The 115343-nt window shown below is 36.6% G+C and carries 103 protein-coding genes, 4 tRNA genes and 2 pseudogenes (1 of these 109 only partly in view); 40 read left to right on the forward strand and 69 right to left on the reverse strand.

The window, feature by feature from the left end:
• Positions 1 to 2: 2 nt before the first annotated feature.
• The 14 genes from ABN080_RS06630 to gpt all read right to left on the reverse strand — a co-directional run bounded on the left by ABN080_RS06630 (position 3) and on the right by gpt (position 15286).
• Positions 3 to 76: transfer RNA gene (locus ABN080_RS06630), tRNA-Arg, on the reverse strand.
• Positions 77 to 84: 8 nt separating this feature from the next.
• Positions 85 to 177 (reverse strand) — tRNA-Ser (locus ABN080_RS06635).
• Positions 178 to 642: 465 nt separating this feature from the next.
• Positions 643 to 831 (reverse strand): carbon storage regulator CsrA, encoded by a 189-nt coding sequence (gene csrA / locus ABN080_RS06640; RefSeq protein ID WP_004244778.1) that lies wholly within the window; start codon positions 829 to 831, stop codon positions 643 to 645.
• A gap of 220 nt (positions 832 to 1051) precedes the next feature.
• Positions 1052 to 3679 (reverse strand): alanine--tRNA ligase, encoded by a 2628-nt coding sequence (gene alaS, locus ABN080_RS06645; protein ID WP_349440670.1) that lies wholly within the window; start codon positions 3677 to 3679, stop codon positions 1052 to 1054.
• A 903-nt stretch (positions 3680 to 4582) separates the two neighbouring features.
• Positions 4583 to 5650 (reverse strand): recombinase RecA, encoded by a 1068-nt coding sequence (gene recA / locus ABN080_RS06650; RefSeq protein WP_072070885.1) that lies wholly within the window; start codon positions 5648 to 5650, stop codon positions 4583 to 4585.
• Between the two features lie 107 nt (positions 5651 to 5757).
• Positions 5758 to 6264: a nicotinamide-nucleotide amidase gene (gene pncC, locus ABN080_RS06655; protein ID WP_115350337.1), complete on the reverse strand. Its 507-nt coding sequence runs from the start codon at positions 6262 to 6264 to the stop codon at positions 5758 to 5760.
• Positions 6265 to 6300: 36 nt separating this feature from the next.
• Positions 6301 to 7500, reverse strand: a complete 1200-nt coding sequence (lplT, locus tag ABN080_RS06660; protein ID WP_115350338.1) for a lysophospholipid transporter LplT — start codon at positions 7498 to 7500, stop codon at positions 6301 to 6303.
• Positions 7500 to 9659: a bifunctional acyl-ACP--phospholipid O-acyltransferase/long-chain-fatty-acid--ACP ligase gene (gene aas, locus ABN080_RS06665; RefSeq protein ID WP_196553675.1), complete on the reverse strand. Its 2160-nt coding sequence runs from the start codon at positions 9657 to 9659 to the stop codon at positions 7500 to 7502. The genes lplT and aas overlap by 1 nt, the downstream gene beginning before the upstream one ends.
• Positions 9660 to 9762: 103 nt before the next feature.
• A complete protein-coding gene (gene aroL, locus ABN080_RS06670; RefSeq protein ID WP_349440671.1) occupies positions 9763 to 10275 on the reverse strand; it encodes a shikimate kinase AroL in 513 nt (170 codons plus the stop codon).
• Between the two features lie 143 nt (positions 10276 to 10418).
• The gene (locus tag ABN080_RS06675; protein ID WP_197269461.1) at positions 10419 to 11672 is read right to left on the reverse strand and encodes a glutamate-5-semialdehyde dehydrogenase; all 1254 of its coding nucleotides are present in this window, start codon (positions 11670 to 11672) and stop codon (positions 10419 to 10421) included.
• 10 nt (positions 11673 to 11682) lie between these two features.
• Complete coding sequence (gene proB, locus ABN080_RS06680; protein ID WP_349440672.1) at positions 11683 to 12786, reverse strand: glutamate 5-kinase; 1104 nt, start codon at positions 12784 to 12786, stop codon at positions 11683 to 11685.
• A gap of 115 nt (positions 12787 to 12901) precedes the next feature.
• The gene (gene crl, locus ABN080_RS06685) at positions 12902 to 13303 is read right to left on the reverse strand and encodes a sigma factor-binding protein Crl (RefSeq protein WP_109409457.1); all 402 of its coding nucleotides are present in this window, start codon (positions 13301 to 13303) and stop codon (positions 12902 to 12904) included.
• Positions 13304 to 13374: 71 nt separating this feature from the next.
• Entirely contained in the window at positions 13375 to 14625 is a 1251-nt protein-coding gene (gene frsA / locus ABN080_RS06690; RefSeq protein WP_196553673.1) for an esterase FrsA, read from the reverse strand.
• A 199-nt stretch (positions 14626 to 14824) separates the two neighbouring features.
• Positions 14825 to 15286, reverse strand: a complete 462-nt coding sequence (gpt, locus tag ABN080_RS06695; protein WP_023580994.1) for a xanthine phosphoribosyltransferase — start codon at positions 15284 to 15286, stop codon at positions 14825 to 14827.
• Between the two features lie 351 nt (positions 15287 to 15637).
• Between gpt and pepD the strand changes: the two genes are divergently transcribed.
• Both pepD and ABN080_RS06705 read left to right on the forward strand, forming a co-directional pair.
• Positions 15638 to 17095, forward strand: coding sequence for a beta-Ala-His dipeptidase (pepD, locus tag ABN080_RS06700; protein ID WP_340895442.1), 1458 nt, complete (start codon positions 15638 to 15640; stop codon positions 17093 to 17095).
• 297 nt (positions 17096 to 17392) lie between these two features.
• Positions 17393 to 19555, forward strand: a complete 2163-nt coding sequence (locus tag ABN080_RS06705) for a TonB-dependent siderophore receptor (protein WP_349440673.1) — start codon at positions 17393 to 17395, stop codon at positions 19553 to 19555.
• A 67-nt stretch (positions 19556 to 19622) separates the two neighbouring features.
• Here ABN080_RS06705 and dinB read toward each other — a convergent pair whose 3' ends face one another.
• The gene (gene dinB, locus ABN080_RS06710; RefSeq protein ID WP_196553670.1) at positions 19623 to 20678 is read right to left on the reverse strand and encodes a DNA polymerase IV; all 1056 of its coding nucleotides are present in this window, start codon (positions 20676 to 20678) and stop codon (positions 19623 to 19625) included.
• A gap of 233 nt (positions 20679 to 20911) precedes the next feature.
• Between dinB and ABN080_RS06715 the strand changes: the two genes are divergently transcribed.
• Complete coding sequence (locus tag ABN080_RS06715; protein ID WP_349440674.1) at positions 20912 to 21784, forward strand: glycerophosphodiester phosphodiesterase family protein; 873 nt, start codon at positions 20912 to 20914, stop codon at positions 21782 to 21784.
• 92 nt (positions 21785 to 21876) lie between these two features.
• Complete coding sequence (locus ABN080_RS06720; protein ID WP_072070896.1) at positions 21877 to 22089, forward strand: CsbD family protein; 213 nt, start codon at positions 21877 to 21879, stop codon at positions 22087 to 22089.
• Positions 22090 to 22241: 152 nt separating this feature from the next.
• Here the strand turns inward: ABN080_RS06720 and nqrM are convergent, their stop codons facing one another.
• The 8 genes from nqrM to ABN080_RS06760 all read right to left on the reverse strand — a co-directional run bounded on the left by nqrM (position 22242) and on the right by ABN080_RS06760 (position 29422).
• Positions 22242 to 22469, reverse strand: coding sequence for a (Na+)-NQR maturation NqrM (gene nqrM, locus ABN080_RS06725; RefSeq protein ID WP_036932601.1), 228 nt, complete (start codon positions 22467 to 22469; stop codon positions 22242 to 22244).
• A gap of 19 nt (positions 22470 to 22488) precedes the next feature.
• A complete protein-coding gene (locus tag ABN080_RS06730) occupies positions 22489 to 23511 on the reverse strand; it encodes an FAD:protein FMN transferase (protein WP_349440675.1) in 1023 nt (340 codons plus the stop codon).
• Between the two features lie 80 nt (positions 23512 to 23591).
• A complete protein-coding gene (gene nqrF / locus ABN080_RS06735) occupies positions 23592 to 24818 on the reverse strand; it encodes an NADH:ubiquinone reductase (Na(+)-transporting) subunit F (RefSeq protein ID WP_072070898.1) in 1227 nt (408 codons plus the stop codon).
• Positions 24819 to 24834: 16 nt separating this feature from the next.
• Positions 24835 to 25431, reverse strand: a complete 597-nt coding sequence (gene nqrE, locus ABN080_RS06740) for an NADH:ubiquinone reductase (Na(+)-transporting) subunit E (protein ID WP_006534792.1) — start codon at positions 25429 to 25431, stop codon at positions 24835 to 24837.
• 5 nt (positions 25432 to 25436) lie between these two features.
• Positions 25437 to 26066, reverse strand: a complete 630-nt coding sequence (locus ABN080_RS06745) for an NADH:ubiquinone reductase (Na(+)-transporting) subunit D (RefSeq protein ID WP_072070899.1) — start codon at positions 26064 to 26066, stop codon at positions 25437 to 25439.
• Positions 26059 to 26847 carry a Na(+)-translocating NADH-quinone reductase subunit C gene (locus ABN080_RS06750; RefSeq protein WP_196553668.1) on the reverse strand — a complete coding sequence of 263 codons (789 nt, stop codon included), beginning with the start codon at positions 26845 to 26847 and terminating at the stop codon, positions 26059 to 26061. The genes ABN080_RS06745 and ABN080_RS06750 overlap by 8 nt, the downstream gene beginning before the upstream one ends.
• Positions 26840 to 28078, reverse strand: coding sequence for an NADH:ubiquinone reductase (Na(+)-transporting) subunit B (locus ABN080_RS06755; protein WP_196553667.1), 1239 nt, complete (start codon positions 28076 to 28078; stop codon positions 26840 to 26842). The genes ABN080_RS06750 and ABN080_RS06755 overlap by 8 nt, the downstream gene beginning before the upstream one ends.
• A gap of 3 nt (positions 28079 to 28081) precedes the next feature.
• Entirely contained in the window at positions 28082 to 29422 is a 1341-nt protein-coding gene (locus ABN080_RS06760; protein ID WP_349440676.1) for a Na(+)-translocating NADH-quinone reductase subunit A, read from the reverse strand.
• 415 nt (positions 29423 to 29837) lie between these two features.
• On the opposite strand from ABN080_RS06760, the gene ABN080_RS06765 reads away from it, so the two are divergent.
• Positions 29838 to 30599, forward strand: coding sequence for a L,D-transpeptidase family protein (locus ABN080_RS06765; protein ID WP_349440677.1), 762 nt, complete (start codon positions 29838 to 29840; stop codon positions 30597 to 30599).
• Here the strand turns inward: ABN080_RS06765 and ABN080_RS06770 are convergent.
• Both ABN080_RS06770 and lpcA read right to left on the reverse strand, forming a co-directional pair.
• On the reverse strand, positions 30570 to 31337 hold the full coding sequence (locus ABN080_RS06770) for a class II glutamine amidotransferase (protein ID WP_196553665.1): 768 nt from the start codon (positions 31335 to 31337) through the stop codon (positions 30570 to 30572). The genes ABN080_RS06765 and ABN080_RS06770 overlap by 30 nt on opposite strands.
• 56 nt (positions 31338 to 31393) lie before the next feature.
• Positions 31394 to 31972, reverse strand: a complete 579-nt coding sequence (lpcA, locus tag ABN080_RS06775) for a D-sedoheptulose 7-phosphate isomerase (RefSeq protein WP_072070905.1) — start codon at positions 31970 to 31972, stop codon at positions 31394 to 31396.
• Between the two features lie 238 nt (positions 31973 to 32210).
• On the opposite strand from lpcA, the gene fadE reads away from it, so the two are divergent.
• Positions 32211 to 34658, forward strand: a complete 2448-nt coding sequence (fadE, locus tag ABN080_RS06780; RefSeq protein ID WP_349440678.1) for an acyl-CoA dehydrogenase FadE — start codon at positions 32211 to 32213, stop codon at positions 34656 to 34658.
• 112 nt (positions 34659 to 34770) lie between these two features.
• On the opposite strand, the gene lysA is transcribed toward fadE, so the two are convergent.
• Complete coding sequence (lysA, locus tag ABN080_RS06785) at positions 34771 to 36012, reverse strand: diaminopimelate decarboxylase (RefSeq protein WP_349440679.1); 1242 nt, start codon at positions 36010 to 36012, stop codon at positions 34771 to 34773.
• 112 nt (positions 36013 to 36124) lie between these two features.
• Between lysA and ABN080_RS06790 the strand changes: the two genes are divergently transcribed.
• Entirely contained in the window at positions 36125 to 37051 is a 927-nt protein-coding gene (locus tag ABN080_RS06790) for a LysR family transcriptional regulator (protein WP_196553662.1), read from the forward strand.
• On the opposite strand, the gene ABN080_RS06795 is transcribed toward ABN080_RS06790, so the two are convergent.
• Positions 37028 to 37948, reverse strand: coding sequence for a LysR family transcriptional regulator (locus tag ABN080_RS06795; protein WP_072070909.1), 921 nt, complete (start codon positions 37946 to 37948; stop codon positions 37028 to 37030). The two genes, ABN080_RS06790 and ABN080_RS06795, sit on opposite strands and share 24 nt — an antisense overlap.
• A 105-nt stretch (positions 37949 to 38053) precedes the next feature.
• Between ABN080_RS06795 and ABN080_RS06800 the strand changes: the two genes are divergently transcribed.
• Both ABN080_RS06800 and ABN080_RS06805 read left to right on the forward strand, forming a co-directional pair.
• Entirely contained in the window at positions 38054 to 38926 is an 873-nt protein-coding gene (locus tag ABN080_RS06800) for an MBL fold metallo-hydrolase (RefSeq protein WP_349439695.1), read from the forward strand.
• Complete coding sequence (locus ABN080_RS06805; protein ID WP_349440680.1) at positions 38914 to 39582, forward strand: DsbA family protein; 669 nt, start codon at positions 38914 to 38916, stop codon at positions 39580 to 39582. Before ABN080_RS06800 ends, ABN080_RS06805 begins: the two co-directional genes overlap by 13 nt.
• Before the next feature lie 107 nt (positions 39583 to 39689).
• On the opposite strand, the gene ABN080_RS06810 is transcribed toward ABN080_RS06805, so the two are convergent.
• Positions 39690 to 40115 carry a prepilin peptidase gene (locus tag ABN080_RS06810; RefSeq protein ID WP_196553659.1) on the reverse strand — a complete coding sequence of 142 codons (426 nt, stop codon included), beginning with the start codon at positions 40113 to 40115 and terminating at the stop codon, positions 39690 to 39692.
• Between the two features lie 455 nt (positions 40116 to 40570).
• Here ABN080_RS06810 and rsmE point away from each other — a divergent pair, with 455 nt between their 5' ends.
• From rsmE to ruvX, 4 genes are all read left to right on the forward strand, one after another.
• Positions 40571 to 41302, forward strand: a complete 732-nt coding sequence (rsmE, locus tag ABN080_RS06815; protein ID WP_196553658.1) for a 16S rRNA (uracil(1498)-N(3))-methyltransferase — start codon at positions 40571 to 40573, stop codon at positions 41300 to 41302.
• Positions 41303 to 41312: 10 nt separating this feature from the next.
• A complete protein-coding gene (gene gshB / locus ABN080_RS06820) occupies positions 41313 to 42269 on the forward strand; it encodes a glutathione synthase (protein ID WP_349440681.1) in 957 nt (318 codons plus the stop codon).
• A gap of 137 nt (positions 42270 to 42406) precedes the next feature.
• The gene (locus tag ABN080_RS06825; protein WP_349440682.1) at positions 42407 to 42970 is read left to right on the forward strand and encodes a YqgE/AlgH family protein; all 564 of its coding nucleotides are present in this window, start codon (positions 42407 to 42409) and stop codon (positions 42968 to 42970) included.
• A complete protein-coding gene (gene ruvX, locus ABN080_RS06830; RefSeq protein ID WP_072071102.1) occupies positions 42970 to 43389 on the forward strand; it encodes a Holliday junction resolvase RuvX in 420 nt (139 codons plus the stop codon). The genes ABN080_RS06825 and ruvX overlap by 1 nt, the downstream gene beginning before the upstream one ends.
• A 52-nt stretch (positions 43390 to 43441) precedes the next feature.
• Here ruvX and ABN080_RS06835 read toward each other — a convergent pair whose 3' ends face one another.
• Positions 43442 to 44446 (reverse strand): type IV pilus twitching motility protein PilT, encoded by a 1005-nt coding sequence (locus ABN080_RS06835; RefSeq protein ID WP_349440683.1) that lies wholly within the window; start codon positions 44444 to 44446, stop codon positions 43442 to 43444.
• A 21-nt stretch (positions 44447 to 44467) separates the two neighbouring features.
• Here ABN080_RS06835 and ABN080_RS06840 point away from each other — a divergent pair, with 21 nt between their 5' ends.
• Genes ABN080_RS06840 through hemW form a run of 5 tightly spaced genes read left to right on the forward strand, consistent with a single transcriptional unit; the run spans position 44468 to position 48303 of the window.
• A complete protein-coding gene (locus ABN080_RS06840) occupies positions 44468 to 45166 on the forward strand; it encodes a YggS family pyridoxal phosphate-dependent enzyme (RefSeq protein ID WP_349440684.1) in 699 nt (232 codons plus the stop codon).
• A gap of 14 nt (positions 45167 to 45180) precedes the next feature.
• Complete coding sequence (gene proC / locus ABN080_RS06845) at positions 45181 to 45999, forward strand: pyrroline-5-carboxylate reductase (RefSeq protein WP_349440685.1); 819 nt, start codon at positions 45181 to 45183, stop codon at positions 45997 to 45999.
• 18 nt (positions 46000 to 46017) lie between these two features.
• On the forward strand, positions 46018 to 46575 hold the full coding sequence (locus tag ABN080_RS06850; RefSeq protein ID WP_072071106.1) for a YggT family protein: 558 nt from the start codon (positions 46018 to 46020) through the stop codon (positions 46573 to 46575).
• An 11-nt stretch (positions 46576 to 46586) separates the two neighbouring features.
• Complete coding sequence (locus ABN080_RS06855; protein ID WP_197269470.1) at positions 46587 to 47180, forward strand: XTP/dITP diphosphatase; 594 nt, start codon at positions 46587 to 46589, stop codon at positions 47178 to 47180.
• Positions 47173 to 48303 carry a radical SAM family heme chaperone HemW gene (gene hemW, locus ABN080_RS06860; RefSeq protein ID WP_349440686.1) on the forward strand — a complete coding sequence of 377 codons (1131 nt, stop codon included), beginning with the start codon at positions 47173 to 47175 and terminating at the stop codon, positions 48301 to 48303. The genes ABN080_RS06855 and hemW overlap by 8 nt, the downstream gene beginning before the upstream one ends.
• 95 nt (positions 48304 to 48398) lie before the next feature.
• On the opposite strand, the gene ABN080_RS06865 is transcribed toward hemW, so the two are convergent.
• The 5 genes from ABN080_RS06865 to trmB all read right to left on the reverse strand — a co-directional run bounded on the left by ABN080_RS06865 (position 48399) and on the right by trmB (position 52315).
• A complete protein-coding gene (locus ABN080_RS06865; RefSeq protein WP_349440687.1) occupies positions 48399 to 49349 on the reverse strand; it encodes a siderophore ABC transporter substrate-binding protein in 951 nt (316 codons plus the stop codon).
• A gap of 153 nt (positions 49350 to 49502) precedes the next feature.
• Positions 49503 to 50246, reverse strand: coding sequence for a DUF2884 family protein (locus ABN080_RS06870; RefSeq protein ID WP_196553649.1), 744 nt, complete (start codon positions 50244 to 50246; stop codon positions 49503 to 49505).
• Between the two features lie 22 nt (positions 50247 to 50268).
• Positions 50269 to 51195: a glutaminase B gene (gene glsB / locus ABN080_RS06875; protein WP_072071111.1), complete on the reverse strand. Its 927-nt coding sequence runs from the start codon at positions 51193 to 51195 to the stop codon at positions 50269 to 50271.
• Between the two features lie 74 nt (positions 51196 to 51269).
• The gene (locus tag ABN080_RS06880; protein WP_006534836.1) at positions 51270 to 51596 is read right to left on the reverse strand and encodes a YggL family protein; all 327 of its coding nucleotides are present in this window, start codon (positions 51594 to 51596) and stop codon (positions 51270 to 51272) included.
• Entirely contained in the window at positions 51596 to 52315 is a 720-nt protein-coding gene (gene trmB, locus ABN080_RS06885; protein ID WP_197269472.1) for a tRNA (guanosine(46)-N7)-methyltransferase TrmB, read from the reverse strand. The genes ABN080_RS06880 and trmB overlap by 1 nt, the downstream gene beginning before the upstream one ends.
• A 217-nt stretch (positions 52316 to 52532) precedes the next feature.
• On the opposite strand from trmB, the gene mutY reads away from it, so the two are divergent.
• The 4 genes from mutY to ABN080_RS06905 all read left to right on the forward strand — a co-directional run bounded on the left by mutY (position 52533) and on the right by ABN080_RS06905 (position 55347).
• Complete coding sequence (gene mutY / locus ABN080_RS06890; protein ID WP_197269473.1) at positions 52533 to 53573, forward strand: A/G-specific adenine glycosylase; 1041 nt, start codon at positions 52533 to 52535, stop codon at positions 53571 to 53573.
• Between the two features lie 29 nt (positions 53574 to 53602).
• Entirely contained in the window at positions 53603 to 53875 is a 273-nt protein-coding gene (locus ABN080_RS06895) for an oxidative damage protection protein (RefSeq protein ID WP_072071114.1), read from the forward strand.
• Positions 53876 to 53938: 63 nt separating this feature from the next.
• Positions 53939 to 55009, forward strand: coding sequence for a membrane-bound lytic murein transglycosylase MltC (gene mltC, locus ABN080_RS06900; RefSeq protein WP_115350598.1), 1071 nt, complete (start codon positions 53939 to 53941; stop codon positions 55007 to 55009).
• A gap of 262 nt (positions 55010 to 55271) precedes the next feature.
• Positions 55272 to 55347: transfer RNA gene (locus ABN080_RS06905), tRNA-Phe, on the forward strand.
• 209 nt (positions 55348 to 55556) lie between these two features.
• Here ABN080_RS06905 and ABN080_RS06910 read toward each other — a convergent pair.
• From ABN080_RS06910 to ABN080_RS06930, 5 genes and pseudogenes are all read right to left on the reverse strand, one after another.
• Positions 55557 to 56147, reverse strand: coding sequence for a tyrosine-type recombinase/integrase (locus tag ABN080_RS06910; RefSeq protein ID WP_349440688.1), 591 nt, complete (start codon positions 56145 to 56147; stop codon positions 55557 to 55559).
• The gene (locus ABN080_RS06915; protein ID WP_349440874.1) at positions 56134 to 56676 is read right to left on the reverse strand and encodes a TraI domain-containing protein; all 543 of its coding nucleotides are present in this window, start codon (positions 56674 to 56676) and stop codon (positions 56134 to 56136) included. Before ABN080_RS06915 ends, ABN080_RS06910 begins: the two co-directional genes overlap by 14 nt.
• 462 nt (positions 56677 to 57138) lie before the next feature.
• The gene (locus ABN080_RS06920) at positions 57139 to 57279 is read right to left on the reverse strand and encodes a zincin-like metallopeptidase domain-containing protein (protein WP_371032669.1); all 141 of its coding nucleotides are present in this window, start codon (positions 57277 to 57279) and stop codon (positions 57139 to 57141) included.
• A gap of 760 nt (positions 57280 to 58039) precedes the next feature.
• Positions 58040 to 58483, reverse strand: a pseudogene (locus tag ABN080_RS06925) (phage integrase N-terminal domain-containing protein); the annotation flags it as partial.
• A 77-nt stretch (positions 58484 to 58560) separates the two neighbouring features.
• Positions 58561 to 59703: a Fic family protein gene (locus tag ABN080_RS06930; protein ID WP_349440689.1), complete on the reverse strand. Its 1143-nt coding sequence runs from the start codon at positions 59701 to 59703 to the stop codon at positions 58561 to 58563.
• A 1584-nt stretch (positions 59704 to 61287) separates the two neighbouring features.
• On the opposite strand from ABN080_RS06930, the gene ABN080_RS06935 reads away from it, so the two are divergent.
• Entirely contained in the window at positions 61288 to 62544 is a 1257-nt protein-coding gene (locus ABN080_RS06935) for a M20 family metallo-hydrolase (RefSeq protein WP_349440690.1), read from the forward strand.
• Here the strand turns inward: ABN080_RS06935 and ABN080_RS06940 are convergent.
• Positions 62538 to 63422: a helix-turn-helix domain-containing protein gene (locus ABN080_RS06940; RefSeq protein WP_072070687.1), complete on the reverse strand. Its 885-nt coding sequence runs from the start codon at positions 63420 to 63422 to the stop codon at positions 62538 to 62540. The two genes, ABN080_RS06935 and ABN080_RS06940, sit on opposite strands and share 7 nt — an antisense overlap.
• Positions 63423 to 63687: 265 nt before the next feature.
• Entirely contained in the window at positions 63688 to 64887 is a 1200-nt protein-coding gene (locus tag ABN080_RS06945; protein WP_349440691.1) for an ROK family protein, read from the reverse strand.
• Positions 64888 to 65092: 205 nt separating this feature from the next.
• Between ABN080_RS06945 and ABN080_RS06950 the strand changes: the two genes are divergently transcribed.
• From ABN080_RS06950 to ABN080_RS06980, 7 genes are all read left to right on the forward strand, one after another.
• Positions 65093 to 65911, forward strand: coding sequence for a purine-nucleoside phosphorylase (locus tag ABN080_RS06950; protein WP_349440692.1), 819 nt, complete (start codon positions 65093 to 65095; stop codon positions 65909 to 65911).
• Positions 65912 to 65995: 84 nt separating this feature from the next.
• Complete coding sequence (locus tag ABN080_RS06955) at positions 65996 to 67237, forward strand: nucleoside permease (protein WP_196553641.1); 1242 nt, start codon at positions 65996 to 65998, stop codon at positions 67235 to 67237.
• A gap of 258 nt (positions 67238 to 67495) precedes the next feature.
• Positions 67496 to 69268, forward strand: coding sequence for a M10 family metallopeptidase C-terminal domain-containing protein (locus ABN080_RS06960; RefSeq protein WP_349440694.1), 1773 nt, complete (start codon positions 67496 to 67498; stop codon positions 69266 to 69268).
• A gap of 405 nt (positions 69269 to 69673) precedes the next feature.
• A complete protein-coding gene (gene zapA / locus ABN080_RS06965) occupies positions 69674 to 71101 on the forward strand; it encodes a ZapA family metalloprotease (RefSeq protein ID WP_349440695.1) in 1428 nt (475 codons plus the stop codon).
• Positions 71102 to 71265: 164 nt separating this feature from the next.
• Positions 71266 to 73005: a type I secretion system permease/ATPase gene (locus ABN080_RS06970; RefSeq protein ID WP_349440696.1), complete on the forward strand. Its 1740-nt coding sequence runs from the start codon at positions 71266 to 71268 to the stop codon at positions 73003 to 73005.
• Between the two features lie 13 nt (positions 73006 to 73018).
• Positions 73019 to 74347 (forward strand): HlyD family type I secretion periplasmic adaptor subunit, encoded by a 1329-nt coding sequence (locus ABN080_RS06975; protein ID WP_349440697.1) that lies wholly within the window; start codon positions 73019 to 73021, stop codon positions 74345 to 74347.
• A 2-nt stretch (positions 74348 to 74349) separates the two neighbouring features.
• The gene (locus ABN080_RS06980) at positions 74350 to 75699 is read left to right on the forward strand and encodes a TolC family outer membrane protein (RefSeq protein WP_349440698.1); all 1350 of its coding nucleotides are present in this window, start codon (positions 74350 to 74352) and stop codon (positions 75697 to 75699) included.
• A gap of 483 nt (positions 75700 to 76182) precedes the next feature.
• On the opposite strand, the gene arnT is transcribed toward ABN080_RS06980, so the two are convergent.
• Both arnT and ABN080_RS06990 read right to left on the reverse strand, forming a co-directional pair.
• Positions 76183 to 77829, reverse strand: a complete 1647-nt coding sequence (gene arnT, locus ABN080_RS06985; RefSeq protein WP_349440699.1) for a lipid IV(A) 4-amino-4-deoxy-L-arabinosyltransferase — start codon at positions 77827 to 77829, stop codon at positions 76183 to 76185.
• 361 nt (positions 77830 to 78190) lie between these two features.
• Positions 78191 to 78529, reverse strand: coding sequence for a carboxymuconolactone decarboxylase family protein (locus ABN080_RS06990; protein ID WP_072070697.1), 339 nt, complete (start codon positions 78527 to 78529; stop codon positions 78191 to 78193).
• A gap of 133 nt (positions 78530 to 78662) precedes the next feature.
• Here ABN080_RS06990 and ABN080_RS06995 point away from each other — a divergent pair, with 133 nt between their 5' ends.
• Positions 78663 to 79049, forward strand: a complete 387-nt coding sequence (locus ABN080_RS06995; RefSeq protein WP_349440700.1) for a DnaJ family domain-containing protein — start codon at positions 78663 to 78665, stop codon at positions 79047 to 79049.
• A gap of 53 nt (positions 79050 to 79102) precedes the next feature.
• Here the strand turns inward: ABN080_RS06995 and ABN080_RS07000 are convergent, their stop codons facing one another.
• From ABN080_RS07000 to mrpA, 10 genes are all read right to left on the reverse strand, one after another.
• Positions 79103 to 80677 carry an AbgT family transporter gene (locus ABN080_RS07000; RefSeq protein WP_196553635.1) on the reverse strand — a complete coding sequence of 525 codons (1575 nt, stop codon included), beginning with the start codon at positions 80675 to 80677 and terminating at the stop codon, positions 79103 to 79105.
• A gap of 729 nt (positions 80678 to 81406) precedes the next feature.
• A complete protein-coding gene (locus ABN080_RS07005) occupies positions 81407 to 81727 on the reverse strand; it encodes a helix-turn-helix domain-containing protein (RefSeq protein ID WP_349440701.1) in 321 nt (106 codons plus the stop codon).
• A gap of 21 nt (positions 81728 to 81748) precedes the next feature.
• Positions 81749 to 82576, reverse strand: a complete 828-nt coding sequence (locus ABN080_RS07010) for an MrpH family fimbial adhesin (RefSeq protein WP_072070701.1) — start codon at positions 82574 to 82576, stop codon at positions 81749 to 81751.
• 21 nt (positions 82577 to 82597) lie between these two features.
• Positions 82598 to 83146 carry a fimbrial protein gene (locus tag ABN080_RS07015; RefSeq protein ID WP_072070702.1) on the reverse strand — a complete coding sequence of 183 codons (549 nt, stop codon included), beginning with the start codon at positions 83144 to 83146 and terminating at the stop codon, positions 82598 to 82600.
• A 10-nt stretch (positions 83147 to 83156) separates the two neighbouring features.
• The gene (locus ABN080_RS07020) at positions 83157 to 83642 is read right to left on the reverse strand and encodes a fimbrial protein (protein WP_072070703.1); all 486 of its coding nucleotides are present in this window, start codon (positions 83640 to 83642) and stop codon (positions 83157 to 83159) included.
• 11 nt (positions 83643 to 83653) lie between these two features.
• Entirely contained in the window at positions 83654 to 84199 is a 546-nt protein-coding gene (locus tag ABN080_RS07025) for a fimbrial protein (protein WP_196553634.1), read from the reverse strand.
• 13 nt (positions 84200 to 84212) lie between these two features.
• Positions 84213 to 84971, reverse strand: coding sequence for a fimbria/pilus periplasmic chaperone (locus ABN080_RS07030; RefSeq protein WP_072070704.1), 759 nt, complete (start codon positions 84969 to 84971; stop codon positions 84213 to 84215).
• Between the two features lie 54 nt (positions 84972 to 85025).
• A complete protein-coding gene (locus tag ABN080_RS07035) occupies positions 85026 to 87641 on the reverse strand; it encodes an outer membrane usher protein (RefSeq protein ID WP_349440702.1) in 2616 nt (871 codons plus the stop codon).
• A 21-nt stretch (positions 87642 to 87662) separates the two neighbouring features.
• On the reverse strand, positions 87663 to 88211 hold the full coding sequence (locus ABN080_RS07040) for a fimbrial protein (protein ID WP_141124310.1): 549 nt from the start codon (positions 88209 to 88211) through the stop codon (positions 87663 to 87665).
• Positions 88212 to 88306: 95 nt separating this feature from the next.
• Complete coding sequence (gene mrpA, locus ABN080_RS07045) at positions 88307 to 88834, reverse strand: MR/P fimbria major subunit MrpA (RefSeq protein WP_036932684.1); 528 nt, start codon at positions 88832 to 88834, stop codon at positions 88307 to 88309.
• A gap of 675 nt (positions 88835 to 89509) precedes the next feature.
• Here mrpA and mrpI point away from each other — a divergent pair.
• The gene (mrpI, locus tag ABN080_RS07050; protein ID WP_197269482.1) at positions 89510 to 90070 is read left to right on the forward strand and encodes a phase variation DNA invertase MrpI; all 561 of its coding nucleotides are present in this window, start codon (positions 89510 to 89512) and stop codon (positions 90068 to 90070) included.
• A 436-nt stretch (positions 90071 to 90506) separates the two neighbouring features.
• Here mrpI and ABN080_RS07055 read toward each other — a convergent pair whose 3' ends face one another.
• A complete protein-coding gene (locus tag ABN080_RS07055) occupies positions 90507 to 91730 on the reverse strand; it encodes an RtcB family protein (protein ID WP_196553631.1) in 1224 nt (407 codons plus the stop codon).
• A complete protein-coding gene (locus ABN080_RS07060) occupies positions 91727 to 92866 on the reverse strand; it encodes a slipin family protein (RefSeq protein ID WP_349440875.1) in 1140 nt (379 codons plus the stop codon). Before ABN080_RS07060 ends, ABN080_RS07055 begins: the two co-directional genes overlap by 4 nt.
• 550 nt (positions 92867 to 93416) lie before the next feature.
• Between ABN080_RS07060 and rtcR the strand changes: the two genes are divergently transcribed.
• Positions 93417 to 95009, forward strand: a complete 1593-nt coding sequence (gene rtcR, locus ABN080_RS07065) for an RNA repair transcriptional activator RtcR (RefSeq protein ID WP_349440703.1) — start codon at positions 93417 to 93419, stop codon at positions 95007 to 95009.
• 9 nt (positions 95010 to 95018) lie between these two features.
• The gene (gene rnz / locus ABN080_RS07070; RefSeq protein WP_349440704.1) at positions 95019 to 95936 is read left to right on the forward strand and encodes a ribonuclease Z; all 918 of its coding nucleotides are present in this window, start codon (positions 95019 to 95021) and stop codon (positions 95934 to 95936) included.
• 85 nt (positions 95937 to 96021) lie between these two features.
• On the opposite strand, the gene ABN080_RS07075 is transcribed toward rnz, so the two are convergent.
• On the reverse strand, positions 96022 to 96696 hold the full coding sequence (locus tag ABN080_RS07075; protein WP_109408083.1) for a DUF421 domain-containing protein: 675 nt from the start codon (positions 96694 to 96696) through the stop codon (positions 96022 to 96024).
• Positions 96697 to 96963: 267 nt separating this feature from the next.
• On the opposite strand from ABN080_RS07075, the gene ABN080_RS07080 reads away from it, so the two are divergent.
• Positions 96964 to 97599: a hypothetical protein gene (locus ABN080_RS07080; protein WP_349440705.1), complete on the forward strand. Its 636-nt coding sequence runs from the start codon at positions 96964 to 96966 to the stop codon at positions 97597 to 97599.
• A 366-nt stretch (positions 97600 to 97965) separates the two neighbouring features.
• Complete coding sequence (gene betT / locus ABN080_RS07085) at positions 97966 to 99969, forward strand: choline BCCT transporter BetT (protein WP_196553627.1); 2004 nt, start codon at positions 97966 to 97968, stop codon at positions 99967 to 99969.
• 68 nt (positions 99970 to 100037) lie between these two features.
• Here betT and hpaR read toward each other — a convergent pair whose 3' ends face one another.
• Positions 100038 to 100475 carry a homoprotocatechuate degradation operon regulator HpaR gene (gene hpaR / locus ABN080_RS07090; protein ID WP_196553626.1) on the reverse strand — a complete coding sequence of 146 codons (438 nt, stop codon included), beginning with the start codon at positions 100473 to 100475 and terminating at the stop codon, positions 100038 to 100040.
• A 592-nt stretch (positions 100476 to 101067) separates the two neighbouring features.
• On the opposite strand from hpaR, the gene hpaC reads away from it, so the two are divergent.
• From hpaC to ABN080_RS07105, 3 genes and pseudogenes are all read left to right on the forward strand, one after another.
• On the forward strand, positions 101068 to 101586 hold the full coding sequence (gene hpaC / locus ABN080_RS07095) for a 4-hydroxyphenylacetate 3-monooxygenase, reductase component (RefSeq protein ID WP_072070714.1): 519 nt from the start codon (positions 101068 to 101070) through the stop codon (positions 101584 to 101586).
• Positions 101587 to 102184: 598 nt separating this feature from the next.
• On the forward strand, positions 102185 to 103669 hold the full coding sequence (dtpB, locus tag ABN080_RS07100) for a dipeptide/tripeptide permease DtpB (protein ID WP_196553625.1): 1485 nt from the start codon (positions 102185 to 102187) through the stop codon (positions 103667 to 103669).
• Between the two features lie 278 nt (positions 103670 to 103947).
• Positions 103948 to 104151, forward strand: a pseudogene (locus ABN080_RS07105) (TM2 domain-containing protein); the annotation flags it as partial.
• Between the two features lie 79 nt (positions 104152 to 104230).
• Here ABN080_RS07105 and fbaA read toward each other — a convergent pair.
• The 12 genes from fbaA to dnaQ all read right to left on the reverse strand — a co-directional run bounded on the left by fbaA (position 104231) and on the right by dnaQ (position 114835).
• Complete coding sequence (gene fbaA, locus ABN080_RS07110; RefSeq protein WP_196553623.1) at positions 104231 to 105310, reverse strand: class II fructose-bisphosphate aldolase; 1080 nt, start codon at positions 105308 to 105310, stop codon at positions 104231 to 104233.
• Positions 105311 to 105373: 63 nt separating this feature from the next.
• Entirely contained in the window at positions 105374 to 106537 is a 1164-nt protein-coding gene (gene pgk, locus ABN080_RS07115; protein ID WP_196553622.1) for a phosphoglycerate kinase, read from the reverse strand.
• 86 nt (positions 106538 to 106623) lie between these two features.
• Positions 106624 to 107643, reverse strand: a complete 1020-nt coding sequence (gene epd, locus ABN080_RS07120) for an erythrose-4-phosphate dehydrogenase (RefSeq protein ID WP_072070718.1) — start codon at positions 107641 to 107643, stop codon at positions 106624 to 106626.
• Between the two features lie 257 nt (positions 107644 to 107900).
• Entirely contained in the window at positions 107901 to 109895 is a 1995-nt protein-coding gene (gene tkt, locus ABN080_RS07125; protein WP_196553621.1) for a transketolase, read from the reverse strand.
• 517 nt (positions 109896 to 110412) lie between these two features.
• Positions 110413 to 111393, reverse strand: coding sequence for a hypothetical protein (locus ABN080_RS07130; RefSeq protein ID WP_349440706.1), 981 nt, complete (start codon positions 111391 to 111393; stop codon positions 110413 to 110415).
• A gap of 46 nt (positions 111394 to 111439) precedes the next feature.
• Entirely contained in the window at positions 111440 to 111892 is a 453-nt protein-coding gene (locus ABN080_RS07135) for a hypothetical protein (RefSeq protein ID WP_349440707.1), read from the reverse strand.
• A 159-nt stretch (positions 111893 to 112051) separates the two neighbouring features.
• Positions 112052 to 112381, reverse strand: a complete 330-nt coding sequence (locus ABN080_RS07140) for a hypothetical protein (RefSeq protein ID WP_349440708.1) — start codon at positions 112379 to 112381, stop codon at positions 112052 to 112054.
• The gene (locus tag ABN080_RS07145) at positions 112378 to 112731 is read right to left on the reverse strand and encodes a hypothetical protein (RefSeq protein WP_349440709.1); all 354 of its coding nucleotides are present in this window, start codon (positions 112729 to 112731) and stop codon (positions 112378 to 112380) included. Before ABN080_RS07145 ends, ABN080_RS07140 begins: the two co-directional genes overlap by 4 nt.
• Position 112732: 1 nt before the next feature.
• Positions 112733 to 113278: an SMI1/KNR4 family protein gene (locus ABN080_RS07150; RefSeq protein WP_349440710.1), complete on the reverse strand. Its 546-nt coding sequence runs from the start codon at positions 113276 to 113278 to the stop codon at positions 112733 to 112735.
• 33 nt (positions 113279 to 113311) lie between these two features.
• Positions 113312 to 113707, reverse strand: coding sequence for an immunity 22 family protein (locus ABN080_RS07155; protein ID WP_349440711.1), 396 nt, complete (start codon positions 113705 to 113707; stop codon positions 113312 to 113314).
• A 175-nt stretch (positions 113708 to 113882) separates the two neighbouring features.
• Positions 113883 to 113959: transfer RNA gene (locus tag ABN080_RS07160), tRNA-Asp, on the reverse strand.
• Positions 113960 to 114082: 123 nt separating this feature from the next.
• Positions 114083 to 114835, reverse strand: a complete 753-nt coding sequence (dnaQ, locus tag ABN080_RS07165; RefSeq protein ID WP_072070727.1) for a DNA polymerase III subunit epsilon — start codon at positions 114833 to 114835, stop codon at positions 114083 to 114085.
• 65 nt (positions 114836 to 114900) lie between these two features.
• Here dnaQ and rnhA point away from each other — a divergent pair, with 65 nt between their 5' ends.
• A protein-coding gene (gene rnhA, locus ABN080_RS07170; RefSeq protein WP_349440712.1) for a ribonuclease HI crosses the window boundary here: on the forward strand, positions 114901 to 115343 show its 5' portion. It continues 43 nt past the right edge of the window; 443 of the gene's 486 nt are visible here — the first part of the coding sequence; its start codon is at positions 114901 to 114903; its stop codon lies beyond the right edge, outside the window.

Below are 115343 nucleotides of genomic sequence, written 5' to 3' on the forward strand. Positions count from 1 at the left end.
GGTGCATCCTGGAGGATTCGAACCTCCGACCGCTCGGTTCGTAGCCGAGTACTCTATCCAGCTGAGCTAAGGATGCAATCTAAATGGCGGTGAGAGAGGGATTCGAACCCTCGATGCAGCTTTTGACCGCATACTCCCTTAGCAGGGGAGCGCCTTCAGCCTCTCGGCCATCTCACCATATTTAGAACCACTCGAAGAAGTTCTTACTGAACATCTCGTCTCTGTGTGGCGCACATATTACTTTCTCAGCCTAAGAAGTCAAACAATTTTTCTCAACTTTTTACGAATATACGTTTGTTTGGACACTTCACAAACAAACTGATGCGTTTATCAGCAAGATTGGCTAAAAAAGTCCTAAACACAATGATATCTCTGATGAAAAATCATTCAAGTATTTTATTCCCATAGCAAATATATTTATTCTCAAAACAAATAATTGTGAAGCGAATGATTAGAGGTAAAAAGAGTTTCAATTCTGTCAATCAGAATAAACGGATAGTGTAATAATAAATACAACTCAAGGAGAGTGAAGATAGGAACAAAAAAGGGAATAAAAAGTCTTAGAAAGAGAAAAGCGCCCAGACCCGGCAAAAGTGTGGACGCTTACGAATGAATTGTAACTAACTAAAAATGGGAATTTGTTTAGTAGTTATCGGTAGGCTGAGTTTTCTCGGCCTGAATTCGTTGATAGATCTCTTCACGATGGACAGATACTTCTTTGGGTGCATTTACGCCAATCCGTACCTGATTACCTTTAACCCCTAAAACGGTTACGGTTACATCATCACCTATCATAAGCGTTTCACCAACTCGACGAGTTAGAATAAGCATTCTTTGCTCCTTGAAAATTTACAAGAGTCGGGTCTCTAGAATTTCCCGGCCATTATCCATCATACATTGTCAATTCGTATAATCATTATTTATCACAAGTAACTCATACTTCATAACAAAATATAAATTTAGTGACTGATTATTTAACGGATCATCAATATCTCTATAAGGCGTTATCCCTATAAATCAGGAATAACGCCTTTTTTCAGGTTATTATCGCTTACAGATGCGATTCAACCCACTCGTCAACACTTGCCAGAGCCGCAGGTAAAGCATCAATATCAGTACCACCAGCTTGAGCCATATCAGGGCGACCGCCACCTTTACCGCCGATTTGCTGTGCTACAAAACTAATTAACTCACCTGCTTTAACTTTAGCAGTCAAATCTTTAGTGACCCCAACAATTAAGCTCACTTTACCATCAGAAATAGTAGAAAGCACAATAATTGCTGAACCCAATTGATTTTTTAAATCGTCAACCATAGTTCTTAACATTTTTGGCTCAACACCATTAAGCTCACGAACTAAAAGTTTGATACCTTTCACATTTTTAGCTTGTCCACCTAAAGAAGAACTTTCTTGGGCAGCTTGCTGATCTTTTAGTTGTTGGAGTTCTTTTTCTAATAAGCGGTATTTTTCTTGGACTGTCTTAATTCTTTCAACCAAGTTTGTACCATCACTTTTTAGAACTTGTGCAACAAGAGAGATAAGGTCTGATTGCTCATGAACACTCTCAATTGCTGTAATACCTGTAATTGCCTCAATACGACGAATACCAGCAGCAGTGCCTGACTCACTGATAATACGGAACAAACCAATATCACCTGTTCTAGAAGCGTGAGTACCACCGCAAAGCTCAGTAGAAAAATCACCCATGGTTAAAACACGGACACGTTCATCGTATTTCTCACCAAACAGTGCCATAGCACCTTTTTCTTTAGCGTCTTCAAGATCCATTAACTCAGTGACTATTGGTGAGTTAAGACGGATTTGTGCATTTACAATATCTTCGATTTCTCGCAACTGTTCTGGTTTAACTGCTTCAAAATGAGAGAAGTCAAAACGCAAGTATTTATCGTTAACCAAAGAACCTTTTTGCGTAACATGCGTTCCCAGAACTTGGCGTAATGCAGCATGTAATAAGTGAGTCGCAGAGTGATTTAAACGAATGGCATTACGGCGAGCAATATCAATGTTAGCATTGATTTTATGGTTAACAATAAATGACCCTACGTTAACTTTACCAATATGGCCAATCGCTTTACCGTATTTTTGCGTATCTGTGACTTCAAACTGACTATCTTTGCCAGTCAGAACACCTTTATCGCCAACTTGGCCACCGGACTCGGCATAAAATGCCGTTTTATTTAAGAAGATAATTCCTTCTTCGCCCGCTTTTAATTCGGTGACTGATTGTCCATTGTGGAAGATAGCAGTAATTGTGCCCTGCTGTTCGTTATGCTCATAACCAGAGAAATCACTGCGGCTATCAACTTTAATAAGGCTATTATAGTCAGTACCGAAACCGCTGGATTCACGAGCACGTTTACGTTGCTCTTCCATCGCGACTTCAAAGCCTTTTTCATCAACCTTGATATTTCTTTCACGACAAACATCAGCAGTTAAATCGAGAGGGAAACCATATGTATCATAAAGGCGGAAAGCGGTTTCACCCGGAAGAACGTCATCTGTTAATTGAGCAAGCTCTTCATCTAATAGCTGGAGGCCTCGTTCTAATGTACGAGCAAACTGCTCTTCTTCCGTTTTTAATACTTTTTCAACGATAGCTTGTTGGCGTTTTAATTCTTCACCCGCTTCAGCCATCACTTCAATTAATGGAGCAACTAACTTATAGAAGAAGGTATCTTTGGCGCCAAGCATATAACCATGACGTACTGCACGACGAATAATGCGGCGCAGAACATAGCCACGGCCTTCATTAGAAGGGATCACGCCATCGCAAATAAGGAATGAACAAGAACGAATATGGTCAGCAATAACGCGTAATGATTTATTTTCTAAGTCTGTTGCATTAGTCACTTGTGCAACAGATTTAATTAAAGAACGGAATAAATCAATGTCATAGTTAGAGTTTACATGTTGTAAAACAGCGGTAATACGCTCTAACCCCATTCCCGTATCAACAGATGGTTTCGGCAGTGGATCCATAGTGCCATCTGATTGACGATTAAATTGCATGAAAACGATATTCCAGATCTCAATATAGCGATCGCCGTCTTCTTCTGGTGATCCAGGAGGTCCGCCCCAAATGTGGTCACCATGATCATAAAATATTTCGGTACAAGGTCCACAAGGGCCTGTGTCACCCATTTGCCAAAAGTTATCTGATGCAAATGGTGCACCTTTATTATCACCAATGCGGATTATTCTTTCGGCAGGAATACCAATTTCTTTATTCCAAATATCATAAGCTTCATCATCTGTGGCATATACCGTTACCCAAAGTCTTTCTTTAGGTAAGTTAAACCACTCTTTGCTGGTTAATAATTCCCAAGCAAAATTGATTGCGTCATGTTTGAAATAGTCACCAAAACTGAAATTACCTAGCATTTCAAAAAAGGTATGGTGACGAGCTGTATAACCCACATTTTCTAAATCATTATGTTTACCACCTGCACGCACACAGCGTTGTGCAGTTGTCGCTCGGGAATAAGGTCTATTGTCCAATCCAAGAAATACATCTTTGAATTGGTTCATCCCTGCGTTTGTAAACAGCAATGTTGGATCGTTATTTGGAACCAAAGAACTGCTAGGTACTATTTGATGTCCTTTAGTATGAAAAAAGTCGAGAAACGCCTGACGGATCTCAGCGGTGCTTTTGCTCATAATTATCCCGAAATCAAGCTGGAAAAACAGAAATTAGAAATCTAGTTAGAGGAGGTTTTTTGTTACCTCTACTTAGCCAACGAATACATAAGTAGGGATAAGATAGAATTTCTTCAGTCAGAAGTAAAACCCCCGATAAACTTATTCGTGTTGACATTGTAAATCGTCTAGTTTTTTTCTGAAAGTGGGTTTGTTAACTGAGAATGGGGCTTTTCTCTATTTAAGAGGGATTATTCTAATAAATGTAAGTAGTTTAAAGTATTTTCATTTTGTAATTATTAAAAACTATTTGTTATTATTAGTTTTTTATCTCATCACATACTATGCGTGTTTTTTCTTAAATAATTTCTTTTTCTTATAACAATCAATAATAAATACATAAGCATTATCACTTAAAACAAACAATAAACTCACGATAACTAGCTAAAATAAAAGTATTTCTCAGTATAAAACCTATCTCATCACTAAATAATCTCTTAAATACTATATTAATTAGATTCAAATATCTTGAAGATATTTATCTCTGTTTGTCAATTATTTACTATCTGACTCAATCAGGTGCTAGTAATGATTCTTATTTAGATTGGTAATTTGTGAGAATATATCATCAAAATTTCACTATATAAACTTTCATACAACTATAAAAATTAGTTAGTAAAAAATATCGTTATATCAAATAAAATAGTGTTAAAGGCTACTTTTAATGGATAGATAATAGAATAAACCCGGCATGAACCCTAAATTGGATAAATAGTACGACATATAACAAAAAGGAAGCTTTTTAGAGCTTCCTTTTTTTAAGTGAGTTAAATCACATTAATTGACTAGCCATTTATCATAACAATGATAGTAATTTGTCTAAACATGGAATCAATTAGTTGTTTTATCACAAGCTAAGAGAGATTATTCTTCTGCTTCTCCGAGATCAGTTGCATCACCTTCATTCGTGAAATCAGCTGCGCTTGTAAACTCACCTGCGTGGTTTAATAACATTTCACGTAGTTTCGTATTTAAATCATCGTACATTTCTGGATGCTCTTTTAGGTAAGTTGTTGCATTGGCTTTACCTTGACCAATCTTCTCACCATTGTAGCTGTACCATGCACCAGCTTTTTCTACCAATTTATGTTTAACACCTAAATCGATAAGCTCACCAAAAGTATTAATACCTTCGCCATACATTATTTGGAATTCGGCTTGTTTAAATGGCGCTGCAATCTTGTTTTTTACGACTTTAACGCGAGTTTCACTACCCACAACTTCATCACCGTTTTTAACAGAACCGATGCGACGAATATCTAAACGAACAGATGCGTAGAACTTAAGTGCATTACCACCAGTTGTGGTTTCTGGATTACCAAACATAACACCAATTTTCATACGAATTTGGTTTATGAAAATAAGTAATGTATTGGAGTTTTTCAAGTTACCCGCTAATTTACGCATAGCTTGGCTCATCATACGAGCAGCAAGACCTACGTGTGAATCGCCGATTTCACCTTCAATTTCAGCTTTTGGCGTTAACGCAGCCACTGAGTCAACAACAATAACATCAACAGCACCAGAGCGAGATAATGCATCACAAATTTCTAAGGCTTGCTCACCGGTATCAGGCTGAGAACACAGCAGATTATCAATGTCTACGCCTAATTTTTTTGCATAAATTGGATCTAATGCGTGTTCAGCATCGATAAACGCACAGATCTTACCTTCACGTTGAGCTGAAGCGATAACTTGTAGTGTTAAAGTTGTTTTACCTGAAGATTCTGGGCCATAGATTTCAACAATACGACCACGTGGTAAACCACCAGCACCTAAAGCAACGTCTAATGATAAAGAACCTGTAGAGATGGTTTCAACGTTCATGGAACGATCTTCGCCCAGACGCATGATAGACCCTTTACCAAATTGCTTTTCAATTTGACCAAGTGCTGCGGCCAATGCTTTTTGTTTGTTTTCATCAATAGCCATGTTATCTCCCTCTGGGCAGTGAAGCATAAGGATGGGTCACTACCATTAAAACGTGTATGATTTTGCTTGTTGAAATTCATTATACTGTATAATCATACAGTATCAAGTTAATTATTTATAATTTCTCTAAGTATTGATTTTAAAGAAAAAATAACAGATTCCGCTCTTACTTGCTCTCGTGAGCCACTGAAAATACAGTGTTTTGCTGTTACCTGAACACCGGTTGTTGTTTTAACAGCAAAACCAAACCAAACTAAACCCACTGGTTTTTCTTTACTGCCACCACCAGGACCCGCAATACCACTGACTGAAACAGCAAAATCTGCATTTGCTGCGCTAAGTGCGCCTTTCGCCATCTGAAGAACGACTTCTTCACTAACAGCGCCATATTTAATCAAGGTTTGTTCATCAACGCCTATCATTTCATGCTTTGCTTCGTTACTGTAGGTCACAAAGCCACGGTGATAATAATCAGAACTTCCTGCAATATCCGTGATGATTTTTGCAATCCATCCACCAGTGCAAGACTCTGCCGTTGTTATCGTGCTCTTCTTTTCAATTAACGCTTTACCCACCTCAATACTTAGGTGAGTCATTTCATCGTAATTTATCATTAAGGTTCATTTAACCTCTATTCTAAATTCTACTGTTTAAGATTTCTTTCTGGTGCAATCCCATAACCATAACCCACCAATTGCGAGTGCAAAAATGGCACCAAAACCAATTCCGATGGCAACAACAGAAATACCAATACTAGTGACTAGTGAGAACAAGCCTAACATTAATAGCATCGCTGTATTTTCACCTAAGTTTTGTACTGCGATAGCATTACCCGCTCCCACACTGTGTTTTCCTTTATCTTGTAATAGCGCATTTAATGGCACCACAAAGAAGCCACCAAAAACACCAATAACGATAAGGATTAAATAAGATGGAATAATTGAGGTTTGCAATGAAAAATAAACTACTCCAAGACCAATTAAAATGCCTGCCGGCATACAGCGACGTACTGTTTTCAGTGTCACAAATTTAGCGGCTAATCCAGCCCCTACAACAATACCAATAGCTACCATTGCATTTAATATCGTTGGAGTGGTGTTGTCAGTCATGCCCAATGCAATAGGTACCCATTGAACAAGCAGAAAACGCAAAGTCACCCCCGCGCCCCAAAACATACTTGTTCCCACTAAAGAAAAGCGGCTTTCTTTATCTGCCCATAAAGTACGTGTTGCCTCAAGGAATTGAGCGAACATTTTTTTTATGTTCCAACCACGACCTATTTGAGCAGCTGATAATTTAGGTATGCCAAAGTTAACAAGAACTGCAAAAGCGTACATTGCTGCACAGACACCTAATGCAAAAACAATACTCCAATCAGAGAGTAAACCACCAATCACTGAACCTAATAAAATAGCGGCTATGGTTGATGCTTCCATTAAACCATTTGCTTTTACTAAGCGTTCACCATCGGTTAATTCACCTAAAATACCATATTTAGCTGGTGAATAAACTGCCGCACCAATCCCAACTAAGGCGTAACCTAAGAATGGATCAGAGCCAACACAAATAAGAAATGCACCCACGAATTTTAAGATATTACCACTGAGCATAACCCTACCTTTAGGGTTACGATCAGCAACTTGCCCAACAAAAGGCGCTAAGAGAATAAAAGCCAGCACAAAGACCATTTGTAAAACAGGTTGGCTCCATTCAGGATAAAGAGCCGATTTAAACTGAGCTAAAATGGCAAAAAGTAATGCGTTATCAGCAAAAGCAGAAAGAAATTGTGATAACAATACTGCTTTCATTCCCCGACTCATTAACGGAGGCTGGCTAATATTCTCTGACATTAGTTATTTTCCTGTTCAGCTAGTTTTTTCAATGAGACAAAATCCGTTTTCCCACTCCCAAGAACAGGAATTTCTTTGATAAAACGAATATCCTTCGGTACAGCTATTTCAGCAACACCTTCTGCTTTAGCTAGTGTTGATAACGCGCTACGATCCAATTGGTTATCTGTTGTAAACAGCACCAATGATTCACCTCTGCGTTTATCACTAATCGTCACAACGGCATGCTCGCCAGTGGATGCTTTGCGTGCAAGTTGCTCGACACCTTCAAGAGAGACCATCTCACCAGCAATTTTAGCAAAACGTTTTACACGCCCTTTAATAGTGCAAAAACCTTCGCTATCGATAGCAACAATATCACCCGTGTCATACCAACCTTCTTCATCAATACCGTCTGCGTTTGTAGCTACAGGGACTTCTAGTTTTTCTGGTGATCCAACACGTAAATACCCCATCATCACATTTGGGCCACGTAATTGTAATCGTCCTCCTTCTGTGATCCCATTCATTGGGATAAGTCGGCCTTCCATACCTGGTAATAAACGGCCTACAGTATGTATTTTAGCGCTCATAGGTACGTTGATTGACACAACCGGTGCGCATTCGGTAACACCATAACCTTCTAAAATGCGGATACCGAACTTTTCTTGCCATAAAATACGGGTTGATTCTGATAGTTTTTCAGCACCAGCAACCACATACCTAACTCTGGCAAAATCGTAAGGATGAGCAAACTTTCCATAATTACCTAAAAAGGTTGATGTACCAAATAACACGGTACAATTTTGGTCATACGTTAATTCAGGCACAACGCGATAGTGTAATGGGCTTGGATAAAGAAAAACACGAGCGCCCAAGCAAATCGGTGTTAATAGACAAGCAGTTAGGCCAAATGCATGGAATAACGGTAATGCTGACATAAATTTATCTTTAGGTGAAAAGTCAGCAATAGCGCGAATTTGATCTACATTAGCCAGTAAACTTGAATGACTATGAACAACACCTTTAGGTGTACCTTCAGATCCTGACGTAAATAGAATAACCGCAGCATCAGTCGATTTTTGCGGTAACATCGCTTTATGTGGCGTAATAAGGTGTTTGAAGATCCAGCGCTTATCTTCACTCGTTACACTATCTTTGAGATCTTCAAGGTAAATCCAATTCGCTTCAGGGGTTTGTTCAGGAATATGTAATAAATTCCCTTTTTCTAAAAATTGCCGTGATGTAAAAATGGTTTTGATTGAAGCTGCTTTCATCGCATTTTGTACGCCTAAGCTACCCGCAGTATAGTTAAGCATAGCAACAACACGTTGACGCATTGTTGCACCTAATAATGCAGCCGCTGTTACTGTTGTATTTGGAAGTAACAAACCAATACGTTCATTAGGCTCTGTGTATCGTTCAATGAGTCGGCTGATCCCTAATGTTTTTTTCAGTAATCCTTGGTAAGAATCTTCTTTTAGATTGATATCTGAAATTAACGGGCTAAATCGACCATATTGCGACATTGCCTGTAAAAATGCCTCATAGAGTGTAAGTTTAGGACGTGTATCCATGATGGCATTCATCATGATATCACGCATGGCTTCCCCTGCTAATCGACGACGCTCAGCTGATTTTTCTGCTTTTGGCATCGGTAAGTCAACGGCTGGAAGTACTTTGATTGTGATTTTAGGAAAGAAATGAGACTTCACTCGCAGACTTTTACGTACTCGTGAAAAGTAGCTAAATTCAGCACCTTCAATCCTAACAGGAACAACTTTAGCGCCTGATTTAGCTGCAATAAAAGCGGCCCCTTCATAAATTTTCATTAATCCATTTGTTACTGTGATCCTTCCTTCAGGAAAAATCACCACAGGGCGACCTTTATCGACTTCTTTTACTAATTGGCGCACTGCCATTGGATTTGCGGGATCTAAAGGCACAATATCAGCATAACGACCTAACCATCTTGTCGTTTTTGCAGAAGCCACTGAGGTATAAACAGCAAACACAGGATTAATAGGTAGGAATAAACGTAATAATATACCGTCAATAAAAGAAGTATGATTCGGTGTAATTATACATTTTTCATATTGAGAAAACTGATTAACAAGTCCTTCAATTCTTATTCTAAATAAGAATTTAAATAGTGTTTTAAAAAACGCTATTAACATCATATCCATATCTCATTTTGCTATAATTAGTCTTACTATAAATAGGATGTGATGAAAATAAAATAGATGACCTCTGTTTTGCCCTTTATATCAGACGACTTCCTAATTATTTAGCAAGTTTTGCGAGAATTACCGCAATTATTTCATTAATAGATAACCCCGCATCAACAATAATATCTGCACATTGCATGTATAAAGGTTCACGCTTAATTAAAACATCATGTATTTCTGAAACTAATGTTTTACCTGTCAAACTAGGTCTTTGTGCTTCATTAGGATCTTGGGATAAACGTTCAACTAATGTTTCAAGTGAGGCCTGTAAATAAATTGTAACACCTGAGGTTTTCATATAAGCACGATTTTTATCTGCCAAAACCATACCGCCACCAGTTGAAATAACTTGATTAGGTTGACTTACTTGAATAAGAGCGTCTGATTCAATTTGACGAAAGAAATCCCAACCCTTCTCTTCCACCATAGAGGATATAGTTTGTTGATATTTTTGGGTTATCCAATAATCCGTATCAATAAATCTATAATTTAAAGAGAGAGAAAGCGCTTTACCTACTGTTGTTTTCCCTGCACCTCGAGGTCCGATAAGGTAAATTGTACTTTCCATAAAATGCACTATCTCCATAGTGTGTTCCCATTAGGGTGTAATTAAAAATTTACATACTGTAAAGTATGAAACATCATACCTGATGTAACAAAAAAATAAAGCCACACTTTAGAAAAGTATGGCTTATTTAATATTCTCAATAATTATCGACGAATTGTATTATCACCGTAACCAATCCATTTGTAAGTCGTTAAAGCATCTAATCCCATTGGTCCTCTGGCGTGTAATTTCTGCGTACTAACAGCAACTTCCGCCCCTAAGCCGAATTGCCCGCCATCTGTAAAGCGTGTACTTGCATTGACATACACTGCGGCAGAATCAACTTGACGAACAAAACGATCAGCATTAGAAATAGATTGCGTTAAAATAGCATCCGAATGCGCTGTACCATAGCGGCGAATATGACTAATAGCCTCGGTTAAGCCACCCACCACTTCTACATTTAGATCAAGTGATAACCATTCATCACAATAATCTGCGTCTTTTACATCAACAACAGTTGCTCCACCTTTTTTCAGCCCAGCTAATGCTGTTTCACTTGAGTGTAAAGTGACCTTTTGAGCAGCCATAGCATTACTTAGCTGTGGTAAAAATATATCTGCAATTTCTTCATGCACTAAAAGTGTTTCTAACGAATTACATGCACTTGGCCGTTGTACTTTGGCATTAACGATAACGGTTAATGCTTTTTCTAAATCGGCACTTTCATCAACAAATGTATGGCAAACACCAATCCCACCAGTGATAACAGGGATCGTTGATTGTTCACGACATAATTTATGTAACCCAGCTCCGCCGCGAGGAATAAGCATATCAATATACTCATCCATTTTTAGCATTTTAGCGACTAACTCACGATCAGGTTTATCAATCGCCTGAATTGCACCCGCAGGAATACCACATTTTTCTAAAGCTTGTTGAATAACGGTAACCACGGCTTGATTGGTATGGTGTGTCTCTTTCCCGCCACGAAGAATGGCTGCATTACCAGTTTTTAAACATAATGAAGCAACATCAATGGTAACATTAGGACGAGCTTCATAAATAACGCCAACAACACCTAACGGTACACGGCGACGTTCTAAACGTAAACCGCTGTCTAACATACGGCCATCAATAACTTGCCCCACAGGATCTTCTAAGCGACATACTTGTCGAACATCATCAGCAATAGCTTTTAAACGTTCAGAAGTCAGCAATAAACGATCAAGCATCGCGGCATTAATATTGGCTTCACGAGCTGCTTGCATATCTTTTTCGTTGGCGGCAAGAATTGAAGCTTCTTGTTGCTCTAATAAATCAGCCATAACCAGTAATGCCTGATTTTTTTGCTCTGTCGATAATTGAGCTAAATGCCAAGACGCTTCTCTTGCTGATTTACCCATTTGTTCTAACATCGAAGGCTCCTTAGCTAACAATCATATCGTCACGGTGCACAGCAACACTACCATACTCGTAACCTAAAATTTGACTAATTTCTTGTGAATGGTGTCCCGCAATTAAACGCAGTGCATCACTATTATAATGGGCAACACCATGAGCAAGATCTTTACCCTGTAAACTCTGAATGCGAATAACACATCCACGAGAGAAATCGCCTTTTATCTCTTTAATGCCTTTTGGTAAAAGGGAGCTACCTTTTTCTTTAATTGCTTTTTCAGCCCCTTCATCAACAATAATGACCCCCGCAATTGGCGCCCCAAAAATCCATCTTTTACGTGCTTCGAGTGGGCTTTCTAATCCGTGGAATAACGTTCCTACAGGTTCATTATTGATTACTTTAGCAATAACTTCAGGTTGTACACCGGCTGCAATGACAACATCAATACCTGCGCGCCCAGCAACAGTAGCTGCTTGTAACTTTGTTGCCATGCCACCCGTACCCAAGCCAGATACGCTATCACCCGCCATTTCGCGTAATTCATCATTGATATCAAATACTTCTGGGATGAGTTTTGCTTCAGGATTACTACGAGGATCAGCTGTATACAGTCCTTCAATATCTGTCAGCAATAACAGCTTGTCTGCACTTCCTAAAATAGCGGCTAATGCAGACAGATTATCGTTATCACCCACTTTAATTTCTGCGGTTGCAACGGCATCGTTTTCATTAATAACGGGAATAATGCGATTATCTAATAATGCATGTAATGTATCACGCGCATTTAAGAAGCGTTCTCTATCTTCAATATCAGCTCGTGTTAACAACATCTGACCAATATGAATACCATAGATGGCAAATAATTGTTTCCATACTTGAATTAATGCGCTTTGGCCTACCGCGGCAAGTAACTGCTTAGAAGCAATAGTTGCGGGTAAATCAGGATAATTCAAATATTCACGCCCTGCTGCAATTGCACCAGAAGTAACAATAATAATCCGGTGACCTTTTTCGTGTTGTTTAGCACATTGGCGAACCAGTTCAACAATATGAGACTGATCCAGACGTAGTGAACCACCAGTAAGTACACTTGTCCCTAATTTAACAACCAGTGTTTGGCTGCTACTCATAACATTTACCATTCTTGTTGATTATTTAAAAAGATAATACACAGTTTTATCAGGAGAGAAGCGTTATGCCAACCGACATAACGCAAAATCTATGAAAAGTTGCCCTAACACAAAATTAGGGCTGGATGGGAAGTGGAAATTTGTTCATTTTTTCATCTGGCATAAGTGTCATATCTAATTCACTCGCTGCCGTTTTAAGAAATTGATGAAAACGGATCAGTGTTTCATTGATTGATTCAGTAACATCATTTTTACTTATATTCTGATGTATCCAATCACCATTTTTATCGAATAGCCCAATTTGATAATGATAAATGAGCTGTTCATTGTTGCGCTCTAATTCCATCCACCAGCCCCAAAACTCACGTTTTTCTGGTACGACTTTCTTATTTACACAAACAGCTAAACAGTCAAAAAAGAACTGGTTCTCTTGGCATTGTTGCTCTCGGATATAAGGACCGATTTGAGCAAAACGTTTTAATAACTTACCTCGGGTAGGGTTCAAAGATGAAGTCATAAATTCAGTCTCCTTAGAAACTCTACTGTTATATAATCTAATATAATTAGCAAGTTATTGTTCATGATTAATTATATTAATTTGTCATAGATCCAATCAGCACTTTTTTGTAAAGCGAGCTCTAAACCTTCATAAAGCGGTTTTTCATTGATTGCTAAGATATCGCCATCCATAGAAGAACGAGCTATTAACTGAGAATCCTCTTTAGGGCTCATTTCATCACCTTTCCAGTAAACACCCATCATAGGTACTGGAATTCGTCGTCCTATCAGCCCTTGGTTTTTCAGTGAATAACTGCTTAATGACAGCCGAAGATTATTTTCATCAATATTCCATAAACCTAAACGACTCGCTAATACATCAAGATACATCACAGGAATTTTTTTCTGTAGCTCAGATTGCGTGAAGAATGTATGAATTAAAGGTCCTAAAGCAACAACACCTTTAATTAATTTAGGGTAGATATAAGCTAAACGTACAGCAATATTTCCCCCAAAACGAAAGCCCATTACGCCCACACGAGTATGGTCAACCCAAGGTACTTCAGAAAGTTGCTTGAGAACTTCGCCTTGTAACTGACAGGTATCTTCAGTCAATTTTTGCTTTACCGAATAACCGATTGAAGGCATATCTAGCGTTAACATTGCAATGCCTTTCGGTGATAAATAATCCCTAAAGAAACTGACATAATCGCTTTGAAGACCATCTAACCCACCGCAGAATAATACTGTGGGATATGGGCCTCTACAATCTTTAGGTAAATGCAGAAAACCCGTTGTAGTTCCCTTCCCTTCTAATTTAAATGTGAGTTTTTTCACCTCAAAAGAGGAAAATTTTGTCGCATTCTCAAATGCTTTCATCGACAAAGTAACGGCCTGATCTGCTAAAAAATCACCATTAATAAAAGGATACGCAGCAATACTATACAGATGAGCAGCCCGCAACCAACAATCAGCGGCGGCATCTCCTGACTCTTTTCGCAATGCTTTTTGTTGCCAAATCATAGCTTGATGTGACCATTCATATGACCAGCCACCTTTGCGATACCCCACAACAGTATCAATAAATTTATCATCACTACGAGGTGCATCATGTACAGCAATTCGGCTCAAAACTTCTTCAATTTCGATAGGTGAAATACCACGCCAAATCCAAAGCAAACGCTGAATAGTACGATACCAATTTTGCTGACTTGCACCATTAAGCACAGTATACGTATTAATATTCGATTTTGGATGAGTGTACTGAATTAGTGTTGAGGTTTCAGCGTGTTTTGCTCTAGGTTTAAATAGAGTTTCAGAAAGGTTTGTATTATTTGCCATATCACTCTTCAAATCAGTCGATATCGAATAAAAGGGGCCAAAAAGTCTGGCTTTATCATAGCATGAAATCAACATGAACTGTGTATCACGACGAGTGTTCGCACGAAGATATAATACAAAGGAATAATAAAAACATAAAAACAAAAATCCCCGCCAAGGCGAGGATCTTAATTAAAACAGCCAAATAAACGTTATCAAATTATTTTTGATCGCAAACTGGCGGAATAAAGGCAACACCCATATCCCAAGGCTGTTCAATCCAAGTATTTTGTGGAATATCAACCACGAAATCATCCACTAATGGGCGCCCTTCTGGTTTTGCGAAAATAGTCACAAAGTGGGCTTTTGGATACATATCACGGATAACTTTAGCTGTACCACCGGTATCAACTAAATCGTCAACAACGATAAAGCCTTCACCATCACCTTCTGCTTTTTTTAAGATTTTGAGGTCGCGCTGATGATCATGGTCATAGCTAGAAATACAGACTGTATCCACATGACGGATACCTAATTCACGAGCAAGTAATGCAGCGGGAACTAATCCCCCACGGCTGACAGCAATAATGCCTGTCCATTGTTCGACTGGTAGTAAACGTTGCGCCAATTGACGGGCATGTATTTGCAACATATCCCACGTTACAACATATTTTTCGCTCATAATATTGTGATCCTAGCTACTTGAATGCGAGAGAAGCTTTTTTGCGGAAAAAAAGGTTGCGCGAGATTATAGTGATTTGAGCGCCTAAAAACCAGAGAAAACATGCAAAGAGATGAGATTATCCTCATTTTTTTCTGTGTTTTCTTTTTATGATTAAAAAATGAACCATATAAAAAATGAATACAAATAGAGATCTAATTTCTTAGATAGAGATGTGAATAGAATGACGCATTCATCAGAAGAAAGTGATATTCTCAATTATATTGGCGTATAACGCTCAGAATAATAAAGCTAACCCTTAAAAAAGCGGTAGGCTATTAATAACACAGATGCTGTTAGAGGAGACCCATCGTGTCTGAACTATCTACTCTATCCCCACAACCACTATGGGATATTTTCGCAAAAATTTGTTCGATTCCACATCCATCACATCATGAAGAAGCTTTAGCTTCTCACATTCTTTCATGGGCAAGTGAAAAAGGTCTTTTTGCTGAGCGCGATGCGGTTGGTAATATTTTAATTCGCAAGCCTGCAACTAAAGGCATGGAAGATCGTAAAACAGTTGTTTTACAAGCACACTTAGATATGGTGCCACAAAAAAATAACGACACGGTTCACGACTTCACTAAAGATCCTATCCAACCTTATGTTGACGGTGAATGGATCAAAGCAAAAGGCACAACATTAGGTGCTGATAACGGTGTTGGTATGGCGTCTGCATTAGCAGTTTTGGCTGATGACACCGTAAAACATGGCCCATTAGAAGTTCTATTAACCATGACTGAAGAAACAGGCATGGACGGTGCTTTTGGTTTACAACCGGGTTGGTTACAAGCTGATATTCTTATCAACACAGACTCTGAAGAAGAAGGTGAAATCTACATGGGTTGTGCGGGTGGTATTGATGTTAAAACCACTGTAAACCTATCTTACGAAGCAATTCCTACAGGTCATGTTGTTAAGCAACTGGTACTGAAAGGATTAAATGGTGGTCACTCTGGTGGTGATATCCATTTAGGTTTAGGTAATGCAAATAAATTATTAGCACGTTTCTTAGCAGGTCATGCAGAAGAATTATCACTAAAACTAATTGATTTCCATGGTGGTACACTGCGCAATGCTATTCCTCGTGAAGCAAATATCGTATTTGCAATTCCAGCAGATAAAGTAAGCCAACTAGAAACAGTAAAAGCGAAATTTGAAGCATTATTAAAAAGCGAATTAGCCATTGCTGAAAAAAATCTGAAAATCGAGTTACTTGATACAACAACAGATAAGAAAGTATTTAAGGCAGACTGCCAAGAACGCTTAATCAACCTACTTAATGCCATGCCAAATGGCGTTATTCGTATGAGTGATGACGTTGAAGGTGTTGTTGAAACATCATTAAACGTCGGTGTTGTTAGCATTGTTGACGATAAAGTAGAAATCCTTTGCTTAATCCGTTCTCTGATTGATAGCGGAAAAACCTATGTTGTCAGCATGCTGACTGCATTAGCAAAACTAGCTAAAGCTGATATCGAAACCAAAGGCGGTTACCCAGGCTGGAAACCTGATGCAGACTCTCCTGTTATGCATTTAGTTCGTGATACCTATCAACAACTGTTTGATAAAGTGCCAAATATCATGGTAATCCACGCAGGTCTCGAGTGTGGTCTGTTCAAAAAACCTTACCCAGATATGGATATGGTTTCTATTGGACCAACAATCCGTGGTGCTCACTCACCAGATGAACGTGTTCATGTTAAAAGTGTTGGTCAATACTGGCAGTTATTAACAGCAATTTTAAAAGCGATCCCTGCTAAATAATCTCGCTTTAAATATCATAATGAAACCCGCTTAATTGGCGGGTTTTTTTTGTTATTAACGCTATCATAAAGAAATAATTTATCTCTCCACACACACTCTATTTCCCTTAAGTATCATAATTTATTCCTTACAAAACAAATATCTCTCTGTCTTATTCCATTTTGGAATAAACAAATAATCTTAATAAATACAATTTATAGAATGATAATCATTATCATTAGCATTAATATTTATTGAGTGATATTTTCATGCCTTCCGCATTTCAAATTAAAAAATAAAAATTCAAAGGGTTCTATTGTGTCTAACAAAAATTGTGTTGCTAGCGTTATTCTCGCCTTACCTTTAAGTTTACTCTCTGTTCAAATTCATGCGACAGTTAATCAAAATACATCTGAAAAGATAATTGTCACCGCTGAACCATCACAAGATCCACAATCTCCTGTTTCAGGTTTTATTGCCACAAAAACACTATCAACAAATAAAACACCAACTGAAATTGAAAAAACGCCACAATCTATTACGGTTATTACTCGTGATCAGATGGATGCGCAAGATGTCAGTTCCGTTTCACAAGCATTGCGCTATACACCGGGTGTTTTCACCGAATATCGAGGAAGTTCTAATCGTAATGACGAGGTTTTTATTCGTGGATACAGTTATGCACCTCGTTTCTTAGATGGTTTAAGCTATGGTATGGGAGCTTCATCATCAACAGGGGCACTTGATCCATGGTTATTAGAGCGCGTTGAAGTTGTTAGGGGGCCTGCATCTGTTCTTTATGGCCAAGTAAACCCGGGTGGCCTTGTTGCAATGACAAGTAAAAGACCCACAGCAACGTCTATTCGCCACATTCAAGTACGAGCTGGAAATGATAAATTGGCAGAAACTGCATTCGACTTTTCAGGTGCATTAAGTGATGACAATCGTATTCTTTATCGCCTAAATGGTATTGCCAAAACACAACACACTCAAATAAAAAACTATAAAGAAGAGCGTTTTGCCCTCGCTCCCGCTATTACTTTTTTACCTAATGAACAAACACGTTTAACGTTATTAAGCTTTATTCAGCAAGAGCCTGAAGCGGGTTATCGTAACTTTTTACCCGCTTATGGTACGGTGAAAAAAACACCTGAAGGCACTATTCCTTTTGATTTCGATGTAAACAATCCTGATTATCACCAATCGTGGCGTCAACAATATGGCGTAGGCTATGAATTTGAACATGAATTTAGTGACTCACTCAAAATAATACAAAATGCTCGTTATAGTCATATTAATCAAAAATATAAATACCTTGTTTTCGGCTCATTAAGAAAAGACAATCCTTATGTGCTCGAACGTAGAGCTCAACAAGAACAACGTAAAACGGATACTTTAGGAATAGATACACGTTTGCAATCTGATTTTACTACTGCAAAACTTAATCATACTGTGATTGTGGGTATTGATTATCAATGGAGTAAAGATCAAGATAATTTACGCCGAGCTATGGGCTCAGAGTACGACTTGGATTGGCGTGATCCTAATTATAATTATCCGATTAATATGAGCTTACAAAAACCTGCAACCGATCAGTTGCAAAAACGCGATCAAATCGGGTTATATCTACAAGATCAGATCCAATGGCAAAATTGGATATTACTTGCAGGTTTACGCCAAGACTGGGCGCAAGTACGAACTCATGACTTCTTAGCAACCACATATGATCAGCAAGATGATAATAAACTAACGGGTCGTGCTGGTCTTTTATATGCTTTTGATAATGGTATTTCACCTTATATAAGTTACAGCACCTCTTTTGAGCCTAATTTACAAACCCGTAGAGCACCGGGTAGTGCGCCATTTGAGCCAAGTGAAGGACGCCAATTAGAAGCGGGTATTAAATACCTCACACCAAATCAGCAAACATTAGCAATGCTCTCTATTTATCAGTTACAACAACGTAATGTTACTAACTATAATGCCGAAAAAGCCTATTTTGAGCCTGTTGGTGAAATTAGAAGCCGTGGTATTGAAGCACAAATTAATAGCCAATTAACTGAAAATATCTCATTGATCAGTAGCTATGCTTACACCGATACAGAGGTCAAAAAGACCATTATTTCAGGAACTCAAGGAAAAGAGTTACCTAGAGTTCCTAAGCATATGGCATCATTTTGGGGTCAATATGATGAAACCTCAGGGCTATTTAATGGGGCTAAAGCGGGTTTTGGCGTGAGATATGTAGGTGTATCTCAAGGTGATACCAAAAATACAATCAGTGTCCCTGCGGTAACCTTGTATGATGCGATGATCGGTTATTCTTTAGATGAATTATCACCTTCTTTAAAAGGGGCTGAGATCCAATTAAATATGAATAATATTGCCAATAAACATTATGTTGCATCTTGTGCTGGTGATACCGCATGCTTTTATGGAATAGGTAGAACAATGACAGCAACGATGAATTATCGCTGGTAAGATCATATAGAATAAATTAACTACGTTAGCCATAGCCAATCTATTGATCGGCTATGGTTTTGAATTCTTATAGCGCTAAAAGAAGTTGTCGTTCTATTTGTGGATCTTGCAAAGTGACATGAAATCCGATTAATCGTACACCTCGGCCATTTCGGCGTTCATGCCATGCTTGATAAGCGATATCTATTAAATCGGCTTTTTCTAAAATAGGATGAGTATGCTCTTGCGTCGTTAACTGAAAATCATCAAATTTTAGCTTAACGCCTTGCCTTGCGATCCTTAGATCGGGTTTAACCTTTGTGAGTCTTTTTTCTAATTCGTGATACAACCCATCAAGTAATACTAAGCAGTCATCCCATGAATTAATATCGTGGGCAAACGTCCGTTCAACACCTACCGATTTTCTAAGTCTATCGGGGTTAATTTCTCGCTCATCAATACCATGACTACGTTCCCAAAGGTTTTGTCCAAACTTTCCTAATGCTTTTACCAAAGAAATAACATCTGTACGACGAATATCAGCACAAGTTTCTAACCCCATTTCTTGCAAGCGAGCAAATGTTACCTTACCTACTCCTGGTATTTTATTAAGCGGTAATTTCAAAATAAAATCATCAACTTGCTCAGGAGTAATAACAAATTGTCCGTTAGGTTTATTAATATCAGAAGCAATTTTTGCCAGAAATTTAATTGGTGCAATGCCTGCGGATGCAGTGAGATTTAATTCATCAAAAATTTGTTGGCGTATTTCTTGAGCCATCAGCGTTGCAGAGCCATGACAAAGCTTGCTTTCAGAGACATCAAGATAAGCTTCATCAAGTGAAAGAGGTTCAATAAGATGAGTATATCGAGAAAATATCTGCCTGATCTTCGTTGAAGTTTCTTTATACAGAGCCATTCTGCCAGGCAATACTTTTAAATGAGGGCACAGCTTCAATGCTGTCGCGGTTGACATAGCACTACGGACACCAAAACGACGTGCAGGATAATTTGCAGTACAGACAACACCTCGGCTAGAGGCATTTCCACCAACCGCAATTGGGATCTCTTTTAGTGCTGGATTATCACGCATCTCAATCGCAGCATAAAAACAATCCATATCAACATGAATAATTTTACGCATACAATTACCTCATCTATTTAACTGTTTAAATATACAGTAAATACATATTAACTACAATTTTTATTCACTCTTGACTCCCTCTAACGAGGTGTATTTCTCATAAAAATCTGAATTAGTCTGTTTATTTATAGAATTGTCACAAAGTGATGTTAGATTATTTTTGCTTGTTGATTAATTACATTTACTTTAAAAATTGTTTTGTAACTACATATAAAACAAGGAAATAATTTTTCATGATCAAATTATTTATTGCTATTTCTCTCTTTTTTTATTCTGTAATTCTTATGGCATCTCCTAAAATTATCGCACATCGTGGTGGCACAGCTGATGCCCCAGAAAATACTGAAATTGCTATAAAAACAGCACTCTCTAATCAAGCTGATGCAATTTGGATCACTATTCAATTATCAAAAGATAACATTCCTGTACTTTACCGTCCTAGTGACTTAAAAAGCTTAACAAATGGACAAGGCACTATTTCTGAATTTACAGCACAGCAACTTAAACAATGGGATGCTGGCTATAAATTCGGAGAAGCACAGCAATATCCTTATCGAAATAAAGGGATCGCTATTCCTACCTTAGATGAAATTTTAACTCAATTTCCCACTACTCAATTTTATCTTGATTTAAAATCGCCTGATGCTGATCCCGTTATTCAAGGTGAAGCATTAGCTACAGTTCTCAGTAAGCATAATGCACTTGATAGAACCCGTGTTTATTCCACTAACACTGCCTTTCTTGAAGCACTCCCGACTAATGTAGAGCGTTTTGAAAGTCGTGATATTACTCGCGATATCCTCGCCAATATTACTATGAGTCACGTTTGCTTATTGCCTGAAAACCTAGATATTACTCGTTGGTATGGGCTTGAATTACATAGAAAAGTAGAAGTTGTTGAAAAATATACTTTAGGTGAGGCGCGATCAGCTTCTGTTCTTAGTTGGGATAAGGATGCTATGTCATGTTTTCGTGCTGGTGGCAATGCCCATATTGTTCTTTTTGGTATCAACACCGAAAAAGATTATATTCAAGCTACCGAATTAGGTGCTGATGCCGTCATGGTTGACTCTCCAGCTAAAATGAAAGAATTTAGAAAAGAGTAAATAACTCTATTTAAGCTTTCACTTTTATATTCACTTTATTCTCTTCTACACTTAATAGTGTTATCCGATAGAAATAAGTAAGGAGGAATAAAATGTTAAACAATAAAATTTCTGGTGATTGGAATTTATTCAAAGGAAAAGTAAAAGAAAAATGGGGGAAGATCACCCATGATGAACTTGATATTATCGAAGGTACACGAGAGCAACTCATTGGTAAACTTCAAGAACATTATGACTATTCCTATGAAGAAGCCAAAAAAGAAGTTTTAGAATGGGAGGGGCAAAACCCTTATCCATGGAAGTGAACCTTTAACGCAAGAGTTCACTTTTTATTATCCTACTTCTATTCTATTAAAAACTTTTTTTAGAATACTTATATTTTTAGAATGAATGAAATAAAAAAGAGTGATGGTAATTAAAGCCATCACTCTTTTTTTATCTAAATATATTTTTATTATTAAAGAATTCGATTCTTTTTCAGTAACTCTTCTCGTGCGGACTCTTTTGCCATACGTTTTTTACGTGCATCACAAGGCTCAGGGCAATCACACTCTTTTTCTATACCCATAGCCCCTAAACCACCGCAACTGCCTTGAAGGCTTTTACGCTTTACAATATATCCTAACGCCATTCCAAAGAAGGCAATCAAGAATAAGATGAAGGCAAAAAGAAATATTTTTAACATAACCTTCTCTCCTTAAATTCTATTTTTTCAAGAACGGGGCGAACGCTTTACTATAACGCTCTTCAAACCCATTTTCAGTTTTCACTATCATAAAGACAGGAATATTTAGTTTATTTGCTACTTCTAACCCCTTTTCAGGCCCTAAAACATTCAATCCAGTAGAAAGGCCATCAGCACTCATGCAAGTGGGGACAATCACAGTAATAGAAACAAGGTTATGTTTAATAGGATGACCTGTAGTTGGATCAATAGTATGAGAATAACGGACACCGTTTTCTTCAAAGTAGTTACGATAATCACCAGAGGTTGCAATTGAATTATCACCCGGTTCAATAATTAACTGAACACTCTGTTTTGTACCATCATTAGCTGGTTTCTCAATCGCTATACGCCAAAGCTTGTCATTACCGTTTACGCCTTGTGTTCTTACTTCACCACCAATATCAACCATATAATTAGTGATATCCTGTGATATTAAATACTCAGCAACAGCATCAACACCATAGCCTTTAGCAATAGAAGAGAGATCGACATAAAGCTCAGGGATCTTCTTGATCAGCATATTTCCTTCAACAGCGAGGTAATCAATACCAATCCACTGTTTACGCTTCGCTAATTCATCTTCAGAAGGTTGGTGAGTAAATCGACCTTCTGGTCCAAATCCCCATAAATTTACTAACGGCCCAACGGTCACATCTAAAGCACCGTTCGTAATTTTATTAATACGAATGGCTTCACTCACTACTTTAGCAGTCGCAGGTGAAACAGGGAATGGTGTATTAATTTCACGACTTTGATTGAAACGACTCAATTCAGAATGAGGACGATATGTTGACATTTGATCGTTAACTTCTTCAAGAATACGATCGATCTCTGTTTGTAAGACGTTTTGTGGAGGTGAATTACTATCGGGGACATATTTAATCGAGTAATAAGTTCCCATTGTTTCGCCTTCTAATACCTGCTGTTTTTCACCACATGCAGACAATAGAACTAAAGCAGACAGCATCACTATCCAATTTATCATCTTTCTTTTTAACATAACTCTCTCTTCTGATCATGAGCGCCCACATAAGTGGGCGCTTGTCATTTCATTCATTTATGCTTTATGGGAGGTTAGGATCAACCGCCAAAGTCATCTAGCATAATGTTTTCATCTTCAACGCCTAAATCTTTAAGCATTTTAATAACAGCAGCGTTCATTACTGGTGGTCCACACATATAGAATTCACAATCTTCTGGTGCTGGATGATTTTTGAGGTAATTCTCAAACAACACATTGTGAATAAATCCAGTATATCCTGTCCAGTTATCTTCAGGTAAGGCATCTGAAAGTGCGACATTCCATGTGAAGTTTTCGTTTTCTTTTGCAAGCATATCGAAGTCTTCAGTGTAGAACATTTCACGCACAGAACGAGCACCATACCAGAAGCTAATTTTACGTTTAGAATGTAAGCGTTTTAACTGATCAAAAATGTGTGAGCGCATTGGTGCCATACCTGCACCACCACCAATGAAGATCATCTCTGCATCAGTTTCCTTAGCGAAGAATTCACCAAATGGCCCTGAAATTGTCACTTTATCACCTGGCTTTAATGACCAAATGTATGATGACATTATACCTGGTGGTACATCAGGATTACGTGGTGGTGGTGTTGCAATACGCACGTTTAACATTATGATACCATGCTCTTCAGGGTAGTTTGCCATTGAGTAAGCACGTACTGTGGTTTCTTTTACATCAGAAACGTAGCGGAATAAGTTAAATTTATCCCAGTCTTCACGATACTCTTCTGGCACATCAAAATCTTCATAACGCACGGTGTGAGGTGGACATTCGATCTGAATAAATCCACCTGCACGGAAAGGTACAACTTCACCTTCAGGAATTTTTAATACTAATTCTTTAATGAAAGTTGCTTTGTTATCGTTTGAGATAACTTCACATTCCCATTTTTTAACACCGAAGATTTCTTCTGGTAATTCTAACTTAAGGTTGTTTTTTACGTTGACCTGACAGGCTAAACGACAACCCTCTTTAGCTTCACGCTTGTTAATATGCGAAAGTTCTGTCGGCAGAATATCACCGCCCCCCTCAAGCACTTTAACGCGACACTGGCCACAAGAGCCACCGCCACCACAAGCCGATGAAATAAAAATACCTTCGTTTGATAATACGTTTAGTAATTTATCACCTGCTGGTGCATTAAAGCTTTTGTCTGGGTCTCCATTGACCTCAACTGAAATATCCCCTGTATTGACCAGTTTTGATTTTGCGAACAAAATCAACGCTGTTAATACCAATACAATCAGGGTAAACATCACGACACCTAGAATAATTATATCCATGAGTTCTTCTCACCCTTTATAGCTGAACACCAGAGAAGGACATGAAACCTAATGCCATCAACCCTGTGGTGACAAAAGTAACGCCTAATCCTTTCATACCTGCCGGTACATCCGCGTACTTCATTTTCTCACGGATAGAAGCCAACAATACGATGGCTAACATCCAACCAATTCCAGAGCCGAAACCATACACAATAGACTCACTAAAGTTATAGTCACGTTGTGCCATAAATGACACACCACCGAAAATGGCGCAGTTAACGGTAATAAGAGGCAAGAAGATCCCTAATGCGTTATACAGCGCAGGGAAATAACGATCTAAAATCATCTCTAGGATTTGTACCAGTGCCGCTATCACACCAATGAAAGTGATAAAGTTTAAGAAACTTAAATCGACACCTTCCATTAATGCATTATCACGTAACACATAGTTGTAAACCAAGTTATTCAGTGGCACAGAAAGACCTAGAACAACAGTAACAGCGATACCTAATCCAAATGCCGTTTTTACGTTTTTAGATACAGCGAGGAATGTACACATCCCTAAGAAGAACGCGAGCGCCATATTCTCAATAAAAACAGCACGAACAAACAGGCTTATATAATGTTCCATGGCGATTAGTCCTCTTCAACCTGTGCAGGTTTTAATGTACGTAATCCCCAAATTAGCAAGCCAATGATAAAGAATGCACTTGGTGCTAACAGGAATAAACCGTTAGGCTGATACCAGCCACCATTCTGGATAGATTCCATCACGGTAATGCCAAATAATTTACCAGAACCGAAAAGCTCACGTAAAAATCCGACAAGGATCAAGATAGCGCCATACCCTAAGCCATTACCAATACCATCCATAAAACTTTCAATCGGTGGTGATTTCATTGCATAAGCTTCTGCTCGCCCCATAACAATACAGTTAGTAATAATAAGGCCAACGAAAACAGAAAGTTGCTTAGAGATTTCATACGCATAAGCTTGCAAAATTTGATCAACGACGATAACTAATGAAGCAATAATCGCCATTTGAACAATAATACGAACACTACTTGGTATGTAATTACGAATTAGTGAAATAAAGAAACTTGAGAATGCAGTAACCAGTGTTACAGCAATTGTCATCACGAATGCAGTTTCAAGTTTTGTTGTTACAGCCAGTGCAGAACACACACCCAATACCTGTAAAGCAATAGGGTTGTTATCTAACAATGGCCCAAGTAAAACGCGTTTAATTTCTTTTGTATCAGCCATTGATTTCTCCTTCACGAACTTTTTTCAGGAATGGGCCGAAACCTTTTTCACCTAACCAGAAGTCGAACATATGCTGGATGCCATTTGAGGTCAGTGTCGCACCAGAAAGCCCATCAATACCATAAGGATTGCCAGAAGCGGCGCCACTACGCACAATCTTGATAGCAGGTACGCCTTCTTCATTGATTAGACGCTTACCTTTCCATTGTGCTTTCCACTGTGGATTGTCAACCTCTCCCCCTAGACCGGGCGTTTCACCATGAGCATAATAAGTAATACCTTTGGAGGTTACACCATCAATATCAACCGCTATAAAAGCATACATCACAGACCATAAACCTGAACCATAGACAGGTAGTACGACTTCTGTTGTTTTACCTTGCTCATCAAGGACAAAATACACTTCTGCTGTATTTGAACGTCGGCGAATTTTGGCAAAATCATCTGCCGGTGATAATGCAATTGAAGTATCGTCACTACGTAATGCCGTATTTAAATCAAAATTACCTTTACTATCAGTCAGTTCACCTGTCTGAAAATTAACAATTTTTGCTTTAATACGAGTGTCATACACTTTCAATACATCTGTTGCGCTCATTTTAGGTACAAGCAATCCAGCAACATCAAGAATATTACGTTGTTTATCAAGAAGTTTTTGTTCTTCTTGTTTAGACTTAAGTCCAACCGCGGCCCCTGCTACTACGACGGAACACACAAGACACAGAATAAATACAACGAGAAACGTTCTTGCGACGCTATCTTTGTTTTTCTCTTTAGCCACGAGCTTTTCTCCGCTTAATATTCGCCTGAACAACCACATAATCGAACAGTGGTGCAAATAAGTTTGCGAATAAGATTGCCAGCATCATTCCTTCTGGGTAAGCCGGATTGACGACACGAATAAGCACAGCCATTACGCCAATCAAAATACCGTAAGCCCATTTACCTTTATCAGTAAATGATGCAGATACTGGATCTGTTGCCATAAACATCATACCAAACGCAAAACCACCTAAAACAAGGTGCCAGTGCCAAGGCATTGAGAAGAGAGGATTGGTATCTGAACCGATAAAATTAAACAGATATGACATCACGATCATGCCTACCATTACTCCTGCAACGATACGCCATGAAGCGATACGAGCAAAGAGAATGACAGCACCACCAATTAAGATCATCAGCGTTGAAACTTCACCAATCGAACCTGGAATATATCCCAGAAAAGCATCCATCCAAGAGATAGGTTGTTGGGTAACTGTATTTAATAATGCGCTTTCACCTGATACAGACCATTGTGACAATGGTGTTGCACCCGAGAAACCATCAGCAGCAGTCCAAACCAGATCACCTGAAATTTGAGCTGGATAAGCAAAGAACAGGAATGCACGACCCGCTAATGCTGGGTTCAAGAAGTTACGACCTGTACCGCCAAAAATTTCTTTCGCGATAACAACACCAAACGTAATACCTAGTGCAGCCTGCCAAAGTGGTAGCGTTGGCGGTACAATCAAAGCAAACAGTATGGACGTAACAAAGAAACCTTCGTTAATTTCATGTCCACGAATGAAAGCAAAAAGTACTTCCCAAAACCCACCAACCGCAAAAACAACAAGATAAATAGGTAAAAAGTAAGTTGCACCAAGTAGCATCTTACTTCCCCAACCTGCATCCGTTGCTAATGATGCACCAAGGTATTGCGCAAGGCGATAATGCCAGTCGGAAGCGATGATTTGCTGTAATTCTACGCCACTATATAACTGATTCAGTGCTGGGATCGCTTGGTGGCCGACATTATACATTCCCCAAAACATTGCTGGGAAAACGGCTAACCAAACCAAGATCATCATGCGTTTTAGATCGATAGTGTCACGAACATGTCCACCATTACGCGTTACTGTGCCTGGTGTATAAAACACTGTGGTCACAGCCTCATAAAGTACGTACCATTTTGCTAATTTGCCACCGGGCTCAAAATGGTGCTCTACTTTTTCAAATAAATTTTTCAAACCCATGAGTTACCCTTCCTGCTCAATTTTGGTCAATACTTGGCGCAGTGCTGGGCCATACTCATATTTGCTTGGGCAAACATAAGTACATAATCCCAAATCTTCTTCATCCAATTCCAAACAACCTAATGCTTGCGAACTGTCTGTATCACCTACAACTAAATCACGTAATAAATGCGTTGCCATAATGTCTAATGGCATAACACGCTCATAGTTACCAATTGGTACCATTGAACGTTCGCCACCATTCATTGAAGTTGTAAAAGCAAAGCGTTTATTTTTTAGGAAGTGACCGATAGTTGTACGAGTGATAGAAAATTTATCGCTACCCGGCATACCCCAACCAAATAACTCTTTATCACGACCTTCTCGTAATACAGAAACTTGATTATGGAAACGACCTAAATAGTGATGAGCCTCATCAGATTTCCATCCCCATAACACAGAACCAGAAATAATGCGGTTTTCATCATCAACTAATTGATCTTTGGTTAACTCATAGAGATCAGCTCCTAAACAAGTACGCACTAAACGCGGTGCTTTTACTTGAGGGCCGGCTAATGCAACAACGCGTTCAGTGTATAAAGAACCTGTTGTAAACAAGTAACCAATAGCAATCACATCTTGGTAATTTAAATGCCAAACCATTTTCTTAGCACTGACAGGCTCTAAGAAATGAATGTGAGTACCTACCAATCCTGCTGGGTGAGGACCAGAAAATTGGTTATAACTAATTTGTCCGTCATTTAATTTTGCAGGTGATTTTTCGCCATGACAAACATAGACCTTTCCTTCAGTTAATCTGGTTAAAACAACAAGGCCATCATTAAATGCCTTCTCATTTTGCTCAATAATAACCATAGGATCAGCTGCAAGTGGATTGGTATCCATTGCAGAAACAAAAATGGCAACAGGTGTTGTACCTAAATGCGGAGTACGACTATAAGGACGAGTCCTTAACGCAGTCCACATACCCGATTTAACAAGGTTGGTTTCAACCTGTTCACGGGTCAAATCTGACAACGCAACGCTATCATAGCGGTTGAAGGTGATTTCTTCGTTGCCATCAATTTCTATCACGATAGATTGGAACACACGGCGTTCACCGCGGTTAATTTCAACGACTTTACCACAAGCTGGGCTGGTGAAAAAAACACCGGCATTCTTTTTATCTTCAAAAAGAATTTGCCCTTTTTTTACATGCTCACCTTCCGAAACCATCATAGAAGGACGCATACCGACATATTCTTCGCCTAGCAGTGCTACGCGTTGAATCGCGGGTCCGTCTTCTATCACTTGGGCAGGCGCTCCTGCAATTGGGAGGTCGAGTCCTTTTTTAATTTTAATCATAAGATTTGCACAAGTTTATCAGTTAAACCCTAAGCTACAAATTCACCCCGAAAATGTAGCGACTCTGTAATAAAAACATCTTAAGGTGTTTTTGAACCTTAAGTTATTTATCTCCGATAATTGTTACTATTTTCTCTTATTCTGCCGACCTGAATTTTATCATCTCAGCCTAAACCTGTCTGACTATTCGAGTGATTTAGCTCAAGCAAATGGGAATATTATTTTGACTGAAACGTTAACAACTCGTATAAACCGAATTAAAATATCATCTTTCTCGACGATCGCTTAAATTTCACACAGAATATTTTGTAATAGAAAAGAAACCATCTCAGATTTTAATTTACAAATTTATTGCTTCATAGCAATCTACGATCTACTTTATCAACAAATTTTAAGCTATTTTTCTGATAAAACCATGACCAGTCACGCAAAACAACTAATCAGTTTTTTAACATTAATGTTAACTTCTTTATTAGTTAACGCCGAAAATAGTTCAAAGTTTCTAATGGAACCTGTTAAAAAAAGTACAGGACAGCCTATCTATATTCAGATTTTCAAAGAAGAAAGCTTACTTGAACTTTATACAGAAAAATTAGATGGACAATTAGAAAAAGTACGTACTTACCCCATTTGTAGCTATTCTGGTGGATTAGGCCCTAAAAAGTTTCAAGGTGATTTAAAAAGCCCAGAAGGCTTTTATCAGGTTAATTTTTCACAATTAAATCCGAATAGTCGATTTTACCGAGCTATCAATCTAGGATTTCCTAACCAATACGATAAATCAAAAGGATACACTGGGGATTTTTTAATGATCCATGGATCGTGTAAATCGGTTGGTTGTTATGCAATGACCGATTCAGTTATGGATGAAATTTATCAGTATGCTGAACTAGCCCTGAAAAATGGACAATCAGTGATTAATATTCATATTTTTCCATTTAAAATGACTAATGAAAATATGAAGAAACATCACTATTCAACGGATATAGATTTCTGGCAACAACTTATGCCCGCCTATCAATATGTCGAAGAGCGCAAACAGATCCCTTCTGTTACTGTTAAGGATGGACGCTATCTTGTTAATAGCACCTCTATTGTACCTAATCAAGCCATCCTTAATTTATCACAAAATAGTGAAAGTAAATGGCTACAGGATACGCACACCACGATCAAATAACACAAACTCCCCAACAGGAATACGTTGCCAAGACTCATTTCCAGTAAGTGGTAATGTTGAAATAACAGAAACAACATCATCTGATTGTGTATGTTGCTGAAAATCAATTTCTACATCTTGATCAAGTAGTTTTGCTTTTCCAAAAGGCGCTTTTCGCGTGATCCAATGCAAATTTGTTGAACAATATGCCATAACAAATCGTCCATCGGATAACAGCATATTAAAAACCCCTTTTTGCCTTAATTGAGAGGCTAAAGTAGCAATAAAACGAAACACAGCCGGCCAATTAGCAGGTGTTCGTTTATAACGCTCTTCAAGTTGATTTAAAATCCAACAAAATGCTTTTTCACTGTCTGTTTGACCGATAGATCTAAAGCGTCCTGTTTCAAGAGATTGATAGCCTTTTAATTGACCATTATGTGCATAAGTCCAGTTTTTACCCCATAATTCACGGGTAAAAGGATGGGTGTTTTCTAAAGAGACATTTCCTCGATTCGCCTGACGAATATGAGCAATGACAGCCTCAGATTTAATCGGATACTCTTGAACAAAGCGAGCGACAGGTGAAATAGCACTGGCTTGAGGGTCTTTAAATGTGCGACACCCTAGCCCTTCGTAAAAGGTAATTCCCCAACCATCTTTATGAGGCCCAGTTTTGCCCCCTCTTGGAATTAACCCACTTAGGCTAAAATTAATATCTGTCGGTACATTTGCACTCATGCCTAATAATTCACACATCGCTCACTCCTTCTTGTCGATGTTTATTGCTGATTTATAGCAATATCAATAACGACTTACTTTTCCATTTCTTTTTCAATTAATTGGATCAGAATATGGATAACTTTGATATGGATTTCTTGGATGCGATCAGCATAACCAAAATGAGGAACACGAATTTCAATATCCGCAGTTCCATCCATTTTGCCACCGTCTTTACCCGTTAGCGTAATGACTTTCATGCCTTTTTCACGCGCAGCACTAATCGCTTTGATGATATTACCTGAGTTACCGGAAGTTGAAATCCCCAGCAGAACATCACCTTCCCTACCTACAGCTTCAACATAACGTGAAAATACATATTCATAGCCAAAATCATTACTCACACATGAAATATGGCTTACATCAGAAATCGCAATGGCAGGATAACCTGGACGATTTTCACGGTAACGCCCTGTCAGCTCTTCAGCAAAATGCATTGCGTCACAATGAGAACCACCATTACCACAAGATAATACTTTGCCACCAGCCTTAAACGAATCTGCTAATAATACAGCTGCTTTTTGAATAGCTTCAATGTTTGCATCGTCTTGAAGAAAGCGAGAAAGGGTATCTGCTGCTTCTGTTAACTCACCACGGATAAGATCTTGGTACATAGGATTTTTACTCCAGAAAGGGTAATCGAAATTTTCTGTTTCTCAGTGTAACGGATTCGATGTCATGAAAGAAGATACCCGTTACTGACAAATGCTAACTTTTCTCATTTACGAATAATTTGTGAGCTATATTGTAATTAGAATGTAAATATATTGATAAAAGTTAGTGACTAGATTAGATCTAAATAACAAACAACAGGTCTGACCTCTGATCTCTTGCTAAATACAGGAGTTTATTATGACACTACTCAGTATTGCACTTTTCATTATTCTTATTGGCATACTTAGTTATCGCAAATCTGGTATTGCGGTAAGTAGCCTTGTCCTCATTGCTTACACTTTTGTAATGGGCCTAGTCAATATTTGGAGTTACTGGCTACTTCTTCCCGTTGCATTGGTTTTATTACCCTTTACACTTCCGTCTATTCGTAAAACCTATATTTCTGCTCCTGCACTTAAAGCATTTCAAAAAGTCATGCCTTCTATGTCTAAAACAGAACAAGAAGCCATTGATGCAGGTACAACATGGTGGGAAGGTGAGCTTTTCCGTGGCGCTCCTGATTGGAAGCAATTGCATAATTATCCAAAGCCACAACTTACAGCTGAAGAACAAGCGTTTCTTGATGGTCCAGTAGAAGAAGTTTGTCGTATGACAAATGACTTTGAAATCACTCATGAGTTAGCTGACTTACCACCTGAAATCTGGCAGTACCTGAAAGATAATCGCTTCTTTGCGATGATCATTAAAAAAGAGTACGGCGGATTAGAGTTTTCTGCCTATGCACAATCTCGTGTATTGCAAAAGTTGGCTGGAGTATCTGGTATTTTAGCCATCACAGTTGGTGTACCTAACTCTTTAGGCCCTGGTGAACTTCTTCAGCATTATGGTACCGATGAGCAGAAAAAACGCTATTTACCCGGTTTAGCCAAGGGTGATGAAATTCCTTGCTTTGCTTTAACCAGTCCTGAAGCTGGCTCTGATGCAGGTGCGATCCCAGACAGTGGTATCGTTTGCATGGGAGAATGGCAAGGAGAGCAAATATTAGGTATTCGTTTAAATTGGAATAAGCGCTATATCACCCTTGCACCTATCGCAACCGTATTAGGATTGGCGTTTAAATTGCGTGATCCTGAACATCTTTTAAGTAACGATGAAAACCCTGGCATTACCTGTGCATTAATTCCCACCGATGTAAAAGGCGTTGAAATTGGCCATCGCCATTTCCCATTAAACGTTCCGTTTATGAATGGCCCTACTCGCGGTAAAGATGTTTTTGTTCCTATTGATTACATTATTGGTGGGCCCAAAATGGCAGGACAAGGCTGGAGAATGCTGGTGGAGTGCCTTTCTGTTGGTCGTGGAATTACGCTACCTTCAAACTCTACCGGTGGATTAAAAAGTGTGGCAATGGCAACTGGCGCTTACTCTCGTGTACGCCGTCAATTCAAAATTCCTATTGGTAAAATGGAAGGTATTGAAGAACCATTAGCACGTCTAGCTGGTAACGCTTATCTTTTAGATGCGGCTGCAACCTTAATTACCACGGGTATTATGTTAGGGGAGAAACCTGCCGTTTTATCTGCTATCGTCAAATATCATTGTACTCATAGAGCACAACGTGGCGTTATTGATGCAATGGATATTGTTGGTGGTAAAGGGATCTGCCTTGGAACTTCAAACTTTGTTGCCCGTTCTTATCAAGGTTCGCCTATTGCGATCACCGTTGAAGGTGCCAATATTTTAACACGTAGTATGATCATTTATGGTCAAGGTGCTATCCGTTGCCACCCTTATGTGTTAGATGAAATCGCCGCAGCACGTGACAGCAATCTACATGATTTTGACCGAGCCTTATTTGGCCATATCGGACATGTTGCAAGTAACACCTTACGAAGTATTTGGTTAGGTATCACTAATGGTCGTTTAAGTGCATCACCAACCAATGATGAAACACGTCGTTACTATCAGCAAATTAACCGCCTTAGTGCCAATATGGCTTTATTATCTGATGTTTCAATGGGGGTTTTAGGTGGAAGTTTAAAACGTCGTGAGCGTATTTCTGCTCGTTTGGGTGATATTTTAAGCCATATCTTCCTCGCTTCTGCGACCTTAAAACGCTATGAAGATGAAGGTCGTCATACTGCCGATTTGCCATTAGTGCATTGGAGTGTGAAAGAGTGTCTATACCAAGCTGAAAATGCAATTGATGAACTGTTACGTAATTTCCCGAGCCGAATGATCGCAGGTACTATGCGCGCTATTATTTTTCCTCTCGGTAAAGCGCAAAAACTGCCATCTGATAAACTAGACAGTAAAGTGGCCCAAATTATCCAACAACCATCTGAAACTCGCGATCGTATTGGTAGAGGCCAATTCTTAACGCCTTGTGAACACAATCCACATGGTCTAATGGAAGAAGCGTTACTTGATATTTTAGCAGCAGAACCTATTTTCGACCGCATTTGTCGCCTCTACGAGAAAAAATTCAATTTTACTCAATTAGATAAGTTAGCAGATAAAGCATTAGCGGATAAACGAGTGACGCCTGAAGAGGCTGATATTTTACGTAAAGCTGAACAAAGTCGCTTACGGAGTATCAATGTTGATGAGTTTGACTTTGATGCACTGGCGGTGCCCGCAAAAAAGTCTAAAACGAGTGATACTAAAACAGATAAAGCAGCCTAGTTTATTTATATGAAGGGCATATCACCCGCTGAATAAAACAAAACACCTCATGACTAAATAAGTCATGAGGTGTTTTTATTTCAATAAAAGTAAGGCTAATAAAAAGGATTAATTAAAGATTTAACTCCAACGCTAATAATTCTTCTATGGTTTGACGGCGTCGAATTAATTGAGAAGCCCCTTTTGTTATTAATACTTCTGGAATAAGAGGACGACTATTATAATTAGATGACATTGAAGCGCCATAAGCCCCTGTATCATGAATAATTATATAATCACCCACTTGAATTTGAGGTAATAAACGAGGGGTAACTGTGCCACCTTCCTGCTGAGTAAAAACATCACCCGATTCACAAAGCGGGCCTGCAACAATAGTTTCTTGTAATTCTGTCATTGGCTTTATTTGCCCATGATTATCTAAAACTGAAACCTGATGGTAACTTCCATACATAGCAGGGCGCATTAAATCACTAAATCCAGCATCCACCAGTACATAGTGACGGCTTCCCATCGATTTAACCGCTCTTACTTGAGAAACTAATACACCAGACTCAGCCACTAAGAAACGTCCCGGCTCAATTTCAAGCTCAATTTCATGACCAAGATGTTGTGCAATACGTTGACGTGCTTTATCCCACAACGAAAAATAGTGAGTTAAATCGACCGTAGCATCACCTTCTTGATATGGCGTTGATAATCCACCACCAGCTGAAATTGCTTGAATATCAACCTTAGCGGTAAGCACTTGTTCTACCATTGCATCACAAACGCTTGATAGATGCTGATAATCGACCCCTGAGCCAATATGCATATGAAAACCAACTAGAGTTAGGTTGTATTGTTGGATCACAGATAATGCTTCAGGAACATCATCGAACCAAATACCATGCTTACTATTTTCACCACCTGTATTAGTTTTTTGGCTATGTCCATGACCAAATCCAGGGTTGATTCTTATCCAAACAGCATGCCCTTGATTGCGTTCACCTAATTGACGAAGCATATCTATAGAACCTGCATTAACAGGAATATCTAACTCAATAACACGTTCAATAGTTCTTTCATCCAATAAATCAGCAGTAAAGACAATCTCACTTTTTTCTCTACCGCCTTGATAACCTGCCACTAAAGCACGTTCAATTTCACCTAATGAAACCGAGTCTACTTTTACACCCTGCGCTTTCATTAAACGTAAGATATGAATATTTGAGCAAGCCTTTTGAGCAAAGCGAACCACATCAAACGATTTTAGTTGAGCAATACGTTCAGAAATTGTATCGCCTTGATAAATCCATAATGGCGTTCCATACGTTTGCGCGAGTTGATATTGAGCCATAGTGATTGATGTTGTCATAATATTTACTCATAAAAGTCACTGGTGAATAAAATGATTATTAATTAACTTAAAAAGGAATAAAAATATCAAATAAGCTACACTCTATTCATCTGTGATATAGGAATAATAAATGAAAGCTCCTTTTAACTGGCGACATATTGAAATATTTCATGCTGTAATGACGACACAAAATCTCACTGAAGCAGCTGAATTACTGAAAACCTCACAACCTACTGTAAGTCGAGAGTTATCACGTCTTGAGCATTTATTATCATTTAAGTTATTTGACAGGATAAAAGGTCGGCTTCAGCCCACAGCAGAAGGATTACGCTTTTTTGAAGAAGTACAACGCTCTTATTATGGTTTAGATAGGATCATTAATGTTGCTGAAAGTATTCGTCATTTTCGACAAGCTGAACTAAATATCACTTGTTTACCTGCATTCGCTCAATCATTGCTACCTTCTATTTGTCGTCAATTTATTGATCAACATCCCGATGTCAATTTAACCATAGTCCCTCAAGAATCACCATTGTTAGAAGAATGGCTATCTGCTCAACATTATGATTTAGGATTAACAGAACACACCCAGACACCAGCAGGAACTCGACAAGAAACACTTTTAACACTCAATGAAGTTGCCGTTTTACCTAAGTCACATCCATTGTGTCAAAAAACATTGTTACACCCGTCTGATTTTCAGAACGAGCGTTTTATCAGCTTATCTGTTAATGATACTTATCGACAGCTCATTGATACCGTTTTTATTCAAGAAGGAATAACGCGACAATTAATCATGGAAACACAAAGTGCTGCATCTATTTGCGCCATGGTCAGTGAAAATATCGGCATTTCAATTGTTAACCCTATTACTGCTCTTGATTACCTCAATAAAACACTTTGTATTCGCCCTTTAAGTTTTACAATCCCTTTTACTATAAGCTTAATTTGCCCATCTCACCGCCCATCATCACAGCTGGTTTCCTATTTTATTGATGTAATGAAAAGTGCATTAGCGAATTACCCTGCACACTTAAAGCTCGCCTTTACCCGATAAACCAAGCCAATGTGAAGAGGATGAAAACCATTCAACAAGAAAATCGAGCAATACACGTACTGCAGCTGGCATATTTTGCCGACTTGCTAAAACAGCATAAATCCCCATAGGTTGAGCTTGATAGTCAGCTAAAACGTGTTCTAACTCTCCACTTTCAAGATAAGGTTTTGCTGAATAATAAGGCTGTAATGATATCCCCGCTCCTTTTAATGTTGCCTGTAATAACACAACGGATTCATTAGCACTCAAATTACCGCCAACGGGCACAGAATAACGCTTATCTCCTAAATTGAATTCCCACAAGCTACGACCAAAAAAACGATAAGTTAAACACTGATGTTGAGCGAGATCATCCGGTGTTTTCGGTATTCCTTTTTTTACTAAATAATCTTTATGAGCACATACTACAGAAAGGCATGTTGCCAGCGGCCGCGCAATTAAATTAGGCTCAAGATGATTAGTAATACGCAAAGCAATATCAATGCGTTCTTCCACCAAATTCACTGTTTGATTAGTAATTTGTAAATCGACAGCAATTAAAGGATAACGCTGCATAAACTCACAAATAGCAACAGATAAAATGCTATTTGCTAATGATTGTGAACTGGTAATACGAACAAGCCCACTAATTTGATGACGCTCTTTAGGAATATTGGCAGGGATACGTTCTGCCATTTCTAATAATTGCAAACTTTGTTCATAAACCATCTCACCAACAGATGTTAAGCTCTGTTTGCGTGTCGTTCTATGCAATAAACGAACACCCGCCCATTCCTCCATTTCATTTAAATAGCGAGTTACCATGGCTCTAGACATGCCTAGATAATCAGCAGCTTTTATCATGCTACCTTGCTTCACAATAGTCACAAAAACTTCTGATGCTTTTATTTTATCCATTTTATTTGCTCGATTTACGCAACAATTAATTGCCTGAAATGGGGTTTTTCTCTTGTTTTATGCAACATATTATAGTCAGCAACAACATTATGGAGAAAACAAAAGATGAAAAAATTACTTCCTTTAACACTTGCAACAACCGCCTTCTTCGCAACTTCAGCATTAGCTACTGAATTAACATTAGATATCTATAATCCAGGAGAGGCGAGTGTTTTTCCTGTTTCTTCTGAAATTATTTATGGTGATAAAGATGCTGTTTTAATTGATGCTCAATTTCAGAAAAATGATGCACAAGCCTTAGTTGATAAGATCAAAGCTTCTGGAAAAAACCTGACTTATATTTATATCAGCCATTCAGATCCTGATTTTTATTTTGGATTAGATGTTATTACTGATGCGTTTCCAAATGCTAAAGTGATTGCAACTGCGCCCACAATCAATGCAATCAACGAAACCCAAGCAGGAAAACTGGCCTACTGGAGCACAGTACTTAAAGAAAATGCCCCTAAAAAAATCATCATTCCTGAAGAGGTAACAGGCGATAGTTTTTCTATTGAAGGAGAGACTATTTCTATCAAAGGATTAGATAGCCAATCTCCAGATAGAACATATCTTTATGTTCCAAAACTGAACGCAGTGATGGGGGGTGTTTTAGTTTATGAAAATATTCATGTCTGGTTAGCAGATACTCAAACTATCACAGAGCGCCAACATTGGGTTAAAGCATTGCAACAAATAAAATCACTCTCACCAAAAACTGTTATTCCAGGCCACTATTTACCTAAAGTAACATATAGTCTACAAGCAGTTGACTTTACAATGAATTATCTAATTGAGGCTGAGAAAAATCTTGAAAAGACAAAAAATTCAGATGAATTTATTGCAGTGATGGAAAAAACTCATCAGAATTTAGCAGATAAATCAAGCTTAGAGCTCAGTGCAAAAGTACTTAAAGGAGAGATGCAATGGCCTCAGTAACAAGCAGTACAGGTAACACTCATAGTACTAAAACATTGCACTATGTTTACGATCCTCTTTGTGGTTGGTGTTATGGCATTGCTCCCCTTATTGAAGTAGTGAGTAATATATTTCCAGATGCTATTAAGTTACATGGTGGTGGTTTATTTACACCAACAAGAGCCGTAACCGGTGGTCAATCATGGAAAGAGCACGTCACCCCCATTGATGAACGTATTAGTCAGTTATCAGGTCAAGTATTTAGTCATGCATACCGTGATACTCTTGGTAACACAGAAATGGTATTAAACTCTCTGTTACCTATTTCAGCTATTCTTGTTGCCCAAATAATGGGAAAGCGTGACGTTTATTTATTAAAAGCATTACAAGAAGCCTATTACCTTGACGGTTTAAATATCAGTGATAAAAACACACTGTTATTTATTGTGAAAAAGCTAGACTTTGATGTTGAACAGTTTGCATCTTTACTGTCTGAAATTAATAAAGCACAAACTCAACAACATTTAAGTCAAACACAGCAATTAATGAGCCAAGTTAATGGCCGTGGTTTTCCGACACTATTTATTGAAGATGCTCAAGGTTATCACCTGATATCAGTTGAAAAATATTTAGGTAATACAAAACGTTGGCAGCAATTTATAACAGAAAATCTATAATCAATTTTATAGTGTGCTGATTTATTTACGTATTTCTGCACACTACCTTCTTTATTATTCAAAACATTACCCATTTTAAATGTTGTAAATATAAAATTATCAATAAACTAAAAATAGAAACTAAGCACCATTAGTGTCGAAAAAGATAAACAAGAACCAAATGCGACTTTGTTTAAATATTCTTTTGTGGTTATTAATACGATGCAATACACACAAAGCCCCAACAAAGAAGCACCTAAAAGAATATAAGGTAATTTTTCAAATCCACACCATGCGCCAATTGCACCAAACAATTTCACATCACCAAAACCCAATACACATTCTTGATAAATAAAATATCCCCATAAATAAATGCCATAAAACAGCCCCGTTCCCATTAAAAAACCATAAAAAGCATGATGAAAAAGGACTAAACCATATGTTGTATAATTTATTGATAATCCTAAAAATAACAACCAAAATGTTAAGTCATTAGGCAACAAAAAATAGTCCGCATCAAAAATAGAAAGCGTTAATAAATAAAAAGTTAACATTGAAAATGTTATCAATAAAGACAATGAATTAATTGAAGACATCCAATAAAGAAAAATAACAAAACAACTAAAAATAAGCTGATAACGCCGAGATTTAGGCAATAAAGATAATAATGAATAAAATGTACAAATTTTAATTGTCATAAAAAAACAACGAAGAAAAGAGAGCAAGAAATCACGTTTAAAAAGAAAATAAATAAAATTCATAAATATCAATTCCTTATTTTTTACAGCTCCTGTTAGTTAACAGTATAAGAGAACAAATTGAACACCGAGAATTCTTTTATAATTACCCTAAAAACATGAAATTTTGCGACAAAACTCGCAAGAAAACTCACGCTATAATAACGATAAAAGCAAAGTGATAACTTGCATGCCATAATGTCATGCGTATGATGCATATCACATATTTTATTTATCACGGTTAACCATCTTTTACGTAAGGGTTTCACGTTATGCGTATTCCTCGCATTTATCATCCAGAATCACTCACAACAGGCACGCAAACAACATTAGATGACGAAGCATCTAATCATGTTGGGCGTGTATTAAGAATGTCTACAGGGCAAAAACTGGCATTGTTTGATGGTTCAAACCAGGTGTTTGATGCCGAAATCATTGAAAGCACAAAAAAGTCAGTCACAGTGCAAGTAAATGAAGGCATTGTTGATGATAAAGAATCCCCTCTCGACCTCCATTTAGGGCAAGTATTGTCTAGAGGTGAGAAAATGGAGTTTACTATTCAAAAATCAGTAGAGTTAGGTGTAAATACAATTACGCCACTGATCTCAGAGCGCTGTGGTGTTAAACTAGATCCAAGCCGTTTAGAGAAAAAACATCAACAATGGCAAAAAATTATTATCTCAGCCTGTGAACAGTGTGGTAGAAATACACTTCCACAATTGATGCCAGTGATATCATTAGAAGAATGGTGTGCTCAAAATGATGATAGTTTAAAACTCAATTTACACCCTAGAGCAAACCAAAGTATTAATACCTTACCCTTACCTGTTAAAAAAGTGCGCTTATTGATTGGCCCTGAAGGTGGGCTTTCCCCCGAAGAAATAGCCATGACAGCAGAGCACCATTTTACTGATATTTTATTAGGTCCTCGTGTATTAAGAACTGAAACAACAGCGCTCACCGCAATCACCGCTTTGCAGGTTCGGTTCGGCGATCTGGGATAAAGGAGAAGTAATGATTAAATTAGGTATTGTGATGGATCCAATTTCATCCATCAAAATCAAAAAAGACACCAGCTTTGCCATGCTATTAGAAGCACAGCGCCGTGGTTGGGAAATTCATTATATGGAAATGAACGATCTTTACCTACATCAAGGTGAAGCTCGCGCTCATACTCGTTTACTCAGTGTAGAAGAAAACCCCAAAAAATGGTTTGAATTTGGCCAAGAGCAAGATATTGCTTTAGGTGAACTTGATACTATTTTAATGCGTAAAGATCCGCCTTTTGATACCGAGTTCATCTACGCAACCTATATTTTAGAGCGTGCAGAAGAAATGGGAACACTCATTGTTAATAAGCCACAAAGCTTGCGTGATTGTAACGAAAAACTCTTCACAGCGTGGTTCCCAACATTAACACCAGATACTTTAGTTACCCGTGAAGCTAAACATTTACGTGCTTTTCATGAAAAACACGGTGATGTGATCTTCAAACCATTAGACGGTATGGGTGGCGCATCTATTTTCCGTTTGAAAAAAGACGATCCTAACGTAGGTGTCATTATCGAAACACTCACAGACCATGGCCATCGTTTCTGTATGGCGCAAAATTTCTTACCTGAAATTGTTGATGGTGATAAACGCATTCTTGTTGTAGACGGCGAACCTGTTCCTTATTGCTTAGCACGTATTCCTGCAAAAGGGGAAACTCGTGGCAATTTAGCGGCTGGTGGTCGTGGTGAAGCTCGCCCATTAACAGAGAGTGATTGGGCAATTGCACGTCAAGTCGCACCTATTCTTAAGCAAAAAGGCCTTATTTTTGTTGGCTTAGATGTTATTGGCGATCGTTTGACTGAAATTAACGTCACAAGCCCAACTTGTGCGCGTGAAATTGAAGCTGCTTATCCTGATGTATCTGTAACAGGTATGCTAATGGATGCAATTGAAGTACGCCTAAATAAGAAAAACTAACTTTTAATCCCCCCGCTAAAGGGTTTAAAAGTCTGAACCTAGCCCCTACATATAAATAGATGGTATACATTAAGAAATACAATGTATAAAAGGGCTAGGTTTTTTACTAAAAATGATCAGGGAACAGTATTACTATTATGAATTTACTTAACCATTTTCTTATTGCTATGCCTTCATTAAGCGATCCGTTATTTGAGCGTTCGGTCGTCTATGTTTGCGAACATAATGAAAACGGTGCGATGGGCTTAATTATTAATAAACCTATCGAAGATATCTCAGTGGAAGGCGTATTAGATCAACTAGAGATTTTTTCAACGGACAGAGACGAAGCGATTAGCTTACAAAAACCTGTGATGTCAGGAGGTCCAGTTGCAGAAGAGCATGGTTTTATCTTACATACTCCGGTGTCAGGTTTTAGCTCTAGCATAAAAATCAGTGACAGCACCATGATCACAACATCCAAAGATGTATTAGAAACCTTAGGCACAGCAAGACAACCAGAAAAAACATTAGTTTCTTTGGGATATTCCAGCTGGGAACAAGGTCAGTTAGAGAAAGAGATTTTAGAAAATAGTTGGCTTACAGTTGAAGCTGTGCCTCAGATTATTTTTGATACCCCTATTGCTGAACGTTGGCATAAAGCCGCTGAATTAATTGGGATTAATATCCATACTATTTCGCCTATAGCGGGTCACGCATAATGTCAAACAGAACAGTAATGGGCTTTGATTTTGGCACTAAAAGTATTGGTGCTGCTATTGGTCAAGAAATCACAGGAACTGCTAGACCTTTAGCTTCATTTAAAGCCAAAGACGGCATTCCTGATTGGTCTCAGATCGAAAAAATCATAAAAGAATGGCAACCTGATTTAGTCATTGTGGGTTTACCTCTTAATATGGATGGCACAGAGCAATTAGTCACAACCCAAGCAAAAAAATTTGCCAATCGCCTACATGGTCGATTTGGTGTACAAATTGCCTTGCATGATGAACGCCTTAGTACAGTTGAAGCTCGTTCTCACCTTTTTGAGCGTGGTGGCTATCGTTCATTAGATAAAGGCAGTGTGGATGCAACATCTGCCGTTATTATTCTTGAAAGCTGGTTTGAACAGCAATGCTAACAAGTGCACGTCATGCAAAACGACAGGTCTTGTTAATCTCACTCTTAAGCAATCAATCTCGTTGAATTAATCCTTCATGTTGACGTTGCTGGCGACTTAACATGAAGGTTTGCATGCCATATTCACTACCCGTTTGCATTAATGTTGTTACTTGGTGATATTTCCCTTCTCTAATAAGATGCGAAATGCCCTGCGTAACCTGCATTATTTCAAATAATGCCACTCGCCCACCTTCAGTTGAAGGTACCAACTCTTGTGAAATTATCGCCCTCAAACTGCATGCTAATTGTGATGAAATCCATTGACGCTCATTACCTGCAAATACGTTAGTAACACGTTCAAGTGTTTGTGTTGCGCCTTGAGTATGCAAAGTAGCTAGAACTAAATGCCCTGTTTCAGCTGCGGATAAAGCTAACTTAATACTTTGTGCATCTCTTAACTCACCGAGCATAATAACGTCAGGATCTTGACGTAAAGCACTCTTTATTGCACTTGCACTATTTTTCACATCGCGTCCAACCTCTCGTTGCTGAACAACACTTTGTTTATTGCTATGTATAAATTCGATTGGATCTTCTAGTGTCAAAATATGCTGACGTTGATATTGATTTAAATGATCAATCATCGCAGCTAATGTCGATGACTTTCCACTGCCTGTAGCCCCAGTAACTAAAATAAGCCCATGAGAATAGTTATCTAATAATGTTGAAACCGACTTGGGTACTCGAAGTTTATCTAAAGAAGGTATTTGTGTTTCAATGATCCTTAATACCGCTGAAACACCTTTTTGTTGGCGAAACAAATTAATACGAAGCCGTTGCCCACAGGGCAACGTAAGTGCTGTATCAATCTGCCCTTCATTCTCAAAAATTTGCTTTTGGGCATCCGTCAAAAAAGGCTTGAGCCATGCAAGTAGACTATCGGAAGTGATAGGTTTACATTGATTTTGTTGATAAAGTATTCCATTGATCCGTAATCGTGGTACATCGCCACAACAAAGATGCAGATCAGAGGCGTTATGCTTTACACTATACGCAATTAAATTTTCCATTTTCATCTTATTATCTCCTGAGTTGCCATGAATACTATTAAACAGAATCTCGTCAATGTCAGGTCTCACATTGACACAGCAGCGCAGAAATGCGGCCGTTCTTCAGAAGAAATAACACTACTTGCAGTGAGCAAAACAAAACCTGCGAGCGACATCGAAAAAGCAATCGCGTGTGGACAAACTGAATTTGGTGAAAACTATGTCCAAGAAGGCGTTGATAAAATCAATTATTTTGCTGATAACCACACTTTAGTTTGGCACTTTATCGGTCCTCTACAGTCAAATAAAACACGCCTTGTTGCTGAAAATTTTGATTGGTGCCATACCATTGATAGATTAAAAATCGCTCAAAGATTAAGTGATCAACGTCCTACTTCATTGCCACCATTAAATGTACTTATTCAAATCAATATTAGTGATGAAAACAGCAAATCAGGTATTAATCTCACTGAACTTGATGGGCTAGCAGCACAAATTTCTATTCTTTCAAGCATTAAATTACGTGGATTAATGGCTATTCCCGCACCTGAAAGTAATTATGACAAACAAGTTGAAGTATTAGAAAAAATGCATCTTGCCTTTAAGCAATTACAATCTCAATATCCCAACATAGATACATTATCTATGGGAATGACGAGTGACATGGATGCTGCTATTGCTTGTGGTTCAACACTTGTTCGTATTGGTACAGCAATTTTTGGCGCAAGAGATTACTCGACTAAGTAAAAATAGAGGTTTATATGGAACATCGTAACATCGCTTTTATTGGCGCTGGAAATATGGCTCAAGCCATTATTGCTGGATTGATTCAAGGTGGATATCCAGCACATAAAATAACCGTCAGCTCTCCTTCTGCCATTCGCAGAGAGCCTTTAGAGAAAGAGTTTGGTATCCATAGTACTAATGACAATATTAGCGCAGTGAAAAAAGCGGATGTCATTATACTGGCTGTAAAACCTCAAATGATGGAAGAAGTTTGTAAGCCCTTACAAAATATTGATATGAGTAAAAAGTTAGTCCTCACTATCGCTGCTGGCATTCCTGCTACACGTTATAACGACTATTTTGCAGCTCAATTACAACTCGTTCGTATTATGCCAAACACGCCTGCACTCGTAGGTAAAGGCTTAAGTGGTATGTTCGCGTGCCATTCACTTTCATCTCAAGATAAACAATTCGCCGATGAATTAATGAAAAGTGTCGGAACAACTGTTTGGGTAGAGCAAGAATCTGCCATCAATGATATTATCGCCGTTGCTGGTAGTGCACCCGCTTATTTCTTCTTGTTTATGGAATCAATGCAACAAGAAGCTGAACGTTTAGGTTTTTCACCTGATGTAGCAAGAGCCATCGTGCAACAAGCGGCAAGTGGCTCTACTGCCTTGGCTGAAAAGCAACATATGCTACCTTTCTCAACTTTACGCGAGCAGGTAACATCAAAAGGTGGAACGACAGCCGCTGCGCTTATGCAGTTTTATGAAGGTAAATTACCTGAAAACGTCGCTTCTGCCATGCAAGCTGCGATTAAACGTGCGCAAGAAATGGAAAAACAATTTTAATTTCATCAGGGCCAACTAATGAATTTTTTAAATTTCGTCATTCTGACTCTTCTTCAACTCTATACATCCGTACTTTTATTACGTGTTTGGATGCAATGTGTTAGAGCTGATTTTTATAATCCTTTTTCACAATTTATCGTCAAGATCACACAGCCAATTGTTCGCCCATTAAGAAGTGTAATTCCTTCTATTGGCCCTATTGATACAGCCTCCGTTTTACTGGCATATGTATTAATTCTACTAGGTATTATTATTCCATCTTATCTATCTGGAACATCATTTCCTTTATCTTTAATGTTTCCATTTGCTTTTATTGAACTACTTACAGCAGCAGGTAAGATGATTTTTTGGTTGATCATTATCCGCGCTATCCTTAGCTGGGTAAGCCAAGGTCGTAATCCAATTGATCATCTTTTATATCAATTAACAGAGCCATTAATGGCACCTATTCGTCGTGTAATTCCGGCAATGGGCGGTTTAGATTTCTCTGCAATGATTGTTATTCTCGTGCTTTACGCTCTGAATTATCTGCGTGTAGACGTTTTACAATGGTTACTTAGCGCAACCCTTTACTAAGGATAACACTCATGCAAAAAGTGGTGCTCGCAACAGGAAATCAGGGAAAAGTCAAAGAGCTAGCCTCTTTGCTTTCTGATTTTGGTTTAGATATTGTTGCTCAAACAGAGCTTGGTGTTGATTCAGTTGAAGAAACTGGCTTAACTTTTGTCGAAAATGCGCTAATTAAAGCGCGTTATGCAGCAAAAGTAACCGGTTTACCTGCAATTGCCGATGACTCAGGAATTTCGGTTGATGCTTTAGGTGGTGCACCAGGAATTTACTCAGCACGCTATGCAGGTGTAGATGCAAATGATCAGCAAAATCTGGATAAATTGCTTAATGCAATGAAAGATGTACCTACTGAAAAACGCCAAGCGCAATTTAATTGTGTATTGGTTTATATGCGCCATGAAAACGATCCAACACCTCTGATTTTCCATGGTATTTGGCATGGTGTATTAAGCACAGAAATGCATGGTGAAGGTGGATTTGGTTATGATCCTATTTTCTTTGTTCCAGAGTTAAATTGCACTGCAGCGCAATTAACTAAAGAGCAAAAAAATCAGCACTCGCATCGTGGTAAAGCACTTAAATTAATGTTGGATGCCCTTAAGAATGCTTAAGTTGCCCCCATTAAGTTTATATATTCATATTCCTTGGTGTGTACAAAAATGCCCTTATTGTGATTTCAATTCACACACACTAAAAGGTGAAGTACCACATCAGGAATATGTGCAACATTTACTCAATGACTTAGATGCTGATCTTATTCACGTCGGTTCTCGTGAAGTTCAAACGATATTTATTGGTGGTGGAACACCTAGTTTATTAAGTGCTGAATCAATGGCTGATTTGCTTTATGGTGTTAAAGAACGCTTAGCTGTTAACCCTAATGCAGAAATTACCATGGAAGCAAATCCGGGAACCGTAGAAGCTGAACGCTTTGCCGGATTCCAACGTGCTGGTGTAAATCGTATTTCTATTGGTGTGCAAAGTTTTGGCAATGATAAACTTATTCGCTTAGGGCGCATTCATGATGCAGATGAAGCTAAAAATGCAGCTCGTTTAGCCAAAGAATTAGGCTTACGTAGTTTTAATTTAGATTTAATGCATGGATTACCAGACCAATCATTATCTCAAGCGCTTTCGGATTTACAGCAAGCAATAGAATTATCCCCACCACATTTGTCTTGGTATCAATTAACCATTGAACCCAACACACAATTTGGTTCCCGCCCGCCTAAATTACCTGACGATGATATGTTGTGGGATATTTTCTCAGAAGGCGATAAATTATTGACAGCTGCAGGCTATCAACAATATGAAACATCAGCATATTGCAAACCGGGTTTTCAATGTGAGCACAACTTAAACTATTGGCGTTTTGGAGATTATTTAGGTATTGGCTGTGGTGCTCATGGAAAAATAAGTTTTGAAGATGGTCGCATAATGCGAACAGTAAAAACCAAGCACCCTAAAGGTTTTATGGAAGGCCGTTATCTCGATCAGCAACATTTTGTTGATAATGATGACCGTCCATTTGAATTTTTTATGAACCGTTTTCGCCTATTAGAAGCATTTCCAAGACAAGATTTCAGCAATTATACGGGGCTTTCTGAAGAGGTTATTCGCGATCAGATAGATGAAGCATTGGCTTTAGGTTATATCAGTGAAACAGACACTCATTGGCAAATTACACCTCATGGCAAGCTGTTCCTCAACTCATTGCTTGAACTATTTCTTTAATATTAATGATTTGAAATAGCTAGCTTAAAAAATGCCCATACTGTTATTCTCAGTTGGGCATTTTTCTTTAATAACAAACTTTAAAGATTAATCAATTAAAGTGCACTTTCTACTGCTTCAATCTGTTTAGTTAAGCTATCTAAACCACCGCCAGAGAGATACCAAAGATCAGCTTGCAGATAAACAATACCACCATTTTTATAAGCTGAAGTTGTTTTGATAGCATCATCTTCAAATGCGGCTTTTTCTAATTTACCCGCACCAATGGCTTCGCTACGATCCACAATTAAAATAACATCTGGATTAACTTTTGCGATCATTTCTGATGTAACTACACGACGTTTACCTTTATCTTCCTCTGCTACAGGTGGTAACTCGGCTCTTTTTGCCTTAACAACATCATAAACAACACTTTGATTATTAGGCATTAAATTACCAGCATTATGCATCAACACTAATATTTTTTTATCAGATTCAGTAGCTTTTTTCTGAGCTTGCTCAATAACGTTATTTAATTTAGTAATTTGTTCTTGAGTCGCTTGCTGTTTATCAAATAACTCACCTAATAATTTTATATTCGACTCAACTGAATTGAGATAATTAGCGCTATTAGTACCTAAATTAACAGTAGGTGCAATTTTCGCTAAAGCTTCATAAGACGCACCTTGGCGACCAGTAATAATGATTAAATCAGGTTTAATTTCAGCTAGTTTTTCTAAGTCTGGCGCTTTCATACCACCGACATTAGCAACATTACTTGCAATACTACCTTTAATGTAAGCAGGGGCATTACCTAACGGCAACCCAACCACTTTATCGGCTAAGCCTAACTGAACTAAAGAATCATAGAGGCCAAAATCAAATAGGACCACTTTGGATGGGTTTTTAGCGACCGTTGTTTCACCTAACAAGTGTTTAATCACTATCTTGTCATTCTGCTGATTAATAACTTGGTTAGGTTGATATTCAATTGGCGTTTTGCTTAACGCAGAGAAACTCGTTACAGAAAGGATAGATGCGATAACTAAAGGAAGGATCTTCTTCATTAATTTTGCCCTGTTTAAGTGGAATACTCAAACAGGGCATTGTAAACAGCTCATCTCACAAGTCAATTGAATAGGAATGATTTTCATTATTATTTTCAATTATTGTGAGTTCACAATTTATAAAGCTTATTAATTACAAGGAATATAACGCTATTATTTATTCATATTTAATGAATTAATAAGTTCGATATGTTGGTTTTCCATCTGAGTTATTTTACTACAAGCTTGCTGACCAAATTGAGTAAATGCAGCTTCTTGCTGCTTCCACTCCTGATCTATGATTTTTTGGAAACCATCTAAGCTTCCTAATAATCCACCTAAGGCTTTTTTACTGTCGCCACCAGCAGCCGCTAATAACTGTTTTTTCCCCAATTCATTAATGCTGTCTTGCAACATACCACCAAGACTATTCTCTACGATTTCACGGCCTTTGGCTTCAACTTCTTTAATAGCTTGAGCATGAAAGGTGATGTTATTAGGTTCTATGCTAACCACTCTATCCATTTGTTGATTAAGATCTTTCTCTAACCGACTTAATCTATTGAGGATGTTGCTTTCTTTACCAAAAGCTTCAATCACCACTTTATCGAGCACTTTGCGAGAATCTTGCAGTTTTACCCCGGTTTCAGTTCTTAACCAAGGTACGTCTCGTCTAACTGTGGCTTGATACTTTTTTGCTAACTCTTGTTGTTGTGGCGTCAATGTGGCGCTTTTTTCATTTTGGAGTAATGTGCCATCAGGATAAATGACCATTAAACCATGTGAACCTGCAACTTCAACAAATTCAGAGGTTATGCGCAAATCATCTTTTGGCATTACAGCACAATCAAAACTGGGGGATGCATTGGCAGAGCCTGCAACAAAAAACAGTGCTACAGCAATATTTCTTAAATTCATAACAACTCTCCTGAAAACATGGCTAAAAAATCGAGCGCCCTACTTTGTTTGCTAATAATTCAAGTGCTGCACAACCTGCTAATGAGTTACCTGATTTATCCAGCTCTGGTGACCAAACTGCAACGGTAAAAGCATCTGGAACGACAGCAACAATGCCACCTCCAACACCTGATTTTCCCGGTATCCCAATACGAAATGCAAATTCACCGGCACCATCATACATACCACAAGTTAACATTAACGCATTTATTTGTCGGGTCTGTCTTGGCGTAATAATCTGATTTTTATTTCCAACACTTACACCCTGATTAGCTAAATAGCTAAAACATCGAACTAATTCAGTACAACTCATTTCTATTGAACAATAGTGAAAATAAGTTTCCAGCACCGTGATAACATCATTTTCAAAATTATCAAAAGATTTCATCAGATAAGCAATTGATGCATTTCGACTAAGATGCTCCATCTCTGATTTAGCCACTACTGAGTTATAACAAATATCAGGAGCATCAGTTAGAAAGCGAATAACTTCTAACATTCTTTGCTTTGGTGCACTTAATCGAGACTGCAACATATCAGTGATAACAATAGCACCCGCATTAATAAAAGGATTCCGAGGTATCCCTTTTTCCATCTCTAACTGTATTAAGGAATTAAAAGGCAGACCTGAAGGCTCTTTTCCTACACGTTGCCAAATTTCATCTTCTTCATAACGAGTTAAAGCGAGTGTCAAACTAAGCACTTTAGATATGGATTGAATAGAAAAACGCTTGTCTGCCATACCCGATTGATAGAGTTCGCCATCCACCGTATAAACAGCCATAGCAAGCTGTTCTGGCAATACTTGGGCTAACGCGGGGATATAATCCGCGACTTTTCCTTGCCCGATTAATGGGCGAATTTGTTGCAAAATATCTGACAGTAATGCGTTAGATAACGTTGTAGTCACAGTCCCTTCCCCAGACAGACAAGGGCATCCTTTTGGATGCCCTTGTAATTATTTGCTAAATGTATAACTTTCTATCAGTCCCACCAAACGTCAAATAATTCAGAGGTCTGTACATCTTGCATTTTATTCTCTTTTAGGAAGTTTTCGACTAATTGGCGATGCTCTTCTGTACATTTACCAATTTGTTGTAAGCAGATTAAACCTTCCCAGCTCAGGTAACCACTTGCATCAAATGCCAGCCCATTTGGCTCAATGACTTTGAGGATCAGTTCATCAACAAAGCGATCCACTTCCTCAATTGGGGTATTTTCTGGGAAAGTCCATTTAACTGAAAAACCTAATTCCTGAAATTCATCGATACGCATTTTTTTGCGTAAACGGCGACTACGTTGTTTAGCCATTATTTTACCCTCTTGAACATAAGATCCCATACACCATGCCCTAAACGATGACCACGTTTCTCAAACTTAGTCACTGGGCGTGTTTCTGGTCGTGGTACATAATCCTGAGTTTCTGACAAATTCTGATAACCTTCAACACTTGTCATCACTTCAAGCATATGTTCTGCATATGGTTCCCAATCTGTTGCCATATGAAAAACACCGTCTAACGTTAATTTTTTTAAAATCAATTCTGCAAAAGGCACTTGAACAATACGGCGCTTATTATGGCGCGCTTTGTGCCATGGATCAGGAAAGAATAACTGAACCATTTTTAAACTATTATCTGGGATCATGTGATTGAGTACTTCAATCGCATCATGACACATGACTCGCAAATTAGTTACTTTTTCTTCTTCAGCACTTGCAAGACAAGCTCCCACACCTGGCGCATGCACTTCAATACCGAAATAATTATTTTCTGGCGTATTTTTTGCCATAGTCACGAGCGATGCGCCCATTCCGAAGCCAATTTCCAAAATAACAGGTGCTTCGCGTCCAAAAACCTGACTGAAGTCGATGGGTTCCGGTTGATATTCAATGCCAAAAACAGGCCACTGCATTTCTAATGCTTGCTCTTGACGAGGAGTTAAACGGCCTTGTCTACGAACAAAACTACGAACGCGCCGTAAAGCACGCCCTTCTTCATTGAATTCCGGAGAAATTACATTCTTGATCATGTCTAATACTGTCAGTCGTTAGGCCAATTATTTACTTAAAATCGTTATAATGTCGCTATGGTATAAACTTAACCGACATTATCCAAAGATCCCTAAGTTTAGCAAGAGTCACTTATAGAAGCATCACTCTATAAGATAAATATTAAGAGTGTTTACAGTTTATTCTCACTGTGGTGCAATCTTACCTTAATCAGAACATGAGTTAATAAAATAAAACATGATGGAAGCACTGCAATTTTCGCAAGTCGTACTCAATTGGTATCATAAATATGGGCGTAAAACGCTCCCTTGGCAGCAAGAAAAAACGCCTTATCACGTTTGGTTATCTGAGGTAATGTTACAACAAACCCAAGTTGCAACGGTTATTCCTTATTTTGAGCGTTTTATTTCACGTTTTCCTGATGTCGTTGCGTTAGCTAAAGCACCATTAGATGAAGTGCTTCATTTATGGACAGGCCTTGGTTATTACGCAAGAGCCCGAAACTTGCATAAAGCAGCACAACACATTGTAGATAAACATCAAGGGCATTTTCCTGATACCTTTGAGGACGTTTGTGCTTTACCGGGTGTTGGCCGTTCAACCGCTGGTGCTATTTTATCGTTATCATTGAAAAAACCTTATCCAATCCTTGATGGTAATGTGAAGCGTGTTTTAGCTCGTTGTTATGCCGTTGAAGGCTGGCCAGGTAAAAAAGAAGTTGAAAATAAGTTGTGGGAGATCAGTGAAAACGTCACCCCAACTGTTGGTGTTGAGTATTTTAATCAGGCAATGATGGATTTAGGTGCAATGGTTTGTACTAGAAGCAAACCTAAATGTGATCTATGCCCATTAAATACAGGTTGTATCGCTTATGCTCAAAACAATTGGGCGGATTATCCTGGAAAAAAACCGAAAAAAGTTATCCCAGAAAAAACAACTTATTTTCTTATTTTACAATATGATAATCTTGTTTGGTTGGATAAAAGACCACCAGCAGGAATATGGGGTGGGTTATTTGCCTTTCCTCAGTTTGAGACAAAAACGCTTTTAGAACTGTGGCTAACTGAGCATGGACTAGAAAATAATGAATCAGAACAACTGATTTCATTTCGACATACTTTTAGCCACTTTCATTTAGATATTGTGCCAATTTGCGTAAAACTCTCGACGTTTACCTCTATGATGGAGGAGCAAAAAGGACTTTGGTATAACTTACAGACACCTGCAACCGTTGGGTTAGCGGCGCCTGTAGAGAATTTACTTAGACAATTAGCCTAAGCTAATCCCTGCGATATTGAGGACGTATTATGAGCAGAACTATTTTTTGTACTTTCCTAAACAAAGAAGCTGATGGACTTGATTTTCAGTTGTACCCAGGAGAAATTGGAAAGCGCATTTTCAATGAGATCTCAAAAGAAGCATGGACTCAGTGGATGACAAAACAGACGATGTTGATCAATGAGAAAAAACTCAACACCATGAATCCAGAAGATCGCAAACTATTAGAACAAGAAATGGTACGATTTTTATTTGAAGGTCATGATGTTCATATTGACGGCTACACCCCACCTGAAAAATAATATTCACTTTTCCAGAGCCTTTAAGGCTCTGGTCTTTTATTCACCATAGCGATGCAATTGACCATGAAAAAAATCCTTCTCTTGCTAATTATCGCCCCACTACTCATTTCATGTAGTAGCCAACCCTCTAAGACATTTGAACCTGATTACGCAAAGGACACCAATGCATTCGATATTCTTATGGGGCAATTTGCCAATAATATCGAAATGATTTGGGGGATGAAGGAAGTTTTAATAGCCGGCCCTAAAGACTACGTAAAATATACTGACGCTTATAAAACCCGTAGCCATATTAACTTTGAAGCAGGTACCATCACGATAGAAACACTAGGTGGTGATGCTCCTCAATTCCAATTACATAAGGCGATTGTCACTACATTATTAATGGGTGAAGATCCTGGCTCTATAGACCTCTATTCTGATGTCAATAACATCCCTCACAGTACAGAACCTTTTTTATCAGGACAGGTTCTTGATAATACAGGTCAGCCTATACGCTGGGAATGGCGAGCCAATAAGTTTGCTGATTATCTGATTGCCAATAAATTACAAAAACGCCAATCTGGTATAAATACAATTTGGTATGTCACCATTAATTTAGTCCCTAATCACCTTGATAAACGTGCACATAAATACTTACCATTAGTCCAACAAGCGGCAGCTAAATATGGTGTTGAACCTTCGCTTATCCTAGCTATTATGCAAATTGAATCAAGTTTTAACCCTTATGCAGTCAGTAGTTCAGACGCATTAGGTTTAATGCAAATTATGCCAGCAACGGCAGGACGAGATGTATTTCGCATGCAAGGTAAATCAGGGCAACCAAGCCGCAGTTACTTGTTCGATCCTGCTAATAATATCGATGCGGGAGCTGCTTATATTTCAATACTGCAAAACAGCTACCTTGGTGATATCAAAGATCCTATTTCCCGCCGTTACGCCGTTATACAGGCTTACAATGGTGGAGCTGGCAGCGTCTTACGCATATTCCATAGCGATAAGAAACAAGCAGCCGCTATGATTAACAACTTAGAGCCTACGCAAGTGTATACCACGTTACGTAATAAGCACCCTGCCGACCAATCTCGTCGTTATCTTGAGAAAGTCAGTACGGCTCAACGCAACTATCGTTAATTATTATTTGCTCTAAAGAAACAAAGCTTACTCAATCAATTTGGGTAAGCTTTGTTTGTTGTTACTAGCCAAGAAACCGTCTTATTGTATTTTTTGTCACCATAATTCTAGCTACTACAAACTATGTTCAGCTTTGTTTTTACTCTTTCTTCGCGATAAATAGCGTTTTATTAACCAATAAGTTTAAAAAAACAGCAATCAAACAGTTTTGTGATAAATAACGTTGACGAGAAAAGCAATATCGGGTTTAATACGCCCCGTTGCCCGAATAGCTCAGTCGGTAGAGCAGGGGATTGAAAATCCCCGTGTCCTTGGTTCGATTCCGAGTTCGGGCACCATCTTTCATTTGTTCGTCAGTGAGTTAAATCACTGAGAGGGCAAAAAAGCTAAGATAAGACACAAATTTAACGTAAGTTATCTGTTGTTAAAATTTATTAAAAGCTTTGAATAAACAGTCTTGCTCAAACCAAGGCTGTTTTTTTTATTTGTAACTTTTACTTTTTTTCCTAATCACTGTCAAATCTTGATACTCCTCCTGTTATTTTCATCACATCAATTCTGCTTCTAATATATCTCGCAAGTTATCAACACTTTCATCAATGTATTCTAATGTCGATGTAATGCTGGCATGACCTAATAGCCTTTTCACAACATAAAGATTACGTTCTGGTGATTGCATCATATGCGTTGCGACAGTATGTCGAAAGCGATGTGGTGATATGATAAAGTTACATTCTGCTGATAAGCGTTTAAAAAATGAGCTTAATGGGTATTCGCCCATGATCTTGGGATGTTTCTTCCTTTTCATTAAATCAAACCACCCAACATTGAAGACTTGGTCTGTCGGTTCTACTCCTACCTTTTGTGCTTCTTTCACTAAATTTTCTAGTGATGGGTATAACGCGGAAACAATCGGTACCCGATGTTCACGGTGATTTTTAGCCCCCTCCTCACATAAATGGATCCACTTCTCTTCAAGATTAATATCATTCAGCTTAATGTGCAGAAGTTGCCCTTGGCGAATGGCGGTATAACGAAACACATTCATTGCCGTCATCCAAAACCACGCAGGATATAATGCATTTTTTCGCCCATCACACACATACCCATAACCTTGCTTTTCTTCAAGTTCTAGCAAGTGTTAGGGTTACTGCTTTAGAAATAATTTCGTCCACGATACCTGTTTGTTCTCTAAATCCTGTTAAATACATTGATAGCGCCTCAAGCACTTTAGGATATTGGCTTAACCAATTTATTGCATCGGGTGGAATTATTTTCCATGCGAGCATCGCACCAAAACATCTCATTTGATTTTGTGATACTTCAGAGATAAATCGAAATCGATAAGGCTCAGTTAATGACTCCTGCAATGGAAACCATCGTTTTCCACTTTTTAATTCAACTTCAAAATGACATAAATATTCCGCACAAGAAAACAACGAGGGATAAACAATAACAGCATGCCATACTGTACTTTGTTCAGCTTGTTCCTCTGGTGAAGCTCCAATAGGAAGCATGTAATTTTTAGATAACTTCGAGGCACGTGTTACAACTTCAAGCATGTAATCAACCATTTCACCTAAATAGTTATAGGCTCCCTTTTCACTTAATGGGAACTGTTGTATCAAGAAAATACATTGCTCTAAGGGTATTTTATAAAACTGGATATAAGCCTATTGAGACAATGAAGATGAATTCCAAAGTGATTTTAATAATTGTTGACGATGAGATGATAAAAGAAGCTCGTTTAATGATATGGGTAAAATAGAATTTGGTGGAGTTTCTAAATTTATTTCTTTTTTAATTTTTTTGAATAAACCTATTCGCTGAAAACGTAATTTCAGATTTAACATATAAAGTTCCATTTATGATAATAAGCTTTAATAAAATAAACAATACTATTAAATAATAGATATTTAATATAAAAGTTAATCCAGTATAAAATTCATATTAAATACTATTTTTCGCTCGTTAACTTTCAATTTAATGACGATAAATTCACTGAATAGAATACGCAGAACAGTATGAAGCTATTTGGCCTTTAACTCCGTTGCCGAAAGATAAAAAGGCTTCCTAAAACGGAAGCCTTTTTCTATCTATTATCGTTATATTACTTTGCTAAATAATAATTATTTTTTATTCGTATTTAATATTAAATACTCAAATGCCTCCTTAGCATACCGAGCTACTCTAAATATGGTTTTATGATCTTCTTTAAGTGTTTTTAACCATGATGCAATATAACTTTTATGTTGCAAGTGACCTTGAATACCTAATTTATTTTATTAATCATTAATATTAAGTTTATTGTAGACATTTTCATTATAAATTAGATTCAAATATAATAAGTCTATAAGCTTCATAAAATAATCAAACAAAAAATATTTTTTAGGGAAAAAAGAATTATAATCGGTTCATTTTAAAAGATGAACAATAAAATAAATAGATTGCTATATAAATAGAATGATAATAATAGATTATTTATATCAGAATAAATATCGATTTTATAACGAGAAAAACCACCCCCAGATAGAATCATTTCAGGTTTAACTTTTGGATTCTGGGTTCATTTACTCACATCAGTATACGAAGATACACATGGATATAGACTCCTTTGGCCAAATCTTACACCTATAGTATTTCCAAATGCACCAATGGGTTACGAACGCTCAACTATTCATGATATATTTGTTAGAATTAAAACATTACGTAACCGATTATCCCATCATGAAGCAATTTGGAAATTTCATTATGATGATCCATATACAGGAAAACCCAATTATAAGACCCCTATTTATGGTGCTCATGCAAGTTGTAATCTTTTACGTAAACATTATGATGATATATTAGATATGATAGGTTGGATAAATTCGGATAGAAAAAATACTTTTTTAAAATACTCAGCAAATCTTCGCTTCTATGCCCTTTGCTCTGTTAATGGTCTTAATAGCTATATAGATCCGGATAAAATAAGTACTAAAGTAAATATTTCACGGGGAGGACGAGGAATTAGAAAACTATTAAAAGTACTAGGCCGAAATAACGTGCTAGTTGCATGGTCATTGCAACCCCCATATCTTGCTTTTCTACATGATGAAAAACAGACAAATACCGTTCTTCGCTAATAGCCACTTTCGTACCATCACGGCTCGCATTTGATAAACCAAGCACATGATTACTGAGTTTTTCATGTTGAGGTGAAGCAAGCTTTTTTCTACCAGCAACTGCTAAAATATTCCTAATGCCTGCCATTTCGTTTTGAAGTGTTCTTTTTGAAATGCCTTCTTCCTGCCGATTTTTGATATAAAGTTCGATATGGTTTGTTTTGATATGTTTTACATCACGAATTTGAATATTCAGTTTTGCCATTCTATCCGCAATGCGAGAGGCTATTTTCAAGCGATCCGCAACGGTTTTAAAACTTCCGCCCCCTTGTTTTGCTAATGTGGTTAATTGTTTGCTTAATTTGGACAAAGTTATTCCTTATCAGAAACTAAAATTTATCTGATAAACATATCATTTATTATTAATAATAATACTCCCAATAATAATTATAAATTATGAATAAATCCTTCCTCTTTTAAAATTTTAATAACACTTCGGATCAAATAAGAATTTGAAAATTTTGCAATATAAATTCGAGATCCTTCTTCTATAGGTTGCAACAACCCTCTTTCAATTAATTTACTAAGTTGATACGTTATTTGGGATGGTTTTAAATTAGGTAAAATCTTACGAAGATCTCCAGATTTTATTGTTCCTAACTCTACTGTTTGCTTTAATACCTTAGATTCAAAAGTATTTATAAGTTCTCTTTCTAACGAGAAATCAATCGCTGGGTATAATATTTTTTTACTTAAAAAAGCATGATTAGTTAATTGATCTAGCTTTTTAAGTTCTACTGAGATACCAGAAAGAACATATATACACCACTCTTCTAACGCTTGTTCTGTTCCTTTATCAGCTTCAGAAAGCATTGCATAATAACGTTCTCTATCATTACAAAAGACTGCTGTTGGATTAAGAACTCTCCCTCCAGCTTGTACATTAAACCCATATTTAATTAATAATGCATATGTTAACAGTCGTACTGTACGCCCATTACCATTCCCAAAAGGATGGATCCATCCAAATCGATGATGTACTAATGCAATTTTCATCAAATCATATTTAGGTTTATCTACCTGATTTATAAATGCCGTCAGTTCTTTCATATAATCAGAAACATGAATATAATCTGGAGGTAAATGTTCTGACAAAGCAATACTCACATTATGCTGGCGATAAGCTCCTGGTGTTTTATCACCTTCTCGTTGTAAACCCATCACAGCTAAGCTATGTAATTCTCGAATAAAATACTCGGTTATATCATCACCATTTTTTAAGTATTCATCGATAAATTCCATTGCTGTTTCAATATTATTAATTTCTTTAAGCTGATCGGTAGAATTTTGTGTTCCTTCTACTTTACTTTCAACATAATCAGCAAGTGTAGTATGGTTTCCCTCTATTCTTGCAGAGCCAAGACTCTCCAACATGTGAAAAATATCTTTCAATTGAGCAAATAAAAGTGGATGGACATCTGTTTCTAATCGTAAATGTCGAAGTAACTCTAACTCTGTTAAAGCATCAACTAAAGGAGAGTCAAAACTTGGATTTAAGAGTCCAAGTGCGAAGTGATTAAATTGGGCCATTATGTTTAATTACCTCAACTGAGCTAAAAAATTATCTCAAAAATCAATAAAAAAAATATATATAATCAATTATTTAAAAGATTTCAATGAAAAAATTATCTCAAAACTGTCAAATAATTATATCAAATTTTTACTTAATAGAATGACAAATATCCCAATAATTACAGCTCTATAAAATTTACATAACATAACTAAGTAGCCGAACAAAAAACACAATACTATATAAACAATATTATTAATCTCTTTACAAAAATCAAAACTCCCTGACAGCATGGTTATATTTTCACTTTAACGGGTCTCTGTGCATCAGGGTGATAATAAGTTGAGTTTTTACGAGGCTCCCCAGCTCTCAGAGCTGTTCGCGGTATAAACCGCCCTGATAAATAAAATCAAACTACCTCCATCTATCAGCTTTCGCTGATATTGCCATCGATACCGAGCTAATTTTCTCCTTTAATTTATTGAGTAAGTTGTCCTTAATATTGTCACTACGAGTGTGTCAGACTGTAGTTATCATTGAAAAGGTAGATACCATAAGCTAAAGCGTGCTGTTTGCGCGTAGCGTCACTTGGTATCGCTTACGCTTTTACACAAGTGACGCTACCTCGTTTTATCAGGTAATGAGCTTCTTGCAGAGAGCCTCAAATAGCTCAGGTGGCATCTTCATTATTTGTATTATCTTGCTATTATCACCCGAAGATATCATCTCTCAGATAGTGATGATGTTAGCTTGCGATTGCCCGAAGGTGCTTCTTTCAAATCGCGAGTGCAAAAAGCATTCAACTGGCTAATGCTCACCAAAACGGCACAAATATTCGAAGTAAAATCACCGCCCATATCAGCATTAGAAATTTTTTCGCATCCTTCTTGAAAATAAAAACTTAATTGATACTTTATCCAAATTACTGGCTATCACATTGTAATACTTAGTAAATATTATCAATAATTGATGATTGTTTTTCCACTTTATCTAAAGCTAAAAGTTTATATACCAAGCCAAAAATAAATAATAGATTTTAATTCTCAATATATAAGACAGGGCGTTCTCCGATGTAATTACATTAACTCCATACAATTAAAATATATCTATATATACTTTTTTGGGAAATTGAAAACCACTCTAATTACATTTAGCAATATGACTTAATATAATTACTAGAAAATGACAATTAAATATAAAATTAAATTTCTTATTAATAAATTTAAATAAATTTCATTATAAACAATAAATTATCATTAAATTTAAAAAAAACACTTTCCGAACTAATTCTTATTTTCATTTAAAATTGAAACATATACTCTTTTATACACTTAAAATAAAAGCGATCTGTTTTATAACATTTATCATACAATTTAAGTTCATTTAAGAAATACTCCATATATATATCTCTTTTTAATTAATACCTATCTCACAGAATATGAAATTCACCTGAATTGTCATTGACGAAATATAACTTCAGCAGTAAATATAATAGGTAATGATTATAAAAACAGTGACCATCTTTGAAGATGGCTTTTTTAATCCTTAAATTGTCTCATTTTTTAGACAGAGAGATATTACAGAAACCACGGGAGAATTCTCTTATGACTCAACAAGATACAGCGACCCACTATTCAATTGATGATATGAAAACATTAATTGAAACAATGCAGATTTATAAAAAAGACAACAGTGGCAAAGGGATCACACGTATTGCCTATAGTGAAGAAGATGAAGCCGCACATTTGTATATTGCAGGTTTAATGAAAGAAGCTGGCCTTGAAGTCTATCGTGATGGTATTGGAACACTGTATGCCCGTTTACCTGGTAAAGATCGCTCATTACCCGCAGTAGGAACGGGCTCTCACCTTGATACTGTACCTCAAGGTGGAGCATATGATGGTGCTTTGGGTGTAATTGCTGGCTTTTATGCTTTAATGCAATATAAACCACAACAGCTTAAACGTGATCTTGAACTTGTTGTTTTTCGTGCAGAAGAATCTAGCCGTTTTGGTTTTTCATGTATTGGCAGTAAGGTCTTAACAGGAAAAATAGATAGAACTCGTTGGGAGCAAAATAAAGATGATGATGGCAATAACTTCTTTGAAGTTTTGAAATCATTAGGTTATCAGCACGATAATTTGGATAGTTGTTTAGTTAAAAAAGATCGTTATAGTGCATTTGTTGAGCTTCATATTGAACAAGGTAAACGCCTTGAAAATGACAAGAAAACCATTGGTATTGTTAATGGTATTGCAGCACCGACACGTTTTTCAGTCACTGTTAATGGCCATGCAGATCACTCTGGTGCAACTCCGATGTATCAGCGTCAAGATGCGTTAGTGGCAAGTGCGGAGATTATTACCGATATCAACCGAGCAGCATGTACTGAAGCCGTTTATGGCACTGTAGGTACGGTGGGTAAACTCAACGTTGTTCCGAACTCCATGAACGTCATTCCTGGGCAAGTTAAATTCTCTGTTGATATTCGTGGTATTGATACTGAAAGTATTCAGCGGGTTGTACAACGTTTAAATAACAGTGTTGAAAAAGCAGAAAAAGATTTTGGTGTTGCTATTGATGTTCAACCAATTTCTGCTGAATCGCCAGTCAAATTAGATGATTCAATTTGCCAAGTTATTGAAAGCTTATGCCAAAAACACAATATCGACTATATGACCATGTTAAGTGGTGCAGGCCACGACTCTATGAATATGGCGTCACTCTATCCAACTGCGATGATCTTTACACCTTCAGTTGCCGGTATTAGTCATCATCCTGATGAATTTACCGAGTTTAGTGATATTGCTGTCGCTGCAGATTTATTAGCAGAAACATTAGGCACATTAGCAAATCAATAATGACTGACTATTTGTTTTAAAAGGTTAATTGCATCATCCCCTTTGGTCGCTTTTAACCATAATTTATCAAAGAGAGATTGATATTGAAATATCGCCTCAGTTGAAGAAGTTACAGTGGCAATGCCCGTACTGACATTAGGAAACTCACCTAAACGGAACGGGCTAACAGCTAAAGAAAGAGGCACTTTGTCTTGATAAAATAATTGGAAAGTGAGAGATGGCATAGTATCTGAAATAATTGCAATATTAAGATAATTATTCTTTTGCTCTAGCTTTTCAATTAAATGAAGAATTTCGCTTTTTGCTCGCTGTTTTCTTTCTTGTTGCAATGTTTTCGTTAAATTAACTGAACCTAGCATACCAACATAAAGAAATTTCTCGATTTGTTGTTGGCTAATAAGGTTATAAATATGAGGTGAATGTAGGGATTGATGTTTCTTACGCTCTTTTAAAATAGATAAAACTTCTTGTTGTTTTTCAGATAAAAGATTTAAAGGTGATGCTTCTGTTAGCATTTCAACCAATGTTTTGTCATAACAATCTGAAGTTAATAAATAAGAAAAAGGTTCGAAGTGAGTATAAATATGTGAAGATTGAGTCTCAAGTTGGCGCATTCGTTCGAAAAAACCATTCGCACTTGAGTAATATTCGGTATTAATACCTAATAAACTCGTTAATGAAGTATTTAATAATCTAGCAAGATTATCGAGAGTTTCAATCTTAACAATTTCGCCTTTTTCTAATCGATATACGGCGGCACGAGAGATACCTAAGCTTTCTGCAACATCTTCAGCTTTTAATGAAGAGGCTATACGGTAAGCTCGTAGTCGATAGCCAATGGATTGATAATCTATTTTTTCTCTAGGTATGTAAGGCATATTTATAATTGGCTCCCAAATGCACAAAGTACCAGGGTAAAGTAACGTCACTATAATAGGATGTTAGTTGAGATAGTTTAAATTAAACCCAAAATAAAAAGAATCACCTTCCTCACAATGAGGTAAATAAAAGAAGTTTGCAGTAAAAAGTTAGTCTATATCAATAAACCTGTCTCCTAGCAGGTAACCTCACCAGGGTTAAGCAGTAAAAATAAACAACAATAAAAAACTAAAAGGCGTTGTAATTGATATTACAGCGCCTTTTTCATTTATTAACCAAATGTTCCAATACCATTGCTCCTGCACCTTGAGATACGATTTCATAAGCATGATTTGCGGGATAAACTTCTGTTTTTATATTTGGGAAAAGTGCGAGTTTAGCTTCAATCGTTTTTTTTACGGTATCAAAAAATGTATATTTAGGAATTAATGTACCGCCACACACAACAATATCAGGCTGTAGCATTAAGATTGAGTTTGCAATAGCCAATCCATAGTAATAAGCAGCTTCTTCTAATGCATCAATACACAAAGGATCACGCATTTCAATTGCCTGAAAAATAGTATGATAACTAATTTCATTATCAGTACTAACAAGCGATGTTAATAAAGAGGTTTTTCCTCGCCTTATTTGATGAATAACATTATTTTTTATAGCATCTAAAGAACAGAGTGTATTTAAACAACCGTAAGAGCCACATTCACACAAAGGTCCTTTTACATCAATTGTCATATGGCCAAAACAATTCATAGTTACTGATGTATCAGTTAAAAACTGGTTAGCAATAATTGCACAACCTCTGACTTCAGTATCACAAGACGTAAATAAAAACCGTTGTGTTTTTTGGCGGTAATATAAACGAAACTCAGCTAATGCAGCAAAATGTACTCCACTCCCTACCGTTACGTAAGTAGGAATTTTTTTACGCAATAATATTTCTAACTCACGAAATTCTTCATCAAGAGATTTAGACGCTAATTGATGTTCAACAACATGCTCAATAGAGAGCCCTAATCCCAGCACCTTTTCATAATTAATTTTATTTTTTAATAATAAAGCCTCAATTTTAGGCAATAGTTTTTCTGTCATTTCAGAGGCAGATAAATAAGGTTCAGGTGAGATTTTAATTTTATCTAACATATTTAGCTTTAGGTCCATTAAGACAATAGTTGAATAGACCTTGCTTAACTCAATACCGATTAAAAACACCCCTTCTGTATTTATATTATACAAAATAGGTTTTCGTCCACCGGTTGACTCACCTAATTCTGCAGTTGTAATTAATCCAAGAGCATTTAATTCGTCAAGTAATCGGGCACAAGTCGCTGGCTTCATTTGTGCTAACTCAGTCAACGTTTCTGTTTTTATCGGGCCATTTTCTGCGATTAATTTATAAAGGCTTTTCAGTTTTAATGCTTTTGATGTCTTAGAAGATTGAAGTTCTTTTAAATTTTTCAATAGCATAGCTATTTCCTTTATTAAATTATTTCGCTAGTCAAAGAGGAATACCGCTATCTTACTGTAAAAAAAGTAATAGTTCCTTAGTCAAAACAAACAACATGATCTTAATCTCAAAATGAGAAAAAGAAAGTTGTTCATTTCTGCATATCAGGCAAAGTACTCTCAAACATAATTTAAAACGTAATGATGATTTACACAGGAGAGTGTCATGCACCAGATTTCTGAAATTAATAAAGCGAAAGAATTTGTTCAATCTAAAACATCTGAAAAACCAACTATTGGGATCATTTTAGGATCAGGTTTAGGTCCTTTTGCCGATACTTTAGAAGATGCTGTACACATCCCTTATCACACTATTCCACACTTCGCAGCATCTGGTGCTGTAGGGCATGCTAATGAATTAGTGATTGGTAAAATCGCGGGAAAAACGGTAGTTGCAATGAAAGGCCGTTTTCATTACTACGAAGGTGTATCTCTTGATGAAGTGACTTTTCCAGTGCGTGTTATGAAAGCTCTGGGTGTAGAAAAATTGATTATCACTAACGCATGTGGCGCTGTAAATACAGATTTTCATCCTGGTGATCTAATGTTAATTACGGATCATATTAATCTGACAGCAAATAACCCTTTAATTGGACCTAATAACCCTGAATTAGGTGTCCGTTTTCTAGATGTGAGTGAAGTTTATAACAAAGCAATGCGCCAAATTGTTATTGATATTGCCAAAGAACAAGATATCACTTTACGCCAAGGTGTCTATGCATGGTGGACTGGCCCAACATATGAAACACCGGCTGAAATTCGCATGATAAGAACATTGGGTGCTGATGCCGTTGGCATGTCAACGGTACCAGAAGCACTTATCGCTCGCCATTCCGGCATCAACACTATAGGTATTTCATGTTTAACCAATATGGCTTGTGGAATTTTAGAACAACCGCTTAGCCATGATGAAGTGATTGAAACCGCAGAGCGCGTAAAATCTACCTTCTTAAAACTTATTAGTGAAGTGATCGCGCGCTTATAACTTTTTATCAATTAAAGAAAAAGTGGAGTATAGATAGCTGCCTATATTCCACTCTAATCCTATCCCCCAACAGTGGAGATTGTTATGGGAATAAAAATACAGCTCAAAGGCATGATGTTTATGCAATATTTTATCTGGGGAAGTTGGTTAATCACCCTAGGTGCATACATGATGCAAACATTACATTTCACTGGGGTTGAAGTTGGGTTAGTTTATGGCTCAAAAGGTATTGCCGCCCTCATTATGCCTGGTTTACTCGGAATAATTGCAGATAAATTTATTCCCGCTAATCGTTTATATATTATCTGTCATGTTATTTGTGCTATTGCTTTGTTTTTTGCGGCATCAGTGACTGATCCAACCATCATGTTTTGGGTTATGTTCATTAATGCATTAGCTTTTATGCCAACAATTGCACTTTCAAACTCAATTGGCTATTTCTGCTTAAATAAATACAAACTAGATTCTGTTGCTAATTTTCCCCCTATTCGTGTTTTTGGCACGATAGGTTTTATTATCGCTATGTGGTGTGTTAGCTTACTCAAATTAGAACTCAGTAACACTCAACTATATATTGCATCAGTCGCTTCACTTTGTTTGGCACTCTATTCGTTTTGTTTACCTAAAATACCAACAGCCCAGCATAAACAATCAACGTCTTGGGCCTCTCGCTTAGGATTAGACGCTTTTGTTTTATTTAAAAAACCTATAATGGCTGTCTTCTTTTTATTTGCCATGCTATTAGGTGCAGTGCTTCAAATTACTAATACATTTGGTAGTCCTTTTATTCATGATTTTGCTAAAAACCCTGAATTTTCCGATAGTTTAATTGTTCAGTATCCATCAATTTTATTATCAGTATCACAAATGGCTGAAGTCGCCTTTATCTTAGCAATTCCCTTCTTTCTAAAACGTTTTGGCATTAAAAAAGTCATGTTAATTAGTATGATTGCATGGACTTTACGTTTCGGATTATTTGCTTATGGTGATCCCTCTCCTTGGGGTTTCGTATTGCTAATGCTTTCAATGATTGTTTATGGTTGTGCATTTGATTTTTTCAATATCTCAGGCTCTATTTATATTGAAAATGAAGTAAAACCTGAAATAAGAGCCAGTGCTCAAGGGTTATTTATGACTATGGTTAATGGTGTTGGTGCATACGCTGGTTCCATTTTAAGTGGCATGGTTGTAGATCATTTTACAATTGATGGAATAAAAGATTGGCAATCTATTTGGCTAATTTTTGCTTCATATACATTAATTCTAGCGATTATCTTTGTGATTGCTTTCAAAGAAAAAAAAGAACACTCAGATATAAAACCATGACGAGCAAGTAATAAATATATAACGGTAATAAATTATTCTATATTTATTACCGTTTTTATAAATATCTCTTTAATTTATAACAGCATAACCTCCCTAAAAAATATGAATCTATTCAAATCATATTTAATAAAAATCACTTACAAGATAAAACTATAAATTAATTATTTAATTGTTAATTTTTTGAAAGTTATTTAATTAGCCTACAATAAAATACAACTTCTTTTTTATATAAATATAGCATTAATTAAAGGTAAATATATGGTAAGCAAATCAAATGGATTTAATGCTGTTTATAATATAATGTTAGGAAATAAAAACACCTCTAAATGGAACAACTATATACCAGAAAAAGGTTATACCGAAGTATCATATAGTTTTCCTTTATGGAGTGATTTAAGAGAAAATAAATATAAAACAATAACAACATTCAATGAATCACAGAAACAATTAGCTAAAGAAATATTGCAACAATGGGAAGATGTTGCAAATATAAAATTTGTAGAACACACCCCAAATAAAGATACAAACATCAAATTTGGTTTATATAATAATGTACATGAAGGATTTAATTATACCTCACCTTCTGTTGCAGGATTTGCAACATACCCAGAAAAAAATGCCTTTTATAAAAATAAAATAGAAAAAGTAAGTGATTATAATCATAGCGGTCAAATATGGATTAATTTATTTGAATTGAAACAGGCTGATGTTATTGAAAAATCATCAATAACATCAAGTCAAAAAGTAAAAGTAAATTTATTTAAATCAAAATCTGATAATATTAATTACTATTTTAATGAAACAGATACTCATTATATTTTATATGAAAATAAAAATTTAAATATTCATAATAATAATCAAGGGCAAGCACCAGAAAAAGGAACATTTAAAGAGTATGCTTATCGGCATGAAATAGGACATGCGCTGGGTTTGCATCATACATTTAACAATGTAGATAAGACCGATTACAAAGAAAATAGCACACAATATTCAGTAATGGCATATCGTTCTCCTACACAAGATGCGTATTATCATGACATTAATCCTATGACACCTCAAATTATGGATATTTGTACTATTCAAACCCTTTATGGAAAAAATACTACAACTCGGATTGGTAATACCATTTATGGATTTAATTCAAATACTGAAAGAACAGCGTATAGCTTAAATTCGGCAGAAGATAAAATTGTTGCATGTATTTGGGATGCCGGTGGAAATGATTGGCTCGATTTATCAAAATATCATGTTGATCAAAAAATAGATCTTAATGAAGGAGCATTTTCTGATGTTGGAGGATTAAAAGGTAATCTTTCTATTGCTTATGACACCGTTATTGAAAATGCGATAGGCGGAAGCCAAGACGATATCATGACAGGAAATGATATTAATAATTGCCTTCTTGGAAAAGACGGAAATGATACGTTATATGGTCGTGATGGTAATGATTCCCTTTATGGTGGTCAAGGTGATGATAAACTTTATGGCGAAGCGGGTAATGATATTCTTTTTGGTCATTTAGGCAATGATCTTCTATGTGGTGGTCAAGGAAATGATCAATTAATGGGCGGATTTGGTAATGACTATCTTTGGGACGATGAAGGAAATAACATTTTATGGGGTGATGAGGGAAATGACATTTTAATTTCCGGTGAAGGTAATGATCACCTCTATGGTGGAAATGGTGATGATTATTTAGATGCTGGTAAAGGTTATAATCAATTAAATGGTGGTGATGGTAAAGACATATTTTCTTTCCATTTAGGCGATAATAATGGGATCAATTTGATTACTGATTTCAAACCTAATATTGATAAACTTACATTTTATCAGATTGAAAATGGTATAAAAATTAATACAGCACTCACTTTTTCAAACAATCAGTGGCTAAGTAAAAATGAAGCCAATATCAATTATGATAAAGAAAAAAACGTTACAACATTAAAAATAAATTCAGGTAATGAATTTTCACAAAATCATCTAATAATCAATTTGGTTGGTGAATTTAATCATGATGCTCTATTTTTATAATTAGCAAACATTAATCTCTTATTATTATAAATTACTTGATGATAATTTCCATCATCAAGTAATTTGATTTATCACCCTATTAATAAACTCTAACACCTTAATAAAACACATATAAAAACGACCCCATTAGTCATATATAAAAAAGATTATTCTTTTAAAATAACCTTTATAAATAATAACAATAATAAAAATCTCGAAAGGTAATGTAACTACAATTGTATTTACTTAATTAAATTATTCTGACTTAAAACACACCTCACTTCACAATTATTTAAAAACATATTTTCCCCCTCTAGATTAATATCAATAAATAGCTATCTTTATTATCGCTGGCATTCGCCAGATAATAAAACTATTTTCAATATGAAAATAAACTTAACCTAAACTTGATATCCGGAGGATATTATGGGTTCTTCTTTATTAAAAAAAGCAGTAGGATTATCTAATGTTTCTGATTTATTAGATAAGAGTGGAATTTTTTATAATTTCTCAGCTAAGACTCTACCTTCTTTTGATTATGATACCGCAGGAAAACATATCGCGCGTGAAGATTCCACATGGAATGGGAAATATGTTATTGGACAAGCGGCAGAAGTAACGTATTCATTCCCAACTTGGGCGGGCAAAAAATTTAATGACTTTGGTGATAAAAATCCCTATGGGTTTAATTCAGCACAAAAGGATCATGCAAGGCAATCTTTAGATGCATGGTCTGATATTGCAAATATTAAATTTACAGAAGTAGCACCAAATGTAAAATCAGATATTACTTTTGGAAATATTATTGATCCTTACGGTAAATTCCAAGCTTATGCAACATTACCAAATACCCCTGATTATTATGGGCGTGATATTTCAGGACAAGCCTGGTTTAGTGATTATTATTATGCGGGTAATACAACGCCTGAATTAGGTAATTATGGTCGCTTAACAATCATCCATGAAATTGGTCATGCTCTTGGTTTAATGCATCCTGGTGATTATAATGCAGGTCAAAATGTACCTGGATATTTAAAATCTGATTATGCTGAAGATAGTCGCCAATATACCGTTATGAGTTATTGGGATGAATATGAAACAGGTGCACACTTCCAAGGTGCTTATGCTGGTGCTCCTTTACTTCATGATATTTCAGCAATGCAATATCTCTACGGTGCAAATACAACAACCAGAACAGGTGATGATGTTTACGGCTTCAACTCAAATACAGGTATTGATTATTACACTGCAACAAGCAGTAATGATAAATTAATATTCTCAGTTTGGGATAGTGGTGGTAATGATACTTTTGACTTCTCAGGATATTATCAAGATCAAGTAATTGATTTACGTGAGAGTCATTTCTCTGATGTTGGCGGACTACAGAAAAACATATCTATTGCCCAAGGCGTTACAATAGAAAATGCAATTGGTGGCTCTGGTAATGATATTATCTATGGAAATGATGCTGATAATATTCTCATCGGTGGTGGCGGTAACGACATACTGTATGGTGGCGGTGGCCAAGATACATTATGGGGTGGTACAGGTAGCAACACCTTTGTCTATAAAGAAATCTCCGACTCTCTAGTCTCAGCAGCAGACAAGATAATGGATTTCAAATCAGGCATTGATAAGATTGACCTATCGGAGTTAATCGAAAATACCTTCAGTCATAAATTCCTTAATTTTGTTGATAATTTTACAGGTCGTTCAGGTGAGGCAACCATTAAGTATGATCAATCAACAAACTCAAGTGAACTCGCTATTAATGCTTATGGTTATGACTCTAGTGCTGATTTCAAAATTGATATCGTAGGATTTGTTAATTACGAAACTGATTTTATTGTTTAAGTCGTGATTTATTGGGTAGGAGAAATAGTATTCTCCTGCCCTCTTTTTACTTACATGGAGTTATTTTTATATTTTTTAAAAAAAATAAATATAAATTATCATGCATATAGATAAAAAATCACAAATATAAACAAATAGATAAGAATAAAATCAGGAATAACATTATGCCAGAAAACAAACACAATAATGAAATAACCAGTATTATAAAAGAGAGAAAAAAAGTATTTCTTTCCATTGGAATATTTACAGCACTAATAAATATTTTAATGCTAGTTCCTTCAATCTATATGTTGCAAGTTTATGATCGTGTATTACCTTCTGGTAATGAAATGACACTATTGATGCTAACACTTATTATGTTAGCTCTCTTTATTTTTATGGGTGGACTAGAATATTTAAGAAGTATCATTGTAATTAGAATGAGCAATAAGCTTGATTTATCACTTAATTCCCGCATTTATACCGCTGCATATCAAGCTAGATTAAATAAAATACCGAGTATTAATTCTTCTTTAGCTTTTAATGATTTAGTGACAATTCGTCAATTTATTACAAGTCATGCTATTTTTGCCTTTTTTGATTTACCTTGGTTTCCTATTTACCTTCTTGTTATTGCTTTATTTAATCCTTGGTTAGGATTATTTGCATTATGTGGTGCACTCATTTTATTTTCATTAGCTATTCTTAATGAATATTTGTCTAGAACATCATTAAAAAAAGCCAATGAATTTGCTAATCAAGCACAAGTCATACAGGGCCATCATTTCGAACATCCACAACCCATTGAAGCAATGGGCATGTTAAATTATTTGCGAACACAATGGCAAATTACCCACTTTAAATATCTACAAGCACAAACTCAAGCAAGTGATAATGCTGCAGGAGTTAATGCAATAACGAAAGTCACTCGCATGGCATTGCAATCTTTAATGCTAGGATTAGGTGGCTGGCTTGCAATAGACAATACAATTAGCCCAGGAATGATGATTGCAGGATCAATATTATTAGGTCGTGCTTTAGCACCGATTGAACAAGTTATAGGTGTATGGAAAAACTGGGATAGTAGCAAAGAAGCCTATAAAAGGTTAGCCACACTATTAAAAGCTTATCCTGAAGAAAATAAAAAAATGGCACTACCTGCCCCTAAAGGTGAATTAACGGTCAATATTAATCAGGCTCAATACCCTCAAACAGAACATACACTATTAAATAATATTCATTTTTCACTCAGCCCGGGTGATGTGCTTGGTATTATTGGCCCTAGTGCTTCAGGTAAATCCTCTTTAGCTAAATTTATTGTTGGCATATGGGAAGTTAAAACAGGTTCAATTCGCCTTGATAATGCAGATATATATCAATGGAATAAAAGCGAAGTTGGTCAATATATTGGATACCTTCCCCAAGAAATCGCCCTTTTCCCAGGGACAATTGCCGAAAATATTGCTCGTTTTTCCGAAATAGATCCTCAAAAAGTGACTCAAGCTGCAATGATGGCAAATGTTCATGAAATGATTTTACGTTTTCCTAATGGGTATGAAACCGTTATTGGTGCGCATGGAGAAGGATTATCAGGGGGACAACGACAACGAATTGCGTTAGCGCGCGCATTGTATGGTAACCCTACACTGGTTGTTTTAGATGAGCCAAATTCTAATTTAGATGATTTGGGTATTAAAGCGTTAATACAGGCAATTCAAACTCTCAAACAAAATAAAAAGACCGTTATATTAATCACACATCAAAAACAATTGCTCTCAGTGACGAATAAGCTTTTAGTTCTTTTCGATGGTCACACTAAATTATTTGGCTCTACAACCACCGTTATTGCTGAATTAAATAACTCATCAATAATAAAGAACACCCCAACGCCATCAAATACACCTATTACTCAAAGTAATTCTTAATATTGAGAAAATAATGATGATCACAGAGAAAAATGAAATCAATATAGTTAAAAATATTTCCGATGATCCTAAAAAATTCTTAATAATAGGATGGTCTGTTATTCTTTTAGGCTTGGCGGTCTTTATTTTTTGGGCTGCATTTGCACCTTTAGATAAAGGGGTCTCCGCCACAGGTAATGTTTCAATTTCAGGCAATAAAAAAAGTGTTCAAGCATCCGTAGAAGGTATTATCACTGATATTTTAGTGAAGAATGGAGATAGTGTAACTGAAGGCCAAACACTTATTCAATTAAGTCCCATACAATCCAAAGCCTTAGTAAAATCCCTATCAGATCAATATGATAATTTACTTATTACTCAACAACGTCTTTATGCTCAACTCAATAAAAAAACAGAGTTTATTTTAGACCCTACCGAAAAATACTATTCATCTTCAAAGAGCCTAAATAAACTCTTGCAACTACAAAATAGATTACTTAATGAAAAATATATTGAATTGCATAGTGAAATAAATGGCTATAACGCCATTATTGATGGTATTTCTAATCGTTTAATTCATCTAAAAAGATCAATACTAAACAAACAAAATCAAATTAATAGTTTACAGAATCAAATAAAAGATTTACGCACTCTTGCTACTGAAGGCTATATTCCTCGTCATCGTTATCAAGAGGTTGAGCGTGAGCTCGCTGAAAATAACAATCATCTTAATGATACCTTCGGGCAAATAAGTACTTTAGAAAAACAAAAACTAGAGTATGAACAGAAAATATTACAACGTAATGCTAACTTTTATCAGTCAGCACGTACTGAACTTAATCAAATTCAATTACAAATAAGTGAAACTGAAAAGCAACTTATTATTGAGATGGATAAGCTGGCTAAAATGAAAATTACAGCCCCTATTTCAGGAACAGTAATGGATTTGTCTGTTTTTACACAAGGTGGTGTTGTTAGAACAGGACAAACATTAATGGAAGTTGTTCCTCAGGATCATCAATTAATTATTGAGGCTCGTTTAGCTCCTCATTTAATTGATAAAGTAACTCCCGGCCTTCCTGTTGATTTAATGTTCAGTGCTTTTAATCAAAATACAACACCTAAAATTCCGGGTGAAGTTACTTTAATTTCAGCAGACAGACTTATTGATGACAGAACAACAGAACCCTATTATCAAGTATTTATTAATGTAAAAGATAATGCACTTCTTGCTGATAATAAAAATATATTAAAGGCTGGTATGCCCGTTGATGTGTTTATTAATACAGGCGATCGTTCATTACTCAATTATCTCTTTAAGCCTGTATTAGATAGAGTTCATACTTCTTTAACGGAAGAATAATTATGCTAATAAAAAAACTTTCTATTATTATATTGATATGGATGTTCAGTTTTCATACTTTTGCTATCACATTATCTGATCTCTATTTTTTGGCTGTAAAAAATGATCCTACTTTTAATGCTGCAATAAAAGAACAAATTGCAGGCAAAGAGTATGAAAATATTGGATTATCCCAGTTACTTCCTAGTGTTCATGTCAATTACCAAAATAATCCACGAAATTGGCAACGTAAAGTTTATCCGATTAATACTAGCCAAGGAGAAATACAAAGAACAGAATATCAAAATTACCAAAGCCACTCTGTCAGTGCGATTATTAGTCAACCTCTATTTGATTACACTGCTTTTAGTGACTACAAATCATCAGTTATACAAACGTTACTATCAGATAGTCGTTATCAAGTGAAATTCTCTGAACTAGTGATTAGATTGGTTGATCATTATATTGAATTAGCCTATGCCCAAGATAAATTATTATTAAATCTTTCTCAGCAAGAGATTTATAAAAAACAGCTTACTTCTAGCCAACGCTTATTTGAGTTAGGAGAAGGAACAAAAACAGATATTTCAGAGATCCAAACTCGATTATATTTAACTCAATCGCAATATACGGATATCCAGCTTGAATTAGATAATGCTAAAAATAAATTAAGTTCAATGATTGGTAATCCACTTCCTTATGATGAGCATATTGCAAAATTAAATAGTCAAAAGTTTATATTACAGCCTATTACTCCCAATAATTATGAAGAATGGGAAATGGAAGTAATGCAAAATAACCTCAATATTCAAACTGCACGCTATGAAATGGCAATAGCGAAACAAGAAGTAGAAAAAAATAGAGGTGAATTTTTTCCAACCGTACAACTCTATGCTTCTTATTCTAATAGTGATTCTGATAGCAATAATACGGTAAATCAGAAATATCAATCTGCTAATATTGGTTTTTATGTCAGCTTACCATTATTTAATGGTGGAAAAACGACAGCATCAATGCGTCAATCTACTGCGATGTATCAGATGAGCGCTTTTGAAAGGGATGCTATTATTCAACAAATTACACAAGAGTTACGTTATCAATATCAAATTTGCACGACCAGTAATATAAAACTAAATGCATATGAACAGTCTGTTTCCTCTGCTAAGTTACAATTAGATGCAACTCAAAAAAGTTATATTGGTGGGCAACGAACCATGGTGGATGTTCTTAATGCTGAAGAATTATTGTATCGTGCTCAACAAGATTTAATTAAAGCTAAATATGATTACATTCAAGCTTGGACATTATTACATCAATATACTAATACATTAGATATTGAGAAAATAAAATTAATTGAAAATTATTTTCAATAGAGTAATTAAATATTTTCAATAAGAAATACTAATATAAATATAAAAGTCCTAGATCGTATATCGATCTAGGGCTTTAATTTAAGTAATTTTTGATTACTTACTTTAGCTAGCGGGTATCATCACTTCTTTTTAGTACCGTACAACGTTAATACACGGTGAGTAAGAGCAATTGATGCTAGACCGATAAAACATTCAACTAGGAAAATCAGCATAAATTACCCCCATTCATAAGTACATTTTGTTTGGGCGGGGGTTCTGATAAAGTAAAGTGACTTGTCATATATTGCTTAGCTAACTCCGATTTAATGGACACTTTCTAAACCTATCATTAAAAGGGAAAAGAGCAAAATAAATTTCTCAACAAAATCTATTTTTTAACTTAGATCACATAAAAACGACACAAAAAATCAAATCTAAACCATACCCAAACTTGAATGACATTTTCGACCTCATTTATAATATATAAATAGACTTTAAAATCAGTTAATTAAAGAAAACAAATGTTAGATCACCCTGTTTTTTTACAATAGGTTTTATCTTTAATTGGCTTATAACGGATAATATGTCTTTGCGCTCAGGTCTGATCAAAACAATAGCAACACCTTGATAGTTATTCTTTTCAATTAAGTTAACTAGTTGCTTAAGGTCATAATATTTATTTTGCACATCAGGGTATGCTAAGCCATAGGCAAGCTCTCCTCTCGTCTCAGTTAAACGAATATCTGTACGTTTCAATCCCCATGCTAGTGACGTACCAATACCAACTTCATCAGCTAAAATATAAGGCTTATTTGCTAGCTCACTATAATAATGATTAATTGCTTTTTCAGGAGTATTTTTACTTTCAATTTTATGTGGGATCGCATATCCAATAGTAAGACTTAATCCAACAGAACAAAATAAAGTTAACAAACGTGTGGGTTTAAAAAATGAAGCAATTCCCATCATACTCCATATAAAAAATCCCCCTATCGCCAGCATCGCTTTATATTGTTCATCTACTTCATATAGTCTAAATCGAGATGAATAAAGAGAATAAACAATAATAGAAACACCGGTTATCCCAAAGGCTGTATTTATTATTGCGTTGATAGTATAAATTTTCTCATTTGGATTATTTTTCAATTCTTCCATGTAACTCGCAATCAAAATCGATAACGGAACAAAACAAGGCAACATATAAGTTAATAGCTTGCCATTAGAGGCCGAAAAAAATGCAAAGAAAAGAAATAGCCAAAATGAAAAATAGAGAGTGCCCTTTTTCAAAAAAAGCGCAGATTTAAGCGTGCCAAATAGAAATCCCAGCCAAGGTAAAATACCCAGAATAATAATAGGTAAGTAAAACCACGTAGGTTGTGATCTTGCTGATCCTTTTGAGATAAAACGTTGCACATGTTCGATCCAAAAAAAGTAATGCCAATAATCTGGGGCTTGAAGTGCAACTGAAATTACCCATGGACCCGCAATAATAAACATAGCGATAAATGCTATTGGCGCATAACAAAGGACTTCCTTCAAACGAGATAAGCTAATTGCTGTAACCATAAAGACTAATGTGGGCAGAACAACAGCAATAAATCCTTTAGTTAAAAAACCTAAACCACAAAAAATACCAACTAAAAAAGAAGCATAAATTTTTGATTTTTTATCTGTTACCAATAATCCACTTAAAAAATAATACATTGCCACAGTAACAAACATGGTCACTATAGGATCAAGGATATTATAAGTGCCAATAGACAACACAAGAAAAGAGGATAAAAATACCACTAATGCATTAAAAGCCAGAGCTTGATTATGCCAAACTAACAAAGCAGCTCGATAAACAAATAGACCAGTTAATAACGTTGAGGTGACAACAACTATGCGAACGGAGAAATGACCGCCCCCAAATAACCATTGTGCAATACTGTTTAGCCAATACCCCAAAACAGGTTTTTCAAAATAGCGAACATCGAGTAAATAAGGCACTGACCAATTACCTGATGTCAGCATTTCTCTGCTAATTTCGGCATAACGAATTTCATCTGGTTGCCACAATAGCCGCGTTTCTAAAGGAATGAAATAAGTTAATAATATAAAAATAAAAAGTAGAAACCATTTATATCTTTCTACAAAATTGACGCTCATACATTCCTCATTAAAATAGAAAAATCACCTTACAAAAAACTAATTAGTTAGAATGGTTATCTTATAAAAAATTCAATTATTATTTATTAATTTATAATTAATTAGTACATGCTAGAATAAGAGATACTAAGTTATTGAAATATATCTTTTTTATTAAGTTACATATATGTAAATAGATAGGGTTGATTATTTTAAATAATAATATTTTAATTTATTATTAATCTGTTTTTAATAATAGATGTTTTTACTTTATGGCTGTAACTTAAACAAATAATAAATAAACCATAAGAAATAAAAAAGCCAGAATGAACTTATTCTGGCTTTATGACTATTTTATTTTAGTTATATTATGATAAAAATCTTATTTACTAAATTCTTTAAAAGCACCCATAGTGTTGGCAGCGTACATAACTGAAGGGCCGCCACCCATATAAATAGCAACGCCCAATGTTTCTGCTAGTTCTTGTTCTGTTGTACCGAGTTCAACTAAAGTTTTAGTATGGAACCCAATGCACCCATCACAACGATTAGCAACAGCAATTGCAATAGCGATCAATTCTTTTGTTTTTGCATCTAATGCCCCTTCTTTACCACCAGCTTTTGTGGTGCTCATAAAAGCTTTCATCACTTCTGGAATATTTTGAGACAATGCTCCCATGTTATTTGCAATGTCTGTTACTATTTCTTTGTACTTACTCATTAGATATCCCTTAGTTAATATATATTTTTATATAATATAAAAATATAATATCAAACCATATAATTTGATCAAGATAAATTGAGCATGCGTGATCTTTTCTGCTTAAAATAATCTCAAAATAACGAGGTTTACAATGTCAATTATTGATGAATGGGCTGAGCGCCACATTGAACAAGCACTACAAAAAGGTGAGCTATCATCACTAAAAGGTGAAGGTAAACCGTTGCTCCTCGATGATAATAGTCATGTACCTAAATCACTTAGAGCAAGCTATCATTTATTAAAAAATGCAGGTTTCTTACCTCCTGAAATGCAAGATAGAAAAGAAGCATTATCTTTAGCCGAAATCCTATGTGCGCTAAATGAAACAGGAGAAGAGCATGAATCACTACAAAAGCGTTTAGTATTGCTTGAATTAAAATTACAACAAGCAGGTTTAGATACTCAGTTTTTACATGCAGACTATGCCAATCAATTAGCTGATAAATTGACAAATCATAAAGAAGAAATGGATAAATAAGAAAAAGAGAGAAGCTTATACATCTCTGTATAAGCTTCTGTTATAGCAGAGAATTAACCTGCTGTTGGTGTGTAATAGATTGGTGAGCCAGGCCCTACTGGTAAATGGAATACAAATACCCATAAGTAGAATAAGAGTGACCAGCCAATTAAGAAAATAATAGAATATGGCAACATCATAGAAATCATAGTGCCAATACCTGTGTCTTTCTTATATTTTGTAGCAACCGCTAATATCAAACCAAAATAACTCATCATAGGGGTAATGATATTAGTGACAGAATCTCCGATTCGATATGCTGCTTGGATTGTTTCTGGTGCATAACCTGCAAGCATTAGCATTGGTACAAAGATAGGTGCAGTTACCGCCCATTGTGCCGATGCAGAACCTATCATTAAATTAATAAAGGCACAGATTAAAATAAATCCTAAAAATAACAAACCACTTGGCATATCAATACTGTTAAGTAACGCAGCACCTTTAACAGCAATAACCTGACCAATATTTGTCCAACCAAAGAAAGCAACAAACTGAGCAGCAAAGAAAATAATGACTAAATAAAGTCCAAGCGTACTCATCGAATTCGCCATGGCATCAACAATGTCTTTATCTGTTCGCATTGTCTTAGCAACCCAACCATAAACAATACCCGGAATTGCAAAGAATAAGAAAATAAAGACGACAATAGATTTTAAGAAAGGAGAATTACCAATTAACCCTGTTTCTTGGTTTCTCAATATGCCATTTTCAGGAACAACTGTTAGCGCTAAAATCACGCCCATAGCAATAAATGTACCTGTTGCAGCCCATAATGCTTTCTTTTCTAGCGGCGTAACTTCAGCTGCATTCCTTAAATCATTTTCTTCTTCATCAAGCTCATTACCGTTATATGGACCCAATTGTGGTTCAACGATTTTTTCTGTGATGAAGTAACCTAAGAAAGTGATCAGGAATGTACTGACAAACATAAAGTACCAGTTCGCTTCAGCACCCACTATATAAGTTGGATCAATAATACGTGCCGCTTGCTGTGTAATGCCCGATAGCAATGGATCTATCGTACCTAAGAGTAAGTTAGCAGAGTAACCACCAGAAACCCCCGCAAATGCAGCCGCAAGACCCGCTAGAGGGTGTCGTCCCAATGAATGGAAGATAATTGCTGATAACGGTATCAACACTACGTACCCTAATTCAGCAGCGGTATTCGACATTATACCTGCGAACACAATAGCTAAAGTAGTCATTTTACGTGGTGCTTTCATTACCACTAAACGCATCACTGCAGATAATAAGCCCGCACGTTCAGCAATACCGACACCTAATAATGCCACCAGCACCGTACCTAAAGGGGCAAACCCCGTAAAGTTTGTGACAATATTGGCCAATATACGGCGAATGCCATCGGCATCTAACAAGCTAATTATATGAATATAGCCATCTTCTGCGCGTCCTTTTGCGCCTTCTGGTCGGGGATCTTGTACTGTAACACCAAAATATTCACCAACAGCCGAAGAGACGAGTAAAATAGCAATTAAAATAATAAATAAAATAACGGGATGGGGTAGCGCGTTTCCTAACCATTCCACTGTGCGTAGAAAGCGACTGCCTCCCTGTTTTTTTGTTTGCATCATTTATCCTTTTTATAAAAAAACAGAAAATGCACAGTACACAACCCTTTTTATTATGACTATCTGTTAATCCTATTTATAACCGTCTTATTTAAGATAAACATCATGACAAAATTATTAAATAATGTATTTTTTACCTTAATAAACAATTGGATAAAAATAAGTTATACAATTACAAATCACTTACATTAAAATTAATTTATAATATCTAAAATTAAAAAATGTGCATAAGGTAACATTTTTTAACATTATTGTGATTATTTATTAACCTTTTATGACTGAAAATATCTTTAATTAATAGCCAGAATCGATTAAACACTCTGATAAACCTGATAGTAACGGTTGTAATTACTATAAAAGAGAAAACAATGTCGAATAAACGGTCAAAATAGGTTAAAAGCTTAGTTTATTTGTAACATAAATAGGTAATTTTACAGTAGATGTTGTACGTATAACTATAAGTAGAATGAAGAATCGATAATCTAAGGAAGGAACGATTAAAATTGTTAAGTTAATATTTAAAAATAATATTACTGATCTTTTAAAGATAAAAAAAAAGAAGGTAAGTAATACTTGCCTTCTTTAACAACTGCTCAAATTCATCTCTCAATTTAATATTTTTTATATAAAAAAAGGGCAAGGTTCCCCTTGCCTTACCAATAGGTAATCAATCAAAGAAACACATACACACTAAAACACCAAATTTTGGATATTATTTAGTCGTATGTATTAGTATAAAAAGACATCGGGTGTCGCTTCAGCAATGATACAGCTACGTTTATCAACACGTAGATTTTCTGATGAGGATTTTGGTATAAAACAATCTTCAAAAAACCAATAAATAGGTGTATTTAGATAGCTAGCTAATAAAACAAGATAGCTTAAATCTATCTTGTTCATCCCGCGCTCATATCGAGAGAATTGCTGTTGGCTTACACCAATTTTTTCAGCAATTTGCATACCGGTATAACCTAACTCTTTACGCTTTTTCTGAATTCGCTTTCCAACTAACGCATTAACATCAATATTTGTAAAATCGTAATTCATCATAATATTCACCCATTATCATGATTAAGGCATCGTTAAAATAATTGAACCTGAACCAGAGAAATAGCCTGGTGCAACGCGACCGTTGGTATGTAAAATTGATTTAACCTCTACAGGTATGGTTCCGTTTTTAGGAACATCAATTACGGAGCCTCTTTCACCAGGATAACCATCAAGAAATAAATCAGCATAAAGGCTATTATCAGGTCGTAATGGAACTCGGCCACTGTCTGAGCCCGATGCAATAACCAGAACCTTCATTGCTAAGTTGCAAGTCACATTAATATTTTGAGCGCGTGCTGCATTTTCTAAACTGAATTCGTCAATATCACCATAATTAAGGTTTACAGCTCCTTCTGTTATTTTGCAGGCACCAACGGGTGGCGGTGCAATACCACATAATGATCCCGGTAATAAACGTCCATTGGGAGACCAGCCGCCTTCCTTAGATTCATAAAATAGCCCGACACACTCTTGGTTTGAGGTCAAAGGATCACCATCATGTCTTGCTGTTCCTTGTATTGGAAAACTCTCAACCCTCATAACAGCATCACGAACACCTGCTAAATAACGTTCTTTTTCAACGCGAACAATACTTCTTACAGCCGAACCTGGAGAACCATTAGCATCATGCTTATGGTTAATTGTTATCCAGCATTTACTCCAGCCATAACAAGGGTTGGGGGTATAGGGATCTTCAGGATCCCAGCGTTGGATAACATAGGTATAAGTGGCGTGAGCAGGCTCACCTTCGGAATGTGTAATATAAGAAAAAATAGATGCCATCGCAGGCGCTGAAAACAGCAAACCTATTGCAATACATAAAGCCGGAAGTCGCTTTAATATGGACATATAAAACCTCAACCCTAATAATTAGTCATAATTCAAATGAAATGTGGCTATTGCACTAAATGGACCGCGCTTAATGGATTGATTGGCAATCGCATCCGGCTCCCCTTGAATAAAGGCATAAAAATTTAAAATAGTGTCATCAGCATTTAATGAAAGTTTGTCTGTCTCTTTATTAACAGGTAAGGCATTTCCATTTTCAGATTCCAATCCAACTGCAATTCCAGCCGCTTGACTACTTGAGCTAATCGCTAAAAAGCCTTGCCCTGCCATGGCTTGGTTTTCATCACCTTTAAATGTAATTTTGACGCTTTTACCAATCGTGAGATCACATTCAGATAAGCGAATTTGAAATAATTTGCTTGGTGTTCTTTGATATGCATAAAGATTCTTATCAGGAATATTACCAAAATCTAATTCAACGGTTTCATCACCAGGTTTTATGGTGCAAGGCTCATCAACTAATATGCCGTGAAAGTACATATTGTCTGGTGCAGAAAACGCCGTTGATGTTAATCCCATAAACGTGATTAAGCCCAAAACGAACGGGATCGATAATCTTTTCATTTTCATCAATGCGCTCCTATTGGTATTCAGCAAGAAGTGTTGCTGAAACTTCAAATGCACCTTCAGGTAGCGTGCTACCCGGTCTTTTAACCGGCACAGCTTGGATCACTGGTGGATTATCCGGTGATATCGCAATGCGTTCGTTTAGTTTAAAAGGCTGACCATCTTGTGTGAGATGAATACCTAAATCAGGAATATTGGTTTGTAGCGCAGCTTCATCAAACTGTGTTTTAGGACCAATAATAGAAAGGCCTAAATCCCATCCTTTTAAATTTGGGTCGCAGACCAATTGATAATTCACTGATTCGGTGTAATTAATACCATCTACTTTATGAATACCTACGTTGTGTCCAAAATAGACATCAATCAGTTGGTTATTGCTAATTACACAAGGCGGTGGAACTAATAAAGTGCCAAATAATTTCATATTCGGTGTATCTGCACTCATGACAGCGTAAGAATTCAGTAATGCAATCAGGCATATGTATTTTAATTTATTCATTTTCCGACCCCTTACTGATAATCCACATGCAACGTACCACTGGCGACAAAATCACCACCGCTTAATGTGGCACTCTGATCACGAACAGGAATAGCTTCTAAATCAGGCAAATTAGGGTAGGTAAAATTAATGGCTTTGCCTAAATCTAATAATTGACCTTGATATAAAATACGTACTCCTAATCCTGTAATATCTGTTTGTAGTGCATTTGAATCGAATCCAGTTGCGCTACCAGTGATATAAACCTTCATTGCATTTGTCGGCATCTTTTGGCACGTGGCGGTATAGTGAACTGGCTGTTTATAATTTGCGCCGTCAATACGCGTACTCATCACCTCGCCAAAATTCACCTCAATCATTTTGCCGTCATTGATCAAGCAAGGCGGAGGGGCAATAACATTTCCAGTGATATTGATATAAACAATTCCCGGAATAACATCTTTCACCGCTCTAGCGGGTAAATTCGCAACAGCAGTAAAACTTAGGCCTCCAGTAAATGTTGCCAGAATAAAAATCAACACTGCTTTGCTTGGGCTAAACCGCTGTTCCATTTTCATAAAATAGACCTATTTAGTATCCTGCTGATGTTTCTGTCACTTTGCATTCATTGCCATTACAGCTAAATTTCATCTGTGGACGTCCACCGTAATCATTGATGTAACTTAATACTGGTGATGCGCCAAATGCAGAAGCATTTAGGTTTATCGTGCCTGTGCTTTTAGGTGCAATCATTAATGGCTGAAAACCATCAAGGCTTTTTCCTTGTAATCCTGTCAATCCATCAACTAATGTTACGTAGTAAGGTGTTGGATTATTCACTTCGTAACGATCACCTTTTTTCGTTAAGATGATTTTTTCTTGCCAAGGATTAGTCAGATCTGTTTGAGTGGCATAAATAGCCGCAGGGCGATAAAACAACTTAATTCGGGTTTGTAATGCAATTTGCAATACGTTGGGTTTATCACTACGAGGTGGAATTTCACGCAAGTTAAAATAGAAAACACTTTCTCTATCTTGTGGCAACTTAGCAATGTCCGGCAATGACTGCACTTTTACTTGGCTTTTATCGCCAGGTTCAATACGTTGGATCGGTGGTAAAACCAGTAATGGAGAATCAATACGCTCACCATTCTCATTTTCCATCCAACCTTGTGCTAAATAAGGCAACTCTTTATTTTGGTTACTGACATTTAAACTAATTGATTTATCCGCGCCATTAAAAATGACGCGCGTTCTATCTAAAGCAATCGCGGCAATGGCTTGACTAGTAAACATCATTCCAGTCAATAAAGTGGTTGTTACAACAAATAAGCGCTTTAATAACATCATTTTAAATTACTCTTTTTGTCTGAAATTATTTTTATCTTTCCCTTTTGCCTAACCTTATTTTGTGATCAATTGAGGTTTAGGTAAGGGTTCGGTTCTTTGATTGATTGTTGACGGTGCGGTATTACCATCACCACAAGTTAGTAATAATGAAGATATAAACATGCCTTCAACTAATGTCGGGATATGAATTTTGCACTGCTCTTGTCCATTCCAACGCACACTCAACACATCGCCACTATTAATACCTGTCAGGTAAACATTCCCACCATCATTGACAATACCGAGCTCTCGGCCTTTATCGGTTGTGACACTGGCACCAAATGGTGGATAAGTTCCGTCTTGTAAACGAATGACAGCCATGGCTTTTTGTCCCGACACCACATCAAAGTGACGGTAGCCTATTGCGCCTTCTGTTAGGGTGAGTTGTTGAATTGAACGTAATGCTTCAGTGTTATCTGGCATCTGATCAAGGTCGATACTGGCACTACTACGGTAATAATCATTGATATCAGGCAGTATGGCTTTACCAAAAGCATTGGTACGAGTAATAGCACCGATACTTTTCACTGGTACATCAGAAATACCATCTGTATCAATAAGTAAACGGGTACTACCTGTGCGACTTGTACGGTGTAATGCCCCACCTTTTGGTGTCAATGTTGCCCCACCTTGCAGTGATAATGTGGCTGATGTGTATTCATCATTAATATGGCTCGCACTGGCAGTGATTAATGCCGCATCAGCGTAATGCATAAGATAGGCATCTGCAGATGGTTTACCGCTACTGCTTAAACCAGCACCAACACGATAGCTACTATTGTCATCAATACGATCGTAATAACTGACATTATGTGAATTACCGTGTTTGTTAATCACGGTGTTGTAGCTAATGGTTGCACGATCGCTCCAAGGCATGCTGACATTCATATAAACGCCATTATCATTGGTGCCATTAAATTTATTGCGAAACGCCGATAGACTGAGGTTGATATTTTTAAAGCTACCAACATCCATCGTTTTGGCTAATGACAAGTTATAGTTATCATTATTAGGCTTATTCCAATAAGTCTGATGGCTATAGTTTAAGTAGGCACTCAATCCCCATTCAGGGAACTGCTTACTAAACATAATGGTATAAAGCTCTTTATTGTTATCTTCTTCACCACCACGATAACGACGATCTAAATATTGGTTCATACTCATAAAATCACGTTCGGAGAATCGATAGCCTGCGAATGTCACTTGGCTATTTATTTCTTCAAAACGTTTTGAGTAACTTAAGCGATAAGAACCACCGTGATAGCGCTTGTTATCACTTGGAATTTTGGCCCAAGAATGTGTTGCATCAAAAGAGATAGCACCCAGTGCCATTAAGTCACGACCAATACCAGCAGAAACTGAGTTATAATCGCCCGAGACTAATGAACCACCATAAAGTGACCAACCGTTACTAATACCCCACGAGAATTCACCCATACCAAAAACAGGGCCTTCTGTATTACGGTTCATATCTGACGGTTTACCCGCAGATAATTTATATTGCACTCGGCCCGGACGTGTTAAATAAGGAATACTTGCAGTATCCATTTGGAATTCTTGAACAGATCCATCTTGTTCTTCAACACGTACATCTAATTTGCCACTCACTGCATCATTAATGTCTTGAATACGAAACGGCCCAGGAGCAACCTGAGTTTCATAGATCACACGGCCTTGTTGGCTAATCGTCACTTTCGCATTCGTTTTTGCCACACCCGTTACTTCAGGGGCATATCCCCTTAAGTTAGGCGGTAGCATATTGTCATCCGTAGACAAGTTAATCCCAGTAAAACGGAAGTTATCAAAAATGTCAGAGCGTGAATAAGTCTCCCCCATCACAAGGCGAGCCCCTAATTGGGTGATTGCTCTATAAAGATAAAGCTGGTTCCATTTCCAACTATTTTCAGTGCTATCAGGAAGACCCGTTGTATGCTGATAACTTGCTTGCCAATCAGCACGGAAGCGCCAAACACCCAAGTTTGCTCCCACGGTTCCTAAACCTGTAACTTGTTGACGTTGTTTTCCTTTGGCGGGATCTGTCACGTTAGCATTAACGTTATAGTCAAAAAGCACACCTGAAATACCGTGATCCCAACGAGAAGGTGGATCCCAGTTTGGTGCTGAATATTCTAGATAAGCTTGAGGAATAGTCAGAATAAGATTACCACTTCCCAGACTTGCATTTATTGTCATGCCGGGAATGGAAGACATATCAAGACAACTTCCATTATCTTGATATTTAACTTTTTCAGCCCATTCAGGTTTAAGGCCTATTTGATGGATCAACTCTGGAGGCAAGCAAGGTTCACTACCTTTAGGATCATTGGCAGGCACTACATAATTAATGTTATAAAGTTCAGGAAGTTCATTATTGTTAACACGAACAACAAACTCATATCGGCCGGGCATAATATAGCCCGCACGAGAGAAATCTGATAAGTCGATATTTTGTTTATCTTTTAGATCCAGAATATCGGCATTAAATTCAATATCACTATTTGCTAAAGCTGAACTTGAAATACTGGAAGCTCCAGTAAGAATTAAATAGATCAGTACAGCAACAGGCCGAATAGTATGTTGTTTTTTCTTTTTTTCCGTCCCTAAACCAACGGTTTTGAATGATCTCGCCATAAATTATCCAACCCGATCCATTTAATAGTATTCCAGCTTAAATCGCAGCGTTGTACGGTAATTCCCTGCTTTGGGTATTTCGTTATTTTTGACTATTCGCGCTTGATAAAGTAACGCCATTGATTTCGAATCAATACCAACAGGGGGCAATGGTTGCCCTGGAATAGCTTGTCTACCATAACGATCAGCTATCGCTAATGATGCACCCCTTGCTTCACCAGAAAGTGCAAAATTACCATTTTCGTTAGAAGGTCCTTCAAACGTTGCAATAAAACGAGGGTTGTCCGCTTCCTGACCTTTTTGTTCAATTAGCGTACATTCCGTTAATCTGATAGAAAAATACTCAATAGGTCCTTGCCCTTCAGTCACTAACATTGGAATAGAAACCGTTGTCAGTGGAATAACTTGTTCGCCACTTCCTGCTGCAATCGTGCAAGATGGTTCTAAAATCGATCCTGAAAGATTAAGTACCCCAAATCGCTGATGCATGTTTTTATCTTGTTTTACATCACTTGCTATTACCGATGTTGTCAGTAAACTGGCAATAAGGCATAGCCATAGTGGTGTCATCTTGCGATTCATATTTTTCTCCGTAAGAAAAAAATCGTTAAAAATAGACACAGGAAATAAAGCTCTGTACATCCATGTACAGAACTTATTTTTTCTTACTGATAAGTCAGTGCGAAAGTTGCAATTGCAGTGAAGTCACCAGGAACAGCGGCTTCTGCAGAAGAACCTTGTAGGTAAGCAGCAAAGTTCAGATCATTATTACCATCACGTAAGTTTTGAGCTGCACTTGGTGTACCTAATTTGATTTGTTTGCCACCCGCATCGGTGATAACAACAGCAGCATTTTTAGCGATACCTTCAATACCTAAAGAACCTGCTAAAATGTCTGCATCTTCTGAACCAGTGAAAGTTGTTTGAACTGTTTTATAAGTTTCAGTTGTACAATTTTCTAAAGAGATTTTGAAATCACGAGAATTACTACGACCACCATCTTTTAATGCAGCAGTAGAAATTTGACCTAATGGAACAGTTTGATTTTCTGTATCAGGAGTAATTGAGCAAGGAGCATCAATAATTGAACCAACAAATTTAACAGTACCGTGACCTTGATCAGCAGCAAATGCAGAACCCGCAGCAACAGATAAACCTAAGCCAAGAACTAACGCTAATTTATTTAATTTCATCTTTTTGTTTCCTAAAATATAAAGGACGAAGACATTAAAAATAATAAATTCATTAGGATTGAATTATTCCTAATTGAATGACTCATTATTGAGTTTTGTAATTTTGGTATACTTGTGCCCGTCCAAAACGAAATTAAATTTCGTTAGAAACAAAACAAAATACACCAAATTGTTTTGTTAAAAATTTTCATCTCGAAATCAAACGCATTTAGATAATACGGCTTTAAATAGCGGAAAAAGAGTTTATAATTCTAAGTGTAATTACTATAATTTGTGAAAAAAGTAAAAAAATTTATTTCTGGATTTTAAACAAAGTAACCAATCATATTTGCTTTTTGAAATAATGATAAATATCAATATGTTAAATAATCGATGATATGTGATTAATATTAAATTTGACTTAAGTGAGAAGCCAGAGAATAATAGTAAACAATTTGGTGTATTCTGTTTATTTCTCTAAAGATGACCGAATTCCTATCTATACTCACTTTTCACTTTGTCAATCAATCACTTTCATTTTCTAAAAATAAATAAACTTTCAATAAACTTGTTTAAAATTAACAAGTAAAAGTACAGCATAAAAAAAATACAACTCTTTATTGATGCATATTACTTGTTATAGTTATGTATCAATTGACTTTTGTTCCTTGTTATCTCATTGAAAAGGTTATGAAAATGAAGCAACGTAAGTTTCTTACACGTTTTGAGATCAACGCTATTTTGAAGCAAGCAAAAGAAGGACGGTACCCAGAAAGAGATTACTGTATGTTTTTAATGTGTTTTTTACATGGATTTCGTGTTAGTGAACTATGTAGGCTAACCTTAAGCGATATCGATTTGGAAAGTAGGATACTCTACGTCAGACGCTTGAAAGGGGGTTTATCAACAACACAACCAATTATAGAAGAGGAATATGATGCGTTAGTTAACTGGTTGAAAAAAAGGGAAACATGGAGAGAATCTGACTCAGAATGGGTCTTTTTATCCCAAAAAACAGGTCCAATCTCTCGTCAACAAGTATATGGGTTACTTCGCCGTTTAGGTAAAGAAGCTAATGTATCTATAAGCCCTCATCCCCATATGTTACGCCATGCATGTGGCTATGCGCTTGCTGATTTAGGTAGAGATACGCGTTTAATTCAGGATTACTTGGGGCATCGGAATATTTCACATACTGTTATCTATACAGCAAGCAATTCAAAACGTTTTTTTCACATTTGGGACATAAGGAATTAACATTTAGTTTTTAATTAATATACTTACTGAGAATTAATACACTAAATAGAGTAGGCTATACTTTTTCAATAAGAATAAAGTTAATTTCAATCTAATTAAAAAATTTAGGAATAGTTTTATATTAAATAAATAATCACGATTACTGGTATTAATAATTTATTAATAATCGTTTTCTAGTAAAAGAATAATTTAATATCAAAGTTCTTTTTTTGATTATCTTTATTAGGAGGCTGTAAATTTAATATCAATCTTTATTTATAAAAAATATTAAACATTCTTTGTTTGATTTTTAATCAGAAAATAAGGATCTTATTTAAAGAAAATTTCTGTTCTTAAAATTTTTATTCATTTGCATTACATGCACACGCTGTCATATCTCACTATCCCCTACGTTACCGTTTGGGGATAGTTATGAATTATCTTAAAAAAAGTATGATTAACCTTTTACACACACCACCTGTCTTAGCGTATGAACAACTTCAACCAAAGATGATTGTGCCTTCATAACCGCATCAATATCCTTATAAGCCATTGGAATTTCGTCAATGACATCTTTATCTTTTCGACATTCAACATGTGCTGTAGCCCGGATCTGATCTTCAACACTAAAGGCTTTTTTAGCTGCTGTTCGACTCATTACACGCCCAGCACCATGGCTACATGAACAGAAACTTTCAGCATTTCCTTTTCCTCTTACAATAAAACTCTTAGCCCCCATTGAACCAGGGATGATCCCCATTTCACCATGTTGTGCTGAAACAGCTCCTTTTCGTGTTACCAGTACTTCCTCACCAAAATGCATTTCCTTTTGTACATAGTTATGGTGACAATTCACAGCTTGTTGCTGTGTCGTAAAAGGTTTAGAGATTTGCGTCGATAATGCGGCCAACACACGTTCCATCATGACTTCTCGGTTATGTCGTGCAAAATCCTGAGCCCATTCGACCGCTTCTATATAGTCATCATAGAAAAGCGTTCCTTCCTTTAAATACGCTAAGTTTTTATCCGGCAAATTAGCAATATGTTCTCTCATATCTTCTTGCGCCATTTGTATAAATAACGTACCGATAGCGTTACCCACACCTCGAGATCCACTATGCAACATTACCCAGACGTTATCTGATTCATCAAGACACAATTCAATAAAGTGGTTCCCTGTTCCTAATGTTCCAAGATGACGATAATTATTAGTATTTCGTAAACGTGGGTACTTATCAGTTAAAACCTTAAAACGCCCTTCAAGTTGTTGCCAATGTTGATCAACAAGTTTAGGTGGGTTCTTCCATGAACCACGATCATTCCCTGATTGATAACTCGTTCTTCCATGAGGAACGGCTTGTTCTATTGCTGTTCTTATCGCAAATAAATTATCGGGTAGATCATTTGCATGTAATGATGTTTTCACTGCAATCATTCCACAACCGATATCCACCCCAACAGCCGCTGGGATAATCGCACCTTTGGTTGGGATAACACTACCTATTGTTGAACCTTTGCCTAAATGAACATCCGGCATAACCGCCATATGTTTAAAGATAAAAGGCATCTTAGCGGTATTGATAAGTTGCTTTAGAGCATCGGCCTCAACTGGCACACCATTTGTCCACATTTTGATTTCAGCAGTTCCTGCTTCTTTTACTATTTGATGATCCAATATCATGCCTGTGCTCCTTTAATTTGTACTAACCCGTTTAATACTTGGTCTAAACCACCGTAAACGGAAATCTTATCAATACGTTCTGCAATACGTTCTACGGTTTCTAGCTCTTTTAATCGTAAGGCCACTGGATTGTTTTCCATCACTTTTGCCGTATTTAATAAAGAACGCGTTGCGGATGTCTCTTCTCTTCGGCGAATAACATTAGCCTGAGCTGATTTTTCTGCCTCAACGACTTGCGCTAAAATCGTTTTCATTTCACCGGGTAAAACAATATCTTTTACCCCCAATGAAGCCACTTCAATACCATATCCTTCGGTCACTTCACTGATTTTTTCACTGACTAAACTATCTATCAGGCTTTTATTTTCTAATAATTCATCTAATGTTCTTGTTCCTACGGCTTCACGTAACGCAAACTGTAACTCTTTATATAAGAACTCCAATGGTGAAGCCAGTTGCTGATATGCTAAAAGTACATCGCTATAACGCCAGTTAGCCGATAAATTAATACGCAGTGTCACCTTGTCTTTCGTTAGGATCTCCTGCCCACTAACATCCAGTGTTTGTAAACGCATATCGACTACTTCAACATCTACTTTATGCTGATAACGCCAATATCCTTTTAATCCCGGAGGCAACAATGCTTGTGTTTCCCCATTGATCCGAATAACACCAGCATGCCAAGCAGGAATATCCACAGTAAGAACCCCTTCACTTCCCTTTATGACTTGATTTCGTAATTTAGGGTGCTGGAGTTTTTTCATCAAGATTGAAGATACTTCAAGTTCATCGATAGATACTATTTCTAAAAAACGGTCGGAATAACGCCAATATAAACGTCGCGTTCCTGGTGCTAAGATCTCTTTTAAAGAGCCGTTTTCATATAAAAGACCGATCTCCTCATCCGATAACACAATATCAAAACCATACTCAGTCACCCATTGAGGATAGTATTGACGTAAAAATTCGGCTTTCTCGCTTTCTAATGCTCCACCATTTAAAGGGAAAATATCTGCACTGAGCTGATGCCCAAAATCAAAAAACTTATGTTCACCTGCTGTTAGCACATCAATGTACTCATCTTTTTTCTTTAAAAGTGCTAACTGTCCCTGTTTTACCACAATTGTTGTTTTTATCATTTTTCGTTCCTTCTTCTTTTATTCTTCTTTATATAGTGCAATTTATCGTGACTTACTTTTCCACGGGCAAGCTTTGCGAAACTGAAAGGAAAACAAGAGAGGAACAATGCTTTGTTTGTCTCTTCTTCGGCTATCAATCCAGCTCAGTTGCTGGTGGACAAGCAAGGTGACGGTACAGCTGTCACAACGATTTTTTATAGTTAATTTTACATTTGGATTTGTAATGGTTTTGGTGTCAGGAATCGAACCTGAAAATAACCCTCTTCACCTACAGAGTCTCGATGTAGAGGAACACATTTAGATAACACCACAGAGTGTTCCTCATGTGCCTACCAGATTTAAAATCTGCTCAAGACAGTAATAACATTGCCAATATCGTGCCAAGTTTTCAAAAACCACCAAAAATATTTTCAATTCATTGTTTATATTAATAAAAATATTCTTAATACGATTTTTAGATATTTATCTATTAAATTAAAACAACAGAACCCTATCTTTTTATCTATATATTTATAAAAATAGATAAAAAATAAGTAGGGATAACTTAATGAAACGCAAAGTAGTGATTGGTGTTTTAGGCACAACATTAGATAAAAGAGGTAAAAGCCATAAAAGGTGGAACTCATGGCGCCCAACAATTTCCATTTGTCATCAAAAGGATTTTCCTGTTAGCCGATTAGTGATGATCCACCAGCCTAATGACTCAATGCTAGCATCTAAAATCACAGAAGATATCCATACTGTCTCAGCTGATACAGAGGTGTGGCCATATGAAATTGATATTTGTGATCCATGGGATCTTGAAGAGGTTTACAGTCATTTTCTTGATTTTGCAGTAAATTATCCATTTGATACTGAAAATGAAGAATATTATGTGCATATCACAACAGGAACACATATTGCTCAAATTTGTTGGTTTTTACTGACAGAAGCACATTATTTACCTGCAAAACTATTACAAACCTCACCCACTTCTAAAATAGAAAATAAAGATGGTGCTAAAACCATACAGTCAGCAACGGGCAGTTATGCCATTATTGACCTTGATTTAAGCCGTTATACAAAATTAACGAGCCGATTTGAGCACTACCATAATGAGTCGCTCTCTTTTTTAAAATCAGGGATCGCCACACGAAATGAACGTTTCAATACCTTAATTGCTCAAATTGAACGAGTCGCATTGCGCTCTTTTGCCCCTATTCTATTAACTGGCCCCACAGGTGCAGGAAAATCATTTCTTGCTCAACGTATTTATGAATTACGACAATCACGCCATTTTGTAAAAGGGCGTTTTATCGCAGTTAACTGCGCTACTTTGCGCGGTGACAACGCCATGTCCACTTTATTTGGACATGTAAAAGGTGCATTTACAGGTGCATTGCAAGCTAGGCAAGGGTTATTAAGAGAAGCCGATAAAGGAATTTTATTTCTTGATGAAATTGCAGAATTAGGGCTTGATGAGCAAGCGATGCTACTTAAAGCAATAGAAGAAAAATCTTTTTATCCGTATGGCTCAGATACTGAAGTACAAAGCGATTTTCAGTTGATAGCAGGTACACATCGAGATATGGATAAACAAATTGCAAAGGGGCTTTTTCGTGAAGATCTCTATGCAAGGATTAATATGTGGTCTTTTTCATTACCGGGATTAGTCGATCGCAAAGAGGATATTGAACCCAATATTGACTATGAGCTGCATCACTTTGCAACACTCTATCAAAAAGTGATCCGCTTTAATTCAGATGCAAAATCTCACTATATTCGGTTCGCCACATCTGAGCAGGCATTATGGCGTGGTAATTTTCGTGAACTTAGTGCTAGTATAACGCGAATGGCAACACTTGCTGAAAATGGTCGCATCACTCTAGCACTTGTTGAGGAAGAAATTAGCCGTTTAAAACAAAGTTGGGGAATAACCTCTTCTTCTTTATTGAAAGATCTGGATATCGATCTTTTCGATCTCAGCCAACTGAATACGGTTATCAAAACTTGTCAGCAATCATCAACTCTCTCAGAAGCCGGTAGAAAACTTTTCGCAGTATCAAGGCAAAATAAAAAACAGCCCAACGATGCCGATCGTCTACGCAAATACCTTGCGAAATTTGGCTTAAGCTGGGAACGAATTCAACATGGAGAATAATATTTCATTATGGAGCTCATTTTTTTAGGTACTAATGCAGGTGTTCCGTCTAAAGATCGGAACGTCACAAGTATGGTGCTTGATTTACAAAATAAACAAAAAAGTATGTGGATGTTTGATTGTGGTGAAGCCACACAGCATCAGATACTACATACTCGCGTGAAATTACCACGTTTAAATAAAATTTTTATTACCCATTTACATGGTGACCACATTTTTGGTTTACCGGGACTACTTTGTAGTCGTTCAATGGGAGGGACTGAGGCAGGATTAACAGTATATGGCCCCACTGGCATCAAAGATTTTATAGAAACATCGCTGACATTAAGTCACTCCTATTTAACTTACCCGATTAATATTGTTGAAATTGACGCAGCTGGTTTTCTGTTTGAAGAAGAAGGAATGAAAGTCAGTTGTGAAGCACTTTCTCATCCAGTACCTTGTTTTGGCTATCGCTTAGAAGAAGAAAATAGCCATGGTAAACTTGATGCCCTGAAGCTAAAAACTGAAAATATTCCGACGGGTCCTTGGTTACAAGAGTTAAAACAAGGCAAAACTATCACATTGCCCGATGGAAGAGTCATTGATGGTCAAGAGTATATCGGCCCTGAAATAAAAGGACGCTGTATTGCTATTTTCGGTGATACACAGCCCACACCAGATGCATTAAAACTGGCTAATAACGCAGATGTTATTGTACATGAAGCGACGTTTAAACATGAAATGGCAGAACAAGCAAATAGTCGCGGGCATTCAACGACAGTACAAGCTGCAACATTAGCAAAAGACGCTAATGTCAAAAAGTTGATTATTACCCATATTAGTAGTCGCTATTTACCAGAAGACTGTGTTGAATTACTCAATGAATGCCAACACGTTTTTAGTCATACTGAAATTGCGGCGGATTTTGCCGTGTTTAAGTTATAGTTCTACTACTAGAAAATAACAATAGCGACATTATGTCGCCATTGTTACTCTACAGCATTCACCCAATCATCGATTTGTATTTTAGTTAATTATTCTGCAATGATGCGGTACGCTTTATCTTGCCATCTTGCAAAATAAAGTTCACTTTTCCATCCCAAAACTCAGCTAAAAAAACATCTTCAGGCTTATCAATATGCTGGTTTTTCATTTCTTCTTGCAACCATGCTTCATCTTTTTCTATTTGTACTAATTCTGAAGTACGGATAACGCCGTCTTTCATCACAATCAAGGACGGCATTTTAGCGCCATCACACACTACTGTAATTTGTCCATCAGGCTCAATTTGTGCGTAGTTAACTTCTTGAAACGAATGGATACCTTGAGCATGAAGACGTGAAGTAATATTAAGAATGTCTATTTTATTCTTCTTCTCCATGATGTTTTCCATAATAAACTCACCCTTTTTTATGATAGGGATCGGATTTCCAATGGTAACCGCACGAAAAAAATTGAATCGTTTGCTGATATAGTTGAGCAAAGAGATAAAACAAACACCGATTAAAAAGACAATAATATATTGGTAAAGAGGAATAGCATCAGTATAAATCACGCCTCCCATGATCCCCCCAAGAACAAAATTACCAATAAAATCAATGGGAGTTAATTGAGAAAGTTGTGTTTTTCCTGATAAATTCATATGGGCTAATATGATAGTAAAACCAATAATAAATTTGATAATAACCAGAAAGTAATATTCCATTTGCATCTCACATTTCCAATAATATTTGCCCTCATTATTATAAAGCAGAAAACGCTATCCTGATAAAAATTAAAATTATTTTTCATGGGATTTGACTAAGAACAAACACTTAATATACTTAGGTTAGTTGATTTTAAGACTCACACTATACTTATTACGATAGTTTATCTGTAATATCTTACTATCAGCGTAATAGCTTCTCGCCTTTTTTACTACTTACGCGGGATATCACTGAATTGTTTTTGAACACACATTTTGGAGAAAAAAATGAATAAAAAACTACTTACTTCATTGGTTCTAGCGGGTCTTGTTACTATCACTGCAGGTTGTGATGATTCATCTAAAAAAGTCGATGATAGTATTGATAAGGCAAAAGAAACTGCAACTCAAGTAACTGAGACAGCACAAGATAAAGCTAACGAGCTGACAGAACAGGCTAAAGATAAAGCTGCTGACGTAAAAGAAGATGCAGCAGCAAAAGCAGATGAATTAACACAACAAGCTCAAGAGCTAAAAGATAAAGCAGAGCAAAAAGCCGCAGAATTAAAAACACAAGCTGATGAAAAAACAGATGCGCTAAAAGAAAACATCTCACAAAAAACTGATGAGTTAAAAGATGCGAGTGCAACAAAAGCAGAAGAGATTAAGCAAAGTCTAGAGGCTGAAAGCAATAAACTCTCTGAAAAAGCGGCAGAGTTAAAACAAGATGCCAGTAAAACAGCTGATAACCTGATGCAAGAAGCTGACACAAAAGTTGATCAGCTAAAAGGCGATGCTTCAAAAACAAGTGGTGATATAAAGCAACAAGCTCAAGAGACTGAAAATAAAGCACTTGATAAAGCGGATCAATTGACTGATCAAGCAAAACAAAAAATTGATGATTTAAAAGCTGAGAACAAATAATCTGATTTCAGAATTTTTGATGAATCAAAAGCCAGTGAAAATTCACTGGCTTTTTTTGTACAAAAAAAAGACAAGGGTTGATCGATTAAGCAAAAAATGTAACCATGTTCTCCTTTTTTCAACAGGAGAAACCTATTAAAGAATGAAAGCACTTATATCACAATAATGGCAATCAATTGATTTAATGCTCTTTTTCTCCATTTTACGGAAAAAATAATTTACTTCCGTTCTTTTATAAAACATCACTCTGACTTGATGTTTTATTCAAATTTTCTTACGAACTTTTCTTTTCTGGTTATAAATAACAATCAGAAAGTTGATAGCGAAAAGTCTCTTTCTAGGAAAATAACAAATAATAGGTTAACTATGAGTCAACAAAACGATATTACCCCTCAAAAAATTAGGATGAAAATTAATCCTCCCGTTTTTTATACCTCAGCGCTATTAATTCTATTAGTCGTTGGCTTCTCTGCATTATTTCCAGAGTTGGCTAATGATAAATTAGGTCATCTTCAGGAAAACCTCTTCACGAATGCAAGTTGGTTCTACATTCTAGCCGTAGCATTGGTTTTGCTGAGTGTGACTTATTTAGGACTTTCCCGTTTTGGTCAAATAAAACTGGGGCCTGATCATGCTCGTCCTCACTTTAGCTATTTTGCATGGTTTGCCATGCTCTTTTCTGCTGGTATGGGGATCGGATTAATGTTCTTTGGTGTTGCAGAACCTGTTATGCATTATTTAATGCCTCCTACAGGTGAAGCGCAAACCATTGAAGCAGCTAAAGAAGCAATGCGATTAACTTTTTTCCATTGGGGATTACACGCTTGGGCAATTTATGCCATTGTTGCGCTAATTTTGGCTTTCTTCTCTTATCGTCATGGTTTGCCATTAACGCTACGTTCAGCACTCTATCCCATCATTGGTGATCGTATACATGGTCCTATTGGTCATGCCGTCGATATTTTTGCTGTTATGGGAACAGTTTTTGGTGTTGCAACCTCTCTGGGTTTCGGTGTTTTACAAGTTAATGCCGGTTTAAATCACCTTTTTAATGTTCCTATTAATCCAACCGTTCAAGTTGTTTTAATTGTTGTAATAACAGGTCTTGCAACTATTTCTGTTGTTTCTGGATTAGAAAAAGGTATCCGCTTTTTATCCGAACTTAACTTAGGTTTAGCCGTTATCCTTCTTTTATTGGTGATCATTCTCGGTCCAACAGTATTGATATTAAAATCATTTGTTGAGAATACGGGAGGATATCTATCCGAAATTGTGAGTAAAACCTTTAATCTTTATGCATATGAACCCAAATCGAGTGATTGGTTAGGGGGATGGACTCTGCTTTATTGGGGTTGGTGGTTATCATGGTCTCCGTTTGTGGGTATGTTTATCGCTCGTATTTCTCGTGGCCGTACTATCCGTGAATTCGTTGTGGGTGTTCTGTTTGTTCCTGCTGGCTTTACCTTACTTTGGATGACTGTTTTTGGTAATACCGCTATTCATTTAATCAAAGATAAAGGTGCAGAAGCCCTCGCCAATATCGTACAACAAGATGTTTCACTGGCTTTATTTGAGTTCTTAAATTATTTCCCATTCTCGTCTGTTTTATCTTTCTTTGCGATGCTGATGGTGATTGTCTTCTTTGTGACCTCAGCAGACTCGGGTGCTATGGTTGTTGATACTTTGGCTTCAGGTGGCGATAGTGAAACACCTGTATGGCAACGTATTTTCTGGGCAGGATTAATGGGTATTTCTGCAATCACTTTATTATTAGCCGGTGGTTTAACAGCGCTACAAACAGTGACTATTGCAAGTGCACTTCCTTTCTCAATCGTATTACTTGCTTCTATTTATGGATTGATAAAAGCATTGCGAGTGGATGTATATAAACGTGATAGCCAACAGTTAACTACGATTGCGCCACCAGCAAGCCGTAATCCAATTCCTTGGCAACGCCGTTTAAGAAATATAGCTTATTTTCCAAAACGTTCCCATGTAAAACGTTTTATGGATGAAGTTATTCAACCTTCAATGGAAATGGTCTCTGCTGAATTAAGCAAACAAGCAACTCAATGCTATATCCATAATGAAGAAGATGATCGCATTGGCTTCGAAGTCGATTTAGGTGATGACATGAATTTCTTCTATGAAGTTCGTCTGCGTTTTTATACTCAACCCGCCTTTGCTTTAGCTGGGTTAAGTGATGAAGAAAAAGACGAAGAACATAAATATTATCGTGCTGAAATTCATTTAAAAGAAGGTGGGCAAGACTACGATGTAATGGGTTGGACGAAAGAACAAATCATTCATGATATTCTTGATCAATATGAAAAACACATCCACTTCTTACATGTATTGGGTAAACAGTAATATTATCTAATTCATAACAAACAAAAAGGAGATGCCCTTGCATCTCCTTTTTTATTATCAATAATAAATTATTTCTCTGATTGTTCGGTATCATCTGGATTTAACGCAATCAGTTCCTTTAATAATCCAGATAAGCGTTGTAACTTCTCGGTCGAAAATTTTTGCTCAAGTAATTGATAACCTTCTTCAATTTTAGGCTGAATTTTATCGTATAAATTTTGACCATTTATAGAAAGCGAAACAAAAAGCTTTCGCTGGTCACTGACAGGTTTTAATCGACAAATTAGCTCGTCTCTTTCCATTCTAATAAGAATACCCGTTAAACTTGGTCGAAGAATACACGATTTTTGTGCTAGTTCGTGAAAATCAATAGAACGCTTATCCGCAAGCACTCGAATAATCCGCCATTGTTGTTCTGTCAGATTATGCTCTTTAAGAACAGGTCGAAAAAAACCCATCGCAGATTCCCGAGCTTGCAATAGTGCGATAGTTAATGATTCATGCATAATCAAGAAGCTCTTTATATGGTGTTATAGGTGAATGGACGAAAAATCACTCAATATAGACAGTGAAAAAGTACCGCTGTTTATGGTTTATAAAATGACTATATTCTAAGAATAGACTATTTGTTACAATTATTCATATTAACAAATAAATAAAGTTGACTCAATTTTTGCAATTTTATTCTCTTTGTGCAATTTATCACCCTTTACTTTTATTTGTTTTAACACCACTTTTCACAACCTTTTGCCCTATATGCAATTATTATGAGTTTGCAATTTGTGTTATCCCCCTATCTATTGAAAAAAGTCGCCTAATTTGCCTATTGCCTTAGCTATAAATTAGGAATAATGATCGTAGCGATAAGGTTGTCTCACATTTTTTTGAGATAAAGTTAACAAGTTGTAACAAAGAAAGATTGCTATCTTTGTTTATGCGCGGTAGCGTTACGCCTTTAAATTCGTGCGACGAAGAAACCGGCAAGTTCATAACAACTTTGTTAAGCGGAGTCGTTAAACCATATTTTAACGACCTTAATTAATTATTATTTTAAGTGAAGACGCCCACAGACGAGAAGTCTGGCAGTAGGAGTAAAAAATGTCTGAGGAAAAACAGGCTAACCCACTTTTTAGGGATGCAATGGCAAGCTTAGGTGCGGCAGTTAATATCGTTGCAACAAATGGCGATGCTGGATGTTGTGGCTTAACCGCAACAGCGGTATGTTCAGTCACTGATAATCCACCAACCGTGATGGTTTGCATCAACAGTAAAAGCCAAATGAATACAACTTTTCAAGAAAATGGAAAATTAAGTATCAATATCTTGAATCATGAGCAGGAAGAAATGGCCTGTCATTTTGCCGGAATGACAGGGCTTGCGATGGCAGATCGCTTTACCCAACCAGGTTGGCAAAATGGGCAACTACAACAACCGATATTAACAAATGCACTAGCCTGCTTAGAAGGCGATATTTATGATGTTCGCCAAGTTGGCACGCATTTTGTTTATATGGCTGAAATTAAAAATATTGCTGTACGTGAAGATGGTGATGGACTTATTTATTTTAAACGCCGTTTCCATTCTGTTAAAAATGAATTGGTACCTATCTCCATTTAAACTTCGACTATTTCTGACTCAAGATAAAAACGCGCTTTCAATAAGGGCGTTTTTTATTATTAATAATATCTTTATAAATCCAAATATTTATCCAAAATAAATGAATACTTATTTATTCAAATAACCATTCCTAATTTTTAGGTCTTTATTAAACTTTTATTAACATCTGTTTGTTATAAAAGAATATCTTTAAATTATAATGAAAAATTTCTTTCTATAATCAATCAGTCACATCATAAAAAACTTTTTCTTTTCATTTTCACCATGCATCTTTATTTATTCTAATTAGATTAAAATACAAACAAAAAATAATCTTATCGGCGAATTTTTATACCAAGAACCAATTAAATTGCTTTATTTGAAAATAAACTAATGAATATTTTTTTCAATCTGGTATTAATCTTCCTTACAGTGTGATCAACCTTTGAGAAGTCATTCCATCAATATATTAGTCTACTCGACTTGCTGATTACCTTCTTAAATTTGCAAACATCACTCTAAATACGGCAGATAATGTTATCGTCATGTAACATATCTCATAAGTTTGAGTAAATAACATCGTTGTTGAAAATAAATAATAATTAGGGGCATTACAGATATGGATAAACCCGCTCAAGTCGGTTTATTACAACAGCCTAAACCATTCTTTATGATTTTCTTTGTAGAATTATGGGAACGTTTCGGTTACTACGGCGTACAAGGTATTCTTGCCGTTTATTTTGTTAGTAAACTCGGATTCTCTCAAGAACAGGCTTTTATTACTTTTGGTGCATTTTCTGCACTGGTTTATGGGCTGATTTCTATTGGTGGTTATGTTGGTGATCACTTATTAGGAACAAAACGAACTATTGTTTTAGGTGCTATTGTCTTGGCTATCGGTTATTTCATGACTGGTATGTCAATTATGTATCCTAATTTAATTTTCTATGCATTAGGAACTATCGCTGTAGGTAACGGTTTATTTAAAGCGAATCCTGCAAGCTTATTAGCAAAGTGCTATCCACCTAAAGATCCCCGTCTTGATGGCGCATTTACGCTATTTTATATGTCGATAAATGTTGGCTCATTAATTTCTTTATCTGTTGCGCCAGTACTTGCCGATCATTATGGATATGGGCTGACTTATAATATTTGTGGTATTGGCTTAATTATCGCCTTATTGGTTTATTTCTTCTGTCGTAAGATGGTGGCAAATATTGGTTCTGAACCAGACCATTTACCAATGAATTACAACAAGCTGCTATTAGTCATTGCCGGATCTGTCGCAATGGTATTTGCTTGTGCATGGTTACTGCACAACGTAATGATTGCGAATATTGTTTTAGTCAGCTTGTCTATTATTGTTGTCTTCATTTATTTCCGTGAAGCGTTTAAACAAAAAGACCGTGTTGCACGTAATAAAATGTATGTTGCTTTTGTTCTGATGTTAGAAGCTGTTATTTTCTACATTCTTTATGCACAAATGCCAACCTCATTAAACTTCTTTGCTATTCACAACGTTCATCATAATTTATTGGGTTTTGAGATCCACCCTGTAAGCTTCCAAGCTTTAAACCCATTCTGGATTATTATTGCTAGCCCAATCTTAGCCATCGTGTATAGCCGTTTAGGCGCGAAAGGCAAAGACTTCTCAATGCCAGCGAAGTTTACCGCCGGTATGCTTCTGTGCTCGTTAGGATTCCTTACAGCCGCCGCATCGGGTATGTGGTTTGCAGATGCTCAAGGCTTAACATCACCTTGGTTTATCGTTCTGGTTTATTTATTCCAGAGTTTAGGTGAGCTAATGATCAGTGCATTAGGTTTGGCCATGGTTGCGGCTTTCGTACCGCAATATATGATGGGCTTTATTTTAGGTATGTGGTTCTTAACTCAAGCAACAGCCTATTTGTTAGGTGGTTATGTTGCAACCTTTACAGCAGCACCAGAAGGTATTACAGATCCACTACAGACTTTACCTATTTATACCGATGTGTTTGGTAAAATTGGTATAGTGACCTTAATTGTAGGTCTGGTTATGTGGGCAACAGTGCCTCTACTTAACCGAATGATGAAAGAAGAAAGCAAGGACGTTAAAGCGGTTTAATTCTCTTTCCATTTTGTTGTTTTATTTAAAGCGCCTATCAATAGGCGCTTTTATTTTAGGAAAAAAACGGAAATACATTTTTAATGTCATTGTCTTTTTCTGCTTTACGAAATGCGCCATTTTCTTAATTTTATCTTTATCATCCCCATTCTCTTTTATCTTCTTTTAATCTGTTTTATAACGATTACTCTTAATAGAAAACAGCTAAGAACCTATATTGTTTTATATTTACCATTAACAGCACTCATGTTGGAAAGAGGAGTAGTTTAATGAACGATAAAAATAAATTGTCAGCAGCATTACTGGCTATTTTTTTAGGTGGACTAGGAATACATAAATTTTATCTTCGCAAAGTCGGTATGGGGATTTTATATCTAGTTTTTTGTTGGACGGGGATCCCCGCTATCATTGGCTTTATTGAAGGTATCTATTATTTGTGTATTTCAGACCAAACCTTTAATGCTAAATATAATCGAGACTAAAATTGTCCTGCTTTCTTTGACTAGATACAAAAAAACCCGCTCAATAAGCGGGTTTATGTCATCTTGAAAAATTAATCAATTAAAGAACATCAACTGCATTCAATTCTTTAAATGCTTGCTCTAAACGAACAACCATTGATGATTGTGCTTGACGTAACCAGTTACGTGGGTCGTAGTATTTCTTGTTAGGTTTATCAGCACCTTCTGGGTTACCTAACTGACCTTGCAGATAGCCTTCGTTCTTTTTATAGAATTGTAAGATACCATCCCAAGTTGCCCACTGAGTATCAGTATCGATATTCATTTTGATAACACCATAGCCAACAGCTTCTTTGATTTCTTCAGCAGAAGAACCTGAGCCGCCATGGAAAACGAAATCTAGGCTATTGTGTGGCAGATTGAATTTCTCTGATACGTAGTCTTGTGAATTGCGCAGAATTTTTGGCGTTAATTGAACGTTACCTGGTTTATAAACACCATGAACGTTACCGAAAGAGGCTGCGATAGTGAAACGAGGGCTTACCGCGCTCAGTTTTTCATATGCGTAAGCAACATCTTCTGGTTGAGTATACAGAGCAGAACTGTCCATGCCTGTATTATCAACACCGTCTTCTTCACCACCAGTACAGCCTAATTCGATTTCTAAAGTCATATCGATTTTGGCCATACGCGCTAAATATTTAGCACAGATTTCGATGTTTTCTTCTAATGACTCTTCTGATAAGTCAATCATGTGAGAAGAGAACAGTGGTTTACCTGTTTTAGCGTAATGTTTTTCACCTGCATCTAGCAGGCCATCAATCCATGGCAATAATTTTTTCGCACAGTGGTCAGTGTGCAGAATAACAGGAACACCGTAGTATTCAGCCATTTGATGCACATGGTGAGCACCAGAAATTGCACCTAAAATAGCGGCTTGCTGAGGTACATCAGATTTAAGACCTTTACCTGCGATAAATGCAGCACCACCGTTAGAGAACTGTACAATAACAGGAGAACGAACTTTCGCAGCAGCTTCTAACACAGCATTGATTGAGTCAGTACCTACGCAGTTAACCGCTGGCAGAGCAAATTTGTTTTCTTTTGCTACTGCAAATACTTTTTGTACATCATCACCCGTGATGACACCCGGTTTCACGAAATCAAAAACTTTAGACATGTAATAAGATCCTATATTTGGAACAGGTAGAAAATAACTTTCTACCTGTATGAGCTGACTTAATTACTGTTTAGCGCGTTCTTCTAACATTGCAACAGCAGGAAGTTTTTTGCCTTCAACGAATTCTAAGAAAGCACCACCACCGGTTGAAATGTAAGAGATTTTGTCTGCGATATCAAATAAATCAATAGCTGCCAGCGTATCACCACCACCTGCGATAGAGAATGCTTCGCTATCTGCAATCGCTTTAGCAATGATTTCTGTACCTTTACGGAAGTTAGGGAATTCAAATACACCTACTGGGCCATTCCACAGGATAGTTTTCGCATTTTTCAGGATTTCAGCTAAACGTTCAGCTGTCACATCACCGATATCTAGCACTTGTTCATCGTCTTTGATGTCACTTGCTGATTTTAAAACAGCGTCTGCTGTTTCTGAGAATTCAGTTGCAACACGAACATCACTTGGTACTGGAATATCGCATTTTTCCATCAGTTTTTTAGCGTCATCTACTAAGTCTGCTTCATATAAAGAACGACCTACTGGGTGACCTTCTGCTGCGATAAAGGTATTTGCAATACCACCACCAACGATTAATTGGTCAGCGATTTTTGATAAGGAATCTAATACAGTCAGTTTAGTTGAAACTTTAGAACCACCAACAATTGCAACCATTGGGCGCGCTGGTTTATCTAATGCTTTACCTAATGCTTCAAGCTCTGCTGATAACAAAGGGCCAGCACAAGCAACTTGTGCAAATTTAGCAACACCATGAGTTGATGCTTGAGCACGGTGAGCAGTACCGAATGCATCCATTACGAACACATCACATAATGCAGCGTATTGTTTAGACAGTGTTTCGTCGTCTTTCTTTTCGCCTTTGTTAAAACGAACGTTTTCAAGAACCACTAATTCACCGGCATTAACTTCAACACCGTTTAAATAGTCTTTAGCAAGACTTACAGGTGCAGTTAATTTGTCTTTCAGATAGTCAACAACTGGTTTTAAAGAGAACTCTTCGTTGTACTCACCTTCGGTAGGGCGACCTAAGTGAGAAGTTACCATCACTTTAGCGCCTTGTTTTAACGCGGCTTCAATTGTTGGTAAAGAAGCACGAATACGCGCATCTGAAGTCACTTTACCATCTTTTACTGGAACGTTCAGGTCAGCACGGATAAGAACTCGTTTACCCGCTAGGTCTAAATCGGTCATCTTAATTACAGACATGATGAATCCTCTCATTGATTCTCTAAAATTTAGTAATCTTCTGTTCAGTGTGTTGTATTTTACGCGACACCGTCATTAAAACATGATTATTTAAAACCAGTTGTAGCCATTGCTAACGTTGTATCAAGCATCCGATTAGCAAAGCCCCATTCATTATCACACCAGACTAACGTCTTGATCAGGTGTTGCCCACTGACTCTTGTTTGAGTGCCGTCAACGATAGCACTATGAGGGTCGTGGTTAAAATCAGTTGAGACTAATGGCAATTCTGTGTAATCCACTATACCACGAAATGCGCCAGTTGCTGATTTTTGAATTAACCGATTGACATCTAACACATTTACAGCGGTTTTTACAGTGACACTTAAATCAATTGCCGTCACATTAATTGTAGGAACTCGTACAGAAATTGCCTCAAAATGATCCTTAAATTTTGGGAAAATTCGAGTAATTCCTGCGGCCAATTTCGTATCAACAGGAATGATAGATTGTCCTGCGGCACGAGTACGGCGTAAATCCTTATGATATGCATCAATCACGGGTTGATCGTTCATGGCTGCATGGATTGTAGTTACTGTTCCTGATTCTATATTAAACGCATCATCCATCATTTTAATGATGGGAATAATGCAATTTGTTGTACAAGATGCGTTTGAAACAATGCGGTGTTCTTTTTTAAGTTCATGTTGATTAACACCAAAAACCACTGTTGCATCTAAATCTGTTGTTCCCGGATGAGAAAAGAGCACCTTTTTGGCACCTTGTGCAATATGAGCTTCGCCATCAGCACGAGAGCCATAAGCACCACTACAATCAAGCACAACATCAATACCAAGCTCACCCCAAGGTAAATCAGTAATATCAGCATGATGAAAAAGACGAATACTATCATCACCTACTTGCAATAAATCATTATTAATTCGTACATCCCAAGCAAAACGTCCGTGACTGGAGTCATACTTGAGAAGATGCCCAATACCTTGTGCATCAGCCAATTCATTTATTGCAACAACCGTTATTTCAGCCCGTTTGCCTGATTCATAAAGCGCTCTTAACACATTACGCCCTATTCGACCAAAACCGTTAATAGCGACTCTGATTGTCATGTGACTTCCTTGATAACTTGTGATTTGCAACCGCTTAGAATAATAGAGCAAGATACTAATCAACAACGATAAATCAAGTAAATCTAGAAATTGTGCAGTCACCGACATTTTAGCATTGACTGAAACGGTTCAGCTTATTGGTAATCAGATTACGAGAAATGAGAGAAGATCGCAATAGTAAACAAAGATGGAAGGATAAAAAAAGAGCACATCTGAGAAATTCTTCCCAAAAATGTGCTCTTGTTAACACTTATTGATTATTTAAGTAAAGATTTTGCCTGTGTGACCACATTTTCAACAGTAAAACCAAACTCTTCAAATAATTCGTTTGCAGGTGCAGACTCACCGAAGCTATGCATACCTACAATCGCACCATCTAAACCAACATATTTGAACCAGTAGTCAGCAATACCTGCTTCGATAGCAACACGAGCTTTCACTGATGCTGGTAATACTGCTTCACGATAATCTGCATCTTGTTTATCAAATGCATCTGTTGCTGGCATAGAAACAACACGTACTTTACGGCCTTCAGCAGTCAGTTGATCATAAGCGCTAACCGCTAATTCAACTTCAGAACCTGTAGCAATAAAGATTAATTCAGGCGTACCAGTACAATCCTTCAGGATATAACCACCCTTCTCGATATTTGCCAGTTGCTCTGGAGTACGTGGTTGTTGTGCAAGATTTTGACGAGAGAAAATCAGCGCTGTTGGGCCATCTTTACGATCAATCGCATATTTCCATGCAACTGCTGATTCAACTTGGTCACATGGACGCCATGTGCTTACGTTTGGAGTAACACGCAGGCTTGCCATTTGCTCAACTGGTTGGTGAGTTGGACCATCTTCACCCAGACCAATAGAGTCATGAGTGTAAACAAAGATACTGCGGATCTTCATCAGTGCAGCCATACGCACTGCATTACGCGCATATTCCATAAACATCAAGAAGGTTGCACCGTAAGGGACGAAACCGCCGTGTAATGCAATACCATTCATGATTGCAGACATACCGAATTCACGTACACCGTAATGGATGTAATTACCCGCATTGTCTTCATTCAGCGCTTTAGAACCAGACCACATAGTCAGGTTACTTGGTGCTAAGTCCGCAGAACCACCCATGAATTCTGGTAATACTTTACCGAATGCTTCTAATGCATTTTGAGATGCTTTACGGCTTGCAATGCTTGAAGGGTTTTGTTGCAGATTTTCAATAAATGCTTTGGAATCTTTTTCCCAGTTTGCTGGTAATTCACCTGAAACACGACGTTTGAATTCAGCCGCTAATTCAGGGAACTGTGCTGCGTATGCAGCAAATTTAGCATCCCATGCAGCTTCTTTAGCTTTACCCGCTTCTTTCGCATCCCACTCTTTATAGATTTCTTGTGGAATTTCGAATGCGCCATATTCCCAACCTAACGCTTTACGTGTTTCAGCGATTTCTGCATCACCTAATGGAGAACCATGAGAATCTGCAGTACCTGCTTTATGTGGGGAACCAAAACCGATAGTGGTTTTACAAATCAACAGTGATGGTTTGTCTGTAATTTGTTTCGCTGCTTCAACAGCGGCTTTAATGCTTGCTGCGTCGTGACCATCGATACCACTGATAACATGCCAGCCATAAGCGTCAAAACGTTCTGCTGTATTGTCAGTAAACCAACCATGCACTTGACCATCAATAGAAATGCCATTGTCATCATAAAATGCAATCAGTTTGCCTAACTGTAGTGTTCCAGCTAAAGAACACACTTCGTGAGAGATACCTTCCATCATACAACCATCACCCATAAAGGCGTAGGTGTAGTGGTCAACGATGTCATGACCAGGACGGTTAAATTGAGCCGCTAATGTACGTTCTGCAATAGCAAAACCCACTGCGTTTGCAATACCTTGACCTAAAGGACCCGTTGTTGTTTCAACACCTGGGGTATAACCATATTCTGGGTGACCCGGTGTTTTAGAATGCAATTGACGGAAATTTTTCAGATCATCTAAAGAAACTTGATAACCAGACAGGTGCAGTAAGCTATAAATCAGCATTGAAGCATGGCCGTTAGATAATACGAAACGGTCACGATCAGCCCAGTTAGGGTTTGTCGGATTATGATTTAAAAAATCACGCCATAATACTTCTGCAATATCAGCCATACCCATAGGGGCGCCAGGGTGTCCTGATTTCGCTTTTTGCACAGCATCCATACTTAAAAAACGGATCGCATTAGCAAGGGTTTTACGAGTGGTCATTTTCTACTCCAAGTCGGATAAAAAGCATCTAGATAGCTGATTCTCTCAATGCAGGCAAAAAACCGCAATATAAAAAATCCACCAAGGTGGCTATCGTAATTAGCTTAAATCAATAGTTCTTTGATTTGTACGGCGTTTTTTACGATTAAAGCGGAAAATAACATTAAACCACTGCATTGTTGCGCAACAAAAAGCAAAAAAGACAAATATTTGCGCAATTGAGAAGCGTGCTATTAAACCTTAGCTTGATATGACTAATCAAGATAAAAATTCATTACCTAATTATCCATCAAATCAAATAAATACCGTATTTGTTTTAATTATAGCCTAATAACTAACTGAACTTGTTACAAAGACGTAGAATTATAAGTGTTTAAAAAAGATAAAAAGCAGATAATTCACTGATTCAGTGATAAAAATCTTATTTATATCATATATAACTAAAAGGAAAACTCTGCGTAACGTAATTGTTATTCTTTTTATTAAAAAGCAATGTATCTATATATTCTACTTAGTCTTAGTTAATTTTAGATAGAAAATACTCTAAGTGTAACTCCTTAAAATCTTCTTTTCTAATAAAGAAATGCAAATCGATAATTGATTTTAATAATAAAAAAAATTGTAAGTTATCTCTTTTACAAAACGCTTTTAATTTTAAAATCTCATCAGGATTATTTTTTAAAATATAATAGTTATAATTCATGATGATCATCTTAGAGACGAAGAGGTTAAGTGTTGATTGATCTTTACTTAAACAACTCACTAATAGTTTAAATATTTTATCAGTATCACATTGGTACGTTTTGATAAATTTTTCAGGTGACAGATAAAGTAAACAGTGATCTTCTAACGTAAAGATAACACTTTCATCTTCCTCAAGAAGAAATTTAATAATTTCCATCTGTTGGTTCTTAATGATATTTAAATCTTTATGACTATTCTTCTTTCTATATTGATAAACAAGATCGTGAGTTAAGTTGATTAATAAATCAACTCTCATTATTTTATCATCTGAATAACGAAAATAAAGTTGATTATCCTTCACTATAAAATAGTGATAATAAAAATCAGCAAATCCCATATCATAGAATAAATAATTAATAAGTTCAGTTTTATAGATATTTTCTTTCTCTTCACCTAAAAAAGAGAGAGTCGCTTTTAACTGAGAAATAATATAAGTAGAAACTAAGTTTTTATCATAAAAACTTTCATTTCGATTTATCGATAATATATTAGGTAAAAGTCTTAAAAAATGAAAGAATCTATAATAATTTTGATCGTAAGGTTCAACACTAATCACTTCATCAACTTTCTGTGAGCTAAATAATTCATTCCACCATGAAAGATAAAGAGCTGGCTTATTTTTTAATTTGACTGAAATGATTTCCTCTAATTCACCATCCCAAGGCTGTAAAAATAGAGTATCGTGTTCAAAAGGAAGCACTCTCGGATTGAATAATTTTCTTAATTTATATTGATAAATCTTAGTGATATCCATCTCTCTACTTCCTTAAGTTACTCTATTTTTCTTAAAAAGAATAAAGTTAAATTACGACTATTTTTTTATGGTAGATCCCTACTGGCCAATACCCTTGATAATAGATATTAACGATATTTTCCCAGTTGTCTCCATAATTGAAATATTTTTCAGTAAGATACTGCCTAAATGCGTAACTAATCGCATTTTTAGCTGCAATATTGAAATCATGGGCATCATATTGAAATGGGGCACGTGGAATATTTTTCACACTATCCATCACACAACGCGTTATTTTTATACGTTGTTCTATTAATGCCTTAGGCAGAGTTTGCTTTGTATAAAAAGGATCATCTTGAGTTGGTGAGGTAGGTAACCATATAAAATCTAACTCAGAAAGCAATAAACGCTCCAGATCTGAAAATAAAATCACATTATCAGCCTGTAAGTCAGCTTTCCCCATATTAGAGAAAAAAGCTGTGTTCTGTATTTTGTGTTGTACTTCGTCAAAAAAGATCATGATTAATCGGCTCAATAAACTCAACATCTATTCTATTGACAGTCACCGTAATATACGGATTTTCAAAATACGAGTCATGATAAAAAAGAATAAATTTCTCTTAAATTAAGTATTAGTAATAAAACCAAACTTATAAAATGTTATTATTTCTCCTAAGGATCAGTACCAACGCCCCATAGGTGAATTTTCTTTCAGATTTTTATCAATCAATTCTGGCGTAATAATGTTTTGTTCAATCACAGGAAGCATGATTTCATCTAGAATTTCACAATCAATATAACAACCAGTATTATGAAATATAAGGTTTAAAGCCTCATCAATTAATGCTTGCTGACCATGCTCTTTCATTTCAAGGATAAACTGAATAATTGCCTGTTTTATCTGTTTATTTTTACTGTATTCGGCTTGTTCAGTTTCAAATTCTTGATAATAAAAATGGTCAAGCATTTTAGATAGCATACTTAACCGTAAATAAAATTCCGTGTTCATAATTTGATCCTAAATATCCCTAAAACTATGATTTGATATCGTGCGGGTTGTCTTTCACCAATAGCAAATAAACCAAATAACTGCATATTCTCTTTTTTTGACTTTTGGATATCGTACATTACCGACAAACCATCATAGGTATAGCACGTTCCTAGATTTAAGGTGAGTCCTTTAACCTTATTTATTACCTGCTGTTTTACATCTTCATCTATGCTGTTTAAATCTCTTAATTGCGTTACGCTAACTAACATATCTTCATCATAATAAGAGCATTGAATAAGATGATTTAGTTGATAAAAATCATCTTCAAAACCATCATAAATTAGCGCTTTTTTCTTTATATTTTTCATCTTATTCAGGTTTTAATTGATACCAAAATGAAGTTGTTTTAGATGAGGTTAGCTCAATAATTTTATCTGGCGAAATATCCGTTAAAAATAGTGTGGCAACTGCGCTAAAAAAAGCAAAAAAATTCACTGCAATATGTTCGAAACTATCCATAGATGACTCATTCGTCATTGCAAAAACATTCCCTGTTTGAGTATTTAATAAGAGGGTATAAGGATCTGACAGTGCAATAACAATAACATTTTCAGGTCGTTTATCACCAATCCACCACTGAGCAAACTCATTGAGGCTATTTAGCATAAAAAGTCTTTCTAGATAATCTTCACCACAGCCAAAACTGATATTAAATAATGAGAAATTATCTAAATTATAAAGAGAGATAAAAGAGGTAAAATCATCAGGAAGGGAAAGCGTTAACGTCTGTTCTAGCAAATCTAAATCAGTAAGAGGTGTCGTTCTTTTAAAAAGAATTAAATCATTAAAATCCTCACCTAAAGGAGAAAATTTATCTTCTAGCTTTTTTGTGATTTCATCAAGCGTTAATAGCATGATCAGCCCAGCCTAAGGGTGTTTTTAAACCAATTAATCACCATTATATTCGCCCACATAATGTAAATTATTATAGGTTTGATTATCGCTCTTTTTGATAACAAGTTCAGGATCTTGATACCAAAATATAGCGTTGGCACTTTTAATTCCTAGTTCTTCACATTTAGCTTTAATGAACGAGATTTCACTTTCATCAACAGCAGCATCTACCAGAATTTCATCAAGCATAACATCGTTATCAAAGCGAGGAATAACACCAATAAAATCTTCGTCGTACCACATTATTCCCAGATCTTTGCAAAATCCACATACTCTATAATTAGGAGAATCAATCCCTTCTTCCTCGGAGTAATCTAACTCAAAATAATGCATATACTCTTCTTCAGAAGAAAAATTACTGCCAATCCATAAATGTACTTTATTTTCCATATTAATTACCCTGCAGAATGCCATTCTATATAGCACTAATATCATTAATAAATTTTAAGATAGTGATATCAAATATTGAAAGCAAGGAATAATAACTTAGAAAAATATGGAGAGAGAAAATTATTTGAGGCTATAAATGCAAAAACCCCAGCATAAATGCTGGGGTTTGGAATGTTGGCGGAACGGACGGGACTCGAACCCGCGACCCCCTGCGTGACAGGCAGGTATTCTAACCAACTGAACTACCGCTCCGCGTATCCTTTCGGACGAGGTGAATATTACGAATCTCTTGCCTTGTCGTCAACTGTTTTTCTAACAAAAAGATGCATTTGGATAGTTTTTAATCTCAGTTAATCATTTCTGTTTTTTTTATATTCAAACGGCCTCATCATTTGATGCAGGACGCCACAAACAATGCCCACCTTTTTTCTCAACTAAATCTAATCGAGACTCATGCTCAGCAAGTTCTTCTGCGGTTGCTCTTATTACTCTTAATCCTGAAACTGGACGCTCAATACGTTGAATATCATTTTGCTCTTGTTCGTTACTTGATTCGCCTTCCATTGAAAATGCTAATGCTGTTTGTCCACCGGTCATTGCCAAGTAGACATCAGAAAGTATTTCAGCATCCAGTAACGCGCCGTGAAGGGTACGTTTAGAGTTATCTATTAAGTATCTATCACATAAGGCATCAAGGTTATTTCGCTTACCGGGGAATAATGCCCTTGCCATTGCAAGGCTATCAGTAATTTGGCAGAACGTTTCGGTAGGCGGAATGTCACGATTAAGCTTTCTGAACTCATAATCCATAAAGCCGATATCAAACGACGCGTTATGAATGATTAGCTCTGCACCACGAATATATTCTAAAAACTCGTCAGCAATATCAGCAAAAGAAGGGCAATCCTCTAAAAATTCATCACTGATACCGTGAACTTCAAACGCTTCAGGATCGACTAATCTTTCAGGTTTAACATACACATGAAAATTTCGCCCTGTTAATCGACGATTGATAACCTCTACGGCACCAATTTCAATGATATTATGACCTTCATAATGAACGCCCAGCTTATTCATACCGGTAGTTTCGGTATCAAGTACAATTTGTCGTGTGATTGGAGTGCTCATAATCCGTTTTTATGTCAGACTTAGGGTTAGTTTTTTGTATTAATCAATAAGGATAAGTCGCCTTTATGCACAAGCAGGTAGAAATATTCACCGATGGTTCATGCTTAGGCAACCCAGGCCCCGGTGGTTATGGCGCTATTTTACGCTATCAACAACATGAAAAAACCCTAAGTGAAGGTTTTTTTATGACCACCAATAACCGAATGGAACTTCTTGCCGCTATCGTAGCATTAGAAACATTAAAATTCCCTTGTAAAATTACACTGACAACAGATAGCCAATATGTCAGACAGGGGATCACACAGTGGATACATAGCTGGAAAAAGCGTCAATGGCGTAAAGCAGACAAAACCCCTGTGCTTAATGTCGATTTATGGAAGCGCTTAGATAGTGCTATTACTCGTCATGAAATTGAATGGCATTGGGTGAAAGGCCATGCTGGTCATGATGAAAATGAACGTTGTGATGAATTAGCAAAAGCAGCCGCACAAGCACCAACTCAAGAAGA

The organism is Proteus sp. fly-1089, assembly GCF_040138965.1.
GTDB lineage: Bacteria > Pseudomonadota > Gammaproteobacteria > Enterobacterales > Enterobacteriaceae > Proteus > Proteus vulgaris_B.

What these genes read in the sequence shown, in the direction of transcription:
- lpcA (WP_072070905.1), bottom strand. Translation starts at nt 31,972, where the DNA reads ATGTACCAAGATCTTATCCGTGGTGAGTTAACAGAAGCAGCAGATACC.
- hpaR (WP_196553626.1), bottom strand. Translation starts at nt 100,475, where the DNA reads ATGCATGAATCATTAACTATCGCACTATTGCAAGCTCGGGAATCTGCG.
- mrpI (WP_197269482.1), top strand. Translation starts at nt 89,510, where the DNA reads ATGAAGCAACGTAAGTTTCTTACACGTTTTGAGATCAACGCTATTTTG.
- mltC (WP_115350598.1), top strand. Translation starts at nt 53,939, where the DNA reads ATGAAAAAAATCCTTCTCTTGCTAATTATCGCCCCACTACTCATTTCA.
- dinB (WP_196553670.1), bottom strand. Translation starts at nt 20,678, where the DNA reads ATGCGTAAAATTATTCATGTTGATATGGATTGTTTTTATGCTGCGATT.
- ABN080_RS06955 (WP_196553641.1), top strand. Translation starts at nt 65,996, where the DNA reads ATGGGAATAAAAATACAGCTCAAAGGCATGATGTTTATGCAATATTTT.
- ABN080_RS06850 (WP_072071106.1), top strand. Translation starts at nt 46,018, where the DNA reads ATGAATTTTTTAAATTTCGTCATTCTGACTCTTCTTCAACTCTATACA.
- ABN080_RS07075 (WP_109408083.1), bottom strand. Translation starts at nt 96,696, where the DNA reads ATGGAATATTACTTTCTGGTTATTATCAAATTTATTATTGGTTTTACT.
- ABN080_RS07150 (WP_349440710.1), bottom strand. Translation starts at nt 113,278, where the DNA reads ATGCTATTAACGCTTGATGAAATCACAAAAAAGCTAGAAGATAAATTT.
- ABN080_RS06940 (WP_072070687.1), bottom strand. Translation starts at nt 63,422, where the DNA reads ATGCCTTACATACCTAGAGAAAAAATAGATTATCAATCCATTGGCTAT.
- epd (WP_072070718.1), bottom strand. Translation starts at nt 107,643, where the DNA reads ATGACAATCAGAGTCGCTATTAACGGTTTTGGTCGAATAGGGCGTAAT.
- ABN080_RS06870 (WP_196553649.1), bottom strand. Translation starts at nt 50,246, where the DNA reads ATGAATTTAAGAAATATTGCTGTAGCACTGTTTTTTGTTGCAGGCTCT.
- aroL (WP_349440671.1), bottom strand. Translation starts at nt 10,275, where the DNA reads ATGGAAAGTACAATTTACCTTATCGGACCTCGAGGTGCAGGGAAAACA.
- recA (WP_072070885.1), bottom strand. Translation starts at nt 5,650, where the DNA reads ATGGCTATTGATGAAAACAAACAAAAAGCATTGGCCGCAGCACTTGGT.
- ABN080_RS06805 (WP_349440680.1), top strand. Translation starts at nt 38,914, where the DNA reads ATGGCCTCAGTAACAAGCAGTACAGGTAACACTCATAGTACTAAAACA.
- ruvX (WP_072071102.1), top strand. Translation starts at nt 42,970, where the DNA reads ATGTCAAACAGAACAGTAATGGGCTTTGATTTTGGCACTAAAAGTATT.
- ABN080_RS07155 (WP_349440711.1), bottom strand. Translation starts at nt 113,707, where the DNA reads ATGGAAAATAAAGTACATTTATGGATTGGCAGTAATTTTTCTTCTGAA.
- zapA (WP_349440695.1), top strand. Translation starts at nt 69,674, where the DNA reads ATGGGTTCTTCTTTATTAAAAAAAGCAGTAGGATTATCTAATGTTTCT.
- ABN080_RS06800 (WP_349439695.1), top strand. Translation starts at nt 38,054, where the DNA reads ATGAAAAAATTACTTCCTTTAACACTTGCAACAACCGCCTTCTTCGCA.
- ABN080_RS06715 (WP_349440674.1), top strand. Translation starts at nt 20,912, where the DNA reads ATGATCAAATTATTTATTGCTATTTCTCTCTTTTTTTATTCTGTAATT.
- aas (WP_196553675.1), bottom strand. Translation starts at nt 9,659, where the DNA reads ATGATGTTAATAGCGTTTTTTAAAACACTATTTAAATTCTTATTTAGA.
- dtpB (WP_196553625.1), top strand. Translation starts at nt 102,185, where the DNA reads ATGGATAAACCCGCTCAAGTCGGTTTATTACAACAGCCTAAACCATTC.
- ABN080_RS07080 (WP_349440705.1), top strand. Translation starts at nt 96,964, where the DNA reads ATGAATAAAAAACTACTTACTTCATTGGTTCTAGCGGGTCTTGTTACT.
- nqrF (WP_072070898.1), bottom strand. Translation starts at nt 24,818, where the DNA reads ATGGATATAATTATTCTAGGTGTCGTGATGTTTACCCTGATTGTATTG.
- mutY (WP_197269473.1), top strand. Translation starts at nt 52,533, where the DNA reads ATGATGGAAGCACTGCAATTTTCGCAAGTCGTACTCAATTGGTATCAT.
- ABN080_RS06980 (WP_349440698.1), top strand. Translation starts at nt 74,350, where the DNA reads ATGCTAATAAAAAAACTTTCTATTATTATATTGATATGGATGTTCAGT.
- arnT (WP_349440699.1), bottom strand. Translation starts at nt 77,829, where the DNA reads ATGAGCGTCAATTTTGTAGAAAGATATAAATGGTTTCTACTTTTTATT.
- ABN080_RS06755 (WP_196553667.1), bottom strand. Translation starts at nt 28,078, where the DNA reads ATGGGTTTGAAAAATTTATTTGAAAAAGTAGAGCACCATTTTGAGCCC.
- ABN080_RS06720 (WP_072070896.1), top strand. Translation starts at nt 21,877, where the DNA reads ATGTTAAACAATAAAATTTCTGGTGATTGGAATTTATTCAAAGGAAAA.
- ABN080_RS07055 (WP_196553631.1), bottom strand. Translation starts at nt 91,730, where the DNA reads ATGATATTGGATCATCAAATAGTAAAAGAAGCAGGAACTGCTGAAATC.
- ABN080_RS06790 (WP_196553662.1), top strand. Translation starts at nt 36,125, where the DNA reads ATGAAAGCTCCTTTTAACTGGCGACATATTGAAATATTTCATGCTGTA.
- ABN080_RS07040 (WP_141124310.1), bottom strand. Translation starts at nt 88,211, where the DNA reads ATGACACCACTATGGCTATGCCTTATTGCCAGTTTACTGACAACATCG.
- ABN080_RS06760 (WP_349440676.1), bottom strand. Translation starts at nt 29,422, where the DNA reads ATGATTAAAATTAAAAAAGGACTCGACCTCCCAATTGCAGGAGCGCCT.
- ABN080_RS06825 (WP_349440682.1), top strand. Translation starts at nt 42,407, where the DNA reads ATGAATTTACTTAACCATTTTCTTATTGCTATGCCTTCATTAAGCGAT.
- ABN080_RS06795 (WP_072070909.1), bottom strand. Translation starts at nt 37,948, where the DNA reads ATGGATAAAATAAAAGCATCAGAAGTTTTTGTGACTATTGTGAAGCAA.
- dnaQ (WP_072070727.1), bottom strand. Translation starts at nt 114,835, where the DNA reads ATGAGCACTCCAATCACACGACAAATTGTACTTGATACCGAAACTACC.
- ABN080_RS07145 (WP_349440709.1), bottom strand. Translation starts at nt 112,731, where the DNA reads ATGAAAAATATAAAGAAAAAAGCGCTAATTTATGATGGTTTTGAAGAT.
- pgk (WP_196553622.1), bottom strand. Translation starts at nt 106,537, where the DNA reads ATGTCTGTAATTAAGATGACCGATTTAGACCTAGCGGGTAAACGAGTT.
- ABN080_RS06970 (WP_349440696.1), top strand. Translation starts at nt 71,266, where the DNA reads ATGCCAGAAAACAAACACAATAATGAAATAACCAGTATTATAAAAGAG.
- nqrE (WP_006534792.1), bottom strand. Translation starts at nt 25,431, where the DNA reads ATGGAACATTATATAAGCCTGTTTGTTCGTGCTGTTTTTATTGAGAAT.
- ABN080_RS06995 (WP_349440700.1), top strand. Translation starts at nt 78,663, where the DNA reads ATGTCAATTATTGATGAATGGGCTGAGCGCCACATTGAACAAGCACTA.
- ABN080_RS06730 (WP_349440675.1), bottom strand. Translation starts at nt 23,511, where the DNA reads ATGTTAAAAAGAAAGATGATAAATTGGATAGTGATGCTGTCTGCTTTA.
- ABN080_RS07000 (WP_196553635.1), bottom strand. Translation starts at nt 80,677, where the DNA reads ATGCAAACAAAAAAACAGGGAGGCAGTCGCTTTCTACGCACAGTGGAA.
- ABN080_RS06975 (WP_349440697.1), top strand. Translation starts at nt 73,019, where the DNA reads ATGATGATCACAGAGAAAAATGAAATCAATATAGTTAAAAATATTTCC.
- ABN080_RS06895 (WP_072071114.1), top strand. Translation starts at nt 53,603, where the DNA reads ATGAGCAGAACTATTTTTTGTACTTTCCTAAACAAAGAAGCTGATGGA.
- ABN080_RS07005 (WP_349440701.1), bottom strand. Translation starts at nt 81,727, where the DNA reads ATGATGAATTACGATTTTACAAATATTGATGTTAATGCGTTAGTTGGA.
- rsmE (WP_196553658.1), top strand. Translation starts at nt 40,571, where the DNA reads ATGCGTATTCCTCGCATTTATCATCCAGAATCACTCACAACAGGCACG.
- rtcR (WP_349440703.1), top strand. Translation starts at nt 93,417, where the DNA reads ATGAAACGCAAAGTAGTGATTGGTGTTTTAGGCACAACATTAGATAAA.
- hpaC (WP_072070714.1), top strand. Translation starts at nt 101,068, where the DNA reads ATGTCTGAGGAAAAACAGGCTAACCCACTTTTTAGGGATGCAATGGCA.
- rnz (WP_349440704.1), top strand. Translation starts at nt 95,019, where the DNA reads ATGGAGCTCATTTTTTTAGGTACTAATGCAGGTGTTCCGTCTAAAGAT.
- ABN080_RS06835 (WP_349440683.1), bottom strand. Translation starts at nt 44,446, where the DNA reads ATGAAAATGGAAAATTTAATTGCGTATAGTGTAAAGCATAACGCCTCT.
- nqrM (WP_036932601.1), bottom strand. Translation starts at nt 22,469, where the DNA reads ATGTTAAAAATATTTCTTTTTGCCTTCATCTTATTCTTGATTGCCTTC.
- lysA (WP_349440679.1), bottom strand. Translation starts at nt 36,012, where the DNA reads ATGACAACATCAATCACTATGGCTCAATATCAACTCGCGCAAACGTAT.
- ABN080_RS07025 (WP_196553634.1), bottom strand. Translation starts at nt 84,199, where the DNA reads ATGAAAATGGAACAGCGGTTTAGCCCAAGCAAAGCAGTGTTGATTTTT.
- trmB (WP_197269472.1), bottom strand. Translation starts at nt 52,315, where the DNA reads ATGATCAAGAATGTAATTTCTCCGGAATTCAATGAAGAAGGGCGTGCT.
- ABN080_RS06945 (WP_349440691.1), bottom strand. Translation starts at nt 64,887, where the DNA reads ATGCTATTGAAAAATTTAAAAGAACTTCAATCTTCTAAGACATCAAAA.
- ABN080_RS06865 (WP_349440687.1), bottom strand. Translation starts at nt 49,349, where the DNA reads ATGAAGAAGATCCTTCCTTTAGTTATCGCATCTATCCTTTCTGTAACG.
- ABN080_RS06990 (WP_072070697.1), bottom strand. Translation starts at nt 78,529, where the DNA reads ATGAGTAAGTACAAAGAAATAGTAACAGACATTGCAAATAACATGGGA.
- lplT (WP_115350338.1), bottom strand. Translation starts at nt 7,500, where the DNA reads ATGTCAGAGAATATTAGCCAGCCTCCGTTAATGAGTCGGGGAATGAAA.
- gpt (WP_023580994.1), bottom strand. Translation starts at nt 15,286, where the DNA reads ATGAGCGAAAAATATGTTGTAACGTGGGATATGTTGCAAATACATGCC.
- ABN080_RS06960 (WP_349440694.1), top strand. Translation starts at nt 67,496, where the DNA reads ATGGTAAGCAAATCAAATGGATTTAATGCTGTTTATAATATAATGTTA.
- frsA (WP_196553673.1), bottom strand. Translation starts at nt 14,625, where the DNA reads ATGGCAAATAATACAAACCTTTCTGAAACTCTATTTAAACCTAGAGCA.
- ABN080_RS06950 (WP_349440692.1), top strand. Translation starts at nt 65,093, where the DNA reads ATGCACCAGATTTCTGAAATTAATAAAGCGAAAGAATTTGTTCAATCT.
- ABN080_RS06855 (WP_197269470.1), top strand. Translation starts at nt 46,587, where the DNA reads ATGCAAAAAGTGGTGCTCGCAACAGGAAATCAGGGAAAAGTCAAAGAG.
- ABN080_RS07030 (WP_072070704.1), bottom strand. Translation starts at nt 84,971, where the DNA reads ATGATGTTATTAAAGCGCTTATTTGTTGTAACAACCACTTTATTGACT.
- ABN080_RS07130 (WP_349440706.1), bottom strand. Translation starts at nt 111,393, where the DNA reads ATGGATATCACTAAGATTTATCAATATAAATTAAGAAAATTATTCAAT.
- ABN080_RS06765 (WP_349440677.1), top strand. Translation starts at nt 29,838, where the DNA reads ATGACCAGTCACGCAAAACAACTAATCAGTTTTTTAACATTAATGTTA.
- ABN080_RS07010 (WP_072070701.1), bottom strand. Translation starts at nt 82,576, where the DNA reads ATGTCCATATTAAAGCGACTTCCGGCTTTATGTATTGCAATAGGTTTG.
- ABN080_RS06675 (WP_197269461.1), bottom strand. Translation starts at nt 11,672, where the DNA reads ATGTTAGAACAAATGGGTAAATCAGCAAGAGAAGCGTCTTGGCATTTA.
- ABN080_RS06880 (WP_006534836.1), bottom strand. Translation starts at nt 51,596, where the DNA reads ATGGCTAAACAACGTAGTCGCCGTTTACGCAAAAAAATGCGTATCGAT.
- alaS (WP_349440670.1), bottom strand. Translation starts at nt 3,679, where the DNA reads ATGAGCAAAAGCACCGCTGAGATCCGTCAGGCGTTTCTCGACTTTTTT.
- hemW (WP_349440686.1), top strand. Translation starts at nt 47,173, where the DNA reads ATGCTTAAGTTGCCCCCATTAAGTTTATATATTCATATTCCTTGGTGT.
- proB (WP_349440672.1), bottom strand. Translation starts at nt 12,786, where the DNA reads ATGAGTAGCAGCCAAACACTGGTTGTTAAATTAGGGACAAGTGTACTT.
- ABN080_RS07135 (WP_349440707.1), bottom strand. Translation starts at nt 111,892, where the DNA reads ATGATCTTTTTTGACGAAGTACAACACAAAATACAGAACACAGCTTTT.
- csrA (WP_004244778.1), bottom strand. Translation starts at nt 831, where the DNA reads ATGCTTATTCTAACTCGTCGAGTTGGTGAAACGCTTATGATAGGTGAT.
- gshB (WP_349440681.1), top strand. Translation starts at nt 41,313, where the DNA reads ATGATTAAATTAGGTATTGTGATGGATCCAATTTCATCCATCAAAATC.
- ABN080_RS06810 (WP_196553659.1), bottom strand. Translation starts at nt 40,115, where the DNA reads ATGTTAACTTTTTATTTATTAACGCTTTCTATTTTTGATGCGGACTAT.
- pncC (WP_115350337.1), bottom strand. Translation starts at nt 6,264, where the DNA reads ATGATAAATTACGATGAAATGACTCACCTAAGTATTGAGGTGGGTAAA.
- tkt (WP_196553621.1), bottom strand. Translation starts at nt 109,895, where the DNA reads ATGACCACTCGTAAAACCCTTGCTAATGCGATCCGTTTTTTAAGTATG.
- ABN080_RS06930 (WP_349440689.1), bottom strand. Translation starts at nt 59,703, where the DNA reads ATGGCCCAATTTAATCACTTCGCACTTGGACTCTTAAATCCAAGTTTT.
- ABN080_RS07015 (WP_072070702.1), bottom strand. Translation starts at nt 83,146, where the DNA reads ATGAAAATGAAAAGATTATCGATCCCGTTCGTTTTGGGCTTAATCACG.
- crl (WP_109409457.1), bottom strand. Translation starts at nt 13,303, where the DNA reads ATGACTTCATCTTTGAACCCTACCCGAGGTAAGTTATTAAAACGTTTT.
- ABN080_RS06840 (WP_349440684.1), top strand. Translation starts at nt 44,468, where the DNA reads ATGAATACTATTAAACAGAATCTCGTCAATGTCAGGTCTCACATTGAC.
- ABN080_RS07020 (WP_072070703.1), bottom strand. Translation starts at nt 83,642, where the DNA reads ATGAATAAATTAAAATACATATGCCTGATTGCATTACTGAATTCTTAC.
- mrpA (WP_036932684.1), bottom strand. Translation starts at nt 88,834, where the DNA reads ATGAAATTAAATAAATTAGCGTTAGTTCTTGGCTTAGGTTTATCTGTT.
- ABN080_RS06745 (WP_072070899.1), bottom strand. Translation starts at nt 26,066, where the DNA reads ATGGCTGATACAAAAGAAATTAAACGCGTTTTACTTGGGCCATTGTTA.
- proC (WP_349440685.1), top strand. Translation starts at nt 45,181, where the DNA reads ATGGAACATCGTAACATCGCTTTTATTGGCGCTGGAAATATGGCTCAA.
- betT (WP_196553627.1), top strand. Translation starts at nt 97,966, where the DNA reads ATGAGTCAACAAAACGATATTACCCCTCAAAAAATTAGGATGAAAATT.
- fbaA (WP_196553623.1), bottom strand. Translation starts at nt 105,310, where the DNA reads ATGTCTAAAGTTTTTGATTTCGTGAAACCGGGTGTCATCACGGGTGAT.
- fadE (WP_349440678.1), top strand. Translation starts at nt 32,211, where the DNA reads ATGACACTACTCAGTATTGCACTTTTCATTATTCTTATTGGCATACTT.
- ABN080_RS06770 (WP_196553665.1), bottom strand. Translation starts at nt 31,337, where the DNA reads ATGTGTGAATTATTAGGCATGAGTGCAAATGTACCGACAGATATTAAT.
- ABN080_RS07035 (WP_349440702.1), bottom strand. Translation starts at nt 87,641, where the DNA reads ATGGCGAGATCATTCAAAACCGTTGGTTTAGGGACGGAAAAAAAGAAA.
- ABN080_RS07140 (WP_349440708.1), bottom strand. Translation starts at nt 112,381, where the DNA reads ATGAACACGGAATTTTATTTACGGTTAAGTATGCTATCTAAAATGCTT.
- ABN080_RS06935 (WP_349440690.1), top strand. Translation starts at nt 61,288, where the DNA reads ATGACTCAACAAGATACAGCGACCCACTATTCAATTGATGATATGAAA.